This is a genomic window from Streptomyces sp. NPDC020780 (assembly GCF_044334475.1).
Classification (GTDB): domain Bacteria; phylum Actinomycetota; class Actinomycetes; order Streptomycetales; family Streptomycetaceae; genus Streptomyces.
In genome coordinates this window covers 513695-629037 of sequence record NZ_JBIRTB010000001.1, presented here as the reverse complement: position 1 = coordinate 629037, position 115343 = coordinate 513695, and the positions used below count along the sequence as shown (strand labels likewise).

Genomic DNA, 115343 nt, shown 5'->3' with positions numbered 1-115343 from the left:
CGGATACGTTGCGGGGTCTCGCCATGCGAGCGGCGAGGCCGCCCGGAATGCTTACGCCGTGCGGTCGAGTGCGCGCAGGGAACGGTCGGTGATCGAGCGCGCGCCGCGCCCTATGGCGATGGTGCCGGACTGGACGAGCTCCTTGATGCCGAACTGCTCGAGCATCTTGAGCATGGCCTCCAGCTTCTCGGCACCTCCGGTCGCCTCGATCGTGACGGCCTCCGGGGAGACGTCCACGGTCTTGGCGCGGAACAACTGGACGATCTCGACGATCTGGGAGCGGGTCTCGTTGTCGGCGCGGACCTTCACCAGGACGAGCTCCCGCTGGATCGCGGCGGTGGGCTCGAGTTCGACGATCTTCAGGACGTTGACCAGCTTGTTGAGCTGCTTGGTCACCTGTTCCAGGGGCAGGCCCTCGACATTCACGACGATGGTGATGCGGGAGATGTCGGGGTGTTCGGTGGTACCGACCGCGAGCGAGTCGATGTTGAAGCCGCGGCGGGAGAACAGGGCGGTGATCCGGGCGAGGACGCCCGGCTTGTTCTCGACCAGGACGGAGAGCGTGTGCTTGGTGGACATGGAGTCGGTCTCTCTCTGTCTCTCAGTCGTCTTCGTTGTCGCCGAAGTCGGGGCGGACACCGCGGGCTGCCATGACCTCGTCGTTGGAGGTGCCGGCGGCGACCATCGGCCACACCATGGCGTCCTCGTGGACGATGAAGTCGATGACGACCGGGCGGTCGTTGATCGCGTTGGCCTCCGCGATGACCTTGTCGAGGTCGGCCGGGTCCTCGCAGCGCAGGGCGTAGCAGCCCATGGCCTCGGACAGCTTGACGAAGTCCGGCACGCGGGTGCCCTTGGCGGGGACGCCGTCGCTGTCCGCGCCGGAGTGCAGCACGGTGTTGGAGTACCGCTGGTTGTAGAAGAGGGTCTGCCACTGGCGGACCATCCCGAGCGCGCCGTTGTTGATGATGGCGACCTTGATCGGGATGTTGTTGAGCGCGCAGGTGGTGAGTTCCTGGTTGGTCATCTGGAAGCAGCCGTCGCCGTCGATCGCCCAGACCGCGCGGTCCGGCATGCCGGCCTTGGCGCCCATCGCGGCCGGGACCGCGTACCCCATGGTCCCGGCGCCGCCGGAGTTCAGCCAGGTGGCGGGCTGCTCGTAGCTGATGAAGTGGGAGGCCCACATCTGGTGCTGGCCGACACCCGCCGTGAAGATCGTGCCCTGGGGGGCGAGTTCGCCGATGCGCTGGATGACCTGCTGCGGGGAGAGGCTGCCGTCCTCCGGCAGGTCGTAGCCGACCGGGTAGGTCTCGCGCCAGCGGTCGAGGTCCTTCCACCACGCGCTGTAGTCGCCGGTGTGGCCCTCGGTGTGCTCGGCCTGGACCGCCTGGACAAGGTCGGCGATGACCTCGCGGGCGTCCCCGACGATCGGGACGTCGGCGGCGCGGTTCTTGCCGATCTCGGCCGGGTCGATGTCCGCGTGGACGATCTTGGCGAACGGGGCGAAGCTGTCCAGCTTGCCCGTCACGCGGTCGTCGAACCTGGCCCCGAGCGCGACGATCAGGTCGGCCTTCTGCAGCGCGGTGACGGCGGTGACCGAACCGTGCATGCCGGGCATTCCCACGTGCAGCGGGTGGCTGTCGGGGAAGGAGCCGAGCGCCATCAGTGTGGTGGTGACGGGCGCTCCGGTGAGCTCTGCCAGGACCTTCAGTTCGGCGGTGGCGCCGGCCTTGAGGACGCCGCCGCCGACGTACAGCACGGGACGCCTGGCCTGCGTGATGAGCTTGGCGGCCTCGCGGATCTGCTTGGCGTGCGGCTTGGTGACCGGGCGGTAGCCCGGCAGGTCCATGGTCGGCGGCCAGCTGAAGGTGGTCTTCGCCTGCAGCGCGTCCTTGGCGATGTCCACGAGGACCGGGCCCGGACGGCCGGTGGAGGCGATGTGGAAGGCCTCGGCGATCGTGTGGGCGATGTCCTCGGCGCGGGTGACCAGGAAGTTGTGCTTCGTGATCGGCATCGTGATGCCGCAGATGTCGGCTTCCTGGAAGGCGTCCGTGCCGATGGCCGCGGAGGCCACCTGGCCGGTGATCGCGACCATGGGCACCGAGTCCATGGCCGCGTCGGCGATCGGGGTGACCAGGTTGGTCGCGCCGGGGCCCGAGGTGACCATGCAGACACCGACCTTGCCGGTGGCCTGGGCGTAGCCGGTGGCCGCGTGACCGGCACCCTGCTCGTGGCGGACCAGGATGTGGCGGACCCGGGTGGAGTCCATCAGCGGGTCGTACGCCGGAAGGATGCAGCCACCGGGGAGGCCGAACACGGTGTCGGCGCCGACTTCCTCGAGAGAACGGATGAGGGACTGCGCGCCCGTGAGGTGCTCAACGGAGGCGGAGGACGGTCCGCCGTTACGGGCGCGCGGCTGGGGATGGTGGGCCCCGGTGGCCTGCTCGGTCATCGGCATTCTCTTCTCGAAGCTGAGGGTTTATGCGGCGTGTATGTGGGGTTTTGGGAGGTACCGGTGCAACAAAAAACCCCCCGTGCCGTGAGGCAAGCGAGGGGAGCGCGCCGGTGCGGTCCGCAGGGTGTCCATGAGTGACCCTGCTTCAGCCGACGCGCTTTCCAAGTACGAGAATTCGGGTGCGCATGGCATTGACCCTCTCTCCGGCACGCATACGGTGTCAAGTGGGTGGGACGGGCGTCTCATCATGTGAGCGCCCCTGGAGCGGGACCGGTCCGCGGGCCCGCACCGGCCGGACCGCCGGCCCACCGCCCGGGACGGGGTACTTCCCCCTGATCAGAGCCCGCCGCAGCCGGTACTCGTCCAGCGGCCCGGAGAAGACCATCCCCTGGCCGTGCGTGCACCCCATGGTGCGCAGCACGCGCACCTGTTCGGGTACGTCGACGCCGTCGGCCACGGACTGGACACCGAGATCGCCGGCGATGCGCAGCAGCCCGCCGGTGATCTTGTGAATCCGCGCGGACTCCACGACGCCCTCGACCAGCCCACGGTCGAGCTTCAGTACGTCGACGGGGAGCCGCCGCAGGGCGTTGATCGCGGCGAATCCGCTGCCGAAGCCGTCGAGCACGATCCGCACCCCGAGCCTGCGCAGGGCGACCAGCCGCTCCTCCAGGTCGTCGACGGAGATCCGCGGGTCACTGCCGGACACTTCGAGCATGAGGGCCCCGGAGGGCAGGCCGTGCCGGGTGAGCAGCGCCTCGACGGATCCGAAGGGCAGGCTCCGGTCCAGCAGCCGCGCGGCCGGGACCCGTACACAGACCGGCACGCCATGCCCGGCCCTGGCCCGGTCGGCGGCCTCCTCCACCGCCTGCTCCAGCAGCCAGCCGCCTAGCTCCGCGACGCGCTCTCCGTCGTCGGTGACACGGAGGCACTCGGCGGGCGTGAACAGGACGCCCTGGGGCGAGCGCCAGCGCGCCTGCGCGGCGACGGCGTCGACCGTCCCGGTCGCCAGGTGGACCACGGGCTGGTGCAGCAGGGCGAACTCGCCGTCACGCAGGGCGGTGCGCAGCCGCGCCGCGAGCTCGGACCGGCGGACGACCTCGGCCTGCATCTGCGGGGCGTACAACTCGACGCGGTCCTTGCCGCCCGCCTTCGCGCGGTACATCGCGAGGTCGGCGTTGCGCATCAGGTCCTTGGGCGTGATGGAGGGCTCGGCGAAGGCGACCCCGATGGAGGCCGCCACCCTGACCTCTCCGCCGCCGATCCGGTACGGCTCGGAGAGCGTGAGCCGCAGCCGCTCGGCGATCTCGTGGACCTGGTCCTCCCGGGCGGCCTGGTCACGGGTGCCGTCGCCGAGGATGAGCGCGGCGAACTCGTCCCCGCCGAGCCGGGCCGCGGTGTCCGTGTCGCGTACGGAGTCCTGGAGACGGCGGGCGGCCTGGACGAGGAGCTCGTCGCCCGCCTGGTGGCCGATGGAGTCGTTGACCGCCTTGAAGCCGTCCAGGTCGATGAAGAGCACGGCGGTGCCCGGGTCCCCGGCGCGCCGGCCGGCGAGCGCCTGGCCGACCCGGGCGGTGAACAGGGCGCGGTTGGGCAGGTCGGTGAGGGGGTCGTGCTCGGCGTTGTGCTGCAGCTGCGCCTGGAGCCTGACCCGCTCGGTCACGTCCCGGCTGTTGAGCAGCAGGCCGCCCTGGTGGCGGTTGACGGTGGACTCGACGTGGAGCCAGTCGCCGGTGCCCGACCCGAAGCGGCACTCGATCCTGGTGGTGGGCTCCTCCTCGGCCGGGGCCGCGAGGAAGCGTCTGAGCTCGTGGACCACTCCTCCGAGGTCCGCGGGGTGGATCAGCGAGGAGAGCTCCGTGCCGACGAGGTCCTCGGCCGCGCGCCCGTAGACGCCGGCCGCCGCCGGGCTGACATAGCGGAGGACGCCGGTGGGCGCGGCGATCATGATGACGTCGCTGGAGCCCTGGACCAGGGATCTGAAGTGGTTCTCCTTCTGGGCCAGTTCCTGGGTGAGTGCGATGTTGTCGAGGAGCATGATGGCCTGGCGGACCACCAGGGCCAGCACGACCGCGCACCCCGTGAGCACCACGATCCGGTCCACCCGGTGTCCCTGGACCACGTTGTACAGGATGCCGAGCGTGCAGACCGCCGCGGCGAGGTACGGCGTGAGGGCGGCCAGCGACCCGGCGATCGGGCGCCCGCCGGCGCGCGCCTCGCCGCCGGGCGCTCCCCCACCGGATCCGACAGCGTTGTCCTGGCCGCGGCGGGCGCCCCACGGCGCGTAGGCGAGGAGCAGGGAGCCGGCGAACCAGCCGGCGTCCAGCAGTTGGCCGGACTGGTAGGCGGAGCGCAGCAGCGGCGAGGTGAAGAGGGCGTCGCACACCACGGTCAGGGCCAGCCCCGCGATGGCCACGTTCACCGCGGAGCGGTCCACGGTGCCCCGCCGGAAGTGCAGGGCCAGGACCATGGAGACGAGCACGATGTCGAGCAGCGGGTAGGCCAGGGAGAGCGCGGCCCTGGCCACGCTCTCGCCCCCGGGGTTGGCGACCCGCGCGGTGTGGGCGAGCGCGAGGCTCCAGGAGAGCGTCAGCAGGGATCCGCCGATCAGCCAGGCGTCCAGCACCAGGCAGATCCAGCCGGCTCGGTTCACCGGGCGGCTGGCGAGGACCAGGAGGCCGACGATGGCGGGCGGCGCGAAGCAGAGGAAGAACACGTCGGCGAGGGACGGGGAGGGTACCGAGCGCCCCAGCACCACCTCGTACCACCCCCAGACCGCGTTGCCTCCTGCGGCCATGGCGGAGGAGAGGGAGAACAGGAGCCAGGCGGGCCGGAAGCGGCTGCCGCTCCTGCGTGCGTGGAGGAAGCACGAGACGGCGGCGATCAGGGCGGCGGCGCTGAGGCCGAAGTCGCCCATGAACACGGCGACTCCGGTCGATCCCCAGCCGAAAGCCGCCCCGACGCCGTAACCGGAGCAGATGAGGGCGAGGACGAGCTGGGAGCGCAGTTCCGACCGGCGTCGGGCGGCCGGCTGCCCGGCCGTCCGCTGCGCGGGGTCCTGGTGGCCGGTCATGCGCGGCCCGGCCGCCGGGTCACCGGGGGCGTCGGGTCCGCAGGCCGGCCGGCCGGGCCCCGGCCGGTCCGGCGACGGCTGTCCGGTGCCCGGCTGTCGCGAGAGCTGGGCCCCGAGGGCGCTCACCGGAGAGCCCCCAGGGCCCGGCCCGGTGCCGTCCGCACCCCGAAGCCGTGTCCGCGCAGTCCCGCCCGGCCCACGACTCCGGGCGCGCTGCCGGGCTTTCGGCTTCTCCCGGGCAGGGACCGCTCCGCTCCCACCGGGCCGGCGGAGTCGTACGCGCGTGTGCGGTACGGGAGTCGGCCCCCCGCCTCGCGTTCGCGGGCACCGGCCGTCGCGGGCCACGCTCCGGGGGCACGTGCCGGAACATGACGGACACGGACCGGCCGCTCCCGCTCGCCGCGCCGCGTCCGATCGTCTCTCCGCTGGCCGCACATCGCCCGTCGCCCCCTCGCGTCCGTTCCGCCCCGGCACCGTCCCTGCCACGGTGCGGCCCCCTTCTGGACGATACACCAGAGCGGTCACAGAGGGACATAGTCGCTCTACTCTCCGTGACCACCTGGGAGATTGGCCGCAGCGGCGGCGGACGGGCCGTCCCCCGGCGGGTTCAGGCGGTCGTGAGGACCAGGTTGTGGACGGGCTCCCCGGCCGCGAACCGGGTGAGCTGTCCGGCCAGCAGGCGCTTGGCCCGCGGCAGGAAAGCGGAGGTACTGCCGCCCACATGAGGGGTGATGAGGACGTGGGGAGCATGCCAGAGCGGGTGGCCCGCAGGCAGGGGTTCAGGGTCGGTGACATCGAGCGCCGCCCGCAACCGCCCGGACTCGAGTTCGGCCAGCAGGGCGGCGGTGTCCACGACGGGCCCACGTGCCACGTTCACGAGAAGCGCCCCGTCCCGCATCGCGGCGAGGAAGTCCGCGTCCACCAGCCCTTGCGTGGAGGCGTTCAGCGGGGTGGACAGAATGACGATGTCCGCCTCCGGGAGCAGCCGGGGCAGCTCGTCGAGCGCGTGTACGGCTCCGCGCCCGGTGGTCCGGGCCGAGCGCGCGACGCGCATCACCCGCGCGCACTCGAACGGTTCGAGCCGGTCCTCGATGGCGGCGCCGATCGACCCGTACCCCACGACGAGCACCGACTTGTCGGCGAGCGCCGGGTAGAAACCGGACCGCCACTCCTCCTTGTGCTGGCCGTCCACGAATCCGGGGAGGCCGCGCAGCGAGGCGAGGACGAGCGCCAGGGTGAGCTCCGCGGTGGACGCCTCGTGCACCCCCTTGGCGTTGCACAGGCGCACACCCGGGGGCAACAGGCCGAGCCCGGGCTCCACATGGTCGATGCCCGCCGAGAGCGTCTGCACGACCCGGACCGCTTCCATGCCCTTGAGCGGGCGGACCGCGACCTCCGAGCCCTTCATGTACGGAACGACGTAGAACGCGCAGTCCGCGGGGTCGGCGGGGTAGTCCCGGCCCCCGTCCCAGAAACGGTAGTTGAGACCCTCGGGGAGCCCGTCGATCTCGTCGGCCGCGAACGGCAGCCACACATCGTCTGCAGGTGTCGAAGTCATGCTCAGGAGGCTATGCGAAGGCGACGGAGCCGCAGAGGTTACTTTGGGTGCGGTCGGTCCCGTGATCATGGGGCCGAGGGAGGGTGCGGGGAGTTGGAGCGCAGGACTATCGGTGCGGCGGCGCTGTCCGTCGGCGCGGTCGGGCTGGGCTGTATGCCGATGAGCTGGGCCTACAGCACGTCGCAGCAGCGCGGTGACCGTTCGCTGCGGACGGTGCACGCCGCGCTGGACGCGGGTGTCCGGCTGCTCGACACGGCGGACATGTACGGCCCCTTCACCAACGAGCTGCTGGTCGGGCGCGCGCTCAAGGGACGCAGGTCCGAGGCCTTCCTGTCCACCAAGTGCGGTCTGTTGGTGGGCGATCAGCACATCGTCGCCAACGGGCGCCCCGGGTACGTGCGCCGGGCCTGCGACGCCTCGCTGCGGCGGCTGCAGACGGACGTGATCGACCTGTACCAACTCCACCGGGCCGACCCCGAGGTGCCGGTGGAGGAGACCTGGGGCGCCATGGCGGACCTGGTGACAGCGGGCAAGGTGCGGGCCCTCGGCCTGTGCGCCGTGGGCGCCCGTGCCGGACGCCGGCCGGGGGCCAGGACGCACGACCTCACCCTGCGCCAACTGGAGCGGGTGCAGCAGGTCTTCCCGGTCAGCGCCGTCCAGGCAGAGCTCTCCGTGTGGTCGCCGCAGGCGCTGGAGGACCTGCTGCCGTGGTGTGCGGCGCGGGGTGTGGGCGTGCTGGCCGCGATGCCGCTGGGCAGCGGTTATCTGACGGGGACGCTGAAACCGGGGCACGGCTTCGAACCGGACGACCCGCGGGCCAGGCACCCCCGCTTCACCTCGGAGATGATGGCCGCCAACCAGCCGGTGGTCGCGGGCCTGCGCCGGATCGCGGAGCGGCACGGCGCGACCCCGGCCCAGGTGGCACTGGCCTGGGTCCTGCACCAGGGCCGCCATGTCGTACCGGTGCCCGGTGCCAAGCGGGAGCAGTGGGCCGTGGAGAACGCCCGGGCGGCGGAACTGGTCCTCACGGACCGGGACCTCGTGGAGATCGCCGGACTGCCCAGGGCCCGCGAGTCCTGGGACCGGTACCCCGTGCGGGACACCCACGGCGGAACACTGCGCGAAGACCGGGGGCCGGGGCGGACGGCAGTGTAAGAACAGTGGTCGGGCTACCTCGAAAGGATCTCTGCTGTGCGTGGTGCTGCGTTCGGATCTGTGCAGACCCCTGCGGTGCGCAAGGGAGTCGTGGCCGTGCTCGCCTCGGCGTCCCTGTTGCTCTCCGCGTGCTCGGCCGACGGCGGCCCGGGGGCCCGCGAAGCGGGCTCACGGCCCTCGGCGGGCGGCTCGCCGGCTCCCACGGCGAGCCCCTCGCCGAGCCCGGCGGACCGGCCGCCCGCCAAGGGCGCGGTGGACGTCGTCTCGACGCTGACGGAGGACCTGCACTCGCCGTGGGGACTGGCGGCGCTGCCCGGCGGTGATCTGCTGGTGACCTCGCGGGACGAGGCGACGATCAGCCGGATCGACGCCAGGACGGGGAAGAAGACGCTGCTGGGCTCGGTGCCGGGTGTGGCCCCGGCCGGTGAGGGCGGCCTGCTCGGCGTGGCCGTCGGCCCGGCGTACGGCGCGGACCACCAGGTGTACGTCTACTTCACCACCGAGTCGGACAACCGCATCGCCCGTCTGCAGTACGACGAGGCGAAGCCGGCCGGCCGGCAGCTGGGCGCTCCGGACACGATCCTGCGGGGCATCCCCAAGGGCGGTATCCACAACGGCGGCCGGATCGCGTTCGGGCCCGACCGCATGCTGTACGCGGGCACGGGTGAGACCGGGGACACCGGGCTCGCCCAGGACAAGAAGTCCCTGGCGGGCAAGATCCTGCGGATGACCCCCGACGGCGAACCGGTGCACGGCAACCCCGAGGCCGACTCGGTGGTGTACACCTACGGGCACCGCAACGTGCAGGGGCTGGCCTGGGACGCGCAGAAGCGGCTCTGGGCCTCCGAGTTCGGCCAGGACACCTGGGACGAGCTGAATCTCGTCGAACCGGGGAAGAACTACGGCTGGCCGGACGTCGAGGGCAAGGCCGGCAGGTCCGGATTCGTCGACCCGGTCGCCCAGTGGAAGACCTCCGAGGCCTCCCCGAGCGGTATCGCCTACGCCAGGGGCTCGATCTGGATGGCGGGTCTGCGCGGCGAGCGGCTCTGGCGGATCCCGCTCTCGGGTACGGACAAGGAACCGCTGGCGGCGCCCCAGGCGTTCCTGAAGGGGACGTACGGCCGGCTGCGCACGGTCCTCGCGGCGGGCGGCGACACGCTGTGGCTGGTCACGAGCAACACCGACGGCCGCGGCACCCCGAAGCCGGGCGACGACCGGATCCTGCTCCTGAAGGTGCGGTAGCCGGCGGTCTTTCCGCGCAGCCCGGCGGGGCCCGGGCCGGCCGGTCTCAGGCCTCAGCGTAGAGCCGGAAGCGATGGGCGAGCGCGGCCGCCTCGCCCCGGCTGGCGACGTTCAGCTTGGCCAGGATGTGGGAGACGTGCACGCTCGCGGTCTTGGGCGAGATGTACAGCTCCTCCGCGATCCTTCGGTTGGTGTACCCGGCGGCGACCAGCCGGTGCACCTCACGCTCCCGTGCCGTCAGGCCGAACGACGCGGTCGCGTCCACCCCTGGCGCCCCGGCACCGGATCCGGCGCCGGCAGCCCGTCCGTCGCCGCCGGCGGCCTCGGCGAGCTCGATGCGGGCGCGCCCCGCCAGCAGTGCGACGCTCTCCGCGAGCGGCCGGGCACCGAGCCGCTCCGCCACCGCGTGCGCCTCTCGCAGGAGCGCCGCCGCCGGCGCTCTGTCCCCGGTGGCGGTCAGGACCGCCTCCGCCCACCGGTAGCGCGCCCGCGCGAGCTCGTAGGGGCGCGAGAGCGGGGCGAACGCCTCGGCGGCCCTGGCCCAGTGGCCGGGGGTGTCCGCCCCCTCGGCGCGGGCGAGTTCGGCCTCGACGAGCGCACCGTAGGCCGCCCATACGGGGACGAGGACCGGTAGCCGCTTCAGGTGGCCGCGGATCCGGGCCAGGATCGCCGGCCGTCCGGGCTCCATGGCGGGCAGTCCGCGTGCGTCGGCCTCGATCTCCGCGGCGGCCTGAAGCAGTGGCAGGGCGTAGCGCTGGGTGCCGGGCGGGAAGCCCTCGTCGGACAGTGTCTCGAACGCGGCTCGCGCCTCCGCGAGCCGGCCCTGCTGGGCGGCGACGGCCATCGTGTGCCGGACCGGGTTGATCAGGTGCTGGGGCTGCGGGTCGTGGAGTCCGGCGATCCGCCGGCTCAGGGCCAGTTGCTCCTGCGCCTCGGCGAGGTCGCCGCGGGCGAGGGCGAGTTCGGCGCGGCGTGAGGCGACGAGCCCCTCGGCCTTGCGGGAGCGGGTCAGCGGGGCCGCGGTGTCGAGGGTGGCACGGCTCTCCTCCCAGTGTCCCAGGGAGAAGAGGGACTGCGCCTGGTTGGCCCGGACCCAGGCCTCGGAGTCGGGGAGGCCGTGGGCCCGGCATATCGCGATGCCGTGCTCGGCGGCGGCCACCGCCTCCAGGGACCGGCCCGTCGATTCGAGCGACGAGGGCAGGTTGATACCGGCCCGGCTCATCACCCCGACCAGGTGGAGCTCGTCGGCACGGTCGCGGACGGCATACATCTCGGCCAGGCCCTCCTCGACACCGCCCGCGTCGATGGTGAGCCAGCCGCGGGTGAGCCGGGCGTGCAACTCGATGTCCTCGGCGCCGACCAGCTGTGCGTACTCGACGGCCCGGTCGGCCGCGGCGAGCGAATCCGGTCCGGGCCGGTGCAGGGCGCCCCAGCTCGCGACGGTGGACAGGACGTCGGCGTGCACGGCGGAGGGGTGCAGACCGCGCACGAGCTCCTGGGCGGTGGCCAGTTCCTGCCACCCGTCGCCGCGGGAGAGGTTCTGCGTCAGCAGGGAGCGCTGCACCCAGAACCACGCCGCGCGCAGCGGGTCCGTGTCCGTGTCCAGGACGCGCAGGGCCTTCTTGGCGAGGGCCAGGGCCCGTTCGCGGTCGCCGCCGACACGTGCGGCGACCGTGGCCTCGGCCATCAGGTCGAGGTGGTCCAGCGGCTCCGACTCGCAGCCGCAGCCGGGGTAGGCCTCGGCGTAGTCGAGGGGGCGCAGGGTGGCACGCACCTCGTGCGGTACGTCGTCCCAGAGCTCCATCGCGCGTTCCAGTAGGCGCAGTTGCTCGGCGTAGGCGTAGCGGCGGCGGGCCTCGGCGGCCGCTTTGAGGACGGCGGGCAGCGCGCGGGCGGCGTCATGGGCGGCGTACCAGTAACTCGCGAGCCGCGCGGCGCTCTCGTCGGCGCGCACGAGGGAGGGGTCCGCCTCCAGCGCTTCGGCGTAGCGGCGGTTGAGGCGGGTGCGTTCGCCGGGCAGCAGGTCGTCACTGACGGCCTCACGGACCAGGGAGTGCCGGAAGCGGTATCCGCCGGAGTCCGGGACGGGCAGCAGGAGGTTGGCGCCGACGGCGGCCCGCAGGGCGGCGTCGAGCTCCTCCTCGGCGAGACCGGCGACGGCTGCCAGGAGCGCGTGCTCGACGGTGGAGCCGCCTTCGGCGAGGACACGGGCGATGCGCTGGGCGTCCTCGGTCAGCGCCTCGACGCGTACGAGAAGGAGGTCGCGCAGCGAGTCGGAGAGGCCGGAGCCGTCGCCGCAGCACTCCACGCTGCGGGCGAGCTCCTCGACGAAGAAGGCGTTGCCGTCGGAGCGCTCGAAGATGTCGTCGGCCAGGGCGGTCTCGGGGGCCGCCGCGAGGATGCCGGTGAGCTGCCGGCCGACCTCGTCCCGGCTGAACCGGTCGAGCTCGATCCGCCGGACCGTGCGGAGCCGGTCCAGCTCGGCGATGAGCGGGCGCAGGGGGTGGCGGCGGTGGACGTCGTCGGAGCGGTACGTGCCGATCACCACGAGGCGGCCGCTGCGCAGTGTACGGAAGAGGTAGGCGAGCAGATTGCGGGTGGAGGCGTCGGCCCAGTGCAGGTCCTCCAGGACCAGGACGGCCGTACGGCCGGCGCAGACGCGCTCCAGCAGCCGGGCCGCGAGTTCGAAGAGGCGGGCGGTGCCGTGCTCGTCGCTCGGTGCCCGGTCGGCCTCGCCGAGCTCGGGCAGGATCCGGGCCATCTCGCCCTCCTGCCCGGCCAGGGCCTCGGCGAACGCGTCGGGCAGCGCACGGCGCAGGCCCCGGAGCGCCGTGGAGAACGGGGCGTAGGGCAGGCCCTCCGCCCCGATCTCCACACAGCCGCCGACGGCCACCACGGCGTCGCGGCGGCCGGCCGCCGACAGGAACTCCTCGACCAGCCGCGTCTTGCCGACGCCCGCCTCACCGCCGACGAGCAGCGCCTGCGGCTCCCCGGAACACGCGCGGACGAGAGCGTCCGTCAGGACGGCGAGTTCACCGGCCCGGCCGACGAAGACGGGGCTGATGAGGTTGGTCTCCACAGCGCCGAGCATCGCATACGGGTACGACTCCGAAGGGGCCGCGGGCGCGGGGACGTGCACCGCTACGCGGCGTGCGTGAACCGGTCCCGGTCCCCGCTCACCCGCCCCTCGGTGTCGTCCCGTCCGCTGCTGCGGGCGGCGCGGCGGTGGAGGGCCGCCTCGCGTACGAGGCGCTCGTGGGCGGCGCGGCGGACTCGTTCGGCGCCGTCGAGCCGGTGCAGTTCGTAGTGGTACATGGTCTTCTCCCTGATGCCCTGCCCCGGTCGGGGCCACGGCTCCTTGCCGTGGCCCCGACTCTCGTCCGCGAGGGGGTGCCGGCGCATCGGGCATGTGCCGCATCTCCACCGCCCGGGGGCCTTAGTCCCGGGCGGCGGATGCCTCAGGGAGCGGGGCGTCTGCCTCAGCCACCCGCCTGAGGCAGGGGGACGACGAGGTCGAGGTACATGCCCGCGGAGACCAGGACACCGAGGACACCCAGTGCGACGCCGGCCAGGGCGACGGAGCGGATCCAGGCGGGCCGGGGGTGCGCGGTGGGTGCGCCGAAAGCGGGCCGGACCAGGACGAAGGCTCCGACCAGCAGGGCCAGAAGGGCGAACAGGCCGTTGACGAAGGCGGTGCTGTGCCAGGCGTCGCCGTAGATCTCGGAGATCTGCTGGGCCGCGCTGCCGCCGCCGGAGGTCTTGATCTGGCCCATCAGCGTTTCGCGCTCGGCCACGACCCGGCCGGTCCAGGCCCCGGTGAGGGAGACGATGCCGAGGCCGGCGGCCACTACGGCCGCGGCGCCGGATCCGGCCGAGGCCTGGGAGCCGGTCTCGCCGTGGGGGCCGGGCTCCAGGCCCTCGTCCTCGTCGTCGTCCCCGGAGGCGTCGTCCCCCGGTGCGGCCGCGGAACTCTTCGCCGGGCCCTGTACGGCCCCGCCGTCCGTGGCCGCTTTCGCGGCCGGGTTCGCGGTGACGTCGTCCTTCGTGACGTCCTCGGTGGCGTTGCTGGTGGCGTCCTTCGTGACGTCCTCGGTGGCGTCGTCGGTGGCGGGAGAGGTCGTTGCGGGGGTGGTCTTCATGCGGTGCACGCTAGGGGCCCCGTATGAGAGGCCCCTTAACGCGCCGCCCGCCACTCGTCGGCCAGTACGGCCCAGATCTCCTGGTCGTGCCGTTCGCCGCGGTAGAGGTTCGCCTGGCGCAGTACGCCCTCGCGGGTCATGCCGAGCCGCTCGGCGGCCGCGGTGCTGCGGGTGTTGGCGGCGGACGCGACCCATTCCACGCGGTGCATCCCGCGCGTGTCGAAGGCCCAGTCGATCAGCCGCCGTGACGCGCGGTTCACCAGACCGCGCCCCTGACCGGCCGGCTCCAGCCAGCAGCCGATCTCGCAGGTGCCGCTCCGCGCGTCGAATATCCGGAACAGGACACCCCCGACGAGCGTGCCCTCCAGCCAGATCCCGTAGATCCGCCCGGTGTCGGCGGCCTGCTTGTCCGCGTAGCTCCGCAGCAGTGCCCGGGCGGAGTCCAGGTCGGCGGCGGCGGCCGCGAAGGGGATCCAGGGGTCGACCAGGCCGCGCGCCCGGTCCATGTGGGCGAGGAACTCCTCCGCCTGCCAGGGTTCCAGGGGGCGCAGCTGCGCCCCGTCGTCGCCCAGGGACACCGCGAACATGGTGTGACTCCTCGCTTCAGTGGACGCGCTGCGCGACGGGCCGGTCCGCGTCGCCGGTGCGCTCCCCCGGGATCTTCGCACGGGCCGTCGGCAGGTCCGGCGGTTCGATGCTGATGCGGGGGAGCAGCCGGTCGAGCCGGGCGGGCAGCCACCAGTTGGCGCCGCCGAGCAGGTGCATCAGGGCGGGCACCAGCAGGGTGCGCAGGACGAAGGCGTCGAGGGCCACGGCCGCGGCCAGCGCGATGCCGAACATCGCGATGACACGGTCGCCGCTGAGCACGAAGGCGAGGAAGACGGCGATCATGATGACCGCGGCGGAGTTGATCACCCGCCCCGTCTCGGCGAGGCCGACCCGGACCGACGTGCGGTTGTCCCCCGTCTCCAGCCACTCCTCGTACATCCGGCCGACCAGGAAGACCTGGTAGTCCATCGAGAGCCCGAAGAGCACGGAGACCATGATCACCGGCAGGAAGGGCTCGATCGGGCCGGCGTTGCCGAGGCCCAGCAGTTCGCTGCCCCATCCCCACTGGAAGACGGCGACGACGACACCGAAGGAGGCGGCGACGGCGGCCACGTTCATCACGGCGGCCTTCAGCGGAATGGCGAGGGAGCGGAAGGCCAGCAGCAGGAGCAGGCAGCCGAGTCCGATGACCACCCCGACGAAGAGGGGAAGTTTGCCGACGATGACCTCGGCGAAGTCGTCGTAACCGGCCGTCACCCCGCCCACCTGCACCTCGAGCGAGGTGTTGGCCCGGGCCTGCGGCAGGACGTCGGTCCGTAGCCGGTCGACGAGTTCACTGGTCAGCTGCGACTGCGGAGCGGAGTCCGGGACCACGGTGACGAACGCCGTGTCACCGCTGCTGTTGTACGTCACCGGGCTCACCGAGGCGACGCCGCCGATGCCGCGCAGCGTGGCGGGCAGACCGTCCAGGGCGAGCCGGTCGTCGGCTCCGTCGAGGTGGGCGGCGATGGTCAGGGGGCCGTTGGCCCCGGGGCCGAACCCTTCGGCGAGCAGGTCGTACGCCTGCCGGGTGGTGGCCGCGGCCGGGTTGTTCCCCTGGTCGGAGCTGCCCAGGTGCAGGTCGAGAGCAGGCAGCGCGATCACCGCCATGACGGCCGCGGCGACCGCTCCGAGGAGCTTGGGGTGCCGCTCGACGAACCCGGACCATCGGGCGGCGAAGCCGGTGGTCCGTTCCGGCCTCGGCCCGTGCTCGGCGAGCTCCCTGCGCTCGCGCCGGCTCAGGGCCCGCATGCCGATGAAGGAGAGCAGGGCGGGAAGCAGGGTCACGGAGGCGGCGACGGTCAGCACCACGGTGAGCGCGGCGGCGAGGGCGACGCCGTCGAGGAAGCCGAGCCGCAGGACGAGCATGCCGAGCAGGGCGACGCAGACGGTGGCTCCGGCGAAGACGACGGCGCGCCCGGTCGTGGCGACGGCGTTCTGTGCCGCTTCGTGGACGGACAGGCCGCGGCGGAGGCCCCGGCGGTGCCGTGTGACGATGAACAGGGCGTAGTCGATGCCGACGCCGAGCCCGATCAGCATGCCCAGCATCGGCGCGAAGTCGGCGACGGTCATCACGTGGCCGAGGAGCGCGATACCGGCGTAGGCGGTGCCGACGGAGACCAGGGCGGTGGCGACGGGCAGCAGGCTGGCGGCGAGGGATCCGAAGGCGAGGAAGAGGACGACCGCGGCCACGACCACCCCGATGGCCTCGGCGAAGTGGACGGACGGCGCCTCGGTCAGCGCGATAGCGGCGCCGCCGAGCTCGACCTGCAGCCCGTCGCGCTCGGCCGCCTTCGCGGTGTCGACGACGGCCTGGACCTGTTCCTTCGGGATGTCGTCGGTGCGGCGGTCGAAGGTGATCGTGGCGTACCCGGTACGGCTGTCGGCGCTGATCTGCCCGGTGCCGGCCGCCCCGTAGGGTCCGCTCACGTCTCCGACGCCCGGCAGCGCCTCGATCCGGTCGAGGGTGCGGGTCATCGTCCGCTCGATGCCGGCAGCACGGACGGTGGAGCCCGTCGTGTGCCAGACGACGGTGTCGGTGTCGCCGCCCAGGTTCGTGAAGCCCTCCGTCAGGATGTCGCCGGCGCGGCCCGCCTCGGTGCCCGGGACCTCGTAGTCGTCGGTGTACGCGGAACCCGCGAAGCCCGCCGCCGTGGCGGCGCCACCCAGGGCGAAGAGCCAGATGAGGACGGCGGCGAGGCGGTGCGCGAGGCACCAGCGTGCGATGGCGGCCAACGGACGTGCTCCTGAGGGTTCGTGGACACTTGTCCGGAGTTGACGTGCCGAACCCTGGAAAAGCCTCACATGACCTGAGAGAAACCACTCTGGCAGTCAGATGTGATCCTTTGTCCCTTTCGTGGCCATGGTCACACTGCTGGACTTCTCACCCACCACTCCCCGGCGCCTCTCCAGCCCCTCCGCCCCGCTCCCCCGCGCCGCCTCCCGCGGTCGGGGGTCAGCCCGAGACGCTGGCCCTGCCGTTCTCGATGTGTCCCATCAGCCGGCGGCGGAACGACTCCTCCCCGTCGGCCGTCACCGCGAGGTCGTACCAGCCGTGCGCGTCGGCCGCCGAGTGCACCACCGTACGGCTGCGCCCGGGCTTCACCTTGACGGTCCGGCTCCAGTCGCGCAGGTCGTCCTCGTCGACGTACCCCAGCGGCCGCACGGTGAAGGTCAGTGTGCGCCTGCCGTGGTTGCGCAGTGTGAGGTGCAGGTCCCGTTCGCGGGCGTCGATGCGGGAGGAGACCTCGGCGCCGCCGTCGGCGGCCCCCTCGAACTCCCGCCGGAAGCCGTTCGGCCCGGTGACCGTGAAGCGGTACCCCTCGCCGGTCAGCGGCACCGTCCACCGGCCGGTGCCCCGGACGTCCTGGTGCTGGGGAGCGGGGAACTCGTTCGCGTAGGGGTAGAGCGCGAAGTGCGCCGAGGAGCGGCCGGTGTTGCTGAGAGCCACCAGGAGGCCGCCGTCCGCGCGCCGCGCCTCCGCGTCCGGCTGGTACGGCAGGGGCCTGGCCGGGCGGGTCCCCGGCTCCTGGACGGGCATGTGCTGGACGGCCGGCGGCCGGGGCTGCCAGCGTCCGCCGAAGGGCGGGATCGCGCCGGGGAGTCCCGTCTCCGGCCGGCGCCGCGCCCGGGTGAAGTCGAAGGCCGAGGTGAGGTCGCCGGTCACCTTGCGCCGCCAGTCACCGATGTTGGGCTCCCGCACCCCCGTCCAGCGCTCCAGGAGGCGGATCACGGAGGTGTGGTCGAAGACCTCCGAGCAGACGTATCCGCCGACCGTCCACGGGGAGACCACCAGCATGGGCACCCGCACGCCGAGACCCGTGGGCCTGCCCTCCCATTGCTCCTCGGTCACCTCCGCGGGGGCGACCGGCGGCGGAACGTGGTCGAAGAAGCCGTCGTTCTCGTCGTAGTTGATGAGGACGACGGTGCGCCGCCACACGTCGGGGTGCCGGCCGAGGGCGTCGAGGATCTTGTATACGACCGTCGCGCTGTGCACCGGCGAGGAGACGCTCGGGTGCTCGGAGTCCACCGCCGAGGGGACCAGGTAGGAGACCTCGGGCAGCGTCCCCGCCGCCACGTCCTTGGCGAACTCGTCGGCGAGGGTGCCCGTCTCGACCCGGCGCAGCCCCCGCTCGAAGAGGCTGCGCTCGGCCGGGGTCAGGGTGGCGACGCCCTGCTCCAGCAGTCCCAGCAGCCGCTCCCGCTCGGCCGGCGCGTCAGCGTCGCGCACGGTGGCGTAGAAGGACTCCATGTAGGTGTGGCCGCCGGTCCTGGCCAGCGCCTTGCGGGCGATGGCCTTGAAGGTGGTGAAGAACTCGATCTGGTTGTCGGTGAAGTTCTCCCACTCGGTGTACGTCCTCCAGCTCCGCCCGGCCTTCTCCAGCCGCTCCGCGTAGGTGCCCCAGTCGTACCCGGGGTGGGTGCCCTCGTCGTACGCGTCGTTGCCCACGGCCCGCTTGCCGTTCGCCTCGTCGCCCGTTCTGCCGCTCCACAGGTGGTTGCGGTTCGGGCTGGTGGAGGTGTGGATCGAGGAATGGTAGGCGTCGCAGACGGTGAAGGTGTCGGCGAGTTCGTAGTGCAGCGGGATGTCGCGGCGGTCGTAGTACGCCATGGTCGCGGCCGTCTTCGCGGAGACCCAGCCGTTCATCCAGCCCCCGGCCCAGGCCTTGGCACCCCCGCTCCAGGAGTGGTCGAGGGCCCCGATGTACTGGAGGTCCTTCTTCTGCGCCTCGGCGGCCTCGCGTACCGGGAACGGCAGGACGGTGCCGCCCAGCGGGCCGGGCTGCGCGAAGACCGGCTTGCCGGAGGGCAGTTCGACCGCGTTGCGGTCACCGAAGCCGCGCACCCCGCGCAGGGTCCCGAAGTAGTGGTCGAAGGAACGGTTCTCCTGCATGAGGATCACCACGTGCTCGATGGCGTCCAGCCCCGCGGCGCCGGGTCCGGCGGCGGGCTGCGCGGCGATCGCGGCCTGGAGCGAGGGGGGCAGGAAGGATCCCGCCGCCGCGGCGCCGAGTGCGCCGCCCCCGAGCGCGAAGAGCCGTCGCCGTGTCATGTGCGTGGTCAAGTGAGCCTCCCGATTCCGTTCCTACGGCGGGAAACTAATCGCGGCGGGTGGCGGCGGGAAGACCGCCGTACGGCCTGCCGGTGAACGTCGGTCCGGTCGCCGGGCAGCCCGCGCGCCGGCCCGCAGGTCACGCCCCGAAGAGGCGCAGGGCACCCCACAGCGCAACGGTCGACACCACCAGCGTCGCCGGTACGGTCAGCAGCCCGAGCCGGGTGAAGAGGCCGAGTTCGACGTCGGTGCCGTGGGCGTGCAGGATGCGGCGCCACAGCAGGGTGGCCAGGGAGCCGACGTAGGTGAGGTTCGGGCCGATGTTCACCCCGATCAGTGCGGCGAGCAGCGGTCCCGGGCCCGCCGCGGCGACGACCGGCAGGAGCGCCAGGACGGCGGGCAGGTTGTTGATCAGGTTGGCCAGTACGGCGGCCACCGCGGCGACCGCCAGCAGCTCGGGCAGCGAGGAACCGTCCGGGAGGATCCGGCCCACCCAGTCGCCCAGCCCGTGGTCCACGACGGCTTTGACCACCACGCCCAGGGCCAGCACGAAAAGGCAGAACAGCACGTTGGCCGACCGTGCCACCCGGGCGACCGTCGTCCTGCGCTGCGCCAGCGCGCGGACCGCGAGGACCGCGGCTCCGGCGAGAGCCGCCCACAGCGGCTCGGCGCCCGCGAAGGAGGTGACGACGAAACCGGTCAGGGTGAGGACGAGGACGACGAGCGTGAAGACCGGGAAGCCGGGCCGGGCCTCCCCCGGCTCCGGCGTGTGCGCGCCGGCCAGCAGGTCGGCGGCGAAGACCCGGCGGAAGACGAGGTACTCGACGGCGACGGCGGCCAGCCACGGCAGGGCCATGAGCGCGGCGAAGCGGGTGAAGGAGAGCCCGCTCGCGGTGAACGCCAGCAGATTGGTCAGGTTGGAGACCGGGAGCAGCAGGGACGCCGAGTTGGCGAGGTGCGCGCAGGCGTAGACGTGCGGGCGGGGGCGGGCGCCGACACGGACGGCCGTGGCGAGGACGACCGGGGTCAGCAGCACGACCGTGGCGTCCAGGCTCAGTACGGCGGTGATCCCCGCGGCGACGGCGAACACGCCGCCGAGCAGGGGCCCGGTCCGGCCGCCGCAGGCCCGTGCGACGAGGTCCCCGGCTGCAGCGAACAGGCCCTCGTCGGCACACAGCTGGGCCAGGACCAGGATCGCCGCGAGGAATCCGACCACCGGCAGCAGGCTCTCCACCTGAGCTCTGGCCTCGTCGAACGGCACCACCCCGGCCGCGACGACCAGGACCGCCGCCGGAACGGCCACAGCCGCCTCCGGCCATCCTCTGGGGCGTACCACAGCGCACGCCAGCACAGCGAGGAGTAGCACGGCGGACAGGACGCCGGCGGCGACGGTGTTCAGGTCGGACTCCGGACCGGGGAGAGGGGCGGGCGAGGGGACGACAGGTGGCCGGGCGGGGACGGGGGACGGAACGGGCCGGGGGCCGGCCGGGCCGGGAGGGGGCCGGCGACGGGGCCAGGGGCCGGGACGGGCGACGGGGGCACAGGTGCCGGGGCGGGGCGTGCGAGGAGAACCACCCGGTGGAAAACAGGCGGGCGACGCACCCGGGTCACGGGTGCGCCGCCCCCAGGGCCCGGCAGGGTCAGCCCTCGACGCCGAGCTTCTCCAGGATCAGCTCGCGCACACGCGCCGCGTCCGCCTGACCGCGGGTGGCCTTCATGACGGCACCGACGAGCGCGCCCGCGGCGGCGACCTTGCCACCGCGGATCTTGTCGGCGACGGCCGCGTTGGCGGCGATCGCCTCGTCGACGGCCGTGCCCAGCGCGCCCTCGTCCGAGACGACCTTCAGGCCGCGCTTCTCGACGACGGTGTCCGGGTCGCCCTCGCCCGCGAGGACACCCTCGATGACCTGGCGCGCCAGCTTGTCGTTGAGGTCACCGGACGCGACGAGCGCGGCCACCCGGGCGACCTGCGCCGGAGTGATCGGCAGCTCGTCGAGGCCGCGGCCGGTCTCGTTGGCGTTGCGGGCGAGCTCGCCCATCCACCACTTGCGGGCCTGGTCGGACGGGGCCCCCGCGTCCGTCGTCGCGACGATCAGGTCGACGGCGCCGGCGTTGAGGATGGACTGCATGTCGTGCTCGCCCACACCCCACTCCTCCTTGAGCCGCTGACGCCGCAGCCGGGGCAGCTCGGGAAGTCCCTTACGGAGCTCCTCGACCCACTCGCGGGACGGCGCGACCGGTACCAGGTCGGGCTCGGGGAAGTAGCGGTAGTCCTCGGCGTTGTCCTTGATGCGGCCGGCCGTGGTGGAGCCGTCCTCCTCGTGGAAGTGCCGGGTCTCCTGCACGATCGTGCCGCCGGAGTTCAGCACCGCGGCGTGGCGCTGGATCTCGAAGCGGGCGGCACGCTCCACGGAACGCAGCGAGTTGACGTTCTTCGTCTCGGAGCGCGTACCGAACGTCTCGGTGCCGTGGGGGCGCAGCGACAGGTTGACGTCGCAGCGCATCTGGCCCATCTCCATCCGGGCCTCCGAGACGCCGAGCGCCTTGATGAGCTCGCGGAGCTCGGCGACGTACGCCTTGGCGACCTCGGGGGCCCGGGCGCCGGCGCCCTCGATCGGCTTGGTGACGATCTCGATGAGGGGGATACCCGCGCGGTTGTAGTCCAGCAGCGAGTGGGACGCGCCGTGGATACGGCCGGTGGCACCGCCGACGTGCGTCGACTTGCCGGTGTCCTCCTCCATGTGGGCGCGCTCGATCTGCACGCGGAAGATCTCACCGTCCTCCAGCTGGACGTCCAGATAGCCGTTGTAGGCGATCGGCTCGTCGTACTGGGAGGTCTGGAAGTTCTTCGGCATGTCCGGATAGAAGTAGTTCTTCCGGGCGAACCGGCACCACTCGGCGATCTCGCAGTTCAGCGCGAGACCGATCTTGATGGCGGACTCGACGCCGATCTCGTTGACGACCGGCAGCGCGCCCGGCAGCCCGAGGCAGACCGGGCAGGTCTGCGAGTTGGCGTCCTGCTTCAGCTCGGTGGAGCACCCGCAGAACATCTTGGTCCTGGTGCCGAGCTCCACATGGACCTCGAGGCCCATGACGGGGTCGTACGTCGCGAGGGCGCCCTCGTACGACTCCAGGTCGATGACAGTCACGGTGAAACTTTCCCTCTCAGCCCAGCAGGACGTCGTCGTCGCCGAGACGCTTGAGTTCGCGGTAGAGAATCGCCATACCGGTCACGATCGCGGCGGCGGACACGGCGGCGTCGATCAACCGCAGGGTGTCGTTCTCCTGGCGGGCCAGCCTCGCCTGCTTGACGACGCTGAGTGCGCCGAAGGCGGTGGTGCCCAGCGACACGTAGACGCCGGACTTGGACTTCTTGAAGTTCTTGGCCTTCTTTGCCATTGCGCTCATAGTGACGGAGCCTCCTCAAGCAGCGGGTGCCCCCACTTTTCCACGAATGCGGCCTCGACGGCGGCTCCGACCTTGTAGAGCCGGTCGTCCTTCATGGCGGGGGCGATGATCTGCAGCCCGACCGGCAGGCCGTCCTCCGGAGCCAGACCGCAGGGCAGCGACATGGCGGAGTTGCCGGCGAGGTTGGTCGGGATGGTGCACAGGTCCGCGAGGTACATCGCCATCGGGTCGTCGGCGCGCTCGCCGATCGGGAAGGCGGTGGTGGGCGTCGTCGGCGAGACGATCACGTCCACCTGTTCGAACGCCTTCTCGAAGTCCTGGGTGATGAGGGTGCGGACCTTCTGCGCCGAGCCGTAGTACGCGTCGTAGTAGCCGGAGCTCAGGGCGTACGTACCGAGGATGATGCGGCGCTTGACCTCGTCACCGAATCCGGCCTCGCGGGTCAGCGCGGTGACGTCCTCGGCGGAGCGTGTGCCGTCGTCGCCGACGCGCAGGCCGTAGCGCATGGCGTCGAAGCGGGCCAGGTTCGAGGAGCACTCGGACGGCGCGATGAGGTAGTACGCCGACAGGGCGAGGTCGAAGGAGGGGCAGTCCAGCTCGACGACCGTGGCGCCGAGCGACTTCAGCAGCTCGACCGACTCCTCGAAGCGCTGGACGACACCGGCCTGGTAGCCCTCGCCCGAGAACTGCTTGACGACGCCGACGCGCATGCCCCGTACGGAACCGTTGCGCGCCGCCTCGACGACCGGCGGGACCGGGGCGTCGATGGAGGTCGAGTCCAGCGGGTCGTGCCCGCCGATGACCTCGTGGAGCAGGGCCGCGTCCAGGACCGTACGGGCGCAGGGGCCGCCCTGGTCGAGGGAGGAGGAGAAGGCGACCATGCCGTAGCGGGAGACGCCGCCGTAGGTCGGCTTGACGCCCACGGTGCCGGTGACGGCCGCGGGCTGGCGGATGGAGCCGCCGGTGTCCGTGCCGATGGCCAGCGGCGCCTCGAAGGAGGCGAGCGCGGCGGAGGAACCGCCGCCGGAGCCGCCCGGGATACGGGTGAGGTCCCAGGGGTTGCCGGTGGGGCCGTACGCGCTGTTCTCGGTGGAGGACCCCATGGCGAACTCGTCCATGTTGGTCTTGCCGAGGATGACGACGTCGGCGTCCCTGAGCTTCCGGGTGAGCGTCGCGTCGTAGGGCGGCACCCAGCCTTCGAGGATCTTCGAACCGACGGTGGTCGGCATGTCCCGCGTGGTGAAGATGTCCTTCAGCGCGAGCGGGACGCCGGCCAGCGGGCCGAGCTTCTCGCCCGCCTCCCGCTTCGCGTCGACCGCGCGGGCCTGCGCGAGCGCGCCCTCGCGGTCGATGTGCAGGAAGGCGTGGACCTTCTCGTCGATGGCGTCGATCCGGGCCAGGTGGGCCTCGGTGACCTCGACGGCGGTCAGCTCGCCGGAGGCGATCTTCTCGGCGATCCCGGCCGCGGTGAGCTTGATGATGGTGCTGTTGTCCGTCATGGCTGTTAGTCCTCCCCCAGGATCTGCGGCACCTTGAAACGCTGCTGCTCCTGGGCCGGGGCGCCGGAGAGCGCCTGCGCGGGGGTGAGCGACGGACGGACCTCGTCCGCCCGCATGACGTTGGTCAGCGGCAGCGGGTGGGAGGTCGGCGGGACGTCTCGGTCGGCGACCTCGGAGACGCGGGCGACCGCGCCGATGATGTCGTCGAGCTGACCGGCGAAGTGCTCGAGCTCTTCGCCCTTCAGCTCCAGACGTGCCAGCCGGGCGAGGTGGGCGACCTCCTCGCGCGTGATGCCAGGCATGCAGCGATCCTCAGGGGTTGGTGTGTGGTTTTGGACCAATCCTATGGGGTCTCCACCCGCTGCCCCGCCTGCTTCCCCGCCCGCTGCCCCGCAAACCCGGTCCGGCCCGGCCACGCCCGTCCGGCGATTGCCGACAAAACGGCCACCGGTGCGGCCGGCAGGTACCTCCGCCCGCTCCCGGCGTCCGCAGGACGGGCCCTCCCAGGCTGCTGCCCGCTTCCGGCGTCCGCCCGGATCCGTCAGGCCGTCGCCGGCCCCGGCTGTACCGCGCGCCCGGCGGCCCGCTGCTCCGGCTCGCGTAAGGCCCTCGCCGCAGCCGCGGCGGCCTCCCGCTCCGCCGGCCGCCGCCATCCGTGCTCGCCCCTGGCCAGCAGCCACGCGGTGGTCTCCTGCGGGGGCATCGCCGCGGCGACGAGCCAGCCCTGCACCGCGTCGCAGCGCAGGTCCCGCAGCCGTTCCCACGTCTCGTCGTCCTCGACGCCCTCGGCGATGACCAGCAGGCCGAGCGAGTGCGCCAGGTCGATGGTGCAGCGGACGATCTCCGCGTCCTCGGTGTCGACGGCCAGCCGCGCGACGAACGACCGGTCGATCTTGAGTTCGCTGACGGGCAGCTTGCGCAGGTGCACCAGCGAGGAGTAGCCGGTGCCGAAGTCGTCGAGGGACATCTTCACCCCGTGCGCGGTCAGCCCGGCCAGGGTGTCGGCGGCCCGCTGAGGATCCTCCAGCAGGACGTGCTCGGTGATCTCCAGCTGCAGCGCACCCGCCGGGACGCCGTGCCGGGCGAGCCGGGCGGCGACGCTGCCGGCGAAGCCGGGGGTGTGGACGTCACGCGGCGAGACGTTGACGGCGACCGGGACGAAGAGGCCCTGGGCGCGCCACCGGGCCACCTGGGCCAGCGCGGTGTCCAGGACGTACTCGGTGAGGTGCGGCATCAGGCCGGAGGACTCCGCGATCGCGATGAACTCGTCCGGGGGGACCCTGCCGCGCTCCGGGTGAACCCAGCGTACGAGCGCCTCGAGTCCGGCGACCTGGCCGTCGAAGCGGACCTTCGGCTGGTAGTGGAGCTCCACCTCGCGGGCGTCCAGGGCGCGGCGCAGGTCGCCCAGGAGGCCGAGCCGGTCGGGGGTGTTGCTGTCGCGCTTGGACTCGTACACCTCCACGCCCGTACGGTCCCGCTTGGCCTGGTACATGGCCACGTCCGCGCGTCTGAGCAGTCCCTCGGCGTCCAGCGCGTGGTCGGGGTGGACGGCGACCCCGGCGCTCGCCTCGAGGACGAGGGTGAGCCCGTCGAGGTCGAGCGGCGAGGAGAGCTCGGCGACCAGATGGCGGGCGACGCGCTGGGCGCTGGTGGTGGAGTCGGCGGTGGGCAGGAGTACGGCGAACTCGTCGCCGCCCAGGCGTGCGGCCTCCGCACCACGCGGCAGGGCCAGACGGAGCCGTTCCGCTATCTGCAGGAGCAGCCGGTCCCCCGCCAGATGGCCGAGGGTGTCGTTGACGGCCCGGAAGCGGTCGAGGTCGATGAGGACGAGGGCCGATCGGGTGCCGGCGCTCTCGGCCTCCTCCAGCGCCGTCCACGTGCGTTCCAGCAGCCACTGGCGGTTGGGCAGTCCGGTCAGCGGGTCCTGGAGCTGTTCCTCCGCCCGGGCGCGGGCGATCCAGAGCGTGGAGTCCAGGGCGATCAGCGGGACCGCGAAGAGCGGCAGCAGGACGGGCATGGCGGAGGCGACCACGCAGATCAGCGGGGCGATACCGAGGAGGGCGACGGCGACGAGTCCCTGGCGCAGCAGCGCGGTGCGCGCGACGGTGGGCAGCGCGCCGCCCTGGGACGCCCGGGCGCACCACAGCAGCGCACGGGTGACCAGGAGGTGGGTAGCGGCGGCCAGCAGCACTTTCGGTACGGCCCCGATGCCCCACTGGAGGGGCAGCCAGGGCGATGCGACCGTCGGCACCTCACCGAACGCGGAGAGCAGGAGCGCGGCGGCCCCGACGCCGAGTATGTCCGCCGCGCCGTGCAGCAGACCCTGCCGCCAACGGCGCCGGCGGGCCGTGCCGACGAGCACCACGACGACGAGGCTGACCAGTCCGGCGGGCACCCAGCCGTACAGGAGCAGCACGGCGAGGGTGAGGGCTGCCCCCGATCCGGTGCCGCCCCACCACCGATCGCGCCCGAGGGCGACCAAATGGCCGACGACGATTCCGGTGAGCAGGGCGAGCGACCAGCCGGCCGTGCCGGCGGGGAAGAGCGCCTCGCCGTCGCGGAGCGTCCGGTAGAACCCGGCCGCGAGCTGCACCGCGGCGGCCACCACGACGACGGTCCCCACTTTCGGTGTGGCGCCCGCGAAACCTTGCAGCCGCGTCACCCGTGCGGCGCCCTCGGTCGGTTCCATTCCGTCCCTCTCACAGCCGGCGGTGCCGATGCCCCACGGCGGCCTCCGCTCCCATGCCACCACGACCCGATTCCCACCACGCGGCCGGGCACGGCAGGTGCACGTGCAACAGTAGGCCGCCAACAGCCCCTGTGCGCAGCGCTCTACAGCTCCTGCCCGAATGCGGACCTGACGTCCCCGACCGTCGGATATGCGCCGAACGAGTGAGGCATCCCGGTCGGCCAGGGCCTTCCGCTCCGCTCTGCCGGCATTCTTCCCCTCCCGCCCACCGGCACTCCCCGGCAGGGTCTCGATCGTGCCTCGATCAGGCCTCGGCCGGGACGGCGGCCGCGCGGGCGGCGTCCGGCCCCTCGCCGAGGAGGACCGCGAAGCCCTCCTCGTCGAGGACGGGCACCTTCAGCTGCACGGCCTTGTCGTACTTCGACCCGGGGTTCTCGCCCACCACGACGAAGGAGGTCTTCTTCGAGACGGAGCCCGTCACCTTCGCCCCGCGGCTCTGCAGCGCTTCTTTCGCGCCGTCCCTGGTGTGGCTCGCCAGGGTGCCGGTGACGACGACGGTGAGGCCTTCCAGCGGCCGCGGGCCCTCGTCCTCCCCCGCGCCCGCGTCCTCCATCCGGACTCCGGCCTCCCGCCACTTGCGCAGGATCTCGCGGTGCCAGTCCTCGGCGAACCACTGCTTGACGGAGGCCGCGATGATCGGCCCGACCCCGTCCGCCGCGGCCAGCTCCTCCTCGGTCGCCTCGTCGATGCGCTCGACGGACCTGAACTGCCGGGCCAGTTCGGCGGCGGCGACGGGCCCCACGTGCCTGATCGAGAGTCCGGTGAGGATCCGGGCGAGCGGGGCCTGTTTCGCGGCCTCGATGCCCTCCAGCATCGCCAGGGCGTTACTCTTCGGCTCCCCCGCCTTGTTGGAGAAGACCTTCGCGATCTTCTCGTCGCCCGTCTTCGGATCGCGTTTGGGCAGCCCGCTGTCCTGGTCCAGGACGTAGGCGCGGATCGGGAGCAGCTGTTCCACCGTGAGGCCGAAGAGGTCGCCCTCGTCGCGCAGCGGCGGTTCGGCGGGCTCCAGCGGATGGGTCAGGGCGGCTGCCGCCACATAGCCGAAGTGGTCGATGTCCAGGCACTTACGGCCCGCGAGGTAGGCCACCCGCTCCCTCAACTGGGCTGGGCATGAGCGGGCGTTGGGGCAACGGAGGTCGATGTCGCCCTCCTTCATGGGACGCAGCGCGGTCCCGCACTCGGGGCAGTGGGACGGCATGACGAAGGCGCGTTCGCTGCCGTCCCGCAGGTCGACGACCGGCCCGAGGATCTCCGGGATGACGTCACCCGCCTTGCGCAGGACCACCGTGTCACCGATGAGGACACCCTTGGCCCTCACCACGTTCTGGTTGTGCAGGGTGGCGAACTCGACCTCGGAGCCCGCCACTTCGACGGGCTCGACCTGGGCGTAGGGCGTGACCCTGCCGGTCCGCCCGACACCGACCCGGATGTTCACGAGCTTGGTGTTGACCTCCTCCGGCGCGTACTTCCAGGCGATCGCCCAGCGGGGGGCGCGCGAGGTGGAGCCCAGCCGTCCCTGGAGGGGGATCTCGTCGACCTTGACGACGACCCCGTCGATCTCGTGCTCCACGGAGTGCCGGTGCTCCCCGAAGTACGCGATGAACTCCCGCACCCCGTCGAGGGAGTCGACGACCTTGTTGTGCCGGGCCGTCGGCAGGCCCCACTCGCGGAGGAGGTCGTAGGCCTGCGAGAGGCTGTCGATGTCGAAGCCCTCGCGGGCGCCGATGCCGTGGACCACCATGTGGAGCGGGCGGGTGGCGGTGACCTTGGGGTCCTTCTGGCGGAGCGAACCCGCCGCCGCGTTGCGCGGGTTGGCGAAGGGCTTGTCGTCCGCCTCGACCAAGCGGGCGTTGAGTCCCTCGAAGGCCTCCATGGGGAAGAAGACCTCGCCGCGGATCTCGACCAGGGCGGGGACCCGGTCGCCCCGGAGCCGGTGCGGGATCTCGGAGATCGTCCGGACGTTGGGCGTGATGTCCTCGCCGGTGCGGCCGTCGCCGCGGGTCGCCGCGCGGGTCAGTCTGCCGTGCTCGTAGGTGAGGTTGACGGCGAGGCCGTCCACCTTGAGCTCGCACAGGAAGTGGTAGCCGGGGCCGCCCACGTCCTTGGCGACACGCTCGGCCCAGGCCGCCAGCTCCTCGTCGGCGAACGCGTTGTCCAGCGAGAGCATGCGCTCTCGGTGCTCGACGGAGGTGAACTCCGTGGTGTAGGGGCCGGCGACCTTCTGCGTCGGCGAGTCCGGCGTACGCAGCTGGGGGTACCGGTCCTCGACGGCCTCCAGCTCGCGCATCAGCCGGTCGAACTCGGCGTCGCTGACGACCGGCCGGTCCTTCACGTAATACCGGAAGCGGTGTTCCTCGATCTGCTCGGCGAGGAGAGCATGCTGCTCTTGTGCCTCCGCCGGCACCGTGGTCAGCTGCTGTTCCCGCTGTTCGCCGGCCATTGTCCGTCCTCCCGTCAGCCCGTGGTGCCGTTACTCAGGGTTGTCTGCGAGCGACCTCGCGGCCCGGGCGCAGTGGGCGAGCGCGGCGCGTGCGTACGCCGGCGAGGCGCCCGCCAGACCGCAGGCCGGGGTGATCACCACGGACTCGGCGAGAGTCCCCGGATCAAGCCCCAGCCTGTTCCACAGCGTCCTGACACCCATGACGCTACCGCCCGGGTCCGACAACGCGGCCGAGGCGGCGTCGGTGCCGGGGACCACGCCGAGGAGGAGCTGGGTGCCTCCCTCGACGGCTTCTCCGATCACCTCCTCCTCACGCTCGGTGAGCAGGGAGAAGTCGAAGGAGACGGCGTCGGCTCCGGCGCGGCGCAAAAGCGCGAACGGCACCTCGGGGGCGCACGAGTGCACGGCCGTGGGGCCTTCGCCGTTCACCGCGAGCAGCTCGCGCAGGGTCCCCTCGGCGACCTGGCGGTCGACGGCCCGGTAGGTGCGGTACCCACTCGCCGACCTGACCCGGCCCTGGAGTACGGCGGTGAGCGAGGGTTCGTCCAGCTGGAGCACGACCTCGGCGCCCGGCACCCGGCGCCGTACCTCGGCGAGGTGGGAGCGCAGTCCCTCGGCCAGTGAACCCGCGAGGTCGCGGCAGGCCCCCGGGTCCCCGAGCATCGCCTCGCCGCCCCGCAGTTCCAGACCGGCGGCCAGGGTCCAGGGGCCGACCGCCTGCACCTTGAGGAGCCCCTCGTAGCCCTGGGTGAACTCCTCCAGGGCGTCGAGGTCCTCGCCGAGCCAGGAGCGGGCCCGGCGGGTGTCGCGGCCGGGCCGGTCGCTGATCCGCCAGCCGCTGGGCTCGACGTGGCCGTACATCTCGACGAGCAGGCCGACCGTCCGCCCGATCATGTCCGCGCCGGGACCGCGCGCGGGCAGCTCCGCCAGATACGGCATGCCCTGACCGTCGGCGAAGGACCCGGTGACCGTCTTCGCGGCCTCACGGGCGTCGCCTCCCGGCATGGACCCGATCCCGGTCGCGGCACACGCGCTGAACTTGCTCTTCTCGCTCACGGTGAGAGCCTACGGGCCCCGGCCCACCGGGCTGCCGGGGCGGGGTCCGGCGATCGGGCCCGGCGCGCCTCAGCGGCCCGGGCGGACCGTGAGGTTGTTGATCTCGGCGTCGCGCGGCAGGTCGAGCGCCAGCAGGATCGTGGTGGCCACGGAGTCCGGGTCGATCCAGCGGGAGGGGTCGTACTCCTTGCCCTCCTGCTGGTGGACCTTGGCCTGCATGGCGCTCGCGGTGCGTCCCGGGTAGACGGACGTGACGCGGATCCCGTTGCCGTGCTCCTCGTGGCGCAACGAGTCCGCGAGCGCCTTCAGGCCGTGCTTGCTGGCGGCGTACGCGCCCCATTCGGCGTGCGCGTCCAGACCCGCCCCGGAGTTCACGAAGACGACGTGGCCCTGGGTGACGCGCAGGTGCGGGAGCAGCAGGCGGGTCACCTCGGCAGGGGCGATCAGGTTGGCGTTGAGCTGGAAGTGCCATGCTTTGGGCGTGAGGTCGCCGATCCGGCCGAGTTCGACGACGCCCGCGACGTGCAGCAGCGAGTCGAGGCGTTCGGGCATGGGCTGCTGCCCGAACGCCCAGGAGAGCCGGTCGGGGTTGCCGAGGTCGCCGACGAGCGTGCGCGCCCCGGGGTGGAGCGCGGCGAGTTCCTTGGCACGGCCGGCGTCGCGGGCCAGCAGCACGAGCTCGTCGCCGCGCTCCAGGAGGCGGCGGGCGACGGCTGCGCCGATGCCGGAGCCGGCACCGGTGATGAGATGAGTAGGCATGGCCTCATGCTCGCATCACCGCAGGCCGGCCGACTCCTCGAGGTAGGCGAGCGCCCCTACCCCGTCCTTCGCGAAGAAGACCAGGTCGGTGAGGGGAACGGGCAGGAATCCCTCGTCCTCCATGCGCTGGAACTGCAGGCGCAGACCGTCGTAGAACCCGTCGGTGTTCAGCACGACGACGGGCTTGGCGTGCCGGCCGTGCTTCTTCAGCTCCAGGATGTCGGTGGCCTCGTCGAGTGTCCCCGTGCCGCCCACCATGATCACGAACGCGTCGGCCTTCGCCAGGAGCAACGCCTTGCGCTCGGCCAGGTCCCCGGCGATCACCATCTCGTCGGCGTCCGTCCGCGCCTTCGCCGCCAGGAAGTCCACCGACACCCCGACGAGCCGCCCGCCGGCCTCCTGCACGCCGTCGGCGACCACCTTCATCAGCCCGCTCTCCGATCCACCCCAGACCAGGGTGTGCCCGCCACGGCCCAGCAGTTCGGCGAACTCGCGGGCGGGCACGGTGTAACGCTCGTCGAGGTCGGCGGCGGAGAGGAAGACGCAGATGTTCATGCGCCTACCGTACGGGCCGCCTCCGACATCGGGCCGGGCGGGAAGAATCCGGCTTCCGCCGCGGCTGAAGCAGGTATGACTCCCCCTCCTGGACACCACATCACCGTCGAGCCCGTCGCCGCGCACGTGCGGGCGGTGCACGACGGGCAGGTGCTCGCCGAGAGCCGCCGCCCGCTCCTGCTGCGCGAGACGGGCTGCCCCGACCGCTACTACCTGCCGCCCGAGGACGTCCGTACGGAACTGCTGATCCCGTCGGACACGCGGACGCACTGCCCGTTCAAGGGGGACGCGTCCTACTGGTCGCTGCCGGACGCGGCGGACCTCGTCTGGGCGTATCCGGAGCCGAGGGAACAGGTGGCCGCGATCCGGAACCACTTCTGCTTCTACGCCACGGATCTCATCGCCCGCTGACGGCCGGAGGTCTTTTCCGGCTCCTGCCCGCGGTGGCGATGATTTCCGCGGTCCGCGCGGGTCCACCCCCCATGGACAAGACTTTCTCGGCTGACGGCACGTCGATCGCGTACCGCCGCCAGGGTGACGGGCCGCCGGTGATCCTGGTCGGCGGGGCGCTGAGCACCGCCGCGACCGAGGCGCCGCTGGCCGCCCTGCTGGCCCCGCGCTTCACGGTGGTCACGTACGACCGCCGTGGGCGAGGCGCCAGCGGGGACGGGGGGCCGTACGCGGTCCGCCGCGAGATCGAGGACCTGGCAGCGGTGGCGGCCCGGGTGGGCGGGCGCGTGTCGCTGTTCGGCATGCTGTCGGGCGGGGCGCTGGCCCTGGAGGCGCACGCGGCGGGTCTGCCCGTGGACCTCCTCGCCGTCTACGAGCCTCCGTACACCCCGGGTCCGGCCGGTCTGCTGTACAAGTCCCGGTGCACGGCTCTGCTGCACCGGCTCCTGTCGGAGGGCGACCGGGGCGGCGCGGTGGCCCTGTACCTCTCCCGCACGGGCGTCCCCGAGGCGACGATCGCGCGGATGCGGCACGCCCTGCTGTGGGCGGACCTGGAGGCCTTGGCCCACACCCTCGCCTACGACGACGAGCTGCTCGGCGACGGCGAGATCCCCGATCGGTTCGCCGCGGTGACGGCCCGCACCCTCGTCGTGACCGGCGGCTTCAGCACCCCGCAGGCCCACGGGACCACGCAGGCCCTCGCGGCGGCGCTTCCCCGGGGCCGGCACCGCACCCTGACGGGGCAGACTCGGGAGCTGGCACCGCAGGCGATCGCGCCGGTGCTGGCGGAGTTCTTCGCCCGGGAGGTGTTCGCGGAGCGGGCGGCGACCGGAACGCCGTCAACTTGACCCGGACCGGAGGGACCGCCGGCCCTCAGCCCTGCCGGCCGGCGGCCGCCGGCTCGTCGCGGCGCACCGTCGTCGCGATGGTGGCCGACCCGACGACCCGCGTCCCGTCGTACAGCACGACCGCCTGTCCGGGGGCCACGCCCCGCACCGGCTCGGTGAAGGCGACGTGCAGGGTGCCGTCGACCAGCTCCGCCGTCACCTCCGTCTCGCCGCCGTGGGCCCGCAACTGCGCGGTGTACGTACCCGGCCCGGCCGGTGCCGTGCCGCACCAGCGGGGCCTGATCGCGGTCAGTGCCGTGACGTCGAGGGCTTCCACCGGGCCGACGGTCACCGTGTTGTTCACCGGGGAGATGTCCAGGACGTAGCGCGGCTTGCCGTCCGGGGCGGGGTGGCCGATGCGCAGGCCCTTGCGCTGGCCGATGGTGAAGCCGAACGCGCCCTCGTGGGTGCCGACCTTCGTCCCCGACTCGTCGAGGATGTCACCCTCCGCGGGGCCGCCGAGGCGGCCGGCCAGGAAGCCCTGGGTGTCCCCGTCGGCGATGAAGCAGATGTCGTGACTGTCCGGCTTCTTGGCGACGGCCAGACCCCGGCGCTCGGCCTCGGCCCGGATCTCGTCCTTGGTCGTCAGGGTGTCGCCCAGGGGGAACATCGCGTGGGCGAGCTGCTTCTCGTCCAGGACGCCCAGCACGTAGCTCTGGTCCTTGGCCATGTCCGAGGCGCGGTGCATCTCCCGGGTGCCGTCCTCGTTCACCACGACGGTGGCGTAGTGGCCGGTGCAGACCGCGTCGAAGCCGAGGGCGAGTGCCTTGTCGAGCAGCGCGGCGAACTTGATCTTCTCGTTGCACCGGAGGCACGGATTGGGCGTGCGCCCCGCCTCGTACTCCGCGACGAAGTCGTCCACGACGTCCTCGCGGAAGCGTTCCGCGAGGTCCCAGACGTAGAACGGGATACCGATGACGTCCGCCGCCCGGCGGGCGTCGCGGGAGTCCTCGATGGTGCAACAGCCGCGGGCCCCGGTGCGGAAGGACTGCGGGTTCGCGGAGAGGGCGAGGTGTACACCGGTCACGTCGTGGCCCGCCTCGGCGGCTCGGGCCGCGGCGACGGCCGAGTCGACACCGCCCGACATGGCGGCGAGTACGCGGAGGGGGCGCTGGGAGGTCTGAGTCATAGCCTGTCCAGGGTACGGGTCGCCGGGAACCGAATGCGCGCGCATACGCGTTGACGATCACATGGGGACCAAGGGGAACGGCGGAGCACCGGCGCACGGCGTCAGCCGGCGCACGCTGCTGATCGGCGGCGGTGCCGCCGCGGCGGCGGGTACGGCCGCTCTGGCCTGGGACGGGGTGCGGCGCGTGTGGTGGCGCGTCCCGGGCGTGGAGAAGCCCCGCAAGCCGGGCGAGCTGGACTACGCGGGCGCCCGCTGGATCGGGGCCTCCGAGGCGAACTGGCGCCGCGCCGACCGCCCCGACGACTACGCCGTCGACCGCATCGTCGTCCATGTCACGCAGGGCGGCCTCGGCAGCGCGGTCAAGGTCTTCCAGGACCCGGCCCACGGCGCCGCGGCGCACTACATCGTGGGGAAGGACGGGCGGGTCGTCCAGATGATCCGCGAGCTGGACGTGGGCTTCCACGCGGGCAACCGCTCGTACAACGAGCGCAGTGTCGGCATCGAGCACGAGGGCTTCGTCGACCGCCCCCAGGACTTCACGGCCGCCATGTACGCGTCCTCGGCCCGCCTCGCGGCCACGGTCTGCCGGCGGTACGGCATACCGGTGGACCGCGAGCACATCATCGGCCACGTGGAGGTCCCCGGCGCCGACCACACCGACCCCGGCCCCCACTGGGACTGGCCCCGCTACCTCGCCCAGATCCGCGCCGCCCGTACCTGACCCCGCCCTCACCGATGTGTCGTGGTGAGCGAGTGGACGGAAATGTGGGGCTTGTTTCCCGATTCCGGCGTCCGTGGCCTCACAACGAAAGGCCACGGCGGGCGCAGGAGCGCAGCGGGCGCGGGGCGGGTCAGGTGAGGCCGGCTGTGCGGGCCCGGGTCACCGCGGGCCCGATGGCGCGGGCCAGGTCCTCCACGTCCTGCCCGGTGGAGGTATGGCCGAGCGAGAAGCGCAGGGTGCCGCGCGCCAGGTCGGGGTCGGTGCCGGTGGCCAGCAGTACGTGACTGGGCTGCGCTATGCCGGCCGTGCACGCCGAGCCGGTGGAGCACTCGATGCCCTGGGCGTCCAGGAGCAGCAGGAGGGAGTCGCCCTCGCAGCCCGGGAAGGTGAAGTGGGCGTTGGCCGGCAGCCGGCCGCCGGGAGCGGGGTCACCTCCGAGCAGGGCGTCCGGGACGGCGCGCAGCACGGCGTCGGCCAGCTCGTCGCGGAGCCCGCCGATCTCGCGGGCGAAGTCCTCGCGCCGCTCGGCGGCGAGCCGCCCGGCGACGGCGAACGAGGCCACGGCGGGCACGTCGAGGGTGCCGGAGCGCACGTGCCGCTCCTGCCCGCCTCCGTGCAGGACGGGTACGGGGGCGTGGTCGCGCCCCAGGAGGAGCGCGCCGATACCGAACGGGCCGCCGATCTTGTGCGCGCTCACGGTCATGGCCGCCAGCCCGGACCGCGCGAAGTCGACCTCCAGCTGCCCGAAGGCCTGCACCGCGTCGGCGTGCATCGGTACGTCGAACTCGCGGGCCACCTGGGCGAGTTCATGTACCGGCATGACGGTGCCGATCTCATTGTTCGCCCACATCACGGTGATCAGCGCGACGTCGTCGGGGTTGCGCAGGACGGCCTCGCGCAGGGCGTCCGGGTGCACCCGCCCGTACCGGTCGACGGGCAGGTATTCGACGGTGGCGCCCTCGTGCCCGGCGAGCCAGTCGACGGCGTCGAGTACGGCGTGGTGCTCCACGGGGCTGGCGAGGACCCTGGTGCGCCGCGGGTCGGCGTCGCGGCGGGCCCAGTACAGGCCCTTGACGGCGAGGTTGTCGGCCTCCGTGCCGCCGGAGGTGAGGACCACCTCGCTGGGGCGGGCGCCGAGAGCGTCGGCGAGGGTCTCCCTGGACTCCTCGACGGTACGGCGGGCACGTCGCCCGGCGGCGTGCAGTGAGGACGCGTTGCCGGTGACGGCGAGCTGCGCGGTCATCGCCGCGATCGCTTGCGGAAGCATCGGCGTGGTCGCGGCGTGGTCGAGGTAGGCCATGGTGCCCCCGATTCTACGAGCCCGCGGCGGGGCGCTCGGCGGGCGGATGGTCTCGCGGCCCCCGCGGGGGTGCCGTCGCGGCGCCGGGCTCGCCCGGGCCGGTACCGGAGAGCGCTCGGACCGCCCCGGATCAGCCCCCGAAGCTCCAGGAGACGGTGCCGTTCACGGTGACCAGGACAGCGAGGACGACGAGGTCGGCGACGCCGAGGGCGAGCCCGAGCAGGGCGCGGCCGCGGCGGGCGGTGGAGCGGGCGAGGGCGACGAGGGCCATGACGATGGCGGCCGGCCCGAGCAGGATGTTCATGACCAGGAGGCCCAGCAGCCCGAGCACGAACGAGGCGACGGCCAGACCGTCGGCCTCCTGGCCGCGCGGCCTCCGGGTGGCGGGCGCCGATCCGGTGGGCGGGGTGCCGTCGGCCCCGGTACCGGGCGCCGGCCCGGTGGCCCCGGTTCCCGTGCTCGGGACGCCCGGGCGGCGGTCGGCGCGGACTGTGGTGAGAGTCATGGTGCGAGCTCCTTCTCTCGGCGGGTCGGGCGGGCGATCAGCGGGTACGGCGGGCATGGCGTTCGCGGACGCCGAAGGCCACCAGCCAGAAGCCGATCACGGCCGCGGCGGCAAGGGTCACGGGCAGCGGCAGGTGTGCCACCGCTCCGAGGACGACCCCCAGCAGGAGCAGGGCGGCGACGAGGACGAACATGTGCGGCCTCTCTTCCTCGACTTGAGAGTACGACTGTTTACTGACTTTCGAGTCTAGACCTCACACCCCTTCCGGTACTCGGAGAGCGGTTGTTTACTGAATGGCATGAGTCACACCCTCGGCATCCGCCAGGCCCAGAAGCTGAAGACACGTCAGGCGCTGCTCGACGCCGCCCTGCGGCTGCTGGAGCACCAGAGCCTGAGCAGCCTTGGCCTGCGCGAGGTGACCCGGGCCGTCGGTGTGGCCCCGACCGCCTTCTACCGCCACTTCGACGGCACGGCGGCGCTGGGTGTGGCCCTCGTCGAGCAGACCCTGGGCAGCCTGCACGGAATGATCGGCGCCATCCTGGCCGAGACGGGCGACAGCGAGGAGCGGCTGGACCGGAGCGTGGGCCTGATCAGCCGTCACGTCACCGCGCAGCCGGCGCACTTCCGCTTCATCGCCCGCGAGCAGCACGGCGGCGTCGGCGCGGTCCGGGAGGCCATAGCGGCCCAGCTCCGGCTGTTCGCCGAAGAGGTGGCGGCGGCGCTCGCCGCGGAACCGGAGTCGGCGGGCTGGGACCCCGAGGATCTCCTGATGCTGGGCGGGCTCTACGTGGACCACATGGTGCTCACCGCGTCCGCGCTGCTGGACGCGGGGCCCGACGGGGAGCGGGAGGTCGTCCGGATGGCCCGGCGCCGACTGCGGCTGGTGACCGTGGGCCGCGCCCACTGGCTCGACGCCCCCTGAGACCACCGCCGCGAGAGGGCCCTCGCCCCGGGCGGCCGGCCGCGGAGCCGACGCGGGCGGCTCGTCCAGCGCGCGCCGGGCCCACCGGGATCCGGCGGCCGGTCTGCTCGGCTGCGGGTCGGTGCGGAGCGGGGAGCGCGGCCGTCACCTTGCGCAAGCCGTCACCTTGGGTGGGGCCGAGCCGAGCGACACGTCGCCGCTGCGGGCGGCGTGGGCGCCCGCGGCGGCGAGGACGAACAGGGCACGCCTCTCGTCGGCGGTGAGGCCGGTGGCATCCGTACGGAAGCGCGGCAGCAGGGCGATCCCGCCGTTGCGTCCCCGTTCCGGGTACGCGGGCATCCCCCGGTCGCGGACAGCGCCTCGACGTCCCCGGTGGACGGTGCGTACGGAGACCTCCGGGCGCCCGGCCGGCTGCGCCGCCGGGATGAGGCCGCGGGTCCGGAGCGGCAGGAGGACGGAGAGCGGCCGGGCGGAGTTCACCGCACCCCGATGACGCGGGACCGTCCCCGTGCCGGGACAGTCCGGGGACCCCCGGAGCCGTCGGCCCTCCGGGGACCCGCGGGACCGTCGGCCAGGGTGTCAGCCGCGGGGTACCCGGGCCAGTTGGCGGGACTGGGCCACGAGCCGGCCGGCGCTGTCCCAGACCTCCGCGTCCTCCTCCAGGAAGCCGCCCGCCAGGTTGCGGGTGGTGATGGAGACCCGCAGCGGTCCGGGGGCCGGACGGCAGCGGATGTGCGTGGTGAGCTCGATGGTGGGCGTCCAGCCCTTCAGGCCCAGCTCGAACGAGGTCGGCGGCAGCGCGTCCACGGTGAGCAGCAGCGAGAGCGGGTCCGCGTCACGGCCGTCCGCGAGAGCGAACCAGCCGCGCATCTCACCCTTGCCGGACGGGGCGCCGACGGCCCAGCCGATCGTCGCCGGGTCGAGCTTGATGTCGAGCCGTTCGGTGATGGCGGAGCTGCCGGGGATCGGCGCCGGCCCGTCGCCCGGACCGAGGCACCGGTCCCACGCCGGGATGGCGGGCGGCTCGGCGGAGGTGCGGATCTCGCCGGTCAGGCCGTCGAGGTCGCCGTAGGTGGCCAGGACCCGGATGCGTTCGACCTCGGTGCCGTCCTCCGCGTACTGGAAGAGTGAGGCCTCGCCGGTGGAGAGCGTGCGCCCTGTGCGCACGACCTGGGTCCGGATCACCGCGGGGCCGGGGACGGAGGAGGTGAGGTAGTGCGCGGAGACCGAGAAGGGGTCGGAGTGCGGAAGCGCCTCGCCGAGTGCCCGGCCGAGCATGGCCAGGAGATAGCCGCCGTTGACGGCGTGGAAGATCGTCCATCCCGCGGAGAGCTCTGCGTCGTAGACGCCCTCTTCGCGGAGCGTGACGGCGGTGTCGCGGTCGAACTCACTGTCGCCGATGGTCGCCTGCGCTGCGCGCGGTGCCTGCGTTGCTGCCTGTGCCATGGCATGCACCGTACACCGATCCCATTACTGAGCGGTAGCTTTTTGTTGCGGTCAGGTGCCGGCGGGAGCCTCCTCCGCCGTGGCCGAGCGCCGGTTGTAGGCGCGCGGCGCGCGCCAGTGGTAACGCAGCGCCAACAGGCGCAGCACGAACGCGGTGACCACCGCGGTGGCACTGGTGTAGGCGTTGAGGGCCTCGAAGCGGATGCACAGGACCACGAGGACGGCGCCCACGATCGCGGGCACCGCGTACAGGTCCCGGTCCCAGCGCAGCAGCGACGGGACCTCGTTGGCCAGTACGTCGCGGAGCACGCCCCCGCCGACCGCGGTGGCCAGTCCCAGTGCGGCGGACGCGGTGAGGCCGAGTCCGTAGTCGTACGCCTTCACGGTGCCCGAGACGCAGAAGAGCCCGAGCCCGGCCGCATCGAAGACGTTGACGCCGACCTGGATCCGCTCCACGTGCGGATGGAGGAAGAAGACCAGGCCGGCGGCGAGCAGGGGGGTCAGGAAGTAGCCGAGGTCCGTGAAGGCGGCCGGAGGGACGGCGCCGATGATCACGTCACGGAAGATCCCTCCGCCCAGCGCTGTCACCTCGGCGAGTACGGCGATGCCGAAGACATCGAAGTTCTTGCGTACGGCGAGCAGGGCGCCCGAGATCGCGAAGACGAAGATCCCGACGATGTCGAGCGCATGCTGGACGGAGGGAGTGAAGAGTTCGTTGAGCACCGGGCAATTGTGCCGGTACTACTTCTTCGGTGTGTCCCCCGCCTCGGTGGACGGAGCGGCGGCGTCCCCGCCCCCGGCACCCTCGGCGGGTGCCGCCGGTTCGCCCGGTTCGCCCGCAGGCGCGTCCGGGGACTCCGCGGCGGGCGCCGCGTCGGTGGCCTCGTCAGCCTCAGCGGACCCATCCACCTCAGCAGCCTCGGCCGGCTCAAGCACCTCAGCAGCCCCGGGCGACTCGACAGGCTCAGCCGGCTTCTCAGCGGCTGCGGACTCCTGCGCGTCGGCCGCCTCAGTCGCCTTAGTCACCTCGGCCGCCTCAACAGCCCCGGTCGGCCCAGCAGGCTCAACCACCTCAGGCGCCACGGCCGGCTTCTCGGCGGCTACGGCTTCCCGCGCACCGGCCGACTCAGCCACCTCAGCAGCCTCGACCGCCTCGGCCGCTTCCCCGGTCTCGACAGACTCGACCGCCGCAGCGGTCTCCGCCGCCACGGCCGTCTCCGCCGGCTTCTCGGCACTCGCCGGCTTCTCGGCACCCGCCGGCTTCGCCGCACCCACGGACGTCACCGTGATGACGTCGGCGACGAGCGGTGCGTCGCCCGGCACCTGGTCCTCGCCGTTCTCCGGGTGGTGGCACGCCACCTGGTGCCCGGTCTTCAGCTGGAGCAGCGGCGGCTCCGTCGTCTTGCAGACCTGCGTCGCCTTCCAGCACCGGGTGTGGAACCGGCATCCGGTGGGCGGCGAGATCGGCGACGGGACGTCGCCCTTGAGCAGGATGCGGTCGCTCTTGGCTCCGCGCCGCCGGGGGTCGGGTACCGGCACGGCGGACATCAGCGCCGTCGTGTACGGGTGCATCGGCGCCTCGTACAGCGACGTGCGGTCGGCCAGCTCGACGATCTTCCCGAGGTACATGACCGCGATCCGGTCCGAGACATGGCGGATGACCGAGAGGTCGTGCGCGATGATCATGTACGTGAGGCCGAGCTCCTCCTGGAGGTCGTCCAGCAGGTTCACGACCTGCGCCTGGATCGACACGTCCAGCGCGGAGACCGGCTCGTCCGCGACGACGAGCTTCGGCTTCAGCGCGAGCGCCCGGGCGATGCCGATGCGCTGGCGCTGACCGCCGGAGAACTCGTGCGGGTAGCGGTTGTAGTGCTCGGGGTTGAGCCCGACGAGCTCCAGCAGCCGCTGGACCTCCGCCTTCACACCGCCCTCGGGCTTGACGCCCTGGAGGCGGAAGGGGGTGCCGACGATCCCGCCGACCGTGTGGCGGGGGTTCAGCGACCCGTACGGGTCCTGGAAGATCATCTGGATGTCGCGGCGCATCGGCCGCATCCGGCCCGCCGACAGGTGGGTGATGTCGCGGCCCTGGAACTCGATCGTGCCGCCGGTCGGCTCCAGCAGCCGGGTCACCAGCCGGCCCATGGTCGACTTGCCGCACCCGGACTCGCCCACGACGCCGAGGGTCTCCCCGGGTCGCACGTCGAAGGTGAGTCCGTCGACGGCCTGGACCGCGCCGACCTTGCGCTTGAGCACGCCCTTGGTGATCGGGAAGTGCTTGGCCAGGCCGGTGACCTTGAGGAGCGGCTCGGACCCGGACCCGTCGGACCCGTCCGCGCCGGACGCGGGAGTCTTCTCGTTCAGATCAGTCACAGCTTCGGCGCAATCTCTTCGGTCCAGATCCGGTCCCGCTGCTCACGCGACATGTGGCACGCGGAGTAGTGCCCGTCGCTGACCAGTTGCAGCTCCGGACGCTCGGTGCGGGTGATGTTGTCCGCGGGAATGTCCGCGTACGGGCAGCGCGGGTGGAAGGCGCAGCCCGACGGGACGTTGATGAGGCTGGGCGGCGAGCCCTTGACGGGGATGAGCCGCTCGGTCTGCTCCCGGTCGATGCGCGGCATCGAGCCGAGGAGGCCCCAGGTGTAGGGGTGCTGGGGCTCGTAGAACACCTTCTCGGCGCTGCCGCGCTCGATACAGCGGCCCGCGTACATCACCAGCAGGTTGTCCGCGATCTCGGCGACGACGCCGAGGTCGTGGGTGATCATGACGACCGCGGAGCCGAACTCCTTCTGCAGGTCGCGGATGAGGTCGAGGATCTGCGCCTGGACGGTCACGTCCAGGGCGGTCGTCGGCTCGTCGGCGATGAGCAGCTGCGGGTTGTTGACCAGGGCCATCGCGATCATGGCGCGCTGGCGCATACCGCCGGAGAACTGGTGCGGGTAGTCGTCGTAGCGGCGGTGCGGCTCGGGGATGCCGACCCGGTCGAGCATCTCGATGGCGCGCTTCTTCGCGGCCTTCTTGTCGACCTTGTTGTGGACCCGGTGCGCCTCCACGATCTGCGCGCCGATGCTGTAGTACGGGTGCAGGGCCGACAGCGGGTCCTGGAAGATCATCGCCATCTTCTGGCCGCGCAGCTTCCGCACCCGCTCGGCGCCGGCGCTGATGAGCTCCTCGCCGTCGAGCCAGATCTCACCGCTGATGCGGGCCCGCTCGGAGGTGTGCAGGCCCATGATGCCCAGCGAGGTCACGGACTTGCCGGAGCCGGACTCACCGACGATGCCGAGGGTCTGGCCGGCCTTCAGGTCAAAGCTGACGCCGTCGACGGACCTGACCAGGCCGTCGTCGGTGTCGAAGTGGACCTGGAGGTTGCGGACGGAGAGGAACTCCTTCCCGTCCGCGGCCGAGGCGTCCCGGGGAGCGGGGACCGTGCCCTCGGCGGCGTCCGCCGCCGGGGAGTCCTTCTTGCTTACCTCGCTCATGAGAGCCTCACCCGGGGGTCGATCGCGGCGTACACGAGGTCCACCAGCAAGTTGCAGATGACGATGAAGAAGGCGGCGACCAGCGTCACGCCCATCACCTTGGGCAGGTCGGCGGTGGTCACACCCTGGATGGCGAACGCACCCATGCCCTGGAAGGAGAAGACGCTCTCGGTGATGACCGCGCCACCGAGCAGCAGGGCGAAGTCCATGCCGAAGATGGTGACGAGGGGGGTGAGCGCCGAGCGGAGACCGTGTTTGACGACGACGTTGCGTTCTCTCAAACCCTTGGCCCGCGCGGTTCTGATGTAGTCCTCACCCATCGTCTCCAGCATCCCGGCACGGGTGAGCCGCGCGTAGAGAGCGGAGTACAGCAGTGCGAGGGTGCACCAGGGCAGGACCAGGCTGCCCGCCCACTCGATCGGGCTGTCGGCGAACGGTACGTACTCCCCGTTCCCGAACAGGGCGAGCACGGCGAGGCCGGTGAAGAACATCGGCAGCGAGACACCGGCCAGGGCGACGCCCATGGAGAGCCGGTCGAAGAGCGAACCCCGCTTCAGCGCGGAGACCACGCCGATCGCGACACCGGAGACGACCCACAGAACGGCGGCGCCCACGGCCAGCGACAGCGTGACCGGGATACGGTCGACGATCTGCGGCCAGATCTCGGTGTGGGTCTTGAAGGAGTAGCCGAAGCAGGGGGCGTTGCAGGTGACGGGGTCGGGGCCGAACTTGTAGTCGGCACCGACGGCGATGCCCTTGATGAAGTTCCAGTACTGGAGATACAGGGGCTGGTCGAGCCCCAGGTTCTTCTTGACCGCGGCGATGACGTCCGGGTCGGGGCTCTTCCCGACGTACTGGGCGGCCATCGAGTCGAGGGTCTGCCCGCCGAGGCGGGGCACGAGGAAGAAGATCGCGAACGTGACTGCGCTGACCACCAGCAGCAGCAACACCGCGGCGAATACGCGTCGGATGATGTACGCAGCCACAGCCGTGCGGCGCCGGGCGGGCGGACGGGGTAACGCCCGCCGGCCCGGCGCCTTCACCTGCCTTTCAAGGGATGCTGTTGATGAACAGGTGTTACTTGGTCGAGGTCATCAGCACGTAGTCGTACATGCCGAGGTACGCGTTCGCGACTGTGACGTTCGCCGCGGAGGCCGGACGGTAGAGCAGGTTCTTGCGGTAGAAGAGCGGAACGACCGAGGCGTTCTCCATGACCTTCTGGTCGACCTCGCCCCACGTCGCGTTGCGCGCCGTGGTGTCGACGGTGCCGATGCCCTTGATGAGGAGGTCGTTGATGGCCTTGTCGTTGAGCTCCATCAGGTTCGTGCCGCCCGAGGGCTTGATGGCCGAACCGTTCACGATCTGGTCCAGGAAGCCGAAGCCGGTCGGCCAGTCGGCGCCCCAGGCCATCATCATCATGCCCGCGTTGTTCTTGTGGACCCAGGCCGGAACGCCCGCGAAGTCGGTGAAGTACTTGTTGGCCGGGAACTGCTTGATCTCGGCCGTGATACCGATCTTCTTCAGGCTGTTCTGCAGCTGCGTGGCGGCGGTGATCTCGTCAGGACGGTCCGAGCGGGCCGTCAGCGTCGTCTTGAAGCCCTTCGGCTGACCGCACTTGGTCAGGTGCTCCTTGGCCTTGGCGACGTCACCCTTGTTGCCCTCGGACGGGTACAGGTCGAACTTCTTGTATCCGGCGACGGTCGGCGGGATGACCGTGGTGGCCGGGCCGCCCTTGACCGAGCCACCGATGGAGTCGACCATGCTCTGCTTGTCGACCGCGTACTGGACGGCCTTGCGGCATTCGACGTTGTCGAACGGCTTGACGTTGACGTTCAGCGCCAGGTACTGCAGGGCGCCGGCGAACGGGTTGTCCGTCTTCGCCTTCTCCGCGGCCTTGGCCAGGACCTTGGGCTGGGTCTTGGACTGCAGACCCGTGCCCTCGATGCCCGCGGTGATCGTGTCACCGAGCAGGTGGTCGTCGATCGTGGTGGCGTTGACGTTGAACTTGAGCTCGACCTTGTCCGGCAGCGCCTTGCGGATGGGGTCCGTCTTCGGGTCCCACTCCGGGTTGCGGACCAGCGTCGCGCCCTTGCTCTCGTCGTACGCCGAGAACTTGTACGGGCCCGAGGAGACCATCTTCTGGACGTAGGCGGCACCCTTGTCGGCCTTCTGCGGGACCGGAGCGGTCTGCGAGAAGGCGGCGAGGTAGTCCATGTCCGCGAACGGCTTGCTCAGCTTGAAGACGATCGTGGAGTCGTCCGGCGTCTCGATGGACTTGAGGCCCTCGGGCGACTTGTCCTTGTACGGACCCTTGTACTTGTCGCCGCCCTCGAGGTACGCCTTGAAGTACGTCGGGCCGTTGGACAGCGCCTCGGGCGCGAAGTTGGAGCGCTCGACGGCGTACTTGACGTCCTTCGAGGTGATCTCCGTGCCGTCCTCGAACTTCACGCCCTTGCGGAGCGTGTACGTCCAGGTCTTGGCGTCCGCGCTGGCCTTGCCGAGGCCGGTGGCCAGGTCGGGGACGACCTCCAGGCCCTCCTTGCCGGCGGCCGGCTTGAAGGTCACCAGCGAACGGGCGTACAGGCGGGAGAAGTTCTGCACCCACCCGTAGTAGGTGTTGCCGGGGTCCAGGGAGTCCGGGCCACTGGCGTGCTCGTACGTGACCGTCCCCCCCTTCTTGTCGGACGGGTTGACGATGCTGGTCAGACCGGCGTCAGCCTTGGCGTTGCCCCCAGCGCCGTTGCTGCCGTCCTTGCCGGAGTCACTGCCACTGCAGGCGGACGCGCCGAGCGACACCGCTACGGCCACGGCGATGGCCGCTGCTGTCTTTCTGTTCTGCATGCTGAGGAAAGCCCCCTCGCTTGTTCGGTACGGCAGAGCCGCGATTACTTGCCACGAGGGTCGAGTGCGTCACGCAGCCCGTCCCCCAGCAGATTGAAGGCCAGCACGGTGATGAAGATCGCCATGCCGGGGATGACCATGAACATCGGGTCCACCTCGTAGAGGTCGACCGCCTGCGTGAGCATGCCGCCCCAGGAGGCCTGCGGCGGGGCGATGCCCACGCCGAGGAAGCTGAGGGACGCCTCGAAGAGGATGTTCGTGGGGATCAGCAGCGTCGCGTAGACGAGGATCGGCGCGATCAGGTTGGGCAGCAGCTCGCGGAAGAGGATGAACGGACCGCGTGCGCCCAGCGACCGGGCGGCCTCGACGAACTCCCGCTCGCGCAGGGACAGGGTCTGCGCGCGGACGATGCGGCCGATGTAGGGCCAGCTGAAGAAGCCGATCACGAAGATCAGGACGGCGATCCGCAGCGTGAGCCCTTCCATCCCGAAGGCCTCACCCTGCAGGGAGGCGGAGATGGAGATCGCGAAGAGCAGCAGCGGGAAGGCCAGGAAGGTGTCCATCATGCGGCTGATGAAGCTGTCCACCCAGCCGCCGTAGAACCCTGCCACGACCCCCATGACGACGCCGATGACGACGGACAGGAGCGTGGAGCCCACGGCGACCACGAGGGAGACCCAGGAGCCTTCGAGGATGCGCGCCAGGATGTCGCGGCCCGTCTGCGGCTCCACACCGAGCGGGTGGTCCCAGCTCATGCCGCCGAAGGAGCCCTTGGGTGCCAGCATGACGGGGTCGACCAGGCTCTGGTTGAACGCGTCGGGGTCGAGACCGAGCAGCGACTGGAGGGGCTTGGACAGCAGGGCGGTGAGGACCAGAAGGATGACAACGATGCCGCCGGCCATCGCCGCCTTGTCCCGCTTGAAGCGGGTCCAGGCGATCCGGCCGAGGGAACGGCCCTCGATCTGCTTGCGCCCGGCGCCTTCCAGCACCGCTTCGGGCTGCACTTCCGCCCTGGTGGTCTCGATAGGTGCCGTCATTGCGGTGGAGACCCCTCTCGGCCGACGGTGGCCGGCCCATGACCGCCGCTGTAGCGGCTCGTACAAACACATGAGGCACGTGGTGATGCGCCGGCCGAACCGCCCCTGTTTGAAAGGGACGTGTGCCGGGCATGGACCACCTGCTGCCTGGAGTCTTCAACCACTTTGCGATCACCCGCCAGACCTGACGGGGAATGTTTGCGCAACCGTGATGCGGTCAATGGGTTTCCGTTATGCGGACAGCCGGGCCCACTGAGCGGACCTCTCGGCCACTAACCCGCGATAAGGGACATGTCGCCCAACACTGCCTATGTGGTGGCTGATTGCCCTGCTGATGCGTGTCACCAGAGCCGTGAGTAACGATTCCTCAGCGCGATCAGTAGGCGTGCGGCGGGTAGCCGTAGCCCGGCGCGGCGGCGGGCGGCGGGCCCGCCGGGGCGTGGGCCTCGCGGTCGTAGAACGGGCGCGCGTTGGCGCGCAGCCACATGGCGACGGGGTCGTACTCGTCGGACATCGAGACGGTGGAGACGGGCAGCCCGTCCGGGACGACGCCGATCGACTCCCGCATCATCGCGCGGACGGCGTCGACGGAGGGCCGGCCGGTGTCGTAGAGGTCCAGTCCGATCGCCAGGTACGGGACGCCCAGGGCGGGCTGCACCCAGGCGCGGCGCAGCGAACGGACGGCGGGGGTCCGGTGGGCGTTCCGGGAGAGCAGGGCGTAGAACTGCGGGATCTGCAGGGCGGGTTCGGAGAGCCGCAGCGGGCCTGCGGGCATCCGGTCGAGGCCGGTGGCGATGCGGCGCAGGTCCAGCCACGGAATGCCGATGCCGCCGCCGGGCGCGTGCGGGTTGAGCCAGATCCCCCAGCGGTCGGGAAAGAGCGCGCGGGCGATGTCCCGGCCGGTCACGAGCTCGTGGGCACGGGTCCAGCCGCTCGCGGAGAGCTCCTGGGCGGAGGTCACGCAGGGGGCGTAACCCAGGCCGCCGATCTCCATGTTGCCGTACTGGGCGTCGGGCGAACCCGCCGTGCCGTGCCACAGCAGCATCCAGATCCGGCCGTCCGACAGGGCCTCCAGCAGGGCCTCGTACGCGTCGAGGCGCCCCGGGGTCACTTGGCGCAGCATGTGCTCGACCTGCCCGGCCGCCGCGGCGCCTGACGCACTCACCCTGGTCCCGCCCCTCTTCGATCCGCTGTCCCGCTGTATCGCTGTCCCGCTGTCCCGCTGTGCCGCGGCGCTCCGCGTGCCGCTCCCGGGCCCGCGGGACGACCCGGCCATCAAACCAGCTTATGCGCCGTTACTGACACCGGCTTGACGCCGCGGTCGGCGCCGGTTCAGTAACCCTCGCGCCGGTAGAAGGGGCGCACTTTCTCCAGCATCCAGTCGCACACCGGGTCCTGGGCCACGTCGAGCAGGACCAGATTGACCGGCCAGGGCACCGGGACCCGGCCCAGCGCGCGGCCCAGAGCGTCCATCGGCGCGCTCTGGGCGGCGTCGTCCCAGCCGTCCAACTGGACTCCCACGAAGAGCACGGGGCTCTCGCCCTCGATGCTGGCCAGCGTCCTGCGGGCGGTGGTGACCACGCCGGTCTCCTGGAACTCGGCGGTGACCGCGGAGAGGAAGTCGACGGGGTCCTGCTTCCAGTCGGGTTCGTACAGCCGGACCCGGCCGCCGCCGGCCGGCCCGTCCAGGGGGCTGTGCCCGGCCCGGCAGAGCTCCGCGACGGCGGGCGGCGGGAGCGGCATGCCGACCGCGCCGCCCGGGTTGACGGCTATACCGAGCTGCGGGGGCAGTCCCCGGGCGAACTCCCTGGCCGGCGCGACGGTGAAGGAGAGGTGCGTTCCGGCACAGGCACGGAACTGGGCCTCGGAGGAGAACACGGGGACGTAGGCGCCGCCGTCGAGGTCGATGGTCGGCAGGTCCAGGTCGGGGCTGTCGGGACCCCCGCCGTTCGGCAGGGGCACCCAGACCTGGCTGCGGCCGAGCACCTCCACCAGCCGGCCGCCGGCTCCGGGCACGCCGAGCGACGCGCCCAGCACTTCCTCGAACTCGTTGGCCGGCCACCCGTGCTGCCGATGCGCCTGGTCCTGGACCGGAATCTCCACGGTGTCTCTGTCCTTTTCTCGCCATGCGGTGCCGCGGAAACCTTAGAGGGTCCGGCGGCAGGGGGCACGGGCCGGTCGGGAGCGGAATCAGCCGGTGTCCGGATTCCGGACACCGGGGCGGGAGTCCGCCGTATGTGCGTCTGCGAACCGCCGCGTCCTCACCCGCCGGTGAACGACATCCGTCCGATCGCCCCGGCGGCCTCCCGGTCGAGGATCACCGCGGAGGCGCACCCGGGCGGCAGCAGCCCCTGCTCGGTGTCGCGCAGCAGCCGTCCGACGGCCCGCCGGTGGCGGGCGAAGGCGTATCCCGAGACTCCCCGGCCGCGCTCCCGCTGACCCTCGCGGGCGACGCCCGGGGTGACGTCGAGCAGCACGAGGTGCAGGGTGCGGCCCCTTCGCCGGGCCTCGCGTGCCAGCCAGCGCCGCACCCACGCCTGCGTACCGCAGTCGTGGACGACGACGGATCCGCCGGAGCGCAGCACCCGACGGAGTCCGGCGTAGTGGGCGGCGCGCACCAGGGGGCGGTAGAGGGAGTACGGGAGTAAGCCCGGCAGAGTGCCCGCCCAGCGGTCCCTCGTGTCCTGCGAGTCGATGGCGTGGTCCCGGACGGCGCGCCGGATCAGCGTCGACTTGCCGCTGCCCGGCAGTCCGGAGACCACGACCAGATCGCCGGCCGCGAAATCGAGGCAGGCCGGAGCGCGCGCGCCCCGGCCGCGGAGGTCGCGCACCACCGGTCCGGGCGGCCCCAGGCGCTCACGGGCGGGCGCCCCCGGCTGCGCGGGCATGGCGTCGCCCGCCGCACCCGCGGCCGTCGTGTGTGGCTGCAACGTCATCGCCGTCCCCCTGCACTCGTCACCCACGCCTGACCTGCCCCCAGAAGTGTAAAGAAAAGGCAATGCGCCACAACGCCTTACGGCCGTCCGTGTCGGCCCGGTGTCCGTACGTCCTCGGGGCCCCACTCTCCCGCAATGCGTGCGATGATGGCCCCGCCAACTGCATACCGGCCGTTTGAATCCGCGCGGGAGAGTTCCGGACACTGTGTGCGCCGGGCGCCGAAGGAGCAAGTTCCTCCCTTGAATCTCTCAGGCCCCGTACCGCGTGGATGAGGCAGATCTGAAAAGCGGGCCGCTCGCGGCCCCACCCAAGGTGCAAGCCGACCTCTCGCGGGCCGGCCCTTCACGGGCCGACCCTTTCAGGGGCTCTCGGCGAACCTCTCAGGTTCCGATGACAGATGGGGAGGGACCGTCCTCTGCCGTCATGCCCTGGAGCCGTACCCATGAGCACTGCCCCGCGCCTCACCGCCCTCGATGCACTGCATCGCTCCCTGGGCGCGACCATGACCGATTTCGCCGGCTGGGACATGCCGCTGCGGTACGCCAGTGAGCGCGACGAGCACACCGCCGTACGCACCCGGGCCGGCCTCTTCGACCTGTCGCACATGGGCGAGATCACGGTCACCGGTCCCCAGGCCGCCGCCTTCCTGAACCACGCGCTGGTCGGCGACATCGCCACCGTCGGCGCGGGCCGGGCCCGCTACACGATGATCGTCGCCGAGGGCGGAGGCATCCTGGACGACCTGATCGTCTACCGGCTGGGGGAGCCCGAGACCCCGGAGTACCTGGTCGTCGCCAACGCGGGCAACGCCCAGCTCGTCCTGGACACGCTGACCGAGCGTGCCGGGGACTTCGACGCCGAGGTGCGGGACGACCGCGACGCCTACGCGCTGCTCGCCGTCCAGGGCCCCGAGTCCCCCGCCATCCTCAAGGCCGTCACCGACGCCGACCTGGACGGGCTGAAGTACTACGCGGGCCTGCCCGGCACGGTCGCGGGCGTCCCCGCGCTCATCGCCCGCACCGGTTACACGGGCGAGGACGGCTTCGAGCTGTTCGTCGCCCCGGAGCACGCCGAGCAGCTCTGGAAGGCCCTCACCGAGGCCGGCGCCCCGCACGGACTGATCCCCTGCGGCCTCTCCTGCCGCGACACGCTGCGCCTGGAGGCGGGCATGCCGCTGTACGGGCACGAGCTGACCACCGCGCTGACGCCGTTCGACGCGGGGCTCGGCCGGGTCGTGAAGTTCGGGAAGGAGGGCGACTTCGTCGGCCGGGAGGCCCTGCTGGCCGCCGCGGAGCGCGCCGAGACCGACCCGCCCCGCAAGCTCGTCGGCCTGGTCGCCGAGGGCCGCCGGGTGCCGCGGGCGGGCTTCCGGGTCACCGCCGGCGGCAAGGCCGTCGGCGAGGTCACCTCGGGGGCGCCGTCGCCCACCCTGGGCCGGCCGATCGCCATGGCGTACGTGGACGCGGCGTACGCCGCACCCGGCACCGAGGGCGTCGCCGTGGACATCCGGGGCACGGACGAGCCGTACGAGGTCGTCGCACTCCCGTTCTACAAGCGCCGCAAGTAGTCCGGACTTCCCCGCGCGCGGGAATCCGTCCGCGCACGGGGACGTGACGTAATCGCGTCTCATACCTCAAGACCACCGTTCACCAGCACTCCCCCGCGTACAGGAGAATTCAGACCATGAGCAACCCCCAGCAGCTGCGGTACAGCAAGGAGCACGAGTGGCTGTCGGCCGTCGAGGACGGTGTGGCGACGATCGGTATCACCGAGTTCGCCGCCAACGCGCTCGGCGACGTCGTCTACGCCCAGCTCCCGGAGGTCGGTGACACGGTGACCGCGGGCGAGACCTGCGGCGAGCTGGAGTCGACCAAGTCGGTCAGCGACCTGTACTCGCCGGTGACCGGCGAGGTGACCGCGGCCAACCAGGACGTCGTGGACGACCCGTCGCTGGTGAACACCGCTCCCTTCGAGGGCGGCTGGCTGTTCAAGGTACGCGTCGCGGAGGAGCCGAAGGACCTTCTCTCCGCCGACGAGTACACCGAGTTCTCCGGCAACTGAGACCCAAGGGACCCCCTGATGTCGCTTCTCAACTCCTCCCTCCACGAGCTGGACCCGGACGTCGCCGCCGCCGTCGACGCCGAGCTCCACCGCCAGCAGTCCACCCTCGAGATGATCGCCTCGGAGAACTTCGCTCCGGTGGCGGTCATGGAGGCGCAGGGCTCCGTCCTCACCAACAAGTACGCCGAGGGCTACCCGGGCCGCCGCTACTACGGCGGCTGCGAGCACGTCGACGTGGTCGAGCAGATCGCGATCGACCGCATCAAGGCGCTCTTCGGCGCCGAGGCCGCGAACGTCCAGCCGCACTCGGGTGCGCAGGCGAACGCCGCCGCGATGTTCGCGCTGCTGAAGCCGGGCGACACGATCATGGGTCTCAACCTGGCCCACGGCGGTCACCTGACCCACGGCATGAAGATCAACTTCTCCGGCAAGCTGTACAACGTGGTCCCGTACCACGTCGACGACACCGGCGTCGTGGACATGGCCGAGGTCGAGCGCCTCGCCAAGGAGTCCAAGCCGCAGCTGATCGTGGCCGGCTGGTCCGCGTACCCCCGTCAGCTCGACTTCGCCGCCTTCCGCCGCATCGCGGACGAGGTCGGCGCGTACCTGATGGTCGACATGGCCCACTTCGCGGGCCTGGTCGCCGCGGGCCTGCACCCCAACCCGGTGCCGCACGCCCACGTCGTCACGACCACCACGCACAAGACCCTCGGCGGTCCGCGCGGTGGCGTCATCCTGTCGACGCAGGAGCTCGCCAAGAAGATCAACTCGGCGGTCTTCCCCGGTCAGCAGGGAGGCCCGCTGGAGCACGTGATCGCGGCCAAGGCCGTCTCCTTCAAGATCGCGGCGGGTGAGGAGTTCAAGGAGCGCCAGCAGCGCACCCTGGACGGTGCCCGCATCCTGGCCGAGCGCCTGGTGCAGCCGGACGTCACCGAGGCGGGCGTCTCCGTCCTGTCCGGCGGTACGGACGTGCACCTGGTCCTCGTCGACCTGCGCGACTCCGAGCTGGACGGGCAGCAGGCCGAGGACCGGCTCCACGAGCTGGGCATCACGGTCAACCGCAACGCCGTCCCGAACGACCCGCGACCCCCGATGGTCACCTCGGGCCTGCGGATCGGCACCCCGGCCCTGGCCACCCGTGGTTTCGGCGCCGAGGACTTCACCGAGGTCGCCGAGATCATCGCCGCCGCGCTGAAGCCGTCGTACGACGCGGCCGGCCTGAAGGCCCGCGTGACCGCGCTCGCCGAGAAGTTCCCGCTGTACCCCGGCCTCGTGTAGGTCTTCCGCAGTTTGCACACCGGGTGGGGGCACCGCGCACACTGAAGAGTGCGCGCGGTGCCCCCACCCATGTCCCCCGCGCCCCGTGCCCACCGGCCCGTCCCGCACCACCGGCAGACAACGACGTCTACCAGCCCCTTTTAGGAGTCCTCCCGTGGCCATCTCGGTCTTCGACCTCTTCTCGGTCGGTATCGGCCCGTCCAGCTCCCACACGGTCGGCCCGATGCGCGCGGCCCGTATGTTCGCCCGCCGGCTCAAGAACGAGGGCCTGCTGGCCCACACGGCGTCGATACGGGCGGAGCTGTACGGCTCGCTGGGCGCGACCGGCCACGGCCACGGCACGCCCAAGGCCGTCCTGCTCGGCCTGGAGGGCGAGTCGCCCCGGACGGTGGACGTCGAGGGCGCCGACGCCCGCGTCGAGGAGATCCGCTCGTCCGGGCGCATCAACCTGCTCGGCATGCACGAGATCCCCTTCGACGCCGACGAGCAGCTCGTCCTGCACCGCCGCAAGGCCCTGCCGTACCACGCCAACGGCATGACGGTCCTCGCGTACGACCGGGAGGGCGCCCCGCTCCTGGAGAAGACGTACTACTCGGTCGGCGGCGGCTTCGTCGTCGACGAGGACGCGGTGGCCGGCGAGGACCCGATCGTCCCGGACGACACCGTCCTCAAGCACCCCTTCCGTACCGGCGACGAGCTGCTGCGGCTCGCCCGTGAGACCGGGCTGTCCATCTCCTCGCTCATGCTGGAGAACGAGAAGGCCTGGCGCACCGAGGACGAGATCCGCGCCGGGCTCCTGGAGATCTGGCGGGTGATGCAGGCGTGCGTCGCGCGCGGCATGTCGCGCGAGGGCATCCTGCCGGGCGGCCTGAAGGTCCGCCGCCGCGCCGCGAACTCGGCCCGCCAGCTCCGCGCCGAGGGTGACCCCCAGACGCACGCGATGGAGTGGATCACCCTCTACGCGATGGCCGTCAACGAGGAGAACGCCGCCGGCGGGCGTGTGGTCACCGCTCCGACCAACGGCGCGGCGGGCATCATCCCCGCCGTCCTGCACTACTACATGAACTTCGCGGCCGGGGGCTGCACCGAGACCGAGAAGGACGACAGCGTCGTCCGCTTCCTGCTGGCCGCCGGCGCCATCGGCATGCTGTTCAAGGAGAACGCCTCCATCTCGGGCGCCGAGGTCGGCTGCCAGGGCGAGGTCGGCTCCGCCTGCTCCATGGCCGCCGGCGCCCTGGCCGAGGTGCTGGGCGGCTCCCCCGAGCAGGTGGAGAACGCCGCGGAGATCGGGATGGAGCACAACCTCGGCCTGACCTGCGACCCGGTCGGCGGCCTCGTCCAGATCCCCTGCATCGAGCGCAACGGCATGGCGGCCGTCAAGGCCGTCACGGCGGCGAAGATGGCGCTGCGGGGCGACGGCAGCCACAAGGTCTCCCTCGACAAGGTCATCAAGACCATGAAGGAGACCGGCGCGGACATGTCGGTCAAGTACAAGGAGACGGCGCGCGGCGGGCTCGCGGTGAACATCATCGAGTGCTGAGGTTCGAGGCCCTGACCAGCACGTTTCGTTCTTTCGGCGCTGCCGGGGCCTTCCCCGCTTGCACGGCGGTGGCGACCCGGTAGGCGTTGCCCGGACGCAAGACCGTGCACGGGTACCCGCCGTGCTCGGCGAGGTCGTACCCCCGTGGTGCGGCTGAGGGACAGAGCGCGGTTCGCCGTCTCCAGGTCCACGGCGGCAGGCAGCGCGAGCAGCTTCCCGCGCGCCAACCCGCGGGACGCATCGTCGCGCGTGATGTCGCCCGGTCTCCGTCTCCCTCCACGAAGGCACCGTCGCCGCCCTCAAGGCACGCGCCGGCAAGCGCGGCATGTCCGCCTACGTCGAAGCCCTCATCCAGTGCCAACTCGAACGTGACCGGCTGCGCGAACTCGGTGCCGGTCGATGGCACCGTCGGCTGCGTACCGATCGCCACTCGCCCCGCTCCTCACTCCGCCCGGTCCAGGCCTGAAGGAAGGAGCGTGCGCCCACGGGGCAGAGGTCCGCGCGACGCCACTCCCCAGGCCGCCCCGCCGGGGAGTGGCTGGGGAGTTTCGAGGCCGTTCGGGAAGTTCCCGGGGAGTCCCAGCCGCGCAAGCCAGAAGGCCCGTGAAAGACCTCGAAAGAGGGAACGTCGCCGGTCAGCGCCACACCATGAGTCGGCAGCTCAGCTCAGAGCCCCGGACTCGGGGCGTGCACGACGTAGGTACCGAGATCATCGGCCTCGACGACGCCTGGAAGCGAGCCACCCTCGCCAAGGAAGTGGCACGGCGGGTCGCTGTGACTCCGGTGAGCATCTCGCCAGTCCAACCTCTCGGTCCAGGTCAGGAGGGTTCGGCAAGAAGGCGGTTGACCAGGGTGGTGAGCTGGGCTGGGGTCTTGGCCCGGGCGAACTCGTCATCCTCGATGGCCACCCCGAACAGGTGGGGCACCGGCCGGCCCATCCGGTGCCCCACCGGATGGGCCGGCCGGGGACGCGGCGGCGGCCGGGCCACCGAGGAGCGCGGCGCTCCCGGAGGCAGCTGAGAGCCCCAGTATTCGTCTGCGTGTGAGTCGTACCAAGAGGGACACCGACCTTCCCGTCCGGCCCGCGGCCGTTCGCCGTGTCGGCGGCCAGCCTGGAGGCGGTCGCTGGCAGGTCGGTGGAGAGGCGCTGGTACGCGCCGCGGCGCCCCGTACGAAGGGCGGATCGAAGGGCGGATCGAAACCGTCAAGGAAGCTGACAAAGACGTCATTAGCGCTTCTAAGCTCGAAGAAGTCAAGGGCCCAGAGCATCTGACCTTCCCTCAACCTGCCCGGGACCGAGCCGGCCGGTCCCCGCGCAGCCCGTAACCCCGTGACACCCCTCCATCAACCCTCTACGGGAGAACCCATGATCCACACCCGCGGGCTCACCCGCAGTTTCCGCGCCAAGGGAGAGACCGTCGAAGCCGTGCGCGGTCTCGACCTCGACATCGAAGCCGGCTCCGTGGTCGCCTTCCTCGGGCCGAACGGCGCCGGCAAGACCACCAGTCTGCGGATGCTGACCACTCTGCTTCCGCCGTCCTCGGGCACCGCCGTCGTCGCCGGCCACGACGTCATGGCCGACCCCGCCGCCGTACGCCACCGCATCGGCTACCTCGGCCAGGGAAACAGCGCGGGCAGCAACTTCCGGGTCACCGACGAACTCGTCACCCAGGGCCGCGCCTACGGTCTCGGCCGCGCCGAGTCCCGCGCGCGGGCCGAGCGCCTGCTCACCGCCCTCGAACTGGAGGGCCTGGCCCAGCGGACGGTCGGCACCCTGTCGGGCGGACAGCGCCGCCGCCTGGACATCGCCATGGCCCTGGTCCACGAGCCGGAACTGCTCTTCCTCGACGAGCCCACCACCGGACTCGACCCGCACAGCCGCGCCAACATCTGGGAACACGTGCTGCGGCTGCACAAGGAGCTCGGCACCACCGTCGTCTTCACCAGCCACTACCTGGAGGAGGCCGACCTCTGGGCCGAACGGGTGATGGTCGTCGACCACGGCCGGGTGATCGCCGACGGCTCCCCGGAGCAGCTCAAGGCCGACCTGGCCGGAGACCGCATCACCGTGGGAACCGCCGGCCGCGCCGACGCGGACCGGGCCGTCGAACTCGCCCGCGCCCTGCCCACCGTCCACGAGGTGACCGCCGAAGGAACCGAGGTGCGGGTGCGCGCACCGCACGGCGACACCCAACTCCCGCTCCTGCTACGGAACCTGGAGACGGCCGGGGTACGGGCGATCACCGCCCGGCTCAACCGCCCCACCCTCGACGACGTCTTCCTCTCCCTCACCGGCCGCACCCTGCGGGAGAGCACCGACGCCACCGCCCCGACCACCACGCACGACGGAGCCTGACCATGAAGGTGATCACCGACACCCGGACCGCGTTCGCCCGCGAACTGGGGCCCGAGCTGCGGCAGCCCGCGGGGCTCCTCTTCACGATGATGCTTCCCTTCCTCTTCCTCGCCCTCTTCGCACCCCTGCTGACGGACATGGGCGCCGGCGGGGGCACAGGCACGGGCTCCCCCTGGCAGTGGTTCGTGCCCGGCATGCTCGTTCTGCTCGGCCTCTCCGCCACCGCGGGGGCCGGCGCCTCGCTCCTCAACGAGATGTCCTCGGGCGCCTTCGAGCGGATGCTCGTCACCCCGCTCAACCGGGCCTCGATGCTCGTCGGCCGGGCCCTGAAGGAAGTCGTCGTCCTGCTGACACAGGCCGTGCTGATCCTCGTCCTGCTGCTGCCGACCGACTTCCGGCTGCACCCGCTCGGCGCCCTGGCCGGACTGGCGCTGCTGACCGTCTTCGGCGTCGGGATCGGGGCCCTCTCCTTCACCCTCGCGCTTCACTCCCGCAAGCAGCAGACCCTGTTCTACGGGGTCCAGCAGGTGATCTTCTTCCCGCTGCTGCTGCTCTCCGGGGTCCTGCTGCCCATCACCGAGGCCTCCGCGCCGACCTGGCTCTACGTCCTCAGCCGGATCAACCCCGTGACCTACGTGGTCGAGGCCGAACGCACCCTGTTCGACGGCCGGTTCGCCGAGGCGGGCGTCCTGTACGGGATCGTCGCGGCGGCGGCCATCGCAGTCCTGGGGGTCGTCGCGGGCATCCGCGGCATGCGCAACGCCACCGTGTGACGCGACGCCCGCGCACCCCGCCCTCTCGAACGACCGGAAGGAGCACCCCACCCGTGACCGCCGAAGCCGTTCCGGCCGTCCGGCCCCCCGGCCCGCGCACCGTGGACGTGTGGCTCGACCCCGCCTGCCCGTACACCTGGCTCACCTCCCGCTGGTTGCAGGAGGCGGCCCGGGTGCGCCCGCTCCACCTGCGCCGGCACCTGATGAGCCTGGCCATCCTCAACGAGGGGTCCGACGACGATCCCGAGGGAGATCCCACGGGGTTCCTCATGGTGCCGGTGCGAATCGGCACGGCCGTCCTGCACCACCACGGGCAGGAGGCGCTGGCCCGCTTCCACGCCGCCCTCTGGGCGGACTCGGGCACCGGCGCGGACGCCGGAAGGAGCAAGAAATGGATCAACGATCCGGCCGACGCCCTGGCCGACGCCGGGCTGCCGGCCGACCTGGCGGCGGCCGGCGGCTCGACCGCGTACGACGGGGAACTGCGGTCCTCGCACGCCGAGGCCGTCAGGCTCCTCGGCCCGCGCCCCGGGACGCCGGTCGTCGCGGTGACGGACCCGGCGGAGCCGGGCCCCCCTCCGCTGGCCTTCTTCGGGCCGGTCCTGTCCCGCGTGCCGCGCGGGGAGGAAGCGGGACGGCTGTGGGATGGGACGCTGCTGGTGGCGGGCACCCCCGGCTTCCACGAGCTCAAGGGGACGCCCGCCGACCCGGATCCGGACGTGCGCCGAGGAGACGATCCGACGTGACGGGACCGGGTCGGCGGGTCGGCGGGTCGGCGGTGAACGGGCAGACCGAGGTGCGCGGTTGCCGCCCGTGATCGGCCTTGATCAGTAGGTGCCGAGGCCTCCGCAGACGTTGAGTGAGCCCACCGGATGTTCGGGCTCGACCTGGTGGGCCTGTTGCGCGAGCGGTTCCGGGACGTCCTCGACCGGCTGCCCGCGGAGCTGCGGGACGATCCGCTGGAGGAGTGGCTGGGGCACGTCCTGGAGCGGCACGGTCTGGAGGGCCCCGGCCAGGGGTTCGACGAGGAATTGGTGGTGGGCCAGTGGACCGTCGACCCGGTCCCCACCTCCCTCGCCCTGCCCCTCCACGTCCCCCGCGACCCGGTGCGGTACGTGCCGTACAACGGCACCGCGGTCGTGCCCGGTTGGCTGGACGAGACTCCCGGCAGGCGCCGGATCTGTCTGACCCTCGGCGTCTCCTTCCGGGAGGTGGTCGGCGAGGACCAGGCCTCGGTCGGGGAGCTGCTGGCGGCGGTGGCCGATCTGGACGTCGAGGTGGTGGCCACGCTCAACGCCGAACGGCTCGCCGCGTTGGGCCCGCTGCCGCCGAACGTACGGGCGGTCGACTTCGTACCGCTGAACGAGCTGTTGCCGGCTCGGCGATCATCCACCACGGCGGGGCCGGTACGTTCCTGACCGCCCTGGCCCACGGCGTACCCCAGGTCGTGGTCCCGGCCCGCATGTGGTGCAACACCCCGCGAGCGAAGCGGGCCCGGGCGGCCGGGGTGGCCCTGACCTGCCCGCCGGAGGAGCTGACGGCCGACCGGCTGCACGCGATGGTGACGCGGGTGCTCGGCGACGGGTCGTTCGCGCGGAACGCGGCCCGGGGCCGCGCCGAGATGCTCGGGACGCCGACGCCCGGGGAGGTCGTCCCGACCCTGGAACGGCTGGTCGCCGCGCATCGGTCTCCCGGTCGGCGCGGCGCCTCATGACATACCGTCGGACGGTGAAGATCACGGTCTCCGCACGGTCGAGGTGAATCCCTGGTGAGGACACACATCCCCTATCTCTTAGCCGTGGCGAGCACGGTGGCGACGCGTCGGGTCGACGAGCGGCTGACCGCCTACAACCTGACGGTGCGTCAATACGGCTTGCTCACACAGCTCTCGCTGGAACCCGAGCTGACGATGGCGGAACTGGCCCGCCAGCTCGGCATCGCCCGGCAGTCGGTGCACCAACTGGTCAACGAGCTCGTGGAGGCGGGCCATGTGCGCCGCCGCCCCGGCGCCGACGACCGCTCGCGCCGGCTGGAGATCACCGACACGGCGCAGTATCTGCTGACGCGGATCGACGGGCCGCTGGAGCGGGTGGAGGCGGAGCTGCTCGGCGATCTCAGCCCGGAGGAGGCCGAGACCCTGCGGCAGCTCCTCCAGCGCGTCCTGGCGCACGCCACCGACGACGAGGCCTGGCTGCCGGCCCGCTGACGGCGGCTCGACGCCCCCGACGGGGCACCAACGAGAGTCGAGACCCGGCCCCTAGCCTCGCCGCCGTGCGTGTGCTGTTTGTGACCCTGGCCGCCCGTCCCCACTTCTACGTCCAGGTGCCGCTGGCTTGGGCCCTGCGCGCCGCCGGCCACGAGGAGCGTGCGCCAGCCAGCCCGATCTGCTGGACGCCATCACCGCGGCCGGGCTGCCCGCGACCCCGGTGGGGCCCCCGCTGGCCCAGGACGAGTCCGTGGGGGAGCTGCGGCGTCGGCAGGAGAGGGCGGCCGAGCGGCTGACGGAGCCGCCCGACGCCCAGGAGCTGATGCGGATGGCGGAGGACCGGCCGGAGCGGCTGACCCCCGACTTCCTGGACGGCCTCTTCACGGTGATGACCTCGGCCTCTTCCAGAACTTCGCGGACGAGGAGACCGTGGACGACCTGGTCGCGCTGCCCCGTCGACGGCGGCCCGACCTGGTCGTCTGGGACACGCTCATGATGGGCGGGTCGATCGCCGCCCAGGCCTGCGGGGCGGCGCACGCGCGTCTCCTCTACGGGCTCGACCTGGTGGGCACCATGCGGGAGCGGCACCTGACGTCGCTCGCCGCGCGGCCCGAGGAACTGCGCGAGGACCCACTCGCCGAGTGGCTGGAGTGGACGGCGGCCCGGTACGGCGGCGGGTTCAGGGTCCGGAAGAGGCCGGGACGGTCGATGGCCGGTTGCGCACGCTGTCCGACCGGGGCCGGCTGCCTCAGACGGAGTCGATCAGGTCCCGCAGCGGCGGGGGCACGAGCTCGTGCGGGAGCGCCTCGACCAGCACCGTGCCGTAGTGGATCTTCCGGCCCTTCTTGGTCCCGATGAACCGGCGCAGTTGCTGGTGCGTACTGCGCTCCCGCTGGGCGGGCTGGGACTGGAAGGTGAGCAGCGGGCGCAGGTCGCCCTGCTGCCGGACGAGCTCCGTGACCTGTTCCACCCCGAGAGCACGGATGAGCTCGTCCTCCAGGTCGACATCGCACACGAAGAAGGTCGGCTCCAGCCCGGCCCGCGCCCAGGCGCGGGTGAAGTAGCCGCGTTCCCCCTCGTCGCACAGACCTGTCAGCCGCACATTCAGGCCGCCGGGTCCGACCCGGTCGACGAAGCGGGCCACGTTCATGGCGCCGCCCATCGCCAGGACGCAGATCTCCTCCTCCGCCAGGTCCCGGCCGTAGCCGTGCGCCAGCGCCTCGACCGCGGCGACATCGCTCGGCCCTTCCACCAGGACCACCCCGCGGACGGGCAGCAGCGTGGCGAGCTCGTACGCCGGGTCGGCGGGGCCGCCCCACGCCCACGAGGTGATCGCGTCCCGGAATGACCTCATATCAGCCAACACCTACGTCCGTTCGTGCTCCGGCGGTGTGCCGCTCGCTCGACCAGCTCCGCGAGTCCGGCCACCGTAGCGCCGTCGGAGAGATCCGCCTCCGGCAGGTCCTCGTGCGGGAGGGTCCTGATCCCGGCGGGGAGATCCCTCGTGCCGCTCGGCGACTCCCGGAACCGCACCCCGTGAAGAGGACGAGGCACCGTTTCGGCCTTCAGCGGATCGGAGATGCACCGGGTATGACAAGTCAACTGTTCGCAGTCTGCTTCAATGCGACGACGCCGTCGGATCTGGCCCGCTTCTGGTCCGGGATCCTGGGTTGGGAGCCGGCCGCCGGGCCGGACGACGGCGTGACGATCCGGCCGCCGGATGACACCGGCTTCCGTATGCGTTTCCTGCCGGGCCGGGAGCCGAAGACGACGCAGAACCGGGCGCACTTCGACCTGACGAGCGCTTCCCCCGAGGACCAGCGGCGGACGGTGGCCAGGGCCCTCGAACTCGGTGGAACGCACATCGACGTGGGTCAGCGCCCCGAAGAGGGACACGTGGTGCTCGCCGATCCGGACGGCAACGAGTTCTGCGTCATCGAGGCGGGCAACACGTTCCTCGCCGACACCGGTCTCATCGGGGCACTGGCCTGCGACGGTACGCAAGAGGTCGGCTACTTCTGGAGCGAGGTGCTGCGCTGGCCGCTGGTCTGGGACCAGCACCAGGAAACCGCGATCCAATCGCCGAACGGCGGGACGAAGATCACTTGGGGCGGCCCTCCGGTGGCGCCGAAGAAGGGCACGAACCGGCTGTACTTCGAGCTGGCACTGCCCGCGGGCGCGGACCCGGAGGCGGAGGTCGGCCGTCTGGTCTCGCTCGGCGCGGCGCCGGCGGACCCGGGTGGGGTCGACGCCGTCCGGGTTCGGATGCTCGACCCCGACGGGAACGAGTTCGTGGTACGGACCTCCCCCTGAGGGCTGTCCCGCCATCCGTGGAGGACGGCGCGCGGCGTCGGATGCGGTGCATCGCACGGCGGAGGTGCTTCGCACAACAGGGCGTTCCGACAACCCTGCGAGGTGCCGTGGCTGTCGTCATGCGCCCGCCGGGGAGGGCGGGACAGTCCTGGTAGTGCTTCCGGCGAAGGAACTCGCCGACGGTGGCTCCCGGGCCCCCGCCCTGGTCTGCGACGTCAGCGGCGAGCACCGGGGCGCCACCGCGCCGACCGCACCGTGGACACCTTGGGCCGCCTCGACATGGCCTGCCACGACGCCGGCAGCACGCCTCCGCCCACCGGCGCCGGCGAAAGCGCCCCAGGCGGCCTCGCAGAGGTTTCGCCGAGAAAGCGTCCTCGCGTGGCCCGTCACCACGGACCGAGCGCCTCCTGACGGCAGGTCCTCTGCGCGGAGAGCCGCAGCGCCCACCTGGTGACCGCCCTCGCCCTCCCTTCGTTCTCTGTTCGGCGCTGGACAGTGATCCACCGACCCCCGGTCGGCGCGGCCCCTGGCCGGGCCGGCCAGTCGCCGCTGAGCCGTCACCACCCCCGCACCGCGCTCCCGCCGCGCCTTCGCTTGACAGTCACGCCCCGCCATGACCATCATTCCATTAATTGACTAATGGAATTGAGGCGAGGCGCGTGGCAGAAACGAGCACCCCGGAAAGGGTCTCCGGCGCATGGGCGCTGGAGGCCCGCGGTCTGGGCAAGCGCTACCGACGCGGCTGGGCGCTGCGCGACTGCTCCTTCCGGCTGCCGGCCGGGCGGATCTGCGGTCTGGTGGGTCCCAACGGAGCCGGGAAGAGCACCCTGCTGGGACTGGCCACCCGGCAGGTGGAGCCGACCGAAGGGGAACTGCGCGTCTTCGGCGTGCCGGTCGGCGACTCGGCGGTGATGCCCCGGTTCGCGTTCCTCGGACAGGACAAGCCGCTGTTCAAGCGGTTCACCGTGGCGGAGACGCTGCGGCTGGGCAGGGAGCTCAACCCCGGCTGGGACGCGGCGGCAGCCGAGCGGATCGTCCGCTCGGGCGACATCCCGGCGCACGCCCGGATCGGCACCCTCTCCGGCGGCCAGCGCACCCGGGTCGCGTTCGCCCTGGCCTTCGGCAAGCGGCCGGACCTGCTGCTGCTCGACGAGCCGATGTCGGACCTCGATCCGCTGGCCCGCGACGAGATGAGCACCCTGCTGATGGCGGAGGCGGTCGAGCGCGGGACCACGGTGATGATGTCGTCCCACATGCTCGCCGAGTTGGAGGACATGTGCGACTACCTGCTGGTCGTCGCCCAGGGCAGGGTCCGCATGGCCGGTGACGCCGACGCACTGGTCCCCGCCCACGCCCTGGTGACCGGCATGACGCCGGACGGGTCGCTGCCCTGCGCCCTCGACGGCCACACGGTGATCGAGAAGCGCGTGCAGGGACGGCAGTTCCAGGCGATGGTGCGGCCCGACGGCCCGCTGTCCGGCGACTGGCAGGTCTCCGAACCCAGCCTCGAGGAAGTCCTGCTCGCCCATCTCCGCTCCCCCGAGGCTCCCGCCCTGTACACACCGGGCGCCCGTGTCGAGACCGAAGGGACCCAGGCCGCATGAGTACCACCCGCACCCTGACCGACACCGCGGACGGACGGGCCACCCGGCCTGGATTCCTCAGGGGACTGATGTGGCTGGTCCTGCGTCAGCACCGTGCCACCATGATCGCCGCGCTCACCCTCGTGGTGTCCACTTCCCTGTGGATCGTGTACCAGCGCAGCGAGCTGACCCAGCTGCTCGACGCGGCGGGCTGGCCCGAGAAGGATGCGCCGATCCCGGTCGTCGGCCGGCAGTACGAGTACCTGACGATGCTGCTGAGCTCGCTGCCGGTGATCCTCGCCGTCTTCCTCGGCGCCCCGCTCATCGCGGCCGACCAGGAGCAGGGAACGGCCCAGCTCGTCACCACCCAGTCGGTGACGCGCCGCCGTTGGCTGACCGCGAAGCTCGGCTGGTGCTTCCTGACCGTCCTGGCCGGATGCGCTGTCCTCTCCGCGCTCTTCACGTGGTTCTGGCAGCCGCACCGCTCGGTACTCGCCAGCAACTGGCTGGAGGGCGAGATCTTCGACAGCACCGGCCCCGTGCTTCCCGCCCTCGCCCTCTTCCTCACCGCCGCGGGTGTCGCCATCGGCATCCTGCTGCGCCGCGTCCTGGCCGCGATGGTGGCCACCTTCGTCTTCTCCGTAGGCGCCCAGGTCGTCTGGGGCGAGCTGATCCGCCGGAAGCTGGGCACGCCACGGATGCTCACCTATCCGCTGGACGGCGACCTCCCGGCACGCCTGAACGACGCCTACGAGCTCGACCGGTGGGTCGGGAGCGCGGACGGGACGCTGTACGGCTGGGGTTCCTGCGCCGAGGCGACCGAGAAGGCGACCGACGCGTGCATCAAGGAGAAGGGGATCGTCAACAACGTCGTCGAGTACTACGCCCACAGCCAGATGGCGGGCATGCAATGGGCCGGCGCCGGGATCCTGCTCGCCGGTACGGCGCTCCTCACCGGGTTCGTCCTGTGGTGGGCCGCCCGGCGCCCCGTGTAGGACCCGCCCCCTCATCTACGTAAAGTATCGGTATTCGAGCGGAAGGTGATGTCCGTGGTCGTGTTCCGCATCGACCGGCGCAGCGGGGTGGCGACGTACCTCCAGATCGTCCGCCAGGTCGAACAGGCCCTGCGGATGGGGGCGTTGGAGGAAGGTGACCGGCTGCCCACGGCGGCGCAGGTGGCCGCCACCACAAAGGTCAACCCGAACACGACGCTCAAGGCCTACCGCGAGCTGGAGCGGGCGGGCCTCGCCGAGGTACGCCAGGGGGCGGGGACCTTCATCACCCGCTCCCTCGCCGATCCCGGGTCGGGCCCCGACTGGCCCCTGCGTACCGCGCTGAACGAGTGGATGCATCAGGCGCGCGAGGAGGGGCTGGACGGAGAAGAGGTCCGGGCGCTCTTCTCGGCCTGCTTCGCGGACGCCTTTCCCTCCGGCGGGACCACGGACTGATCCGCCCGCCAGGTACGGCTGTCCGACGTGGCCGGGCGTGAGGCCTGACCAGGCCGGATCCTCCGTTGGACGCGCGTGGGGCCCCTGGTCTCCCAGAGCCCCACGCGCGCATCCATGAACAGGCGTCCACCAGGATCAAGCAGTTTCGGTCACAAACCGCTTCCATTGATCGCGCACACAGGGTTCACTGGGCGTGACGCATGGTCATGCGACCTCCCCCGCCGGCTCGCGGATCCGGCTCCGGGGTCAAGGGCCACGGCGGAGGAAGGAACAGGACGACGATGACCGCCCCACCTCGTACGGTGACCCTTCTGCCAGGCGCGACAAGCCCCGCCGCCCGCCCTGCGCCGGACCGCCGCCGGACCGGCGCCGTGCGTCACCGCCCATCGATTTCCCGTTCTCATCTTTCATCCGCACCCATTCGATGAGGGGCACCCATGAGCCAGATCGTTCTACCCGCGTTTCACATGCCGTTCCGGAGCGCGGGGTGCAATCCGGGGATGGAGGAAACGAAGAAGGCCGCCTGGAAGTGGGCCGAGGCCAATGGGATCTCGCTCTCCCCGCCCGCCCGCAACAAGATGCTCCGCACCCGGCCGGAGCTCTGGATCTCCTTGATATTCCCGGGGGCTTCCCAGCAGCATCTGGATCTTTTCTGCCAGTGGCTCTTCTGGGCCTTCCTCGTCGACGACGAGTTCGACGACGGACCGGCGGGACGTGATCCCCGCATGTGCGAGGCGGCGATCGCCCGCCTGGTCGACGTCCTGGACGGGGCCGAGCCGCACGGCCCCATGGAGCACGCCCTCGAAGGCCTGAGGGAACGGACCTGCGCGGACCGGTCGGCCGTCTGGAACCGGCAGTTCCGCCGGGACACCGTCTCCTGGCTGTGGACGTACTACGCGGAGGCCGTGGAGCGGGCCGCCGGACAGGTGCCGACCCGGGCCGACTACGTCAGGCACCGCCGGGACTCCGTGGCCATGCAGCCGTTCCTGGATCTCCATGAGATCACCGCCGGAACAGATCTTCCGGAATCCGCCCGCAGCCTGCCCGCCTATGTCGCCCTGCGCCATGCGGTGACCGATCACTCGGGCCTGTGCAACGACATCTGCTCGTTCGAGAAGGAGGCGGTGCTGGGTTACGAGCACAATGCGGTGCGGCTCATTCAGCGGGACCGCGGATGCACGCTCCAGGCGGCGGTGGACGAGGCCGGAATTCAACTGGCACGGATCGCCGAGCGGGTTCAGCGCGCAGAAAAGGAACTGGCCGAGGAGATAGCGGCCGCCGGGATCGAGGGGCCGGTGCGGGCGGCGCTGGAGCGCTGCGTCCGGGACTACCGGGGCCTCGTACGCGGGGACTTCGACTACCACGCGCGGGCGGAGCGCTATACACGTCCTGACCTGGTGGAGGTCGACCGGCGGGTCGCGCTCTCCGGGTACTTCGCCGCCTGACGGCGGGAGCGGCCGCGCGGCCCGGGGGCCCGGCGACGGGCCTCGGGCGCCCCGCCCGTCCACGTGCCGCCCCTCGCGCCCCGCGCACCGGCACATGGAGCACACCGGGAACGCCGGCCCGGCCCGCGCCGGGCCGGTGCGGGTCAGGCCTTGTTCTGGGCGGCCCAGAACTCGTCGAACGTGAGCTCGCCGTCACCGTTGCCGTCGTGGGCGTTGATGATGGCCTGCGCCACCGTCTCGGTGACGAACGGGTCGCCCAGCCGCGCCATCGCGCTCTTGTACTCGGCGGCCGTTATCCGGCCGTCGCCGTTCTGGTCGAAGTGCTCGAATGCCTTGCGTGCCGACTCGATGTCCGCCACTGTTCCGCCCCTTCGTTAAGCGTCGTTGACGGAGGTCAGATTAACGGGCGGCGTACCCGGCGGGGCACACCGCCCGGTACGGACAGGCGGGACGGACAGGCGGGACACGCGGGACGGACACGCGGTGCGGACAGCCGCCGGGGACGGTTGCCCGCCGTCCGCGCCGCACGTCAGCGGAAGACGCCGGTGTGGCCGAGCGAGTAGCGGCCGGGCTGCGGGTAGACCGCCAGCCCGTGCGGCCCGCTGCCCACCGGGATCCTGGCCAGCTGCCTGCCGTCCGCCGTGTCGATCGCGTACACCTCGGCGTCGTAGCGCCCCGACAGCCACAGGACCTTGCCGTCGGCGGACACGCCTCCCATGTCCGGGCTGCCGCCGTCGGGGAGGCGCCACTTCTTGGTGAGTTGCTTCTTGGCGAAGTCGAAGACGGATACGGAGCCCTCGTCCCGGTTGGTGATGTACATCTCCCGGGAATCCCGGCTGATGTAGAGCCCGTGGCAGCCCTTGCCGGTGGGCAGCAGCTTCGGGGTGCGGAACGACCCGGCGTCGAGGACCCACACGCCGTGCGCCTTCATGTCGGCGATGTAGAAGGTCCGGCCGTCCGGGGAGAGCTTCACGTCCTGCGGCATGGCGCCCTGCAGAGGCAGCTTCTGCTGTCCGACGACCTTCATCCGCTCCGTGTCGACCTTGAGCAGTTCGCCGGAGAACTCGCAGGAGACGATGAAGAACCGCCCGTCGGCGGAGAAGTCGGCGTGGTTGACCCCCGCGCAGCTCACCGGCACGGCCTTGGCCCGGTCCATGGTCCCCGGATCCCGGAAGACCAGCTCCCGGTCCATCGAGGCCATCACGACGGCGTACTTGCCGTTCGGGGTGAAGTAGAGGTTGTACGGGTCGGACACGTCGACCGTGCGCCCGGTCTTCCCGGTCGCCGGATCGATGGCGGTGAGGCTGTCGCCGAGGTCGTTGTTGACCCAGAGCGTCTTGAGGTCCCAGGAGGGGACGACGTGCTGGGGCTGATCGCCGACGGGGATGGTCTCCACGACCTTGTACGTCGACGGGTCGATCACCGACACGGTGTCGGAGTTGGTGTTGGGTACGTACACCCGCGAGGGGAAGTCCCGTACGGCGGGCGCCAGCCGTCCGGGCCGGTCGGCGGCGTAGATGTCCGCGGGGTCGAGCACGGGCGGCATCCCGGGAAGTCCGGGAGGGGTCGCGGGCCGTGCGGACCTGACCGGCGCGACGGCCGCCTCGGTACGCGAGGAAGCGGCCCCGCCGTCCGCGGGGGACGCGCAGGCGGCGAGTGCGGCGGCCATCAGGCCCGCGAGCAGGGCGGTGGCTGTGGTGGTGCGCGTGGAGGGAAGCATCAGGTCAGCAGCTCCGTCGTGGTCACCGCGCGCAGTCGGCGCCGGTCGATTTCGGTGAGGAGGAGGGGAAGTGCGGCGATGGTGTCCCGGTAACCGAAGTGCAGGCTCACCACCGATCCGTTGCGGAGTTCGCCGGCGACCTTGCGGGTGACGGCAGCGACGCCCGGCGAGGTGAAGTCGAGGGAGTCGACGTCGTAGGACAGGACGTGCGGGTAGCCGGCCCGGCGGGCGAGGTCCTGCACGAGGGGGGTGGCGTACCGGGCGCGGGAGGGCCGGAACCACGTCCCGATGGAGCCGGTGAGCCGGTGCAGGCGCCGGGCGCAGCCGGTGATCTCCTCGTACGCCCGCTTCTCGTCCATGGCGTTGATGTCGAGGTGGCTCTGGGTGTGGTTGCCGAGGTCGTGTCCGCCGTCGAGGATCCTCGGGGCCATCCCGGGGTGTTCGTCGAGCCAGGTGCCGACGGCCAGGACGGTGAGCCGGGCACCGGCCCTCTCGGCCTCGTCCAGGATCGCGCGGGCCAGGGCCGGGTCGCCCTGGCCGTGGAAGGTGAGGGCGACGCGTGGACGGTCCCGAGGTCCGTGCTCGATCTGGCCGGGCCGGCCGGGGAAGCGGTGCGGAGCGGCGGCCGGGCGGCCGGCCCCCTGGGCCTTGCCCGCGGGCGGTGAGGAGGTCCGCGAAGGGACGGCCGGAGCGGGGTGGGAGGCGGGTTCATCCCGCGCGCAGCCCGCGGTGGCGGCGCCTGCCAGGAGGACCCCGGCGGCGGCGCGCAGGGCGCCGCGGCGGGCCACCGGGGTCGTGCGACCGTCCATGGCCACCTCGCGGTCGGTTCGGATGCTGCTGCCGGCTGACCCGAGACACAGTAGGACGCGAAGAGCGGAGGGTATGGATGAACACCTTCCGGGGATGATCAATGAATCATTCGGTGAATCTCATTTCTATGCAAAGAAACCCAGGCGAGTGACCCACTACACCTGCGATCCGTTAAACGAATGACCACTTCTGCGACACTTTATCCGGTTTGCATCTTTGGCACCGGGGTCGCCCGTATGCCATAGTCGATGGAGCGACCTCCTCCGACCCGAGCCGGTCCCCCGAGCGGCCGTGGACACACCCCCCATTCCACGGCCCCCTCAGAAGCCCCCGAAGAGCCGCACCCCGGCCACCGGGGGCTTCTGCGCGTCAGCGGTCCAGCGTGCGCATCTCGAACCAGGTGTTCTTGCCGCGCGGTAGGAGATCGACGCCCCACCGGTCGGAGAGCTTGTCCACGAGGAACAGGCCGCGGCCGCTCACATCCATCTCCCGGACCGGCATCAGGCAGGGCAGCCCGCGCGAGGGGTCGCGCACCTCGACCCTGACCCACCCGCGACGGCGCAGCATGCGCAGCCCGAAGGACCGGGCACCCGTGTGGCGCACCGCGTTGCCCACCAGTTCCGAGACGAGCAGCACACCGTACTCGACGGTCTGCGGGGGCAGGGCCCACTGGCGCTGCAGCACGCAGGAGGTGAGCCGGCGGGCGGTGGCGGCGGACTCGGGCCGGGAGGGCAGCCAGACCTCACCCTCCGACGGGTTACCGAACAACTCCACTACCCGGAAGGGCCGTTCGTCATCAACGGCCGACATCCTGCCTGCCGTCGCCGCACTGCTTCGCGGTCGCGGCTGCTCCACACCCTCCAGGCCCGCCATGCGCACCATCATGGCCGCACCCGATGCCTCCCGGGGTCGTCTCCGGGGAATTGACCCCCCGGAACGAAGCATTCCGGTCTGGTCTTCCGGCATATGCCAGAGGCGGGAGAAACACCTCTACGCCGGTTCCTGCCAGCGGGGACACGGACCTTTGGGGTAATTGCGCGGGGCGTGCGCGTGTGGAACCTCAAGACTGCCTTGTGGTTCCACCGATCCGCTCGCACGGATGAACGCGCGGTCTGTTGTGCGTGACAGACGTACGGTCAGAGGAACTCGGCCTTGCCCGGCCCTTCCTCCACGAAGCTGCGCATGCCGCGCTCCCGGTCCTCGGTGGCGAACAGACCGGCGAACCAGTTCCGTTCGATCGTGAGCCCGGTGTCGATGTCCGTCTCCAGACCGGCGTCCACGGACTCCTTCGCGGCGCGCAGCGCGAGCGCCGGCCCCTTGGCCAGCCGGGCGGCCCAGGCGTGCGCCTGCTCGTACACCTCGGCGGCGGGCACGACACGGTCCACCAGACCGATGGCCAGTGCCTCCTCTGCCCTCACGTGGCGGCCGGTGAAGATGAGGTCCTTGGCCCGGGACGGGCCGACGAGCCGGGCGAGGCGCTGGGTCCCGCCGGCTCCGGGAATCAGGCCGAGCAGGATCTCCGGCTGGCCGAGCTTCGCGTTGTCCGCGGCGATCCGGAAGTCCGCGCAGAGCGCCAGCTCGCAGCCGCCGCCCAGGGCGTAACCGGTGAGGGCGGCGACGACGGGTTTGGGGATGCGCGCCACGGCGGTGAAGGCGTCCTGGAGGGCCTTGGAGCGCACGACCATCGCCGGATGGTCCATCGCCTGCATCTCCTTGATGTCCGCGCCCGCCGCGAACACCTTCTCGCCGCCGTAGAGGATCACCGCACGCACGTCGTCGCGCCGGGCCGCCTCCTCGGCGAGCTCACGCAGCCGGTCCTGGGTGGCGATGTCCAGGGCGTTCATAGGCGGGCGGTCCAGCCGGATCGTCCCGACGCCGTCGCTTACTTCGAGGGTTACGGTCATGGGAGGCAGGTTAGAGGGTCGGCCGCCGACGGCACGGACGGGCCCGGTGCCGTCGTCCACGGCACCGGGCCCGTCCACGCGGAGGGGACCTACGCGGTCCACTCCGACCAGTCCATGTTCCATCCGTTGAGGCCGTTGTCCGGCTGGATCACCTTGTCGTGGCTGTTCTTCACGACCACCACGTCGCCGATCAGCGAGTTGTCGAAGAACCAGGCGGCCGGGGTCGTACCGTCCCAGGCGCCGCGCACGTCCCGCAGGCCCACGCAGCCGTGGCTGGTGTTGGTGGACCCGAAGATGCCGGACGAGCCCCAGTAGTTGCCGTGGATGAAGGTCCCCGAGGTGGACAGGCGCATCGCATGCGGCACGTCCTTGATGTCGTACTCGCCGCCGAAGCCGACCGTGTCGCCGTTCATCCGGGTCACCTTGAGCTTCTCGCTGATGACCATCCGGCCGTTGTACGTGGTCGTCGACGGGGCGCCCGCGGAGATCGGGATGTCCTTGATCTGCTTGCCGTCGCGGACCACCTTCATGCGGTGGGAGCTCGCGTCGACGGTGGAGACCTGGCTGCGGCCGATGGTGAACTTCACGGTCTTGACCTGCTTGCCGTAGACACCCGGCCGGCCCTCGACGCCGTCGAGGTCGAGCCGCACGGTCACCTTCGTGCCCGCCGCCCAGTACTCCTCGGGGCGGAAGTCGAGCCGGTCGTTGCCGAACCAGTGGGGCTCGATCCGTACGGCGGGCTCCGCCGTGACCGTGATCGCCTTCTCCACGTCCTCCGGTGCGGTGATGCCCCGGGTGAAGTGGATCGACACGGGCATGCCGACGCCGACCGTCGAGCCGTCCTCCGGCGTGTACTGCCCGATGAAGGTGTTCTGCGGGACGAGCGTCGTGAACGTGGTGTCCTTCGCCGACTCGCGGCCCTTCGCGTCCTTGGCGACCGCGTGCACCGTGTACTTGGTCGCGGCGGCCAGGTGCCGGTCGGGTGCCCAGCTCAGGCCGTCCGCCGCGATCCGGCCCGCGACCTCGCCGCCCTTGGGGCCGGTGACCTTGACGGTGCTCAGCCTGCCCCGGGAGGCCGACACCTTCAGCGCCCCGCTCGTCGCCACGTCGTCGGCGCCGTCCTTCGGCGCGACGGTCACCACCGCCTGGGAGGCGCCGGTGTCACCGGCCTTCGCGCCCGCGTCCCCGCCGTTCCCGGCGTCCGCGGCAGCCCCGCCCCCGCCGCACGCCGTCACCAGCAACAGCAGCACACCCAGCACGGGTACGAGAAGTCCGGGGGCCCCGCGCCCACGCCGTCCCCCGCTCGCCCCCGCCGATGCCCCCGATATCGGCTGCCCGTTCAATGTGGTCGTCTCCCCTCGCACGGCCTGGCCCCGCCATGGCCCGCACCCCCGCGCGCTGTACACACGCACGGCGCAAGATAATCACACCGCGCCTGGGGAGAACTCCCCCGGAATGTCACCGTTCCGTCCCAAGTGGCGTCCCGCGGCCGCCCGTCGGCCCCGGAGACGGCGCCTCCGGGGCCGTGCGGGTCGGGGAAGGGGTCAGCGCAGTGCGGAGCCCGCCTTCCACGCGGCCCAGCCGAGGTTCCAGCCTCCGAGGCCGTTGTCCGGGGCGACGGTCTTGTCCGCGGAGTTGACGACCTCGACCACATCACCCACGAGGGTCCGTTCGAAGAACCAGCCGGCGGGGGTGTCGGAACTGCCGCCCTTCACGTCCCGCAGGCCGATGCAGCCGTGGCTGGTGTTCTCCGTCCCGAAGATGTCGGGGTCCTCCCAGTAGTTGCCGTGCAAAAAGGTGCCCGACTTGGTCAGCCGGATGGCGTGCGGGACGTCCGCGATGTCGTACTCGCCGCCGAAGCCGACGGTGCGCCCGTCCATCCGGGTGACCTCGTGCCGTTCGGAGACCACCATCTTCCCGTTGTACGTGGTCGTGCTCTCGGCGCCCGCCGTGATGGGCACCGTGGTGACGAGTTCGCCGTCGCGGCTCACCCGCATGGTGTGGTCGCGGACGTCGACGACGGACGTCTGGGACCGGCCCACCCGGAAGGTGATCCTCTTGCGCTGGCTGCCGTACACCCCCGGGGCGCCCTCGACGTCCCGCAGCCCCACGTCGACGGTGACCGCGGTGCCCGGCTCCCAGTACGCGGCCGGGCGGAAGTCGAGGCGGTCCTTGCCGAACCAGTGGCCCGCCACCTCGACCTCGGGTTCCGTGGTGATCCCGATGGCCCTCTCCACCGCGGCGCGGTTGCTCACCGGCCGGTTGAAGTCGAAGGAGATGATCATGCCGGTGCCCACGGTGGACCGGTTCTCCGGCTTGAAGTAGCCGATGAAGCGGTCCTTGGGCACCAGGGTGGTGAAGGTCGTGCTGCGCGCCTCGCGGTGGCCGTCCCCGTCGACGGCGACCGCCTCGACGCTGTACTTGCCCGCGAGGCCCAGCCGGTAGCCCTTCTCCTCGGGAGCCCATGACCGGCCGTTCTCCGCGATCCGGCCCGGCACCTCCTCGTGTTCGGCGTCCTCGGTCCGTGTCACCTTCACCCGTTCGAGCCGTCCGTCGGGGACGGTGACCTCGATCCGGTTGTCCGCGCCGACGTTCGTGGCGCCGTCCTCCGGGACGATGCGGATGGCCTCCCCGGGGGCGCGGTCGTCCCCGAAGAACGACGCCGGCCCGGTGCAGCCCGTCAGCACGGCCAGCACGGTGAACAGTCCTGCCCATGTCAGCACGGCGGCCGTACCCGCCCGTGCTCTCTTCGCTACGTGGTTCACGCTCCCCCAACGACAGGAGCCGCCCGGGGGAAACGTGAGTGCGGGCCCCGCCGTGGGCAGAACAGAGGGGAGGACCACACCGGGAAGGCCGCGGCCGGGACGCCGCACGCCCTTTCGCCGGGTACCGGTCCGACGAGCCGCGGGAGGCCGAGAGGTGTCGAGCACAGCGGAGCAGGAGGAAGCGCCGAGGGCGGCCGGAAGCGTGGTGGCGAGGGAACCGGCCGCACCGAACGGCCCGGAGGGACCACCCGTACGGCCGGGTACCCCGACGCCGCTCGGGGCCCGCTACAGGGTCGGCCCCGACGGGGCGGCGGGCACGAACTTCGCCCTGTGGGCGGGCGGGGCGGAGGCGGTCGAGCTCTGCCTCTTCGACGGCCGGGACCGGGAGACCCGGCTCCCGCTGACCGAGCTCACCCATGAGATCTGGCACGGCTTCGTCCCCGGCGTACAGCCGGGGCAGCGGTACGGCTACCGGGTGCACGGCCGCTGGGACCCCTGGACCGGAGCCCGCTGGAACGCGGCGAAACTGCTCCTCGACCCGTACGCCCGCGCGGTGGACGGCACGTTCACCCTTCCGCCGGAGGTGTACGGCCATGTGAGGGACTGGCCGCAGCAGCACGTCGCCGACACGGTGCGCGACGACCGCGACTCCGCGCCGTTCGTCCCCAAGGGCGTCGTCGTCCACGACGACGACGACTGGGCGGACGACCGCAGGCCCAAGACCCCGTGGGCGGACTCGGTCATCTACGAGCTGCACGTCCGCGGCTTCACCCAGCTCCACCCGGACATCCCCCCGCACCTGCGCGGCACCTACGCCGGACTCGCCCACCCGGCCGCCGTCGGCCACCTCCGGCGTCTCGGTGTGACGGCCGTCGAACTCCTGCCCGTCCACCAGTTCGCGCACGAGGACCACCTGCTGCGGCGCGGACTGCGCAACTACTGGGGCTACAACTCCGTCGGCTACTTCGCCCCGCACGCCGGCTACGCGGCGAACGGCACGGCGGGAGGGCAGGTCGGCGAGTTCAAGAAGATGGTGCGCGCGCTGCACGCCGCAGGCATCGAGGTGATCCTCGACGTGGTCTACAACCACACCGCGGAAGCCGGCGAACTGGGCCCCACGCTCTCCCTGCGGGGCATCGACAACCGCGGCTACTACCGCCTGCAGCCGGACGCCCGCCGCTACGCGGACTACACCGGCTGCGGCAACACGCTGCACGTGGTGCAGCCGCAGGTCCTGCGGCTGATCACGGACTCGCTGCGCTACTGGGTGACGGAGATGGGGGTCGACGGCTTCCGCTTCGACCTCGCGGCGGCCCTCGCCCGCTCGATGCACGACGTCGACATGCTCTCCCCGTTCCTCGCGGTCATCGCCCAGGACCCGGTACTGCGCCGGGTCAAGCTCATCGCCGAACCCTGGGACGTCGGCAACGGCGGTTACCAGGTGGGCGCCTTCCCGCCCCTGTGGACGGAATGGAACGACCACTACCGCGACGCCGTACGGGACTTCTGGCGCGGCGCGCTGCCCGACGTGCGGGACCTCGGCTACCGGCTCACCGGATCGAGCGACCTGTACGCCTGGGGCGGCAGGCGCCCGTACGCCTCCGTCAACTTCGTCACCGCGCACGACGGCTTCACCCTGCGCGACCTCGTCAGCTACACCCACAAGCACAACGAGGCCAACGGTGAGGGCAACCGCGACGGCACCGACGACAACCGCTCCTGGAACTGCGGCGCGGAGGGCGAGAGCGACGACCCAGAGGTGAACGCCCTGCGCCTGCGCCAGCTGCGCAACCTCCTCACCACGCTGCTCCTGTCGACCGGCGTGCCGATGCTGGTCGCGGGCGACGAGATGGGCCGTACACAGGGCGGTAACAACAACGCCTACTGCCAGGACAACGAGGTCGGCTGGCTGGACTGGTCGCTCCTGGAGCAGCCCCGGTGGCGGGGGCTGACCGCACTGACCGCCCGGATGCTGGCCCTGCGCCACGCCCACCCGGTGCTGCGGCGGCGCGCGTTCTTCGCCGGCACCCCCCAGGCCCCGGACGGGCTGCGGGACCTGGCGTGGTTCACCCCGCGGGGGGCGGAGATGACGGAGGCGGACTGGTACGCACCCACGGCGACGCTCGCCCTCTACCTCTCCGGTCGTGACATCCCCGGCCGGGACGCCCACGGCGGGCAGATCACCGACGACAGCTTCCTGGCGGTCCTGCACGCGGCGCACACCCCGTGCGACTTCAGCCTCCCCGGCGCTCCGTGGGCCCGGACGTACGAACTGGTCCTGGACACCTCCCGGGAGGACCAGTCGGCCGCGCCCGGGACGGTGCACCGGGGCGGCACGGCGGTGCGTGTGCCGGAACGGTCGGTGCTGCTGTTCCGGGTCGCCGGGTGACCGGGTGAGGGGGCGTGGTGGTCGACGGGGCGCCCCGGACCCGGCCCGCCGGCCGCCGGCCCGCCCCCGCGAAGCCGGCCCGGGCGACGGTGGGCCGCGCAGGTCCGGCGCACCCCCTCCACCGCAGTGACCGGCAGACCCACGGGCAACGCCTCGGGCGGGAGCGCACGACGTCCACGGTGCCGCCCGGACCCGCATCGGCCGATCGGCTGACGCGGGCGTACGACCCGCTCGCGGTGACCGGAAAACCACGTGAGGGATGTCAGTGGTGAACCATAGGCTCGCTCGTGATGCCCGAAAAATCCGCAGAGCCCACGGACCGGTCCACCGTGCGCTCCCTCCTGCGTCTGTGGCCCTATGTCCGACCCGTTCGGGCGCGCTGGTTCGCCGCCGCTCTCGTGGCGGTGCTGGCGTCGTGTCTCGCCCTGGTGATCCCGCTCGTCCTGAAGTGGATGGTGGACGGCCCGGTCGCCGACCGTGATCCGGGAGGGGTGTGGCTGGGCGCCCTCTACCTGCTGCTCCTGGGACTAGCCGAGGCCGGGCTGTTCGGGCTGCGGCGGTGGCTGGTGGCACGGCCGCTGGCGGGGGTCGAGGCGGCGCTGCGCGCGGACCTGTACCGGCATCTGCAGCGGCTGCCCGTGGCGTTCCACGACCGCTGGCCCTCGGGGCAGTTGCTGTCGCGCGGGACCACCGACCTGATGCTGCTGCGGATGTTCCTGGCCTTCCCCCTGACCTTCCTGCTGGTCAACGCGACGACGATCCTGGTCGGTTTCGTCATCCTGTTCGCCCAGGAGTGGTCCCTCGGGCTGGTGCTGCTGGCCCCTGCGGTACCTCTGATGATCCTCTGCTCCGTCTTCGAGACGAAGTACTCCCTGGTGGCGCGGCAGGCGCAGGACCAGGTCGGCGATCTGACGACGGTCGTCGAGGAGAGCGTGCTGGGCATCCGCGTCGTCAAGGGGTTCGGCCGGCACCGCAGCCAGGCGCGGGCCTTCCACGCGCTCGCCCGGCGGCTGCGGGCCACGGAGCTGGGCAAGGCCCGTCTGCTGGCGGGGATCTGGGCCCTCATCACCGCCCTCCCCGAGCTGGCGATCGGGGCCGCGCTGGTGCTCGGCACGATCGAGGTGGCGGACGGCGGTCTGTCGGCGGGGACGCTCGTCGCCTTCCTGTCGACGGCGCTGGCGCTGCGCTGGCCGGTCGAGTCGATCGGCTTCCTGCTGGCGATGAGCCAGGAGTCCGCGACGGCCGCCGACCGCTTCTTCGAGGTCATGGACGTGGCGCAGGAGCAGGACCCCGAGAGCGCGGGCACCGCTCCGGCGGCCGGTCCGGGGATCGTCTTCGAGAAGGTCGAGTTCCGTTATCCCGACGCGGCGCCCGGCTCCCCGCCCGTGCTGGCCGGGATCGACCTGCACATCCGGCCCGGCGAGACGATGGCCCTGGTGGGGGCGACCGGCTCGGGCAAGACGACACTGACGGCGCTCGTCCCCCGGCTGCACGAGGTCACCGGGGGCCGGATCCTCCTGGACGGGGAGGACATCGCGGGCATGGAACGGTCCCGGCTGCGCGAGCTGGTGTCCGTGGCCTTCGAGGAGCCGACGCTCTTCTCGGCGACCGTCGGGGAGAACGTGCTGATGGGCGCCGAGGACGCGGGCGAGGAGGAGCTGCGCCGGGCCCTGTCGGTCGCGCAGGCCGACTTCGTGTACGACCTTCCCGACGGCGTCGGCACCCAGGTCGGTGAGCAGGGGCTGAGCCTGTCCGGCGGCCAGCGCCAGCGTCTGGCGCTGGCCAGGGCCGTCGTGGGCGGACCGCGTTTCCTGGTGCTCGACGACCCGCTGTCCGCCCTGGACGTGCACACGGAGGCGCTGGTGGAGGCGGCGCTGCGGCGCGTGCTGGAGCGGACGACGGCGGTGGTCGTGGCGCACCGGCCGTCCACGGTGATGCTGGCCGACCGGGTGGCGCTGCTGTCCGGGGGCCGGATCGGTGCGATCGGTACGCATCAGGAACTGCTGCGCGGCAACGCCGAGTACGCCTGGCTGATGTCGGGCGCGGAGGGTGTGCGGGACGCGGAAGGCGCAGACGGCGGCGTGGACCGTGCAGCGGCCGGCGCCGGGGGCGAGGGCGTGGAGGACACGAAGGGCGCCGCGGGCGTGGGAAGCCCGGTGGACGCCGGCGCCCGCGCCGGGGTTTCCACTGCCGAGGAGGGCAGCATCCGATGACCGGTACCACCACCGACGGCCGGGCCGTCGCCGACGAGGACCTGCCGGGAAAGGGGGCGCCCCCGACGTCCGGCGCCGGCGACCCGTTCGACCGGGACGCCCTGCCCGCCCCCCGCGGGGCGACCTGGGCGCTGCTGACCTCGCTGCTGGCCCCGCTGCGCGCCCGGGTCGTCCTGGCCTCCGTGCTCCTGGTCATCCAGCAGGCCGCCGTGCAGGCGGGGCCGCTACTGGTCGCGTACGCCATCGACAGCGGCGTCCCCGCGTTCCGGGACCACGACCACGGGCCGCTGATCGCCGTGGGCGCCGGGTACGCCGTGTGCTCGGCCGGCGCCGGTCTGATGCAGTACGCGTTCATCCGGGCCGCCGCCCGGATCAACCAGGACGTCCTGCTCGATCTGCGCGGCCGGATCTTCCGCCACGCACAGGCGCTGAGTGTGGACTTCCACGAGCGCTACACCTCCGGCCGGCTCATCTCGCGCTCGACCACGGATGTGGAGTCCCTGCGCGAACTGCTCGGCGAGGGGCTGCAGGAGCTCATCGGCGTCGTGCTGTCGTTCGTGTCGATCTCCCTCATGCTGCTCTGGCTCGATCTCGGGATCGGCACGATCGCCGTGGCCTCGTTCGTCCCCCTGTACCTGCTGGTGCGTGCCTACCGGCGCCGCGCGTCCCAGGCCTACTCGGCGCGCTCCTCCGCGATCGCCGCGGTCGTCGTGAAGTTCGCCGAGACGATGAACGGCATCCGCCCCGTGCAGGCCTTCCGCAGGGAGCGTGTCAACGACGCGGACTTCGAGGTGCTCAACCACCGTCACGAGCGGAGGAACGGCGACGCGCTGCTGGAGATGGCGCGTTACGTCGTCGGCTCCCGGCTCGTCGCCAACACGGCGGTGGCCGCGATGGTCCTGTGGGGCGCCTACCGGGTGGCGTCGGGGACGCTGGCGCTCGGGGTGCTGGCGGCGGCCGTGCTGTACCTGCGGCGGTTGTACGACCCGATCGACCGGCTCGCGATGTTCCTCAACTCCTATCAGTCCGCCGCCGCCTCGCTGGAGAAGATCGCGGGACTACTGGCGCAGACGCCCGCCGTTCCCGAGCCCGCCTCCCCGAAGCAGCTGCCCGCCCTGGCCGGTGAACAGCCGGGCCGCGAGGTCGTGTTCGACGGCGTGCGGTTCGCGTACCGGACGGGGGGCGAGGTGCTGCCGCGCTTCGACCTGACCATTCCCGCAGGCCGGACCGTGGCCGTGGTCGGCTCCACGGGCGCGGGGAAGTCGACGCTCGCCAAACTGCTGGCACGCTTCTACGACCCCACCGAGGGCCGGGTCCTGCTGGACGGGACCGACCTGCGCGACCTGGCCACGGCGGAGCTGCGCCGGGGCGTGGTGATGGTGACGCAGGAGGCGTTCCTGTTCTCCGGCACGATTGCCGAGAACATCGCGATCGGCCGCCCGGAGGCGACCCCGGAGGAGATCGAGCACGCGGCCAAGGCCATCGGCGCGCACGACTTCATCAGCGGCCTGCCCGAGGGGTACGACACGGACGTACGCAAGCGGGGCGGCCGGATCTCGGCGGGGCAGCGCCAGCTGGTCGCCTTCGCACGGGCGTTGCTCGCGGATCCGGCGGTGCTGATCCTCGACGAGGCGACGAGCTCGCTGGACATCCCCGGTGAGCGTGCGGTGCAGCGGGCGATGGACACGGTGCTGCACGGCCGGACGGCGGTGGTGATCGCGCACCGGCTGTCGACCGTGGAGATCGCGGACCGGGTGCTGGTGATGGAGAACGGCCGGATCGTCGAGGACGGCACCCCGGCGGAACTCATCGCCGGTACCGGCACGTTCGCCGGACTGCACCGCGCCTGGCGGGAGAGCCTGGCCTGACGCGGTACCTGCGAGTAGGAAACCGGCCGCCGGGAGACGGTACGGAACCGGCCACGGTTCCGTACCGTCTCACCTGGTGGCCTTCGTCCGCTTGCCGTCCACCCGTGCGAACGTCGCGTATTCGAACGCAATCTCAAAGCACCCTGCGCGTTCTGGTCGTGCACCCCTCAGCGGCCCGCCCTACGCCACAGGGATGACACACGGGGAAACGTCCGCTTAACGAACATGACCATTCCGCCAACGGACGAATTCCGGCCATTGTGTTGACGCGGTCCTGACACGCGCCACCTTCTGCTGACACTCTTCCCCCGTTCCGCGCACCGCCTGCTCCGTCCGGCCGACTCACCCAGCCTGCCGGTGACCCCCCTCGCAGAAGGAGTCCGCGTGAGATCCACGCCCAGCCGTCGTGCCACCGCGACCGGCGCTCTGATAGCCGCAGCAGCCCTCCTCGCCGTCGGAGTCCAGAGCGGCGCCTCAGCCGCCCCGGCCGACACCACCTCCGCCGCACCGGCCGCCGCCGCCAAGGGCGCCGACCCGGGCGCGCTCCCCGCGAAGCTCTCCCCCGCCCAGCGCGCCGAACTGCTCCGCGAGGCCGACGCCACCAAGGCGGCCACCGCCAAGGAACTCGGCCTCGGCACCACCGAGAAGCTCGTCGTCCGCGATGTCGTCAAGGACGTCGACGGCACCACGCACACCCGCTACGAGCGCACCCTCGGCGGCCTCCCGGTCCTCGGCGGCGACCTGGTCGTCTCCGAGTCCAAGGCCGGCACCACGGAGGGCGTCACCAAGGCGTCCCGGGCGACCGGCGCGCAGCTCAAGGCGGTCGGCACCACGGCGGACATCGCGCCCGCCACCGCGGAGAAGCAGGCACTGACCACGGCCCGCGCGGACGGTTCCAAGAGCACCGAGGCATCCAAGGCCCCGCGCAAGGTCGTCTGGACGGCGAGCGGCACCCCGCAGCTCGCGTACGAGACCGTGGTCGGCGGCCTCCAGCACGACGGCACCCCGAACGAGCTCCACGTGATCACGGACGCCTCGTCGGGTGCCAAGCTGTACGAGTGGCAGGCCATCGAGACGGGCACCGGCAACACGCAGTACAGCGGCCAGGTCACGCTCGGCACCTCGAGCAGCTCGGGCTCGTACAACCTGACCGACTCCGCGCGCGGCAGCCACAAGACGTACAACCTGAACCGCGGCACCTCGGGCACCGGGACGCTCTTCTCCGGCGCCGACGACATCTGGGGCAACGGCAGCGCGTCGAACACCGAGACGGCCGCCGCCGACGCCCACTACGGGGCCGCGGAGACCTGGGACTTCTACAAGAACGTCATGGGCCGCACCGGCATCAAGGGCGACGGCGTCGGCGCGTACTCCCGCGTCCACTACGGCAACGCCTACGTCAACGCCTTCTGGTCCGACAGCTGCTTCTGCATGACCTACGGCGACGGCAGCGGGAACCTCGCTCCGCTGACCTCGCTCGACGTGGCGGCCCACGAGATGACGCACGGCGTCACCTCCAACACCGCCGGCCTGAACTACAGCGGTGAGTCCGGCGGCCTCAACGAGGCCACCTCGGACATCTTCGCTGCGGGTGTGGAGTTCTACTCCAACACCGCCACCGACCCGGGCGACTACCTGGTCGGCGAGAAGATCGACATCAACGGCGACGGCACCCCGCTGCGCTACATGGACAAGCCGAGCAAGGACGGCGCCTCCAAGGACTCCTGGTACTCGGGTATCGGCTCCGTCGACGTCCACTACTCCTCGGGCCCGGCGAACCACTTCTTCTACCTGCTCTCCGAGGGCAGCGGCGCCAAGACCGTCAACGGGGTGTCCTACAACTCCCCGACGTCCGACGGCCTTCCGGTGACCGGCATCGGCCGGGACAAGGCGCTGCAGATCTGGTTCAAGGCGCTCACCACGAAGTTCACCTCCACCACGAACTACGCGGCGGCCCGCACCGGGACCCTCGCCGTGGCCGGTGAGCTGTACGGCACCACGAGCGCCGAGTACACCGCGGTCGCCAACGCCTGGGCCGGCATCAACGTGGGCACCCGCCCCGGTGGTGGCACCGACCCGGGCGGCACGGTCTTCCAGAACACGACCGTCAAGGCCATCGCCGACAACAGCACCACCAACGTCCCCGTCGTCGTCAGCGGCCGCAGCGGCAACGCGCCGAGCGCCCTCCCGGTCGCCGTCGACATCACCCACACCTACCGCGGTGACCTGGTCCTCGACCTGGTGGCCCCGGACGGTACGGCCTACCGGCTGAAGAACTCCTCGTCCAGCGACTCCGCGGACAACGTGGTGGCGACCTACACGGTCAACGCCTCCTCCGAGGTCGCCAACGGCACCTGGAACCTGCGGATCCAGGACGTGTACTCGGGCGACACCGGCACCTTCAACAGCGTCAAGCTCACCTTCTGAGCACCCGCACCACACGCTGAACACGCGGCGCGCCGGGCCACCGGCCGCCCCGTCAGGGCCGAACGGGCCCGGGAGAGGCAAGCCCCTCCCGGGCCCGTTCCGCATGGGGGTGAGTCCGGCGGCAGCGTTCAGGACGGGATGTTCTGCTCGGCCCACACGACCTTGCCGCCCGCCGTACGGCACGAACCCCACCTGCGGCACAGCATGTTGATGAGCTGCAGCCCCCGGCCGCCCTCGTCGCTGACCCCGGCGTGCTGGATCTGGGGCAGATCGGGCCCGGTGTCCGCGAGCTCGACCGCGATCCGCTCGTCACGCAGCAGCCGGAGGCGGCCGGGACCGCCGCCGTACCGCATGGCGTTGCCGACCAGTTCACTGACGACCAGTTCGGTGACATCGGTGAAATCGGCCAGCCCCCACAAGGTGAGCTGCTCCGTTACCAACTTGCGTGCGGTGGAAGCCGGATTGCCCTCCGTAGGCAGGTCCCACACCCGCAGACCGGCCTCCGGGGGCAGCTCGCAGCCCCGGGCGACCAGCAGCACCGCCTCGTCGAAGCGGCCCTCGACCTGCCCCAGCAGAAGGTGCAGGCCGCCGTCGTCCAGGTCCTGCGGCGCCATCGCGCCCACGGCCGCGCGCAGCCGCTCCAGCTGGACGTCCACGTCGTCGGTGCGGGTCTTGACCAGGCCGTCGGTGTAGAGGACGAGCCGGCTGCCCGGCGGGGCGTGCGTCCGCAGCGGGTCGTACGGGATGACTCCGGTACCGAGCGGCGCCCCGACCGGCACGTCGAGGAACCGGTTGCCGCCCTCGCCGTCCACCAGCAGCGGCGGCGGATGGCCCGCGCTGGCGATGGTGTAGCTGGCGTCCGCCGGGTCGTAGACCGCGCACAGGCAGGTGGCGACCTGGTCGTCCTCCAGGTCGCGGGTGGCCAGGTCCAGCCGGGCGAGTACCCGGTCGGGTGCGATGTCCAGCGTCATGAGCGTGCGGGCCACGGTCCGCAGCCGGCCCATCGTGGCGGCGGCCGCCACTCCGTGCCCGGTGACGTCGCCGACGACCAGCGCCGTACGCCCGCCGGGCAGCGCCACCACGTCGTACCAGTCGCCGCCCACGCCGTGCGCGTCGGCGGCGGGCGCGTAGTGCGCGCGCACCCGCAGACCGGGGGTGTGCGGGGTGGCGCGCGGGAGCAGGCTGCGCTGGAGGGAGAGGACGTGCTGGCGCTCGCGCCCGTAGAGGCGGGCGTTGTCCATGAACACGGCCGCCATGGCGGCGAGCTGGCCGGCCAGTTCAGCGTCGGCCCGGTTGAAGGGAGGGCTGTCGCCCGCCCGTACGAAGTCGGCCGAGCCCAGCAGGACACCGCGCGCGATCAGCGGCACGGCCAGGTAGCTGTGGACGCCCTGGCGCCGCATGGCCGCCGCGGCGCTGTCGGTCGGGGCGACGCGCTCGAAGTCCTCCTCGGTCATCCGGCTGACCAGCACGGACTCGCCGTTGCGCAGGCAGTGGGTGGTCAGCAGGGTCTCGCGGCGCTCCCGGCGGTCGACGACCTCGCCGACCGGGGAGGGTTCCAGCTCGGACAGCGCCTCGACGGCGTGCACGGCCATGGCCCGGGTGACGGGGACGGCGCTCCCGGTGACGCGCTCGCCCTCCTCACCGTGCAGCACGGATTCCAGCAGGTCGACGGCGGCGCCGTCCGCGAGCCGGGGCACGCTGTAGACGGCCAGTTCCTGGGCCGTCCGCTCCAGGTCGAGCGTGGTACCGATCCGCGTGCTCGCCCGGTGGAGCCAGCGCATCCGCGCGGCCGTGGTGAAGCGGTCGGCCCGCGCGGCGCCGACGGTCTCGGGGTGGCGGACGCGCAACGGCCGGGCGGAACCCCCCTGCGCGGCCAGCCGACGGGTCAGGCGTCTCGCTCGGCCTCCGCCGCCGTTCACCGTGCTGACCTCCACTCGCGCCCGGGGACGCATCGCTGTCGCCTCGGTGGCTCGTGAGCCTCTGAGGCACCGGCAGTCATGTTAGCGAGATCACGGTGAAACCACCCCGGCCGGTTCCGCCGGATACGGGCGAAAAGGAGGACCGGACACCGGTGGGCCCGCCACCCCGGCGGGTGACGGGCCCCGTACGGGTGTCAGCGCAGCAGCACTCCACCGTTCACGACCGCCGAGGCGGCCGGAACCGCGACCAGTCCGAGTTCGGCGCCGGAGGCCAGCAGCGGATGCGAGGGCAGGACCCGGACCGTGTAGCCGTAGGGCCCCGTGCGGTCGAGGGCGAGCGGACCCTCGTACAGCCAGCGGTCCTCCAGGTCGTGACCGCCGGCGGGCTTCAGCGGGAAGGTCTGGGCTTCGGCGATCGCATCACCGGAGTCGACCCGTCCGGCCACCACCTGCACCTCCACGTCGTCCGGGTCCAGGCCGCCCAGCGCGATCCGCACCCGGAGCGCGAGGGTGGAGCCCAGCTCGGCGGAGGCGCCCACCACGGTGTCGGCCGAGGCCTCCACATGATCCACGGCCACCTGGGGCCAGGCCGCGCGGACCTTGGCCTTCCAGGCGGCGAGCTCCTGGGCGGCGGCCGGCCGCAGTGCCCGGCGGGCCAGCGCGGCGGGGGCGTAGAGCCGCTCGACGTACTCGCGCACCATGCGGCCCGCGAGGACCTTGGGCCCCAGAGTCACCAGGGTGCGCCGGACCATCTCGATCCACCGCTCCGGGAGGTCCTCGGCGTTGCGGTCGTAGAAGCGCGGGGCGACCCGCTCCTCGATCAGCGAGTAGAGGGCGCCCGCCTCCAGCTCGTCGCGCCGCTCCTCGTCGGTGGCGGAGCCGTCGGCGGTGGGGATCGCCCAGCCGAAGTCCGGCTCGAACCACTCGTCCCACCAGCCGTCGCGCACCGAGAGGTTGAGGCAGCCGTTCAGCGCGGCCTTCATCCCGCTCGTCCCGCAGGCCTCCAGAGGGCGCAGCGGGTTGTTGAGCCAGACGTCGCAGCCCGGGTAGAGCTTCTGCGCCATCCCCATGCCGTAGTCGGGCAGGAAGACGATGCGGTGACGCACCCTCGGGTCGTCCGCGAACCGGACCAGCTCCTGGACGAGCCGCTTCCCTCCGTCGTCGGCGGGGTGGGCCTTGCCGGCGACGACGATCTGGATGGGGTGCGTCGGGTGGAGCAGGAGGGCCCGCAGCCGGTCGCGGTCGTGCAGCATGAGTGTCAGGCGCTTGTACGAGGGGACACGGCGGGCGAAGCCGATGGTCAGGACGTCCGGATCGAGTACGTCGTCGACCCACCCGAGCTCCGCGGTGCCGGCGCCGCGCCTGCGCCAGGAGGCGTACAGCCGCCTGCGGACCTCGGTGACGAGCTGCTCGCGCAGCCCCCGGCGCAGTTCCCAGATCTCCCGGTCGGGGACGGCGCTGACGGCGTCCCAGCGCCGGGGGGTGCCGGCCCGTCCGTCCCCGGCGCCGTCCCCCGGGCCGGCCCCGGCGCCCGCGAGCGCGTTCTCCGCCCGTTCGGTGCCGAACTTCCTGGCGCCGAGGCGCAGGACCTCGGGGGCGACCCAGGTCGGTGCGTGCACCCCGTTGGTCACGGAGGTGATCGGCACCTCCGCGGGGTCGAATCCCGGCCACAGGCCGGAGAACATCTCCCGGCTGACGGCTCCGTGGAGTGTGGAGACGCCGTTGGCGCGCTGCGCGAGCCGCAGGCCCATCACCGCCATGTTGAAGAGGTCCGGCTCGCCTCCGGGGTAGGTCTCCATGCCGAGGCGCAGGATCCGGTCCACGCCGACGCCCGGCAGCTCGCCGTCGTCACCGAAGTGGCGGGCGACGAGCTGGCGCTCGAACCGGTCTATGCCGGCGGGCACCGGGGTGTGGGTGGTGAACACCGCCCCGGCCCGCACCACTTCCAGGGCCGCGTCGAAGTCCATGCCGGTGTCGGAGAGTTCCCGGATGCGTTCCAGGCCGAGGAATCCGGCGTGTCCCTCGTTGGTGTGGAACACCTCGGGAGCGGGGTGCCCGGTCAGCCGGCAGTACGTCCGCACGGCGCGGACCCCGCCGATGCCGAGCAGCATCTCCTGGAGCAGCCGGTGGTCGCTGCCGCCGCCGTAGAGACGGTCGGTGACGTCACGTTCGCCCGGCGCGTTCTCCTCGACGTCGGAGTCGAGCAGCAGCAGCGGGACCCGGCCGACGTGGGCCTGCCAGATCGACGCGTACAGCGAACGCCCGCCGGGCAGGGCGAGCACGACCCGGCTGGGGGTGCCGTCCGCTTCCCGCAGGAGGGTGAGCGGCAGCTCGTTGGGGTCGAGCACCGGGTAGTGCTCCTGCTGCCAGCCGTCACGGGACAGGCTCTGCCGGAAGTAGCCGTGACGGTAGAGCAGACCGACCCCGATGAGCGGGACGCCCAAGTCGCTGGCGGCCTTGAGGTGGTCCCCGGCCAGGATGCCGAGTCCGCCGGAGTACTGGGGCAGCGCGGCGGTGACCCCGAACTCGGGGGAGAAGTAGGCGATGGCGGCGGGGAGCTCCGCCCCCTGGCCGAGCTGGTCCTGATACCACCTCGGGCCGTCGAGGTACTCCCGGAGGTTCTCGGACACCTCCGTGAGGCGGCGCAGGAAGTGCTGGTCCCCGGCCAGCTCGGTGAGACGCGCGGCGGAGACCGCGCCGAGCAGGCGCACAGGGTCGGCGTCCGCGGGCCGCCAGCCCTCCGGGTCGGCCGCCTGGAAGAGCTGTTGGGTCTCGGTGTGCCAGGACCAGCGCAGGTTGTGGGCGAGGTCGCTGAGCGGTCGCAGGGGTTCGGGGAGGACGGGACGCACGGTGAATCGACGAATGGCCTTCACGTATCCCACCTTTACAGGGGACGTACGGATCCGAGGGGACGCACCACGGTGTGCGTCCTCTCCGTCACCCTCGACGGTAGCGGCGTGCCGCCGTACGCGGCGACGGCGCGCGACCGGCTCAGTGGGGCCGGTGCCGCGCGGGCCGCCCGCCCCGGGCCCGGCCCTCGCGCCGCGCGCGCCCTCCCACGCCCCCCTCGGTCCGCTTCGGTCCCGGCATTCCCGTGCCCCCCGTCGGGCCCGAGCGGCCCAGGGGCCCGACGCGCGCTCACCCGTCTCGGGCGATATGGCCGGTTTCCCCTCACGCGGCCTTGTGGCGCTTCGCACCACACGAAAGGCTGCGTAGGTGCGTGACGCGTCGGCCGGGGGAACGGCACGCCGCGTGCACAGCGCGTACGCGGCGTGCACCCCGGAGTTGATACGCCGTCGGGTTGGCAGCCCGTAAGCGGGGGGAAGGCTTCCTCTACACCCACCCGCGCAGCGCAGCCCAGGTGCCCCGATTCCGAGCACGAGATCCTCGCGCACCTGCCATTCGAGTGCCATTCGAGTGAACGCGGACAGGAGCGGCCATGCCCACAGCCCGCCAGCAGACGACTGAGCAGCTACAAAGGACGCAACCCCACCATCGCGGCGCGCGCGGTCAGCCCCTCGCACCCACTCCGCGTTCCGTGCATGCCGAGATCCAGCCCCCAGGTGATTCCATGATCGGTCGCATTCCCGTCCTGGACGTCCGTCCGCTCGTCGACTGCGGCAGACGGCCGGCCAAAGCCGTCGCAGGCGAGACCTTCCAGGTCAGCGCCACCGTCTTCCGCGAAGGCCACGACGCGGTGGCCGCGGACGTGGTGCTGTGCGACCCGAGCGGACGGCCCGGCCCGTGGACGCCGATGCGCGAACTCGCCCCGGGGACGGACCGGTGGGGCTGTGACGTCACCCCGACGGCGGAGGGGCACTGGACCTACACGGTCGAGGCGTGGAGCGATCCGGTCACGACCTGGCGCAACCACGCGCGGATCAAGGTGCCGGCGGGTATCGACGTCGCCCTGGTCTTCGCGGAGGGCGCGGAGCTGTACGAGCGGGCCGCCGCGGGCGTGCCGAAGCAGGAGGGGCGCGAGGCGGTGCTGGCCGCCGTGGACGCGCTGCGTGACGCGAGCCGCCCTGAGGCCGCCCGGCTGGCCGCCGCGCTCACTCCCGAGGTGGACGAGGCGCTCGGCCGGTACCCCCTGCGCGAGCTGGTAACCGCCTCCCGGCCCATGCCCCTGCTCGTCGAACGCCGGCGTGCCCTGTACGGGTCCTGGTACGAGCTGTTCCCGCGCTCCGAAGGGGCACATCCGGAACCGGCCGCGCCCGCGAGGCCCGCCCGCACCGCGCGCTCGGCCAAGGCGACGAAGGCGGCCAAGGCGGCGGGCGCGGGGACCGGCCCCGGTGCCGAAGCGGTTCTCCCGGCCCCGAGGATGGTCAGCGGCACCTTCCGCACGGCCGCCGAACGGCTTCCGGCCGTCGCCGCGATGGGGTTCGACGTGGTCTACCTGCCACCCATCCATCCCATCGGCACCACCCACCGCAAGGGCCCCAACAACAGCCTCTCCCCCGCCGCCGGCGACCCGGGGGTGCCCTGGGCGATCGGTTCGGCCGAGGGCGGTCACGACGCCGTCCACCCCGAACTCGGCACGCTCGAGGACTTCGACCACTTCGTGGGGACGGCCCGCACCCTGCGGATGGAGGTCGCGCTGGACTTCGCGCTCCAGTGCTCGCCGGACCACCCCTGGGTGACCGAGCATCCCGAGTGGTTCCACCACCGCCCCGACGGTTCCATCGCCTACGCCGAGAACCCGCCGAAGAAGTACCAGGACATCTATCCGATCGCGTTCGACAAGGATCTGGCCGGCATCGTCGCGGAGAGCGTCCGCATCCTGCGGTTCTGGATGGACCACGGCGTACGCATCTTCCGTGTCGACAATCCGCACACCAAGCCGGTCGTCTTCTGGGAGAAGGCGATCGCCGACATCAACCGCACCGACCCGGACGTGATCTTCCTGGCCGAGGCGTTCACCCGTCCCGCCATGATGCGCACGCTGGCCGCGGTCGGCTTCCAGCAGTCCTACACGTACTTCACCTGGCGCAACACGAAGCAGGAACTCACCGAGTACGCCCTGGAGCTCGCGGGCGACTGTGCCGCGTACATGAGGCCGAACTTCTTCGTGAACACGCCCGACATCCTTCCCGGTTACCTCCAGGACGGCGGCCGACCGGCCTTCGAGGCGCGGGCCGTGCTCGCCGCCACGCTGTCCCCCTCCTGGGGTGTGTACGCGGGCTTCGAGCTGTGCGAGAACACCCCGGTGCATCCCGGGAGCGAGGAGTACCAGGACTCGGAGAAGTACCAACTCAGGCCCAGGGACTGGGATGCGGCGGAGCGTGAGGGCCACTCACTGGCACCCCTGATCACCTCGCTCAACCGCATCCGGCGTCGCCACCCCGCGCTCCAGCAACTGCGCGACGTCCACTTCCACCACGTCGACAACGGGGCACTGATCGCCTACAGCAAGCGGTCCGGTCCGGACGTCGTCCTGGTGGTCGTCAACCTCGACCCCCACCACACCCAGGAGGCCACGGTCTCGTTGGACATGCCGCGCCTCGGCCTCGACCGGCACGAGAGCGTGCCGGTGCGCGACGAGCTCACCGGCGCCACCTATCACTGGGGCAGGACCTTCTATGTGCGTCTGGAGCCGGGTGTGACACCCGCGCACGTCGCCGTCCTGCGACCGTCCCCGCCGACCGGAGGGTCACCCACACCATGATCGTCAATGAGCCCGTCCACGACCTGTTCGAGGACACTCCCGCCAAGGACCGCGATCCCGACTGGTTCAAGCGCGCCGTCTTCTACGAGGTACTCGTCCGGTCCTTCCAGGACTCCAACGGCGACGGCGTCGGCGACCTCAAGGGCCTGACCGCCAAGCTCGACTACCTCCAGTGGCTCGGTGTCGACTGCCTCTGGCTGCCGCCCTTCTTCAAGTCGCCGCTGCGCGACGGTGGTTACGACGTCTCCGACTACACCGCCGTGCTGCCCGAGTTCGGCGACCTCGCCGACTTCGTGGAGTTCGTCGACGCCGCCCACCAGCGCGGCATGCGCGTGATCATCGACTTCGTCATGAATCACACGAGCGACCAGCACGACTGGTTCCAGCAGTCCCGCACCGACCCCGACGGGCCGTACGGCGACTACTACGTCTGGGCCGACGACGACAAGCAGTTCCCGGACGCGCGGATCATCTTCGTCGACACCGAGACGTCCAACTGGACGTTCGACCCGGTGCGCAAGCAGTACTACTGGCACCGGTTCTTCTCACACCAGCCCGATCTCAACTACGAGAACCCGGCCGTGCAGGAGGAGATCATCTCCGCCCTGCGCTTCTGGCTGGACCTCGGCATCGACGGCTTCCGGGTGGACGCCGTCCCCTACCTCTACCAGCGCGAGGGCACCAACTGCGAGAACCTCCCCGAGACCCACGACTTCCTCAAGCGGGTCCGCAAGGAGATCGACGCCAACTACCCGGACACCGTGCTGCTCGCCGAAGCCAACCAGTGGCCGGAGGACGTCGTCGACTACTTCGGCGACTTCCCGGCCGGCGGCGACGAGTGCCACATGGCGTTCCACTTCCCGGTGATGCCGCGGATCTTCATGGCCGTCCGGCGCGAGAGCCGCTACCCGGTCTCGGAAATCCTGGCGAAGACCCCGGAGATCCCCTCCGGCTGCCAGTGGGGCATCTTCCTGCGCAACCACGACGAGCTCACGCTCGAGATGGTCACGGACGAAGAGCGCGACTACATGTACGCGGAGTACGCCAAGGATCCGCGCATGCGGGCCAACATCGGCATCCGCCGCCGCCTCGCCCCCCTCCTGGACAACGACCGCAACCAGATCGAGCTGTTCACCGCTCTGCTGCTGTCCCTGCCCGGCTCGCCGATCCTCTACTACGGGGACGAGATCGGGATGGGCGACAACATCTGGCTCGGCGACCGCGACGCCGTACGCACCCCGATGCAGTGGACCCCGGACCGCAACGCCGGCTTCTCCTCCAGCGATCCGGGGCGGCTCTACCTCCCCACGATCATGGATCCGGTCTACGGCTACCAGGTCACCAACGTCGAGGCGTCCATGGCCTCGCCGTCCTCGCTGCTGCACTGGACGCGGCGGATGATCGAGATCCGCAAGCAGAACCCGGCCTTCGGCCTCGGCTCGTACAGCGAACTGCCGTCGTCGAACCCGGCGGTGATCGCCTTCACCCGTGAGTACAAGGACGACCTCGTGCTGTGCGTCCACAACTTCTCACGGTTCGCGCAGCCGACGGAGCTCGATCTGCGCGCCTTCGACGGGCGTCATCCGGTGGAGCTGATCGGCGGGGTCCGCTTCCCCGCCGTCGGGCAGTGGCCCTACCTGCTGACCCTCGCCGGGCACGGCTTCTACTGGTTCCGGCTGCGGAAGGACGCTCCTGTCAGCTGACCGATCCAGTCGGCCGGCCGGCGGCGCCCCACCATCCGGCGCCGCCCCCCGGGGCGGTTTCCGCCGCCCCGCACGGGGCACTCTCCCCCATATCGAGCTCTTCCGGGCTCCTTCCGGACCCTTCGGGCCCATTGATCGAGTCCGTACGGACCATCCTCTCCCGACACGTCCCGCACAGCCGGACAGCCATTGCCGCAATCCGGGACACTCTTCGCATCCTGTGGTGTGCCCGGGGAAAGGACGCGATGCCATGTCGGAGGCTGCATCCACTCGAGTCGCCCTGGCGAAGAGCACAGCAACGACACAGTCGACAAGACGAGGTCCCACAAGCACCACGGCCACGACGGCGCTACTGCCGTCACTCGTCCCACTGCTCCACGAATGGCTGCCGCGGCAGCGCTGGTTCGCGGGCAAGGGCCAGCCGGTCACCGGCTTCTCCCTCGTCGCGGCCACCGAGATACTGCCGCTGGACGCCTCCGCCGCGGGCCCCGGTCTGCTGCATCTGCTCGTCCGCGCCCACCAGCCGAGCCGCACCCCGCAGTCCCACGAGGACTGCTACCAGCTCCTGCTGGGGGTACGCACCACACTGCCGCCACGGCTGGCGGGTGCCCTCATCGGCCAGGTCGCGGAGGGCCCGCTGGCCGGCCGCACCCTGTACGAGGGTCTGCACGACCCGCGCGTCGCCGACCTGTTGCTGGAACGATTCCGTAACCCGGGATCGCTCGGCCACCTCACCTTCGAACAGGCCGTGCCGATCCCCGCGGGACTCCCCCCGCGCGTCCTGGACACCGAGCAGTCCAACTCCTCGCTCGTCTACGGCGACGCCTACATCCTGAAGATCTTCCGGCGGGTCTTCCCCGGCAGCAACCCCGATCTGGAATTGCCGCTCGCGCTCGGCCGCGAGGGGTGCCGCCGGGTGCCCGCCCCGGTCGCCTGGTTCGAGGCGGAGACTCCGGAGCCGCTCACCCTCGGCGTGTTGCAGCCGTTCCTGCACGGAGCCGAGGACGGCTGGCAGCTCGCGCTGGCCTCGCTCGCGGCGGGACGCGACTTCCTCCCCGAGGCGCACGCGCTGGGCGTGGCCACGGCCGAGGTCCACACGGCCCTCGCGGCGGCCCTGCCGACCCCCGCGCTCGCCCAGGAGCGGACCGGCCATCTGGTGGCCGGGATGATCGAGCGGCTGGAGTGCGCCGCGCAGGCGGTTCCGGCCCTCGTCCCGTACGTACCGGGGCTGCGCACCGCCTTCGACGCCGTCGCCGCGCTGGGCCGTACGGGAAAGGGGTGGGCCGCGCAGCGGATCCACGGCGACCTGCACCTGGGGCAGACCCTGCGCGGGCCGGACGGTTTCTGGTCGCTCATCGACTTCGAGGGCGAACCGGCGCGGCCCCTGCACGAGCGCCGCAGCCCGCAGCCGCCGGTGCGCGACGTCGCGGGGATGCTCAGGTCCTTCGACTACGCGGCCCGCTCGCACCGGCCATGGAACCCCGAGTGGGCGGCCCGCTGCCGTGCCGCGTACTGCGAGGGCTACGCCCGGGCGTCGGGCACCGACCCGCGCGGCGAACCGGAGCTGCTGCGTGCCCACGAGACCGACAAGGCGGTGTACGAGGTCCTGTACGAGGCCCGGCACCGCCCCGACTGGCTGCCCGTCCCCATGGCCGCGATCCACCGCCTGGCCGGCACGCCCGTGTGACCCTCCCTCCCCTCCCTCCCCTCCGTCCCCCACCCCCCGAGGAGGCACTCCCTGTGACCGCCCGCAAGCCGTCCCGCACGTCCCCCGAGTCAGCTCCCGAGCCCGTCGAGGTCCCGCCCGCCGCGCAGCCCGTGACCACCGAGGTCGGCGCGCCGGCCTCCGACACGCCACCGCCCGCCAAGCGCAGGGCGAAGCGCACCGCCGCCGCCAAGACCACCACGGCCGGCAAGGCCACCACCGCCAAGACCCGCGCGGCTACCAAGACCCCCGCGGGTACCGGCACCGCCGCCGCCAAGGCCCCCGGCACCACGTCACCGGGTGCCGGGGCCGCGGCCGCGAAGGCCCCGGCCTCCGAGCGCCTCCCCGCCGACGGCCCCGTCCCCGGCGGCGCGCCCGCCGCCGACGCCCCGGCCACCCCGGCACCGGAGCCCTCCGGAGCCTCCGGCACGCCGCCCCGCCCCCGGCGCGGCGGCGGGAGCAAGGACGCCCTTCCGGCCACGGCTCTGGCCGACGCCGACCGGGCCCGGCTGCTCGCCGGTGAGCACCACGCTCCGCACGACGTCCTGGGCGCGCATCCGGCCCGGGGCGGTGTCGTCGTCCGGGTCCTGCGCCCCTTCGCCCGCTCGGTGACCGTGCTGGCGCGGGACGTGCGGGCCGAGCTGCAGAACGACGGCGACGGCTTCTTCTCCGCCGTCCTGCCGATGCCGTCCGTGCCCGAGTACCGCCTGCTCATCGCCTACGACGACAACGAGATCGAGGTGGAGGACCCTTACCGCTTCCTGCCCGCGCTCGGTGAGCTCGATCTGCACCTGATCGGTGAGGGCCGGCACGAGGAGCTGTGGCGGGCTCTCGGCGCGCAGCCGATGGAGCACCAGGGCGTGCCGGGCACCCGCTTCACCGTCTGGGCTCCGAACGCGCGCGGGGTCCGTGTCACGGGCGACTTCACCTACTGGGACGGCACGGCCTTCCCGATGCGCTCGCTGGGCTCCACCGGAGTGTGGGAGCTGTTCCTCCCCGGTGTCGGCGAGGGGGCCGTCTACAAGTACGACATCTGCCGGCCCGACGGTTCGCACACCCTGCGCGCCGACCCGATGGCACGCCACACGGAGGTGCCTCCCGCGACCGCCTCGGTGGTGACGGCCTCGCACCACGTGTGGCAGGACGCGGACTGGATGGCGCACCGGGGCGACCGGCCGGTGCACGAGTCCCCCTTCTCCGTCTACGAGGTGCACCTCCCCTCCTGGCGGCCGGGCCTGGGCTACCGCGAGCTCGCGGCCCAACTCCCGGCTTATGTAAGGGAGCTCGGCTTCACGCACGTCGAGCTGATGCCGGTCTCGGAGCACCCCTTCGGCGGCTCCTGGGGTTACCAGGTCACGGGTTTCTACGCGCCGACGTCCCGGATGGGGACCCCGGACGACTTCCGGTTCCTGGTCGACGCCCTGCACGCGGCGGGCATCGGCGTCCTCATGGACTGGGTGCCCGCGCACTTCCCGCGCGACGACTGGGCCCTCGCCGAGTTCGACGGCCGCCCGCTGTACGAGCACTCCGACCCGAAGCGGGCGGCGCACCCCGACTGGGGCACCCTGGAGTTCGACTACGGCCGCACGGAGGTCCGCAACTTCCTCGTCGCCAACGCCACGTACTGGTGCGAGGAGTTCCACATCGACGGCCTGCGGGTCGACGCCGTGGCCTCGATGCTCTACCTCGACTACTCGCGCGAGGACGGCCAGTGGTCGCCCAACGAGTACGGCGGCCGGGAGAACCTGGACGCGGTGGCCTTCCTCCAGGAGATGAACGCGACCGTCTACCGGCGCAACCCGGGCGTGGTCACGATCGCGGAGGAGTCAACCGCCTGGAGCGGCGTCACCCGCGCCACGGACCACGGGGGGCTGGGCTTCGGCCTGAAGTGGAACATGGGCTGGATGCACGACTCCCTCGTCTACATGTCCAAGGAGCCGATCCACCGCAAGTACCACCACGACGAGATGACGTTCTCGATGGTGTACGCGTACAGCGAGAACTACGTGCTGCCCATCTCGCACGACGAGGTGGTGCACGGCAAGCAGGCCCTGGTCACCAAGATGCCCGGCGACTGGTGGCAGCGGCGCGCCAACCACCGCGCCTACCTCGGCTTCATGTGGGCCCACCCCGGTAAGCAACTCCTTTTCATGGGACAGGAGTTCGCCCAGGGAGCCGAGTGGTCCGAGGGCCACGGCCCCGACTGGTGGCTGCTGGACGAGACGTACGAGGCCTCCGCCGACCACCGGGGCGTCCGCACGCTGGTCACCGACCTGAACGCGGTGTACGGGGCGCTGCCCGCGCTCTGGCAGCGCGACACGGCCCCGGAGGGCTTCTCCTGGATCGACGGCGGCGCGGCGGAGGACAACGCGCTCTCCTTCGTCCGCTACGACGCGGACGGCTCACCGCTGATCGCGGTCTGCCACTTCTCGCCGGTGGTGCGGCAGGACTACCGCATCGGCGTACCGGACGGCCCCGAGGCATGGGTCGAGATCATCAACACGGACGCGGCACGGTACGGCGGCGGCGACGTGCGCAACGAGGGCCCGCTGAAGCCGGAGGCGGTCCCGTCCCACGGCAGGGACACCAGCCTCACGCTGACGCTGCCTCCGCTGGCGACGGTGTGGCTGCGGCCGGCCTGACGGACGGCGCGGGGCGACACATCCGGTCATCCCGGAGTGCCGCCCCGGCTCCTCCGCAGACGCAGGTGGCCGGACACCGAGCCTGCCGCCCGTTCAGTCGTGCCGGGGGCGCCAGCGCCTCGATTCCCGTACGGCAGTCAGGGCGGCCAGAGAGGCCACTACCAGCGCCAGGGCGCACACCACAGCCACCGAGGCGCTCAACATCTGAGGTGGTAGCTCCCCGTTCCTCGGCGGTGTCGTGTAGGGGAGGGTCACCCAGACCGCGCTGACCGCGCCCAGTGCGCCTGCGGCGCACAGAGGCGCCGCGAGAGTCCAGACGGCTACGGTCACGTACACCCGCCGGCTGCCGGTCACCACGGATACCGGTGCGATGGAACTGGCGAAGCGCAGCACCTCGGCGAGGCAGTTCAACGCGGCTGCCAGCGCCACCAGCCCCACCCCCGCAATACCCAGAAGCGTCACCCAGCGCAGCTGGGACGAGAGCAGGGCCGCCCCTCCGATCCACCCCTGGCCCACACTCTCGACGAGAGCGCCGGGTCCCAGTACGGCGAGAGCGTCCCGCTTCAGCCTTCCCAGCGGAAGCGCCTCCCCCTGTGGCGAGTACACGACGAGCACGTTGCCCTGGCGGGCGGCAAGGGGAGCGTGGCTCACGCCGACCTCTGTCACGGAAGCCGGCAGCAGAGCGCGGAGGGCGGGCGTGGATTCCGAGAGCGGGGCGGCTCCGGTGCTCTTCCCGGCCGGACACGTCAAGCCCAGGCCCCGCAAGGCACTGCAGTCTCCGCGGACCGTGACCTCCTGCCGGACCTCGACAGGGCCGTCCGGCCCCTCCCTCACCTCACCCGCCCCGTTCGCCAGACCGAGCGTCGAGTCGACCACCGCCACCTCGACACCGGACGGCAGCCTTTCGGACCACGGGCCGGTCCTGCCCTCGGCACCGTGCGGTATCTGGACGGTGAGGATGCTGTGCCCGAAGCGTTCCCGCATCGCCAGCGCCCCCTGGACGGAGGCGCTTTGCATACTCGGATACACCTGCACCACACTCAGCAGCCCCATCGCTATGACCACGCCCGCGACGAGGCGTGAGAGGTAGCCGGGGCGTCCTTGCGTCCATCGGCCCGCGAGCAGCGTCCCCGCCAGCCCACGGCGGCGCCCGAACGCGGTCACACCCCGGTCGGCGGCGGCCAGCAACAGTGCGATGGCCGCGGGCAGGGTGGCGGCCAGCGACCGACCGGCAGGAAGAGTGAGGTCCACCCCGTCGAGCAGAGCTCTCCCGGCCACGGAATAGTGGAGTTCCCGCACTTCCAGCACGGAGTTCACTTGCATCACACGGTCTCTCTCAGCCGGTCAGTCATCAGCACGTGACCGGATCACGGGCTCCGCGCTATGCATCTCCGCCTACACGCATGCCACGGTGCTCGTTCCGAGTGGCTCACCGGGCGCGGTGACGCACTACGTGAACTTGTACGAACAGGGCTTGCCCGAGTCGTCCTTGCTCTCGGCGACCGTCTTGCCGTCGACCGTGATCGAGCACCGAGCCGCGACCATCTTGCCGTCTGCCGCGATCATGGTGCCGGGCGTGACGATCACCAGTCGCCCCACCTCACGCTCGGCGCCCCGCGCCGCGATGGTGGCCGTCTTCGTCCACGGCAGGTCCACCTGCGTGAAGTCGGAGTCGTCGAGGGTGTACATGACGTTGCTCCTGCCGGTCCCCTCGACAGCGATCGTCACCTCGTGCGGGGTGCCCTCTTCCACCTTGCCGCCGCCGGTCTCCGACGGTTTCTCCGAACCCTGGGCTGCGGGGGACTTCCCCTTGTCCTCGGCTGCGGGCTTCTCCTCGCCACCACCGCAGCCGGTCAGCAGCGCGGCCGTCAGAACGAAGGCCGTCGCGGTAAGTGTCCTGCGCATTGCTTTCCCCCTTGTGTACGTTCCCCCCGGCACGCTCTTCCGTCCCGGGGCGGGAAGAGCCTAACCAGCGGCGCCGACAGCCGTTCGAACGGCCCTGCCGGTGACTTGAGGCAGCGGCCCGGAAGACTTTCAGGGTGTCCGCATCAGATTGCGGATGCTGCCCACCAGCGCGTGGACGTCGCGCTCGCCCGGCAGTTCGGCCTCTGCGCCCTCCGGGGCCTCGGCCCCTGTCCGGACGGTGGCGCGGCAGGGGCGGCAAAGGCCGTCCGGAAGCGCGTGGGCCGGGCCGGGGCGGCCACATTCGGCGCACTCCACCAGGAGCGGGCGCACGTCCGGCGCGGCCGGACCCGGGGTGGGGCTGCGGGCAGCCGGGGCGGGAGCTTGTCGACGAGACGGCGGCGTACGAAGCCGACGGTCGAGCCGACCTGATGGGGGAGGCGGCCGGTCAGCGCCCGAGTGGGAGCGTCAGCAGAAGCTGGGGGGAGTGTGCGCGACGAATCCGGTCCACGCAGCCGCGCCGAAGGCGATCCGTGGGCCCGCCAGGTTCTTCGCATCCCGAACGCGCACCACGCCGGGGGCCGTCGACACCTCGACGCAGGAGTCTCCCTCGCTGCTGTTGCTGTAGCTGCCTGGGCGTGCAGCACCACCCCCGCGGGGCGTCCTTCGAGGGCGACCGCACCGCCCCCGGAGGTGTTCCTTGCCTACGTACCGCACCGCCCCCAGGTCGTACGGCACCCCCGTTCGGCCGACCGGCGGTCAGAGGGCCTGGACGTAGCAGGTATAGGAGCCGGCGACCTTCGTCCTCGTCCCGCCCGCGCCCGGCGTCCGGCCGACCAGGACGGAGACGGTCACGCTGGACTCCCCCACGAAGCTGAACCCCTCCGCATAACGGCCGCCGCGCCGCCAGTCCTGCGGCGCGGCGGTGTAGGCACGCCCGCACTGCTCCCTCGCGTAGGTGTCACCGTTCACGGTCTCCTGCTTGCCGGGGAGGCTCCGGTCCACCTTCACCTGGGCCAGCACCCGCAGATCATGTCGGTCCGCGCAGTCGACGGGCCGCACAATCGCCTCGGAGCCCAGTCCGGTGTCGCCGGTGGTGGCGCACCGTCCGTCCTTCAGCGTGCCGACGAAGACCAGCACCTTGCCGGCGTCCTCGACCGGTTCTCCGCCCTTCCCCGGCCTCCCGTCCTTCACGGGCTCGCCGAAGGCCGAGAGGCTGTACGCCGCACGCAGCGTCCGCACATCGCCAAGGAGCTTCCGCTCGTGCAGCCGGTCCAGTACGGGAGCGAGGTCGGCGGTCGCGGAGGCCAGCCGCCCGACGGCGTCCAAGCGCACCGTCAGCCGGACGGGCTCTGTCCCCCAGCCGTCCGGGATGCGCTGGAAGTCACGCGGAAGCAGTTCGGCCGCCACCTCGGGGAGCGCGGTCACCCGGTACACCCGACTGCCGTCCTCCTGCCGCTCGGGCCGCTCCCGGGGAATCACCCGGGGCACGAGATCCGCGAGGGTGCCGCTGTAGGGCGCCGCGTCCCCGGCGGCATGCGCGGCGATCACACCGGTGGCCTCGCCCAGCCGGTTGACGGCCTCGGGCGTGTACTTCAGCCAGGCGGACCTGCCGTGCCGGACGTAGACGTCGTCACCGGCGGTGGCCACCACCTGCCCGCCCTGGGGAGCGGCACCCCGAAGAAGCTTCAGGGTGTCCTTCGAGACGTTCCGGCCGGCGCTGAGGCCGATGTTCGCGCGTGACGTGCCGCTCGCGTAGTCCTGGCTCCCCCGCGCCCGGTACACGGCGTCACCGCCCGCCGTCCCGTACGTCAGGGTCGACACGAAGGCGGCGGTACCCGCCCCGCGCGTCGCGTCCGTCGCCGCCTGGAACTGCTCGGCGAGCGGCTGTCCGTAGACCGCCTTCCCCGCCTCGGCCTTGTCCGCCGTGCCGCATCCGGCCATCCCGATGATGACCGGCAGCAGCAGCGCGAAGGCCGCTCCCCGGTGTCGTACGGTCTTCAGTATCCCCACCCCTTGTGCCTGTTCAGGACAGTGATACTCCTCGCCCTCACCCCCACGACACCAGCACGGAATGATCACACCGCACACACGCGGAAGGCCGGTTCCGCCCCGGGCAGACGGATGCGGCCGGTACGGGAGTCCCGTACCGGCCGCATCACAGGCTCTACGCTCGGATCCGCGAGATGGTGTACCGCTTCCTTCAGCCACATCGCATCGAGTTGACTGGACACGTCCCCGGAGGGCTTCAGCTGGATCGACGGCGGCGCGACGTGGAGGAGAATGCGCTCTCGTTCGTCGAGCTCCGGGCTTCGAGAGCCGGGATGCGGGCTCCGGGGTCGGAGCTGCGGGACCGACCGGCTCACTCTTTCGTGGGTACGCGGAGGGGGCCCGGCCCGGCGCTCGAGCTCCGGGATCCGGGGGCCGGGATGCGGGCTCCGGGATTCGAGCGCTCTTGGTCAACCGGTAGGGGAAAGAAGGGGGTTGGGAAAACCTCCCCACCCTCCCCGCCCCGTCACGACCAGCCGGTATGACTAAATGTGATCAGCTTGCCACGCGACGTCACACCTGCTTACGGTGCCTCCGACGAAACGACCCCGACACGGTGCGACCAACACCGGGCCGGGGTCTCACCCCAAGATCGAACGGAAGACGATCTCGTGGCTATCGAGCACCCTAGTCCCGCCCTGCGCGCCCCTGCATCCTCCCGCCCGTACCCGAAGGCCCACCGCGGCTACGGCAAGCGCTCAGCCCCGGACCAACGCCCACCGCGTGCAGACGACTTCGCGCTGCTGCCCGAGCGGGAGCGCCACATCGCGGGATACGTCGACCACCTCCCCGACGGCGCGGCCATGGACATCAAGACGCTGGCCAAGCACCTTCCGCTGTACGGTCAGATGGCCGTCGGCAGCGCCCTCAGGGCCCTGACCGTCGCCGGTCACCTGCGGCGCGCACAGGGCCAGGCAGGCGAGGGCGAGAGCCGCTGGGTCACCCGCACGTACTGGTCCCGCACCGCCCGGGACAACGAGTGGTGGGACGCCTTCGTCAAGGCCGAGAACACCCGGGCCGCCCAGGAAGCCGCAGCGCTCCCGGCCGTGTCCCCGCCGCCGTGCTCCCCGCCCCCCCACCGACGAACCCCCCGCCGCGCCGCCCGCGCCCCAGCCCGCGCCCGCCGTGCCCGCCGTGCCGCAGCAGCGGGCCTCCGAGCCCACCCCGGACGGCCCCTCGCCCGCCTATCTGGCCTTGGCCCGACTCGGCCGCGACGAGCCCCGGTTGGCCCTCTCCGGCGCCGACTGCACCGCCTTGGAGGAGTTGGCCTCCGCCTGGCTGGACCGGGGCGTGACCACGGACTACCTCACCCACGCCCTCACCGCCGGGCTCCCCGCCAGGGTCGACTCCCCCGTCGGCTTCGTCCGCCGCCGCCTCCGCGACAAGATCCCGCCCCGCCTGCCCGCAGCCTCGGCCCCGGCCGAATCCGGCGCCCCCGTACGCCGTCTGATGATGGAGTGCACCGAATGCGGCACACCCGGCCCCTCCGCGGCACTCCCCGACGGCCTCTGCCGCCCCTGCCGCACGCCCGCCCCCGGAACGGCCGCGGAGGCTCCCGCCGACCCGCCCGCCGAACGTGACATCCACGCCCTGGTCGGCAACCTCCGCGAGCTGCTGAAAGCCCCCTGAGCGCAACGCGCCGAACGGGCGTCAGGGAGCAGGAGGGCCGGTACGACGGCTCTACTTCACTCGTTCCGCGCGCGAGGCCCCGGAGCCCACCGGGGCACAGGGTTGGCCGGAGTGTCGAGCCAGACCACGTGGCCGCGGTGATCCACGGTGAGGCCGAACCGGTCGAAGTCCGGTTGGCCCTGCTGGTACCACCACCGCCACGCGGCCTCCAGTTCACGCCACAGGTCGCGACGCCCTGACTGCACGACGCGGAAGGAGGTCTCCCCGCTCGTGTAGTCGACCGACGCCCAACTCGTCCTTCCCCTGTCGAACAGCCACAGCCGGTAGGAGTCCTCCCGTACGTCCGACACACGGCAGAACACGTCCGGGACCTGCACACCGATCGCGAACATGTGGATCCACTCGCCCACGTCGTCGGGTGACAGTGTCGTCCTGGACTCCACGCCGCTGGCGGGCCAGAGGTCCTCGTCGAGGAAGTCGCTCGCGGGCGGCAGGTTCTTCCTCTGCTCGCGGAGCCGCATGAAGGCCGACGAGCCGACGAACCGGCCGGTCAGTGTTCCGGCCTCCGTGACCGTGAGCCTGGCCACCGCCTCGCCCCCGTACACAGGCCCCCACGGGGCCACGATCACCGCCCCCGGTTTGGTCTGGCCCACCCACCGGCCCGGAATGCTCCCGACCGAGCACGTGGCGATGATCCGGTCGTACGGCGCATCCTTGCCGTAGCCGCGCGCGCCGTCGCCGACGACGAGCCTCGGATGGAAATCCGAGGCCAGGAGCCGGGTACGGGCCTCGGCCGCGATCCGCTCGTCCACCTCGACCGTGACGACGTTCATGTCTCCGAGCCGGTGGCACAGCAGAGCGGCGTTCCAGCCCGTGCCCGTGCCGATCTCCAGCACCCGGTGACCGGCCTCGACGTCCAGCGCCGCGAGCATGGAGAACACCATCGTGGGCATCGAGTTGGAGCAGGACGGCGTACGACCCCGGCCAGGGCCCGCGTGCTTCCCGTCGTCCCACTGTGTCGTGATCGGAGCATCCGTGTACACGGTCTTCCACCACAGTTCCGGGTCCTCCGACCGAACCACCTGGTCGTCCTGGCGGTTCGCTCCCGCTCTCCCCGGCCAGATGACATCCGGGACGAAGAGGTGACGGGGCACCGCCTTGAAGGCCGGCAGCCAGTCGGAAGCCAGCACACCCTTTTTCATGAGCCCGGAGGCCAGCCCGTCAGGACCGGCCTCCGACATCGTCTTCTCGGACACGGTCAGCGCCCGTCCGCCGGTGTCTGCCCGTCGCTGCTGTTACCGCCTTCGTCGGAGCCACCTCCGCCGTGCTTGTTACCCGAGTCGCTGTCGTCCTGCGGGTTTCCTCCGTCGGCCTGGAGCATCCAGAACGGGTTCATAGAGGTGTCCTCTCGGTGTTTCGTCGAATCGTTCTCTTGCGACCCGCCCTGCCGAGGGCGGGGTGGGGCCCCGCCTCCCCGGCGTCGTACCGAGCCCGGGGAGGCGGGAGACTAGGGAATGGCGGTGTCCTTCGCGGCGAAGTGGTCCCGGACCATGCGGTCCAGCTCGGCGATGCAGGCCTCGCAGCCGTACATCGGCGCGTCCATCCCGCGTGACGAGACGGGCCCGAGCCACATCACCAGCAGTTCTGAGCGTCGGCAGTACAGCCAGCACCTGCCTGCCACCCACTGACGGCTGCCCGTTTCGGACCGGCCAGGACTCGGCCGGATCCAAGGGGCGGAGTCATGCGAGGGCAAGACAACCCGGACAGTTCACGGCGCGAGCCCATACGTCCTTCTCGTCACCGGCCTCACCGGCACCGCAGACCGACTTCACCTCACGAGAGCGCTCGGGGTCATCGAACGGGCCGGTGAGTTTGTGCACGGTCATGACGTCCTCCCCGACCGTGCCCGCCGCCCACACCGACGTCTCCTCAGGTCGCGCCTTCGTGCTCATGTCCTGCCTTTCCGCCGTTGCCTGTACAACCTGCCGACCGCCACCAACTGCTTTTTCTCTCACCCGGTTACGAGTCGGAGTCTTCGCACATGGACGCGCCACGTGAGACCGGTCGGGCGGGCTCATTCCCATGAGGGGCGCATCCACATCCCGCACCGTGCCCGGCATTTCGTAGTACCGATCGAAGATGGTCGAATTCTCTTCGATCGCTTCCGGGCCGGCGGAAGCAAGTGCGCATTTCACGCCTCGCGGCCGCTTCGCCACGGGATTCTTCGCCCTCATTCCCGGTCGGCTCTCCGGTGCGGGTGGTTCGCGATCTCCTCGTTGCAGCTCCGGACCGTGACGACGCTCCCTGCCGCATGCGCTGACACTCGCTGCCGCGTCAGCGCCCCGCACACGTCGCAACCCTCCACAGGCACGGGCTCCGGGGCAGGCGCGTAAAGCGCCGGTACAGCCGTGGGGTCACTCACCGTTCGAACTCCCTTCCGTAGTCCGGCCTCGACGTCCCTGAGCACGCGCCTGCTCGGCATGGCGTATCCGGTGCGTGGTACCCAGTCCGGGACCAGTCGCCAGAACGCATCCGCATCGATCGGTGCGGCCGGCTCGTCCGCGTCGCTGCGGCGTTGCCGGGCGGTGGGTGACCGGGGAGTGTGCTTCCAGGGCACGGCCCACTCCTCTCTGTAGTCGTATCGCTACGGGGCTCGCCCAGCGTGACGTAGAGTCAGGAGCCCTTCAACTGGGCAACAAAGAAGGAAGGATCGGGCGGCGGAATGGTCAACCGCAAGGAATTGGACCCTGGGAGCAGCCCTCGAGCAGCCTATGGCGCCCACCTGCGCAGGTTGCGGGAGGATCGAGGCTGGAACCAGGAAGAGCTGGCCGAGAAGCTGGCATATTCCGGCCAGCATATTTCGGCTGTCGAAACCAGTCGGAAGCCGCCGACTCTCCCCTTCTCCCGCAAAGCCGATCTCGTCTTCGGCATTACCGGTTCCGCCGATTCGCTCGAGCGCGAGTGGCGCGACATGCGACACGGCTCGCTGCTGGAAGGCTTCCCCGAGTACGTGGAACACGAGGGCCGAGCGGTAGAGATCCGGCTGTTCGAGATCGGGATCGTTCCCGGCCTGCTTCAGACACCGGCGTACGCAAGCGCTCTGGCGGACGGAGACGTACGCCGGGGCACCATCACACCCGAGCAGGCCGCCGAACGCGTCTCGGTTCTGGCAGAGCGGCAGGCGACGCTAGTACGCCCCCGCCCCCCGACGATGCTTGTGGTGATGGATGAGAGTTGCATCCGTCGCCCAGTTGGCGGCGCCGAGATCATGGGCGAGCAGTTGCAACACCTCGTAGCGTTCGCCGCGTTGCCAAACACCATGCTCCAAGTCGCCCCGTACGACATAGGTGAGCGCCGACCGTTCAACCTGCCGATCAACCTGCTGACGCTTCCGGACCGCGCCGTGATCGCGTACGCGGAATCTCAGATTCAGGGGCACTTGGAACGTGAAGCTACTTCCGTCCTCTCCGTACTGTCGGCCTACCATCAGTTGCAGGCCGAATCGATGTCACAGACAGCGTCCGTGGCCATGATCAATCAGGTACGAAAGGGCACCCCGTGACGACCGAGTCCCCCCGCTGGTTCAAGTCCTCTTACAGCTCCAACGGCGGCAACTGCATCGAGGTCGCCGCCAACCTCGTCGTCTCGCACGGCGTGGTTCCCGTGCGTGACTCCAAGGACCCGAGCGGCCCAGTTCTGCACTTCCCCGCCGGTGCGTTCGCTTCGTTCGTCGCCGACGTGAAGACCAGGCAGTCCGCCACCGTCTGACCTGCTCCAAGCGCCCCGACCAGAACCCCGCCGCTCCACGTCTTCGGAGCGGCGGGGTTCTTCGCTCGGCGAGGTCACACCACGACAACACAGACAGCGTCCGTGGCCATGATCAACCAGTTACGAAAGGGCACCCCGTGACGACCGAATCCCCCCGCTGGTTCAAGTCCTCGTACAGCAACAACGGCGGCGACTGCATCGAGGTCGCCGCCAACCTCGTCGTCTCGCACGGCGTGGTTCCCGTGCGTGACTCCAAGGACCCGAGCGGCCCAGTTCTGCACTTCCCCGCCGGTGCGTTCGCTTCGTTCGTCGCCGACGTGAAGGCCAGGGAGTCCTCCGCCATCTGATCCGCTCCAGGCGCCCCGACCAGAACCCCGCCGCTCCACCAGCTTCGGAGCGGCGGGGTTCTTCGCTCGGCGAAGTCACACCACGACAACGGGGAACCGGCCTGCGCCCCGCGGCCTCCACCGGGGCGCGGCCGGTGTCCGCCATGACGATCCCGTCAGGCGTAGATCGGTACCACCTCGACCCTGGCCCCCATCCCCTGCAGCGCCAGCGCGGTCTGCAGCAGGGACACCTGGGAGAAGGCGAACAGTGAACCCGCGGTGATCGAGACGCCGTACTTCAGGCGGATGGCCAGGACGACGGTCGGCGTGGCCAGGATGTCCTCGGGCCGCAGATCCGAGCGCAGCCCGGCGACGCGGGCGAGGAACTTCTCCCGCACCTCGGCGTCGTAGCGCAGTGCCTCGATCGCCGTGCGTGCCTGGGCGAACAGGTGGCTCAGGCCGGAGCTCCCCGCGTCGGCCTTCTTGACCATGATCAGCTGACCCTCGGGGCCCAGGACGTCACAGATCTCGAGGCCGCCACCGCGAAACGTCTTCGTGCGGACCGTCTTCTTGTCGAAGAGGTCGTAGCCGTCCTGCTCGGCCGCCTTCTTGTTGAACCAGTCCTCGTCCTTACCACTGGGCCAGGACGGCACGGTCACCTTGGAGGGCCGGTTCAGCAGTTCCGTGATGTCGTCCCTGAGCGCCTGGACGAACTCGGCGCCGATCTCGTACCAGCTGCCCTGCCAGTAGAAGTGGTGCTTCGCCGCGCTCAGCACCTCGGCGGTGATCCAGCGGTGCCCCGCGATGGGCGGGCTGAGCGGCTCGGTGCAGCCTTCGTCGGCGAACAGCTGCACCCGGACTTCCCGCAGTGCCTGGAGGCGGCGGCCTTCGGGGCGCTCGCAGCAGAACTGCCGGATGTCCTCGATGTCGAGGGCGTCCACATCGTCGACGTCCACGGAACGCGAACCACGCGTGATGCGGACAGCGCGCACGTCTGCCGCGAGAGCGCCGCACTCCCCCGGCAGGTTCAGGGCGAGGCCGGGGGCCTGACGATCACCGAGACGACGGTCGAGCTCGGCGTCGAGCTCCTGGACCAGACCGGTGCCGCCCCGGCGCCGCAGCGAGCGGACCCGGGCCAGGGACTCCAGGCCCGGCAGCGGAGCCGGCTGCGTGCAGGCGTCCTCGATGACCCTCAGGTCGTTCATGAACTGCAGGGGCGAGAGGCCCAGCGGAAGAGTGATGGAGGTGTCGGTGCAGCTGACGCCGAGTACGCGGCCACCGTCGACCGCGTGCGTCAGAGGCAGGTCGATCGCCCTGCCCGTGATCTTGCTGACGATCGACCCGACCCACTCGTTGCCGAAGTCGCGCAGGTTCCCGCCCCGCGTGGTCGAGTTCTCGTCGGTACGGCCCCGGGCGTCCATGAGGTGGCGACGCACCAGACTGACGGCATCCTGGTCCAGGCTGCGCAGCGCGAACCTGAGACCGAAGCCGAGATCGAGGCGCGCCGGGTCGATCATGTGGTGGCCCATGCCGTAGGTGACGGCGTACACGGCCCAGTCGACGCGCACCAGGAGCATGCCGGAGGACGTGCGTCCGGCCACCTGCACGTCGACACCGGTGAGCTCGGCGAGGGGAGCACACCACTCGGCCCGGTCGCGTGCGATGGAGCCGGTGACGAGGAGCCCGGACACACCCTGGTGATCGACGGGCGTCGCGGTGAAGCCTTCCCGGTCCCTGTAGCGCCGACTGACGAGGGCGCGCAGATCGAGTCCGGGCTCTGCGGGGGCGTTGAGGCGGTACACGGAGGTCTTGCGCGTCAAGGACTTCTTCTTGGTTGCCATGGATGCTCCTGGTGAGATGGGTGAACGCGCCTGATGGGCAGGGAGAGGGCGGACGTGTCGGCATCCGGGCGCACCTGGGCACCCCTCACTCTCGTGAATTCCCGGCACCGAAGGGCAACCGACTCACAGTGAAGCCGAGAAGACGGTGACATAAAACTGTTAGCACTGTCAACGCGCTCACGCCTTTGAGGTGCAACCTTGGGCGTGTACTCTCGCTGTCATGGAGGAAGAGGAATCCACTTCAGGAGCCGTCGTCACGGCGGCGCAGATCGCACGGCTGGCCGGTGTCACCAGGGCCGCTGTCGCCAACTGGCGACGCCGTCACGACGCCTTCCCCGCGCCCGTCGGCGGCACGACGGCGGGCCCGCTCTTCTCTCTCGAAGAGGTCGAAACCTGGCTGGCCGGCCAGCGCAAGGGTCGGGGTGTCTCGCCGGAGGTCGCTCTCTGGCAAGCCCTGCGCGCCGCCTACGGTGACGACATGGCCACCGCTCTGGTCGGCGTAGGCCACTACCTGACCCACCAGGAGAACGCATTCCCCGAACCGCTCCGCGAGACCGTCGACCGACTGGCCGCCGAACGCACCGCACCCCGCCTCTTCGAAGACCTGGTCACCCGCTTCACCACGTCTGCCGGCCGCAGTGGTGCCCAAGCAGTCTCGTCACCGCGCCTCATCCGGGCCTTCGCCCATTTCGGCGGCTCTGTCGAGGGGACCGTCTACGACCCGGCATGCGGAACCGGATCGCTCCTCTTCGCCGTCGCCGGGGCGAAGGACACCGCCCTGGCAGGGCAGGAACTGAACTCGGCCCTGCTGGATGTCGCCCGGCTGCGGGCCGCGCTTCGCGGCTCTCCCGCAACACGGTTCGAATCCGGCGACTCGCTGCGGTACGACCGCCACCCCGGCCTGCACGCCCAACTCGTCGTCTGCGAACCGCCCCTGGGCCAGTCCGACTGGGGCCGCGACGACCTGCTGATCGACTCACGCTGGGAGCTGGGCACACCGCCGCGTGCCGAGGGCGACCTCGCCTGGCTCCAGCACTGCTACGCCCACACGGCCCCCGGCGGCCGCACCCTCATCGCCCTGGCCCCCTCCGCCGCGTACCGGAAGAGCGGTCGCCGGATCCGCACGGAACTGGTCCGGCGCGGTGCGCTCGCATCGGTCGTGGCTCTGCCCGCGGGGCTGGCGACCAGCCACAACCAGCCGCTGTTGCTGTGGGAGCTACGGCGCCCGACCGGGACGGGCGACGAGGCCCGGTCCGTGCGGATGGTCGACCTCACGCAGAACGACCCCGACGGCCTGCTGGAGCCGACTCCCGACCAGACCGCGCAGGTGCCTGTGATCGACCTGCTGCGCGAGGACGTGGACCTGAGTCCATCCGCGTACGTCACCGCGGCTCAGCCGGACTACCCGGCCGAGTACCTGGCCCTGCGGGCCGCTCTCGAACAGCAGCTGCACGCACTCTCAAGGCTGCTGCCACCCCTCCCGCCCGGCCCAGGCGCCGGGGCGCTGGACGACTTCGCCGAGGTGGGCGTCGGCGACCTCGTCCAGGCCGGGCTGGTCCACGCGAAGGGGGATGGAGCCGTGTCCACGAGCGAGCAGCTGGACACGGACTACCTCCAGGGATTCCTGCGGAGCGCGGCGAACACCCGCCGCACCACCTCGTCGACGGGCACGCACCGGGCCGATCTACGAGCCGCGCACCTGCCGCAGATGGACATAGAGCAACAACGCCGATATGGAGCCGCCTTCAGGGACTTGGGCGAGTTCGAGCGAAGGCTCAAGGATCTTGCCAGGATGGGCGACCGGGCCGCCCACCTGGCCTACGACGGACTGACGAACGGCGCGCTGGCGCCTGACGCAACACGAGAAGGTGCCGAGTGAGCAACACCAATCAGGAACTTGCCGACTTCATCTGGTCGGTGGCCGACCTGCTGCGCGGCGACTACAAACGCTCGGAGTACGCCAAGGTCATCCTGCCGCTCACGGTGTTGCGGCGCTTCGACTGCGTCATGAAGGAGAAGGGCACCCGGCAGGCCGTGTGGGACCGGGACGCCTCCTACAGCGGTGACCGGAAGGACGCGATCCTCCTCGTCACCTCGCAGTTGCCGTTCTACAACACGTCCAAGCAGAGCTTCGAGACGATCGGCAGTGACGACAGGCGGGTCTACGAGAACCTCAAGGACTACATCGGAGGCTTCTCCCCGGCGGTCACCGAGATCATCGACCGGTACGACTTCCACATTCAACAGGACCGGCTCCGGGACGCCGAACTGCTCTACCAGGTGGTCCAGAAGTTCGCGGCCATCGACCTCAGCCCGGGGCGGGTCAGCAACCACGACATGGGTTACGTCTTCGAGGAACTGATCCGCAAGTTCGCGGACGCCTCCAACGAAACGGCCGGGGAGCACTTCACCCCGCGTGAGGTCGTCAAGCTGATGGTCGAGCTGCTGCTGGGCCCGGACGACGCCCTGATCCGCCGCCCCGGCCAGGTCATCGACATCCTGGATCCGGCCTGCGGCACGGGCGGGATGCTCGCGGCGGCCGAGGAGCACATCAAGGACATCAAGCCGGGTGCGCGGGTCAATCTGTACGGCCAGGAGATCAACGCCGAGTCGTACGCGATCTGCCGCTCGGACATGCTGCTCAAGGGACACGCGGCGGACAACATCAGGTTCGGCAATACCTTTGTCCGCGACTGGCACGAGGACCGCACGTTCAGCTACATGCTGGCCAACCCGCCCTTCGGTGTGGAGTGGAAGAAGGCGGAGAAGGCTGTCAAGGAGGAACACGAGGGCCTCGGCTTCGCCGGCCGCTTCGGGGCGGGGCTGCCGCGTATCAACGACGGCTCGTTCCTCTTCCTCCAGCACATGCTGCACAAGATGGCTCCGCTGAAGAAGGACGAGAACGGCGAGGAGATCGGCGGGTCGCGCATCGCGATCGTGTTCAACGGTTCGCCGCTCTTCACAGGTGGGGCGGGGTCCGGTGAGTCGGAAATCCGGCGGTGGATCCTGGAGCACGACTACCTGGAAGCCATCGTCGGCCTGCCGGACCAGCTCTTCTACAACACGGGTATCTCCACGTACTTCTGGATCCTGAGCAACCGCAAGCCCAAGCACCGGCGGGGCAAGGTCGTCATGATCGATGCCCGGGGCGAGTGGGTGAAGCGGCGGAAGTCCCTGGGCGAGAAGCGCAAGGAGATCTCCGAGGAGCAGATCCAGGGCATCAGCGCGATGTACCGGGACGCCGAGCAGATCGCGGACAATCCGGAGCACCCGCAGCACGCCAAGGTGAAGATCCTCCGTAACGAGGAGTACGGCTACCGGCGCATCACGGTGGACCGGCCGCTGAAGCTGCGCTTCGAGATCACCGAGGACACGCTGGAGGCGCTGGCTACGTCTGCCTCGCTCCAGAAGGTGCTGGGTGACAAGACGATGGACGCAGAGGAAGTGGCCAGGCGGCAGGCGGAGTTCGTGGCTGCGGTCAAACCGCTGATAGGGCAGGTCTGGTCGACGAAGGCCGACGCCTGGGACGCACTGCATGCCGCCGTCACGGCGGCCGGGCTGATCTGGCCCTCGGGGTCGGCGTTCCAGAAGGCGCTGCGGGACGCGGTGGGCGTGCGGGACCCGAAGGGCGAGGTCCAGTACGCGAAGGGCAAGCAGGCCGAGCCTGATCCGGACCTGCGGGACGCGGAGAACGTGCCGATGGACCGGGACATCGACGAGTACGTGGCCGAGGAAGTCACGCCGCACGTCAAGGATGCGTGGATCGCGGAGCTGAAGAACCCGAAGACGAAGCTGACCGAGCGGTACAAGGTGGGGTACGAGATTCCGTTCACGCGACACTTCTATGTGTACAAGCCTCCGCGGCCGTTGGCGGAGATCGACGCGGAGTTGAAGTCGCTCGAGGCCGAGATCCAGGCACTGCTGGGCGAGGTGACCTCGTGACCACCGAATCGATCGCCCCCTGGCTCTCGACGTCACGGTGGCCGACCGTACCTATCCGGTTCGTGGCAAAACTAGGAACGGGGCACACTCCCAGCAGGAATATCCGGAAGTTTTGGGAAGATTGCACAGTTCCGTGGATCACCCTGGCAGACGTTTGGCAGATCCGGAACAGTGGCGTCGACTACATCACCGAAACCAAGGAGATGGTCAGCCACCTGGGTCTCGCCAATTCATCAGCGGTGAAACACCCTGCCGGTACGGTCATTCTCTCTCGCACAGCATCGGTTGGATTTTCGGCAATAATGAGTGCCGACATGGCCACCAGTCAGGATTTTGCCACCTGGACGTGCAGCCCGTCCCTTGAGCCAAAATTCCTGCTCCACGCACTGCGAGCTATGGCACCCGACCTGAAGCGAGTAGCGGCAGGATCGACTCACAAGACGATTTACATGCCAGACATCGAAGGTTTGAGGATCCCTTTCCCCTCGACAAAAGAACAGCGCCGCATCGCCACCTTCCTCGACGCCGAGACCGCCCGGATCGACCGACTTACCGCCGCCCGCCAACGCCAGCTCGGTGCCCTCGAAGAGCGGGCATACGCGGCCGTTTCGGAAACTCTGGTGCCGGGAACACTCGACGCCCCTGCCCAAGTGTGGCCGTGGGTATGGCTCCCTGGACCCTCTCACGACACGCCGTTCGTGCGCCTCGGCTATGTCTGCCAGCTACAGACCGGTCTCACTGTTGATGGAAAGCGGGATGTCAGCGGAGACGTCGTCACCCGACCTTACCTACGCGTCGCGAACGTACAGGCTGACCACGTGGCTTTGGAATCGGTCACGGACATCACCGTCCCCCGCAGCGTCGCAGTGCGCAGCACTTTGCTTCCTGGCGATGTCCTCATGACAGAGGGCGGCGACCTGGACAAACTCGGGCGCGGCACCGTCTGGCATGGAGAATTGCCTGGCTGCCTGCACCAGAATCACGTGTTCGCCCTGCGGCCGGATCGCGATCGTCTTGACGGCGACTACCTGGCGCTCATGACACAAACTCTTCACGGACGATGCTACTTCGAGAGCACGGGAACGAAGACTACCAACCTGGCATCGACAAACAGCAGCAAGATTCTCAGCTTCCCCATCCCTCTTCCGAGCGTTGAACGGCAACGGGCTCTGGTACGGGAAGTCCGGCAAAGTCTCGACACCGTCCGACATGCGAAGGCGGCCCTCAACCGCCAACTAGCCCTCCTCGCCGAGCGCCGCCAAGCCCTCATCACCGCCGCGGTAACCGGCCAGATCGACGTGACCACCGCCAGTGGCCGAGGAGTTGACCTGCCATGACCGCCACAGCCGAGAGCCCTGCCGTCCCGTTCATCACACGCGTACGCATCGAGAACTACAAGTCCATCGCCCACTGCGACGTCCAGCTCGGCCCCTTCACTGTCCTGCTCGGCCTGAACGCCGCCGGGAAGTCGAACTTTCTCGACGCCCTGCGCTTCGTCCGCGACGCGGTGAGCCGGGGCTTGCCCGAGGCTGTCGGTGAGCGCGGTGGTCTGCATGACGTCCTGCGGCGTGTTCCGGAGGCTTCGGAGAGCTGCACCATCGCCCTGGAGTTCCGCCTTCCGGAAGCCCGGGGTGACGACGACGACAGCAGCGTCCTTGCCGGAAGCTATGAAGTCACCTTCGGATATGCCCCCAGTACCGTGCACGAGGGGTACGTCGAAGCGTGGGTCCTGCGCGAGTACGGCGAGATCGGCCCGGTCGGCCGATCGCCCGAGGCCAGGTTCCAGGTGGAGAACGGGCGCGTCGAAGAGGCCCCGTCAGGACGGACCGGCAAGGTGCGGCCCGGCGAGTTGTACCTGCCGCTGGTGAGCGCCGGCAGTGAGACATACGGGCGCCTCCGTGCCGCCCTCTCCGGCATGTTCTTCTACGAGCCCGAGCTGTCCGCGCTCCGCGACGCCAGGCCGGCCACCCGCTCGGGTGTGCTCGCCGAGGACGGTGGCCATCTGGGTAGCGTGCTGGGGCTTCTCGCCCCCGTGATCCGTGAGCGTGTCGGCGACTATGCGGGAGCCATCGTCCCGCAGCTGTCGCAGGTCGGCCCGTCCACGGAGGACGGTGACTACATCGCGGCCAAGATGACACTGGCGGTCGGCCCGGACGCCCGGCCCATGGAGTTCCGGGCCGAGTCCATGTCCGAGGGCACCATCCGGGCGATCGGTCTGCTGACGGCGCTCTTCCAGCCGGCGGCGCAGGACGGGCGGCTCCCGCTCGTAGCCGTCGAGGAACCGGAACTCGCGTTGCACCCCAGCGCCGCCGGGGCTCTGTTCGACGCGCTGACCGAGGCGAGTCTGCACACTCAGATCCTGGCGACGAGTCAGAGTTCCGAGCTCTTCGATCGTAAGGAAGCGGACCTCGACTTCATTCGCGTGGTCGTCGTCCAGGACGGCGTCACGGTCATCGGCCCCGTGGACGACATCAGCAAGCGGGTCGTGCGCAAGGGCCTGGCCACCATCGGCGAACTACTGCGCTCCGACCAGATGGTTCCGCAGTCACTACGGCCGGAGAGCTGACCATGGAGCGGATGACCATCGCCTCGGTCGTGGAGGGCGAGGGGGAACTGTCGGCGTTGCCGACGCTGCTGCGCAGGCTGACCTACGAGGCCGAGGTGTGGGACGCGAACATTCTCAAGCCGTACCGGGTGGGGCGCGACAGCCTGGTCAAGCAGGGCGGGATCGAAGGAGCGGTCGAGGCTCTGGCCGACCGGGTTCCGGCGAACGGCCCGGGAGGAATCCTCGTCGTGCTGGACGCGGACGACGACTGTCCGGCGACCCTGGGGCCGTCGCTGCTGGAACGGGCGATGACCGCCCGCCCCGACCGGCGCACAGCTGTGGTTCTGGCACAGCGCGAATTCGAAGCGTGGTTCCTCGCAGCCGCGCCCACGCTGGGCGGCTGTCGCGGTATGCCACATGGCCTCGACGTCCCTCCGGACTGCGAGGCGCCCCGCGACTGCAAGGGGTGGCTCACTCACCATCGCGCGGACGGGCGCCCATACAAGCCTGCCGTCGATCAGGCCGCGCTCTCCGAGGTCTTCGGCCTCGCGATGGCACGGGCCAACTCGCCCTCCTTCGACAAGTTCTGCCGTGACGTCCACTACCTCATGACCGGAAAGCGGGGGGCCTGAACTCCATGACGCGCCACGACACCGAGGAAGCCTTCGAGGACGCCGTGGAGGACGGGCTCCTCACACACGGCTGGGAGAGGGGCCAGTCCGACAACTACAAACACGATCTCGGGATCGACACCGCCGAGCTCGCCACCTTCCTCGGCGCCTCGCAGAACGACGCCTGGCTGCGGCTGCGCGCCGAATACGGGGAGGGCGAAACCGCGTCCATCCAGCGGTTCGCCAAGCGTGTGGCGGAGCAGATCGACAAGCGCGGTGTCCTCGACGTGCTGCGGCGCGGGGTCAACGACCGCAACGTCAAGATCCAGCTCGCGTACTTCCGGCCCGCGCACACGCTCGCCGCCGGAGCGCAGGACCAGTACGACGCCAACCGGCTCACCGTCGTACGGCAGTTCCACTACTCCGCGAAGACGCCCGCCAAGTCGCTCGACCTCGCACTCTTCGTCAACGGCATCCCGATCGCCTCCGTCGAGCTGAAGAGCCACTTCACGAAGCAGAACGTCGAGCATGCCATCCGCCAGTACCGCAAGGACCGCGACCCGAAGGAGCTGTTCTTCTCCAGGCGCAGTCTCGTCCACTTCGCGGTGGACCCGCAGTTGGCGTTCCTGACCACTCACCTGGCCGGCGCCAAGACCCGCTTCCTCCCGTTCAACACCGGCACGGGCGGCCCCGGCGCCACCGGTGGCGCGGGCAACCCGTCGCAGGCGGCGGACGGGGCGTACCCCGTGTCCTACCTCTGGGAGCAGATCTGGGACCGCGACAACTGGCTGGAGCTCCTCGAACGCTTCCTGCACATCGAGGACGAACAGGCGAAGGCCGGGAAGTCGCCGTCGCACCGGCCCGGCAGCGCGCACGCGCAGCCGCTCATCTTCCCCCGTCTCCACCAGTGGCATGCCGTGCGGGAGCTCGCAGCGCACGCCGGCCTCAACGGTGCCGGGGAGAACTACCTCGTGCAGCACTCGGCCGGCTCCGGGAAGTCCAACACCATCGCCTGGCTCGCCCACCGCCTGTCCTCCCTGCACACCCCGGAGGACCCGGCGCAGCTGGGCACGGGCGCGCGGGAGAAGGGGATGGGGCCCAATCAGCGGGTCTTCGAC

Annotated in this window: 90 protein-coding genes, 4 pseudogenes and 1 riboswitch (1 of these 95 cut by a window edge); of the genes and pseudogenes, 40 read left to right on the top strand and 54 right to left on the bottom strand. The window is 71.3% G+C overall.

The window, feature by feature from the left end; all coding sequences use genetic code 11:
* Window positions 1-51: 51 nt before the first annotated feature.
* The 4 genes from ilvN to ACH4VO_RS02800 form a co-directional block, all read right to left on the bottom strand.
* Window positions 52-579: an acetolactate synthase small subunit gene (gene ilvN / locus ACH4VO_RS02815; protein ID WP_360984227.1), complete on the bottom strand. Its 528-nt coding sequence runs from the start codon at window positions 577-579 to the stop codon at window positions 52-54.
* A gap of 22 nt (window positions 580-601) precedes the next feature.
* Window positions 602-2458 (bottom strand): acetolactate synthase large subunit, encoded by a 1857-nt coding sequence (locus ACH4VO_RS02810; protein ID WP_360984224.1) that lies wholly within the window; start codon window positions 2456-2458, stop codon window positions 602-604.
* A 217-nt stretch (window positions 2459-2675) separates the two neighbouring features.
* Window positions 2676-5528 carry an EAL domain-containing protein gene (locus tag ACH4VO_RS02805; RefSeq protein ID WP_360984360.1) on the bottom strand — a complete coding sequence of 951 codons (2853 nt, stop codon included), beginning with the start codon at window positions 5526-5528 and terminating at the stop codon, window positions 2676-2678.
* A gap of 607 nt (window positions 5529-6135) precedes the next feature.
* Window positions 6136-7086 carry a 2-hydroxyacid dehydrogenase gene (locus ACH4VO_RS02800; protein WP_360984221.1) on the bottom strand — a complete coding sequence of 317 codons (951 nt, stop codon included), beginning with the start codon at window positions 7084-7086 and terminating at the stop codon, window positions 6136-6138.
* Window positions 7087-7179: 93 nt separating this feature from the next.
* Here ACH4VO_RS02800 and ACH4VO_RS02795 point away from each other — a divergent pair.
* Both ACH4VO_RS02795 and ACH4VO_RS02790 read left to right on the top strand, forming a co-directional pair.
* Window positions 7180-8169: pseudogene (locus ACH4VO_RS02795) on the top strand (aldo/keto reductase); the annotation flags it as partial.
* 132 nt (window positions 8170-8301) lie between these two features.
* On the top strand, window positions 8302-9483 hold the full coding sequence (locus ACH4VO_RS02790; protein ID WP_360984218.1) for a PQQ-dependent sugar dehydrogenase: 1182 nt from the start codon (window positions 8302-8304) through the stop codon (window positions 9481-9483).
* A 46-nt stretch (window positions 9484-9529) separates the two neighbouring features.
* On the opposite strand, the gene ACH4VO_RS02785 is transcribed toward ACH4VO_RS02790, so the two are convergent.
* The 16 genes from ACH4VO_RS02785 to ACH4VO_RS02710 all read right to left on the bottom strand — a co-directional run bounded on the left by ACH4VO_RS02785 (window position 9530) and on the right by ACH4VO_RS02710 (window position 31228).
* Window positions 9530-12574 (bottom strand): AAA family ATPase, encoded by a 3045-nt coding sequence (locus ACH4VO_RS02785; RefSeq protein ID WP_360984214.1) that lies wholly within the window; start codon window positions 12572-12574, stop codon window positions 9530-9532.
* Window positions 12575-12624: 50 nt separating this feature from the next.
* Window positions 12625-12798: a hypothetical protein gene (locus tag ACH4VO_RS02780; RefSeq protein ID WP_360984212.1), complete on the bottom strand. Its 174-nt coding sequence runs from the start codon at window positions 12796-12798 to the stop codon at window positions 12625-12627.
* Window positions 12799-12962: 164 nt separating this feature from the next.
* Window positions 12963-13631 (bottom strand): hypothetical protein, encoded by a 669-nt coding sequence (locus ACH4VO_RS02775; RefSeq protein WP_398440851.1) that lies wholly within the window; start codon window positions 13629-13631, stop codon window positions 12963-12965.
* A gap of 26 nt (window positions 13632-13657) precedes the next feature.
* Window positions 13658-14209, bottom strand: coding sequence for a GNAT family protein (locus tag ACH4VO_RS02770; protein ID WP_360984206.1), 552 nt, complete (start codon window positions 14207-14209; stop codon window positions 13658-13660).
* A gap of 16 nt (window positions 14210-14225) precedes the next feature.
* Window positions 14226-16445, bottom strand: a complete 2220-nt coding sequence (locus ACH4VO_RS02765; RefSeq protein WP_360984203.1) for an MMPL family transporter — start codon at window positions 16443-16445, stop codon at window positions 14226-14228.
* A 220-nt stretch (window positions 16446-16665) separates the two neighbouring features.
* Complete coding sequence (locus tag ACH4VO_RS02760; RefSeq protein ID WP_360984200.1) at window positions 16666-18774, bottom strand: phosphocholine-specific phospholipase C; 2109 nt, start codon at window positions 18772-18774, stop codon at window positions 16666-16668.
* 127 nt (window positions 18775-18901) lie between these two features.
* The gene (locus ACH4VO_RS02755; protein ID WP_360984357.1) at window positions 18902-20161 is read right to left on the bottom strand and encodes an SLC13 family permease; all 1260 of its coding nucleotides are present in this window, start codon (window positions 20159-20161) and stop codon (window positions 18902-18904) included.
* 241 nt (window positions 20162-20402) lie between these two features.
* Complete coding sequence (gene gatB / locus ACH4VO_RS02750) at window positions 20403-21911, bottom strand: Asp-tRNA(Asn)/Glu-tRNA(Gln) amidotransferase subunit GatB (RefSeq protein WP_360984197.1); 1509 nt, start codon at window positions 21909-21911, stop codon at window positions 20403-20405.
* A gap of 16 nt (window positions 21912-21927) precedes the next feature.
* Window positions 21928-22170, bottom strand: coding sequence for a hypothetical protein (locus ACH4VO_RS02745; protein WP_069170543.1), 243 nt, complete (start codon window positions 22168-22170; stop codon window positions 21928-21930).
* Window positions 22167-23669: an Asp-tRNA(Asn)/Glu-tRNA(Gln) amidotransferase subunit GatA gene (gene gatA / locus ACH4VO_RS02740; protein WP_360984193.1), complete on the bottom strand. Its 1503-nt coding sequence runs from the start codon at window positions 23667-23669 to the stop codon at window positions 22167-22169. The genes ACH4VO_RS02745 and gatA overlap by 4 nt, the downstream gene beginning before the upstream one ends.
* Window positions 23670-23674: 5 nt before the next feature.
* Window positions 23675-23971, bottom strand: coding sequence for an Asp-tRNA(Asn)/Glu-tRNA(Gln) amidotransferase subunit GatC (gene gatC / locus ACH4VO_RS02735; protein WP_069170545.1), 297 nt, complete (start codon window positions 23969-23971; stop codon window positions 23675-23677).
* A gap of 239 nt (window positions 23972-24210) precedes the next feature.
* The gene (locus ACH4VO_RS02730; protein ID WP_360984189.1) at window positions 24211-26358 is read right to left on the bottom strand and encodes a bifunctional diguanylate cyclase/phosphodiesterase; all 2148 of its coding nucleotides are present in this window, start codon (window positions 26356-26358) and stop codon (window positions 24211-24213) included.
* 304 nt (window positions 26359-26662) lie between these two features.
* Complete coding sequence (gene ligA / locus ACH4VO_RS02725; protein WP_360984186.1) at window positions 26663-28858, bottom strand: NAD-dependent DNA ligase LigA; 2196 nt, start codon at window positions 28856-28858, stop codon at window positions 26663-26665.
* A gap of 30 nt (window positions 28859-28888) precedes the next feature.
* The gene (locus tag ACH4VO_RS02720) at window positions 28889-29914 is read right to left on the bottom strand and encodes a methionine synthase (protein WP_360984183.1); all 1026 of its coding nucleotides are present in this window, start codon (window positions 29912-29914) and stop codon (window positions 28889-28891) included.
* Window positions 29915-29983: 69 nt separating this feature from the next.
* The gene (locus ACH4VO_RS02715) at window positions 29984-30673 is read right to left on the bottom strand and encodes an SDR family oxidoreductase (protein ID WP_360984180.1); all 690 of its coding nucleotides are present in this window, start codon (window positions 30671-30673) and stop codon (window positions 29984-29986) included.
* Window positions 30674-30688: 15 nt separating this feature from the next.
* Window positions 30689-31228, bottom strand: coding sequence for a TIGR00730 family Rossman fold protein (locus ACH4VO_RS02710; RefSeq protein WP_360984177.1), 540 nt, complete (start codon window positions 31226-31228; stop codon window positions 30689-30691).
* Window positions 31229-31303: 75 nt separating this feature from the next.
* Here ACH4VO_RS02710 and ACH4VO_RS02705 point away from each other — a divergent pair, with 75 nt between their 5' ends.
* Both ACH4VO_RS02705 and ACH4VO_RS02700 read left to right on the top strand, forming a co-directional pair.
* Complete coding sequence (locus tag ACH4VO_RS02705) at window positions 31304-31639, top strand: DUF427 domain-containing protein (RefSeq protein ID WP_360984174.1); 336 nt, start codon at window positions 31304-31306, stop codon at window positions 31637-31639.
* 71 nt (window positions 31640-31710) lie between these two features.
* Window positions 31711-32526, top strand: coding sequence for an alpha/beta hydrolase (locus ACH4VO_RS02700; protein WP_360984171.1), 816 nt, complete (start codon window positions 31711-31713; stop codon window positions 32524-32526).
* A gap of 25 nt (window positions 32527-32551) precedes the next feature.
* On the opposite strand, the gene mnmA is transcribed toward ACH4VO_RS02700, so the two are convergent.
* A complete protein-coding gene (mnmA, locus tag ACH4VO_RS02695; protein WP_360984168.1) occupies window positions 32552-33694 on the bottom strand; it encodes a tRNA 2-thiouridine(34) synthase MnmA in 1143 nt (380 codons plus the stop codon).
* A gap of 61 nt (window positions 33695-33755) precedes the next feature.
* Here mnmA and ACH4VO_RS02690 point away from each other — a divergent pair, with 61 nt between their 5' ends.
* Window positions 33756-34415 (top strand): N-acetylmuramoyl-L-alanine amidase, encoded by a 660-nt coding sequence (locus ACH4VO_RS02690; RefSeq protein ID WP_360984165.1) that lies wholly within the window; start codon window positions 33756-33758, stop codon window positions 34413-34415.
* Window positions 34416-34545: 130 nt separating this feature from the next.
* Here ACH4VO_RS02690 and ACH4VO_RS02685 read toward each other — a convergent pair whose 3' ends face one another.
* The 3 genes from ACH4VO_RS02685 to ACH4VO_RS02675 all read right to left on the bottom strand — a co-directional run bounded on the left by ACH4VO_RS02685 (window position 34546) and on the right by ACH4VO_RS02675 (window position 36413).
* Window positions 34546-35715 (bottom strand): cysteine desulfurase family protein, encoded by a 1170-nt coding sequence (locus tag ACH4VO_RS02685; protein WP_360984162.1) that lies wholly within the window; start codon window positions 35713-35715, stop codon window positions 34546-34548.
* Window positions 35716-35845: 130 nt separating this feature from the next.
* The gene (locus tag ACH4VO_RS02680; RefSeq protein WP_360984159.1) at window positions 35846-36220 is read right to left on the bottom strand and encodes a DUF4190 domain-containing protein; all 375 of its coding nucleotides are present in this window, start codon (window positions 36218-36220) and stop codon (window positions 35846-35848) included.
* A gap of 37 nt (window positions 36221-36257) precedes the next feature.
* Window positions 36258-36413: a hypothetical protein gene (locus ACH4VO_RS02675; RefSeq protein ID WP_360984157.1), complete on the bottom strand. Its 156-nt coding sequence runs from the start codon at window positions 36411-36413 to the stop codon at window positions 36258-36260.
* A gap of 105 nt (window positions 36414-36518) precedes the next feature.
* On the opposite strand from ACH4VO_RS02675, the gene ACH4VO_RS02670 reads away from it, so the two are divergent.
* Complete coding sequence (locus tag ACH4VO_RS02670) at window positions 36519-37142, top strand: TetR family transcriptional regulator (protein WP_360984154.1); 624 nt, start codon at window positions 36519-36521, stop codon at window positions 37140-37142.
* 144 nt (window positions 37143-37286) lie between these two features.
* Here the strand turns inward: ACH4VO_RS02670 and ACH4VO_RS02665 are convergent, their stop codons facing one another.
* The 11 genes from ACH4VO_RS02665 to ACH4VO_RS02615 all read right to left on the bottom strand — a co-directional run bounded on the left by ACH4VO_RS02665 (window position 37287) and on the right by ACH4VO_RS02615 (window position 48878).
* Entirely contained in the window at window positions 37287-37622 is a 336-nt protein-coding gene (locus ACH4VO_RS02665) for a hypothetical protein (protein WP_398440850.1), read from the bottom strand.
* A 99-nt stretch (window positions 37623-37721) separates the two neighbouring features.
* Entirely contained in the window at window positions 37722-38588 is an 867-nt protein-coding gene (locus ACH4VO_RS02660) for a thioesterase family protein (protein WP_360984151.1), read from the bottom strand.
* 51 nt (window positions 38589-38639) lie between these two features.
* A complete protein-coding gene (locus tag ACH4VO_RS02655) occupies window positions 38640-39311 on the bottom strand; it encodes a trimeric intracellular cation channel family protein (protein ID WP_360984148.1) in 672 nt (223 codons plus the stop codon).
* A gap of 18 nt (window positions 39312-39329) precedes the next feature.
* Complete coding sequence (locus ACH4VO_RS02650) at window positions 39330-40949, bottom strand: dipeptide ABC transporter ATP-binding protein (protein ID WP_360984354.1); 1620 nt, start codon at window positions 40947-40949, stop codon at window positions 39330-39332.
* Between the two features lie 5 nt (window positions 40950-40954).
* Window positions 40955-42064 (bottom strand): ABC transporter ATP-binding protein, encoded by a 1110-nt coding sequence (locus ACH4VO_RS02645; RefSeq protein WP_360984145.1) that lies wholly within the window; start codon window positions 42062-42064, stop codon window positions 40955-40957.
* On the bottom strand, window positions 42061-43050 hold the full coding sequence (locus ACH4VO_RS02640; protein WP_360984142.1) for an ABC transporter permease: 990 nt from the start codon (window positions 43048-43050) through the stop codon (window positions 42061-42063). The genes ACH4VO_RS02645 and ACH4VO_RS02640 overlap by 4 nt, the downstream gene beginning before the upstream one ends.
* A 91-nt stretch (window positions 43051-43141) precedes the next feature.
* The gene (locus tag ACH4VO_RS02635; protein WP_360984139.1) at window positions 43142-44905 is read right to left on the bottom strand and encodes an ABC transporter substrate-binding protein; all 1764 of its coding nucleotides are present in this window, start codon (window positions 44903-44905) and stop codon (window positions 43142-43144) included.
* 44 nt (window positions 44906-44949) lie between these two features.
* A complete protein-coding gene (locus ACH4VO_RS02630; protein WP_360984136.1) occupies window positions 44950-45942 on the bottom strand; it encodes an ABC transporter permease in 993 nt (330 codons plus the stop codon).
* Window positions 45943-46318: 376 nt separating this feature from the next.
* On the bottom strand, window positions 46319-47107 hold the full coding sequence (locus ACH4VO_RS02625) for an enhanced serine sensitivity protein SseB C-terminal domain-containing protein (protein WP_360984133.1): 789 nt from the start codon (window positions 47105-47107) through the stop codon (window positions 46319-46321).
* A gap of 167 nt (window positions 47108-47274) precedes the next feature.
* Complete coding sequence (locus ACH4VO_RS02620) at window positions 47275-48045, bottom strand: enhanced serine sensitivity protein SseB (protein WP_360984130.1); 771 nt, start codon at window positions 48043-48045, stop codon at window positions 47275-47277.
* Window positions 48046-48203: 158 nt separating this feature from the next.
* Complete coding sequence (locus tag ACH4VO_RS02615; protein WP_360984127.1) at window positions 48204-48878, bottom strand: AAA family ATPase; 675 nt, start codon at window positions 48876-48878, stop codon at window positions 48204-48206.
* 176 nt (window positions 48879-49054) lie between these two features.
* A riboswitch (glycine riboswitch) is annotated at window positions 49055-49152 on the top strand.
* A 169-nt stretch (window positions 49153-49321) separates the two neighbouring features.
* Here ACH4VO_RS02615 and gcvT point away from each other — a divergent pair.
* From gcvT to ACH4VO_RS02595, 4 genes are all read left to right on the top strand, one after another.
* Window positions 49322-50446 (top strand): glycine cleavage system aminomethyltransferase GcvT, encoded by a 1125-nt coding sequence (gcvT, locus tag ACH4VO_RS02610; protein WP_360984124.1) that lies wholly within the window; start codon window positions 49322-49324, stop codon window positions 50444-50446.
* Window positions 50447-50562: 116 nt separating this feature from the next.
* Complete coding sequence (gene gcvH, locus ACH4VO_RS02605; RefSeq protein WP_069170569.1) at window positions 50563-50940, top strand: glycine cleavage system protein GcvH; 378 nt, start codon at window positions 50563-50565, stop codon at window positions 50938-50940.
* An 18-nt stretch (window positions 50941-50958) separates the two neighbouring features.
* Complete coding sequence (glyA, locus tag ACH4VO_RS02600; RefSeq protein WP_360984120.1) at window positions 50959-52218, top strand: serine hydroxymethyltransferase; 1260 nt, start codon at window positions 50959-50961, stop codon at window positions 52216-52218.
* A 154-nt stretch (window positions 52219-52372) separates the two neighbouring features.
* A complete protein-coding gene (locus ACH4VO_RS02595; protein WP_360984117.1) occupies window positions 52373-53758 on the top strand; it encodes an L-serine ammonia-lyase in 1386 nt (461 codons plus the stop codon).
* On the opposite strand, the pseudogene ACH4VO_RS02590 reads toward ACH4VO_RS02595, so the two are convergent.
* Window positions 53745-54012, bottom strand: a pseudogene (locus tag ACH4VO_RS02590) (hypothetical protein). The gene ACH4VO_RS02595 and the pseudogene ACH4VO_RS02590 sit on opposite strands and share 14 nt — an antisense overlap.
* 1112 nt (window positions 54013-55124) lie before the next feature.
* Between ACH4VO_RS02590 and ACH4VO_RS02585 the strand changes: the two are divergent.
* The 7 genes and pseudogenes from ACH4VO_RS02585 (at window position 55125) to ACH4VO_RS02555 (ending at window position 59951) form a co-directional block, all read left to right on the top strand.
* Window positions 55125-56114: an ATP-binding cassette domain-containing protein gene (locus ACH4VO_RS02585; RefSeq protein ID WP_360984114.1), complete on the top strand. Its 990-nt coding sequence runs from the start codon at window positions 55125-55127 to the stop codon at window positions 56112-56114.
* Window positions 56115-56116: 2 nt separating this feature from the next.
* Window positions 56117-56887 carry an ABC transporter permease gene (locus ACH4VO_RS02580; RefSeq protein WP_360984111.1) on the top strand — a complete coding sequence of 257 codons (771 nt, stop codon included), beginning with the start codon at window positions 56117-56119 and terminating at the stop codon, window positions 56885-56887.
* 53 nt (window positions 56888-56940) lie between these two features.
* Window positions 56941-57633, top strand: a complete 693-nt coding sequence (locus tag ACH4VO_RS02575; RefSeq protein ID WP_360984108.1) for a disulfide bond formation protein DsbA — start codon at window positions 56941-56943, stop codon at window positions 57631-57633.
* Window positions 57634-57759: 126 nt separating this feature from the next.
* A pseudogene (locus tag ACH4VO_RS02570) lies at window positions 57760-58601 on the top strand (nucleotide disphospho-sugar-binding domain-containing protein).
* Between the two features lie 84 nt (window positions 58602-58685).
* Window positions 58686-59093, top strand: coding sequence for a MarR family transcriptional regulator (locus ACH4VO_RS02565; protein WP_360984105.1), 408 nt, complete (start codon window positions 58686-58688; stop codon window positions 59091-59093).
* Between the two features lie 127 nt (window positions 59094-59220).
* Window positions 59221-59589 carry a hypothetical protein gene (locus ACH4VO_RS02560; RefSeq protein WP_360984102.1) on the top strand — a complete coding sequence of 123 codons (369 nt, stop codon included), beginning with the start codon at window positions 59221-59223 and terminating at the stop codon, window positions 59587-59589.
* Complete coding sequence (locus ACH4VO_RS02555) at window positions 59523-59951, top strand: hypothetical protein (protein WP_360984098.1); 429 nt, start codon at window positions 59523-59525, stop codon at window positions 59949-59951. Before ACH4VO_RS02560 ends, ACH4VO_RS02555 begins: the two co-directional genes overlap by 67 nt.
* Here ACH4VO_RS02555 and ACH4VO_RS02550 read toward each other — a convergent pair.
* On the bottom strand, window positions 59842-60456 hold the full coding sequence (locus tag ACH4VO_RS02550; RefSeq protein WP_360984095.1) for a TOPRIM nucleotidyl transferase/hydrolase domain-containing protein: 615 nt from the start codon (window positions 60454-60456) through the stop codon (window positions 59842-59844). The genes ACH4VO_RS02555 and ACH4VO_RS02550 overlap by 110 nt on opposite strands.
* A 227-nt stretch (window positions 60457-60683) precedes the next feature.
* On the opposite strand from ACH4VO_RS02550, the gene ACH4VO_RS02545 reads away from it, so the two are divergent.
* From ACH4VO_RS02545 to ACH4VO_RS02525, 5 genes are all read left to right on the top strand, one after another.
* Window positions 60684-61406 (top strand): VOC family protein, encoded by a 723-nt coding sequence (locus tag ACH4VO_RS02545; protein ID WP_360984092.1) that lies wholly within the window; start codon window positions 60684-60686, stop codon window positions 61404-61406.
* Window positions 61407-62065: 659 nt separating this feature from the next.
* On the top strand, window positions 62066-63010 hold the full coding sequence (locus ACH4VO_RS02540; RefSeq protein WP_360984089.1) for an ABC transporter ATP-binding protein: 945 nt from the start codon (window positions 62066-62068) through the stop codon (window positions 63008-63010).
* A complete protein-coding gene (locus ACH4VO_RS02535; RefSeq protein ID WP_360984086.1) occupies window positions 63007-63984 on the top strand; it encodes an ABC transporter permease in 978 nt (325 codons plus the stop codon). The genes ACH4VO_RS02540 and ACH4VO_RS02535 overlap by 4 nt, the downstream gene beginning before the upstream one ends.
* A gap of 48 nt (window positions 63985-64032) precedes the next feature.
* The gene (locus ACH4VO_RS02530; protein WP_360984083.1) at window positions 64033-64437 is read left to right on the top strand and encodes a GntR family transcriptional regulator; all 405 of its coding nucleotides are present in this window, start codon (window positions 64033-64035) and stop codon (window positions 64435-64437) included.
* A gap of 467 nt (window positions 64438-64904) precedes the next feature.
* A complete protein-coding gene (locus ACH4VO_RS02525; RefSeq protein WP_360984351.1) occupies window positions 64905-65882 on the top strand; it encodes a terpene synthase family protein in 978 nt (325 codons plus the stop codon).
* Between the two features lie 143 nt (window positions 65883-66025).
* Here the strand turns inward: ACH4VO_RS02525 and ACH4VO_RS02520 are convergent, their stop codons facing one another.
* The 7 genes from ACH4VO_RS02520 to ACH4VO_RS02490 form a co-directional block, all read right to left on the bottom strand.
* Complete coding sequence (locus ACH4VO_RS02520; RefSeq protein WP_069170609.1) at window positions 66026-66241, bottom strand: EF-hand domain-containing protein; 216 nt, start codon at window positions 66239-66241, stop codon at window positions 66026-66028.
* 170 nt (window positions 66242-66411) lie between these two features.
* On the bottom strand, window positions 66412-67602 hold the full coding sequence (locus tag ACH4VO_RS02515; RefSeq protein WP_360984079.1) for a YncE family protein: 1191 nt from the start codon (window positions 67600-67602) through the stop codon (window positions 66412-66414).
* A complete protein-coding gene (locus ACH4VO_RS02510; protein WP_360984076.1) occupies window positions 67602-68411 on the bottom strand; it encodes a polysaccharide deacetylase family protein in 810 nt (269 codons plus the stop codon). Before ACH4VO_RS02510 ends, ACH4VO_RS02515 begins: the two co-directional genes overlap by 1 nt.
* Before the next feature lie 370 nt (window positions 68412-68781).
* On the bottom strand, window positions 68782-69297 hold the full coding sequence (locus ACH4VO_RS02505) for an ATP-binding protein (RefSeq protein ID WP_360984073.1): 516 nt from the start codon (window positions 69295-69297) through the stop codon (window positions 68782-68784).
* 251 nt (window positions 69298-69548) lie between these two features.
* A complete protein-coding gene (locus ACH4VO_RS02500; RefSeq protein ID WP_360984070.1) occupies window positions 69549-70316 on the bottom strand; it encodes an enoyl-CoA hydratase-related protein in 768 nt (255 codons plus the stop codon).
* Window positions 70317-70405: 89 nt separating this feature from the next.
* Window positions 70406-71659 (bottom strand): Ig-like domain-containing protein, encoded by a 1254-nt coding sequence (locus tag ACH4VO_RS02495; protein WP_360984068.1) that lies wholly within the window; start codon window positions 71657-71659, stop codon window positions 70406-70408.
* A gap of 201 nt (window positions 71660-71860) precedes the next feature.
* Complete coding sequence (locus ACH4VO_RS02490) at window positions 71861-73081, bottom strand: Ig-like domain-containing protein (RefSeq protein WP_360984065.1); 1221 nt, start codon at window positions 73079-73081, stop codon at window positions 71861-71863.
* A 154-nt stretch (window positions 73082-73235) separates the two neighbouring features.
* On the opposite strand from ACH4VO_RS02490, the gene glgX reads away from it, so the two are divergent.
* From glgX to ACH4VO_RS02470, 4 genes are all read left to right on the top strand, one after another.
* Window positions 73236-75470, top strand: coding sequence for a glycogen debranching protein GlgX (gene glgX / locus ACH4VO_RS02485; protein ID WP_398440849.1), 2235 nt, complete (start codon window positions 73236-73238; stop codon window positions 75468-75470).
* A 290-nt stretch (window positions 75471-75760) separates the two neighbouring features.
* Window positions 75761-77683, top strand: a complete 1923-nt coding sequence (locus tag ACH4VO_RS02480) for an ABC transporter ATP-binding protein (protein ID WP_360984062.1) — start codon at window positions 75761-75763, stop codon at window positions 77681-77683.
* Entirely contained in the window at window positions 77680-79551 is a 1872-nt protein-coding gene (locus tag ACH4VO_RS02475; protein WP_360984059.1) for an ABC transporter ATP-binding protein, read from the top strand. The genes ACH4VO_RS02480 and ACH4VO_RS02475 overlap by 4 nt, the downstream gene beginning before the upstream one ends.
* 384 nt (window positions 79552-79935) lie before the next feature.
* Window positions 79936-81978 carry a M4 family metallopeptidase gene (locus ACH4VO_RS02470; RefSeq protein ID WP_360984057.1) on the top strand — a complete coding sequence of 681 codons (2043 nt, stop codon included), beginning with the start codon at window positions 79936-79938 and terminating at the stop codon, window positions 81976-81978.
* A 128-nt stretch (window positions 81979-82106) separates the two neighbouring features.
* Here ACH4VO_RS02470 and ACH4VO_RS02465 read toward each other — a convergent pair whose 3' ends face one another.
* Complete coding sequence (locus ACH4VO_RS02465) at window positions 82107-83930, bottom strand: SpoIIE family protein phosphatase (RefSeq protein ID WP_360984054.1); 1824 nt, start codon at window positions 83928-83930, stop codon at window positions 82107-82109.
* Window positions 83931-84091: 161 nt separating this feature from the next.
* Complete coding sequence (gene glgP / locus ACH4VO_RS02460; protein ID WP_360984051.1) at window positions 84092-86770, bottom strand: alpha-glucan family phosphorylase; 2679 nt, start codon at window positions 86768-86770, stop codon at window positions 84092-84094.
* A 698-nt stretch (window positions 86771-87468) separates the two neighbouring features.
* On the opposite strand from glgP, the gene ACH4VO_RS02455 reads away from it, so the two are divergent.
* The 4 genes from ACH4VO_RS02455 (at window position 87469) to glgB (ending at window position 95612) form a co-directional block, all read left to right on the top strand.
* Window positions 87469-89562 (top strand): alpha-1,4-glucan--maltose-1-phosphate maltosyltransferase, encoded by a 2094-nt coding sequence (locus ACH4VO_RS02455; RefSeq protein WP_360984048.1) that lies wholly within the window; start codon window positions 87469-87471, stop codon window positions 89560-89562.
* Window positions 89559-91265, top strand: a complete 1707-nt coding sequence (treS, locus tag ACH4VO_RS02450; protein WP_360984045.1) for a maltose alpha-D-glucosyltransferase — start codon at window positions 89559-89561, stop codon at window positions 91263-91265. The genes ACH4VO_RS02455 and treS overlap by 4 nt, the downstream gene beginning before the upstream one ends.
* 250 nt (window positions 91266-91515) lie before the next feature.
* Window positions 91516-92952: a maltokinase gene (locus ACH4VO_RS02445; RefSeq protein WP_360984042.1), complete on the top strand. Its 1437-nt coding sequence runs from the start codon at window positions 91516-91518 to the stop codon at window positions 92950-92952.
* A gap of 53 nt (window positions 92953-93005) precedes the next feature.
* Window positions 93006-95612 (top strand): 1,4-alpha-glucan branching enzyme, encoded by a 2607-nt coding sequence (gene glgB / locus ACH4VO_RS02440; protein WP_360984039.1) that lies wholly within the window; start codon window positions 93006-93008, stop codon window positions 95610-95612.
* Window positions 95613-95705: 93 nt separating this feature from the next.
* Here glgB and ACH4VO_RS02435 read toward each other — a convergent pair whose 3' ends face one another.
* From ACH4VO_RS02435 to ACH4VO_RS02420, 4 genes are all read right to left on the bottom strand, one after another.
* A complete protein-coding gene (locus ACH4VO_RS02435) occupies window positions 95706-96935 on the bottom strand; it encodes a hypothetical protein (RefSeq protein WP_360984036.1) in 1230 nt (409 codons plus the stop codon).
* A 126-nt stretch (window positions 96936-97061) separates the two neighbouring features.
* Window positions 97062-97517, bottom strand: a complete 456-nt coding sequence (locus ACH4VO_RS02430) for a hypothetical protein (protein ID WP_360984033.1) — start codon at window positions 97515-97517, stop codon at window positions 97062-97064.
* Window positions 97518-97982: 465 nt separating this feature from the next.
* Window positions 97983-98231, bottom strand: coding sequence for a DUF397 domain-containing protein (locus ACH4VO_RS02425; RefSeq protein WP_398440857.1), 249 nt, complete (start codon window positions 98229-98231; stop codon window positions 97983-97985).
* Window positions 98232-98273: 42 nt separating this feature from the next.
* The gene (locus ACH4VO_RS02420) at window positions 98274-99527 is read right to left on the bottom strand and encodes a hypothetical protein (RefSeq protein ID WP_360984030.1); all 1254 of its coding nucleotides are present in this window, start codon (window positions 99525-99527) and stop codon (window positions 98274-98276) included.
* A 647-nt stretch (window positions 99528-100174) separates the two neighbouring features.
* On the opposite strand from ACH4VO_RS02420, the pseudogene ACH4VO_RS02415 reads away from it, so the two are divergent.
* Window positions 100175-101192 (top strand): annotated as a pseudogene (locus ACH4VO_RS02415) (MarR family transcriptional regulator).
* 56 nt (window positions 101193-101248) lie between these two features.
* Here the strand turns inward: ACH4VO_RS02415 and ACH4VO_RS02410 are convergent.
* The 3 genes from ACH4VO_RS02410 to ACH4VO_RS02400 form a co-directional block, all read right to left on the bottom strand.
* Window positions 101249-102448, bottom strand: coding sequence for a methyltransferase domain-containing protein (locus tag ACH4VO_RS02410; protein WP_360984027.1), 1200 nt, complete (start codon window positions 102446-102448; stop codon window positions 101249-101251).
* A 2-nt stretch (window positions 102449-102450) separates the two neighbouring features.
* A complete protein-coding gene (locus ACH4VO_RS02405) occupies window positions 102451-102588 on the bottom strand; it encodes a hypothetical protein (protein WP_360984024.1) in 138 nt (45 codons plus the stop codon).
* A gap of 343 nt (window positions 102589-102931) precedes the next feature.
* The gene (locus tag ACH4VO_RS02400; protein ID WP_360984021.1) at window positions 102932-103144 is read right to left on the bottom strand and encodes a hypothetical protein; all 213 of its coding nucleotides are present in this window, start codon (window positions 103142-103144) and stop codon (window positions 102932-102934) included.
* Between the two features lie 770 nt (window positions 103145-103914).
* On the opposite strand from ACH4VO_RS02400, the gene ACH4VO_RS02395 reads away from it, so the two are divergent.
* The 3 genes from ACH4VO_RS02395 to ACH4VO_RS02385 all read left to right on the top strand — a co-directional run bounded on the left by ACH4VO_RS02395 (window position 103915) and on the right by ACH4VO_RS02385 (window position 105307).
* Window positions 103915-104754 (top strand): helix-turn-helix transcriptional regulator, encoded by an 840-nt coding sequence (locus tag ACH4VO_RS02395; RefSeq protein ID WP_360984018.1) that lies wholly within the window; start codon window positions 103915-103917, stop codon window positions 104752-104754.
* Window positions 104751-104960: a DUF397 domain-containing protein gene (locus ACH4VO_RS02390; RefSeq protein WP_360984015.1), complete on the top strand. Its 210-nt coding sequence runs from the start codon at window positions 104751-104753 to the stop codon at window positions 104958-104960. The genes ACH4VO_RS02395 and ACH4VO_RS02390 overlap by 4 nt, the downstream gene beginning before the upstream one ends.
* 137 nt (window positions 104961-105097) lie before the next feature.
* Complete coding sequence (locus ACH4VO_RS02385) at window positions 105098-105307, top strand: DUF397 domain-containing protein (RefSeq protein WP_360984012.1); 210 nt, start codon at window positions 105098-105100, stop codon at window positions 105305-105307.
* 155 nt (window positions 105308-105462) lie between these two features.
* On the opposite strand, the gene ACH4VO_RS02380 is transcribed toward ACH4VO_RS02385, so the two are convergent.
* Window positions 105463-107127 (bottom strand): DUF6119 family protein, encoded by a 1665-nt coding sequence (locus ACH4VO_RS02380; RefSeq protein WP_360984010.1) that lies wholly within the window; start codon window positions 107125-107127, stop codon window positions 105463-105465.
* A 220-nt stretch (window positions 107128-107347) separates the two neighbouring features.
* On the opposite strand from ACH4VO_RS02380, the gene ACH4VO_RS02375 reads away from it, so the two are divergent.
* The 6 genes in view from ACH4VO_RS02375 to ACH4VO_RS02350 are tightly spaced (at most 11 nt apart) and all read left to right on the top strand, a layout consistent with a single transcriptional unit that may run on beyond the window.
* The gene (locus tag ACH4VO_RS02375) at window positions 107348-109006 is read left to right on the top strand and encodes an N-6 DNA methylase (protein WP_360984007.1); all 1659 of its coding nucleotides are present in this window, start codon (window positions 107348-107350) and stop codon (window positions 109004-109006) included.
* Window positions 109003-111069, top strand: coding sequence for a class I SAM-dependent DNA methyltransferase (locus ACH4VO_RS02370; RefSeq protein ID WP_360984004.1), 2067 nt, complete (start codon window positions 109003-109005; stop codon window positions 111067-111069). The genes ACH4VO_RS02375 and ACH4VO_RS02370 overlap by 4 nt, the downstream gene beginning before the upstream one ends.
* A complete protein-coding gene (locus tag ACH4VO_RS02365; RefSeq protein WP_360984001.1) occupies window positions 111066-112406 on the top strand; it encodes a restriction endonuclease subunit S in 1341 nt (446 codons plus the stop codon). Before ACH4VO_RS02370 ends, ACH4VO_RS02365 begins: the two co-directional genes overlap by 4 nt.
* Entirely contained in the window at window positions 112403-113635 is a 1233-nt protein-coding gene (locus ACH4VO_RS02360) for an AAA family ATPase (protein WP_360983998.1), read from the top strand. Before ACH4VO_RS02365 ends, ACH4VO_RS02360 begins: the two co-directional genes overlap by 4 nt.
* An 11-nt stretch (window positions 113636-113646) precedes the next feature.
* Window positions 113647-114246, top strand: a complete 600-nt coding sequence (locus ACH4VO_RS02355) for a DUF4276 family protein (RefSeq protein WP_360983995.1) — start codon at window positions 113647-113649, stop codon at window positions 114244-114246.
* 5 nt (window positions 114247-114251) lie between these two features.
* Window positions 114252-115343: the beginning of a type I restriction endonuclease gene (locus tag ACH4VO_RS02350; RefSeq protein ID WP_360983992.1), read on the top strand. Its footprint extends 2100 nt past the window's final position; only the first 1092 of its 3192 coding nucleotides appear in the window; the start codon lies at window positions 114252-114254; its stop codon lies off the right edge, out of view.

What these genes read in the sequence shown, in the direction of transcription:
- ACH4VO_RS02630 (WP_360984136.1), bottom strand. Translation starts at nt 45,942, where the DNA reads ATGACGGCACCTATCGAGACCACCAGGGCGGAAGTGCAGCCCGAAGCG.
- ACH4VO_RS02510 (WP_360984076.1), bottom strand. Translation starts at nt 68,411, where the DNA reads ATGGACGGTCGCACGACCCCGGTGGCCCGCCGCGGCGCCCTGCGCGCC.
- ACH4VO_RS02475 (WP_360984059.1), top strand. Translation starts at nt 77,680, where the DNA reads ATGACCGGTACCACCACCGACGGCCGGGCCGTCGCCGACGAGGACCTG.
- ACH4VO_RS02535 (WP_360984086.1), top strand. Translation starts at nt 63,007, where the DNA reads ATGAGTACCACCCGCACCCTGACCGACACCGCGGACGGACGGGCCACC.
- ACH4VO_RS02455 (WP_360984048.1), top strand. Translation starts at nt 87,469, where the DNA reads ATGATCGGTCGCATTCCCGTCCTGGACGTCCGTCCGCTCGTCGACTGC.
- ACH4VO_RS02580 (WP_360984111.1), top strand. Translation starts at nt 56,117, where the DNA reads ATGAAGGTGATCACCGACACCCGGACCGCGTTCGCCCGCGAACTGGGG.
- ACH4VO_RS02785 (WP_360984214.1), bottom strand. Translation starts at nt 12,574, where the DNA reads ATGCTCGGCGCTGTGGAGACCAACCTCATCAGCCCCGTCTTCGTCGGC.
- ACH4VO_RS02715 (WP_360984180.1), bottom strand. Translation starts at nt 30,673, where the DNA reads ATGCCTACTCATCTCATCACCGGTGCCGGCTCCGGCATCGGCGCAGCC.
- ACH4VO_RS02685 (WP_360984162.1), bottom strand. Translation starts at nt 35,715, where the DNA reads ATGGCCTACCTCGACCACGCCGCGACCACGCCGATGCTTCCGCAAGCG.
- ACH4VO_RS02400 (WP_360984021.1), bottom strand. Translation starts at nt 103,144, where the DNA reads ATGAGCACGAAGGCGCGACCTGAGGAGACGTCGGTGTGGGCGGCGGGC.
- ACH4VO_RS02445 (WP_360984042.1), top strand. Translation starts at nt 91,516, where the DNA reads ATGTCGGAGGCTGCATCCACTCGAGTCGCCCTGGCGAAGAGCACAGCA.
- ACH4VO_RS02810 (WP_360984224.1), bottom strand. Translation starts at nt 2,458, where the DNA reads ATGCCGATGACCGAGCAGGCCACCGGGGCCCACCATCCCCAGCCGCGC.
- ACH4VO_RS02805 (WP_360984360.1), bottom strand. Translation starts at nt 5,528, where the DNA reads ATGACCGGCCACCAGGACCCCGCGCAGCGGACGGCCGGGCAGCCGGCC.
- ACH4VO_RS02705 (WP_360984174.1), top strand. Translation starts at nt 31,304, where the DNA reads ATGACTCCCCCTCCTGGACACCACATCACCGTCGAGCCCGTCGCCGCG.
- ACH4VO_RS02800 (WP_360984221.1), bottom strand. Translation starts at nt 7,086, where the DNA reads ATGACTTCGACACCTGCAGACGATGTGTGGCTGCCGTTCGCGGCCGAC.
- ACH4VO_RS02680 (WP_360984159.1), bottom strand. Translation starts at nt 36,220, where the DNA reads ATGACTCTCACCACAGTCCGCGCCGACCGCCGCCCGGGCGTCCCGAGC.
- ACH4VO_RS02505 (WP_360984073.1), bottom strand. Translation starts at nt 69,297, where the DNA reads ATGATGGTGCGCATGGCGGGCCTGGAGGGTGTGGAGCAGCCGCGACCG.
- ACH4VO_RS02545 (WP_360984092.1), top strand. Translation starts at nt 60,684, where the DNA reads ATGACAAGTCAACTGTTCGCAGTCTGCTTCAATGCGACGACGCCGTCG.
- ACH4VO_RS02375 (WP_360984007.1), top strand. Translation starts at nt 107,348, where the DNA reads ATGGAGGAAGAGGAATCCACTTCAGGAGCCGTCGTCACGGCGGCGCAG.
- ACH4VO_RS02770 (WP_360984206.1), bottom strand. Translation starts at nt 14,209, where the DNA reads ATGTTCGCGGTGTCCCTGGGCGACGACGGGGCGCAGCTGCGCCCCCTG.
- ACH4VO_RS02635 (WP_360984139.1), bottom strand. Translation starts at nt 44,905, where the DNA reads ATGCAGAACAGAAAGACAGCAGCGGCCATCGCCGTGGCCGTAGCGGTG.
- glyA (WP_360984120.1), top strand. Translation starts at nt 50,959, where the DNA reads ATGTCGCTTCTCAACTCCTCCCTCCACGAGCTGGACCCGGACGTCGCC.
- ACH4VO_RS02670 (WP_360984154.1), top strand. Translation starts at nt 36,519, where the DNA reads ATGAGTCACACCCTCGGCATCCGCCAGGCCCAGAAGCTGAAGACACGT.
- ACH4VO_RS02615 (WP_360984127.1), bottom strand. Translation starts at nt 48,878, where the DNA reads ATGACGTTGCAGCCACACACGACGGCCGCGGGTGCGGCGGGCGACGCC.
- mnmA (WP_360984168.1), bottom strand. Translation starts at nt 33,694, where the DNA reads ATGACTCAGACCTCCCAGCGCCCCCTCCGCGTACTCGCCGCCATGTCG.
- ACH4VO_RS02430 (WP_360984033.1), bottom strand. Translation starts at nt 97,517, where the DNA reads ATGCGCAGGACACTTACCGCGACGGCCTTCGTTCTGACGGCCGCGCTG.
- ACH4VO_RS02355 (WP_360983995.1), top strand. Translation starts at nt 113,647, where the DNA reads ATGACCATCGCCTCGGTCGTGGAGGGCGAGGGGGAACTGTCGGCGTTG.
- ACH4VO_RS02380 (WP_360984010.1), bottom strand. Translation starts at nt 107,127, where the DNA reads ATGGCAACCAAGAAGAAGTCCTTGACGCGCAAGACCTCCGTGTACCGC.
- gcvH (WP_069170569.1), top strand. Translation starts at nt 50,563, where the DNA reads ATGAGCAACCCCCAGCAGCTGCGGTACAGCAAGGAGCACGAGTGGCTG.
- gatC (WP_069170545.1), bottom strand. Translation starts at nt 23,971, where the DNA reads ATGCCTGGCATCACGCGCGAGGAGGTCGCCCACCTCGCCCGGCTGGCA.
- ACH4VO_RS02465 (WP_360984054.1), bottom strand. Translation starts at nt 83,930, where the DNA reads ATGCGTCCCCGGGCGCGAGTGGAGGTCAGCACGGTGAACGGCGGCGGA.
- ACH4VO_RS02360 (WP_360983998.1), top strand. Translation starts at nt 112,403, where the DNA reads ATGACCGCCACAGCCGAGAGCCCTGCCGTCCCGTTCATCACACGCGTA.
- ACH4VO_RS02435 (WP_360984036.1), bottom strand. Translation starts at nt 96,935, where the DNA reads ATGCAAGTGAACTCCGTGCTGGAAGTGCGGGAACTCCACTATTCCGTG.
- ACH4VO_RS02500 (WP_360984070.1), bottom strand. Translation starts at nt 70,316, where the DNA reads ATGACCGTAACCCTCGAAGTAAGCGACGGCGTCGGGACGATCCGGCTG.
- ACH4VO_RS02395 (WP_360984018.1), top strand. Translation starts at nt 103,915, where the DNA reads ATGGTCAACCGCAAGGAATTGGACCCTGGGAGCAGCCCTCGAGCAGCC.
- ACH4VO_RS02780 (WP_360984212.1), bottom strand. Translation starts at nt 12,798, where the DNA reads ATGTACCACTACGAACTGCACCGGCTCGACGGCGCCGAACGAGTCCGC.
- ilvN (WP_360984227.1), bottom strand. Translation starts at nt 579, where the DNA reads ATGTCCACCAAGCACACGCTCTCCGTCCTGGTCGAGAACAAGCCGGGC.
- ACH4VO_RS02730 (WP_360984189.1), bottom strand. Translation starts at nt 26,358, where the DNA reads ATGGAACCGACCGAGGGCGCCGCACGGGTGACGCGGCTGCAAGGTTTC.
- ACH4VO_RS02585 (WP_360984114.1), top strand. Translation starts at nt 55,125, where the DNA reads ATGATCCACACCCGCGGGCTCACCCGCAGTTTCCGCGCCAAGGGAGAG.
- treS (WP_360984045.1), top strand. Translation starts at nt 89,559, where the DNA reads ATGATCGTCAATGAGCCCGTCCACGACCTGTTCGAGGACACTCCCGCC.
- ACH4VO_RS02745 (WP_069170543.1), bottom strand. Translation starts at nt 22,170, where the DNA reads ATGAGCGCAATGGCAAAGAAGGCCAAGAACTTCAAGAAGTCCAAGTCC.
- ACH4VO_RS02525 (WP_360984351.1), top strand. Translation starts at nt 64,905, where the DNA reads ATGCCGTTCCGGAGCGCGGGGTGCAATCCGGGGATGGAGGAAACGAAG.
- gcvT (WP_360984124.1), top strand. Translation starts at nt 49,322, where the DNA reads ATGAGCACTGCCCCGCGCCTCACCGCCCTCGATGCACTGCATCGCTCC.
- gatA (WP_360984193.1), bottom strand. Translation starts at nt 23,669, where the DNA reads ATGACGGACAACAGCACCATCATCAAGCTCACCGCGGCCGGGATCGCC.
- ACH4VO_RS02530 (WP_360984083.1), top strand. Translation starts at nt 64,033, where the DNA reads ATGTCCGTGGTCGTGTTCCGCATCGACCGGCGCAGCGGGGTGGCGACG.
- ACH4VO_RS02405 (WP_360984024.1), bottom strand. Translation starts at nt 102,588, where the DNA reads ATGAACCCGTTCTGGATGCTCCAGGCCGACGGAGGAAACCCGCAGGAC.
- ACH4VO_RS02700 (WP_360984171.1), top strand. Translation starts at nt 31,711, where the DNA reads ATGGACAAGACTTTCTCGGCTGACGGCACGTCGATCGCGTACCGCCGC.
- ACH4VO_RS02710 (WP_360984177.1), bottom strand. Translation starts at nt 31,228, where the DNA reads ATGAACATCTGCGTCTTCCTCTCCGCCGCCGACCTCGACGAGCGTTAC.
- ACH4VO_RS02690 (WP_360984165.1), top strand. Translation starts at nt 33,756, where the DNA reads ATGGGGACCAAGGGGAACGGCGGAGCACCGGCGCACGGCGTCAGCCGG.
- ligA (WP_360984186.1), bottom strand. Translation starts at nt 28,858, where the DNA reads ATGGCCGGCGAACAGCGGGAACAGCAGCTGACCACGGTGCCGGCGGAG.
- ACH4VO_RS02660 (WP_360984151.1), bottom strand. Translation starts at nt 38,588, where the DNA reads ATGGCACAGGCAGCAACGCAGGCACCGCGCGCAGCGCAGGCGACCATC.
- ACH4VO_RS02515 (WP_360984079.1), bottom strand. Translation starts at nt 67,602, where the DNA reads ATGCTTCCCTCCACGCGCACCACCACAGCCACCGCCCTGCTCGCGGGC.
- ACH4VO_RS02675 (WP_360984157.1), bottom strand. Translation starts at nt 36,413, where the DNA reads ATGTTCGTCCTCGTCGCCGCCCTGCTCCTGCTGGGGGTCGTCCTCGGA.
- ACH4VO_RS02645 (WP_360984145.1), bottom strand. Translation starts at nt 42,064, where the DNA reads ATGAGCGAGGTAAGCAAGAAGGACTCCCCGGCGGCGGACGCCGCCGAG.
- ACH4VO_RS02480 (WP_360984062.1), top strand. Translation starts at nt 75,761, where the DNA reads ATGCCCGAAAAATCCGCAGAGCCCACGGACCGGTCCACCGTGCGCTCC.